Annotated in this window: 90 protein-coding genes, 2 tRNA genes and 1 pseudogene; 54 read left to right on the top strand and 39 right to left on the bottom strand. The window is 41.4% G+C overall.

Annotated elements, in window-relative coordinates; all coding sequences use genetic code 11:
- Window positions 1–542: 542 nt before the first annotated feature.
- Both gppA and rhlB read right to left on the bottom strand, forming a co-directional pair.
- Window positions 543–2,036 carry a guanosine-5'-triphosphate,3'-diphosphate diphosphatase gene (gene gppA, locus AOG27_RS19590; protein ID WP_054554681.1) on the bottom strand — a complete coding sequence of 498 codons (1,494 nt, stop codon included), beginning with the start codon at window positions 2,034–2,036 and terminating at the stop codon, window positions 543–545.
- A gap of 48 nt (window positions 2,037–2,084) precedes the next feature.
- The gene (gene rhlB, locus AOG27_RS19585) at window positions 2,085–3,359 is read right to left on the bottom strand and encodes an ATP-dependent RNA helicase RhlB (protein ID WP_054554680.1); all 1,275 of its coding nucleotides are present in this window, start codon (window positions 3,357–3,359) and stop codon (window positions 2,085–2,087) included.
- A 90-nt stretch (window positions 3,360–3,449) separates the two neighbouring features.
- Between rhlB and trxA the strand changes: the two genes are divergently transcribed.
- From trxA to AOG27_RS21815, 3 genes are all read left to right on the top strand, one after another.
- Window positions 3,450–3,776 (top strand): thioredoxin TrxA, encoded by a 327-nt coding sequence (gene trxA / locus AOG27_RS19580; RefSeq protein WP_054554679.1) that lies wholly within the window; start codon window positions 3,450–3,452, stop codon window positions 3,774–3,776.
- Window positions 3,777–3,957: 181 nt separating this feature from the next.
- A complete protein-coding gene (gene rho, locus AOG27_RS19575; protein WP_054554678.1) occupies window positions 3,958–5,217 on the top strand; it encodes a transcription termination factor Rho in 1,260 nt (419 codons plus the stop codon).
- Window positions 5,218–5,379: 162 nt separating this feature from the next.
- Window positions 5,380–6,630, top strand: coding sequence for a methyl-accepting chemotaxis protein (locus AOG27_RS21815; protein WP_054554677.1), 1,251 nt, complete (start codon window positions 5,380–5,382; stop codon window positions 6,628–6,630).
- On the opposite strand, the gene AOG27_RS19565 is transcribed toward AOG27_RS21815, so the two are convergent.
- Window positions 6,603–9,362, bottom strand: coding sequence for a tetratricopeptide repeat protein (locus AOG27_RS19565; RefSeq protein ID WP_228482683.1), 2,760 nt, complete (start codon window positions 9,360–9,362; stop codon window positions 6,603–6,605). The genes AOG27_RS21815 and AOG27_RS19565 overlap by 28 nt on opposite strands.
- Before the next feature lie 219 nt (window positions 9,363–9,581).
- Between AOG27_RS19565 and AOG27_RS19560 the strand changes: the two genes are divergently transcribed.
- On the top strand, window positions 9,582–10,163 hold the full coding sequence (locus tag AOG27_RS19560; protein ID WP_054554676.1) for a DNA-J related domain-containing protein: 582 nt from the start codon (window positions 9,582–9,584) through the stop codon (window positions 10,161–10,163).
- Between the two features lie 9 nt (window positions 10,164–10,172).
- On the opposite strand, the gene dbpA is transcribed toward AOG27_RS19560, so the two are convergent.
- The gene (gene dbpA / locus AOG27_RS19555) at window positions 10,173–11,561 is read right to left on the bottom strand and encodes an ATP-dependent RNA helicase DbpA (RefSeq protein WP_054554675.1); all 1,389 of its coding nucleotides are present in this window, start codon (window positions 11,559–11,561) and stop codon (window positions 10,173–10,175) included.
- A 187-nt stretch (window positions 11,562–11,748) separates the two neighbouring features.
- Here dbpA and AOG27_RS19550 point away from each other — a divergent pair, with 187 nt between their 5' ends.
- Window positions 11,749–12,705, top strand: coding sequence for a tetratricopeptide repeat protein (locus AOG27_RS19550; RefSeq protein WP_054554674.1), 957 nt, complete (start codon window positions 11,749–11,751; stop codon window positions 12,703–12,705).
- A gap of 311 nt (window positions 12,706–13,016) precedes the next feature.
- Here AOG27_RS19550 and AOG27_RS19545 read toward each other — a convergent pair whose 3' ends face one another.
- Together AOG27_RS19545 and AOG27_RS19540 are read right to left on the bottom strand one after the other, a co-directional pair.
- The gene (locus tag AOG27_RS19545) at window positions 13,017–14,969 is read right to left on the bottom strand and encodes an alpha/beta hydrolase family protein (protein ID WP_054554673.1); all 1,953 of its coding nucleotides are present in this window, start codon (window positions 14,967–14,969) and stop codon (window positions 13,017–13,019) included.
- A 77-nt stretch (window positions 14,970–15,046) separates the two neighbouring features.
- Window positions 15,047–15,952, bottom strand: a complete 906-nt coding sequence (locus AOG27_RS19540) for a DUF808 domain-containing protein (protein ID WP_054554686.1) — start codon at window positions 15,950–15,952, stop codon at window positions 15,047–15,049.
- A gap of 112 nt (window positions 15,953–16,064) precedes the next feature.
- On the opposite strand from AOG27_RS19540, the gene AOG27_RS19535 reads away from it, so the two are divergent.
- The 4 genes from AOG27_RS19535 to AOG27_RS19520 all read left to right on the top strand — a co-directional run bounded on the left by AOG27_RS19535 (window position 16,065) and on the right by AOG27_RS19520 (window position 19,267).
- Entirely contained in the window at window positions 16,065–16,352 is a 288-nt protein-coding gene (locus AOG27_RS19535) for an MliC family protein (RefSeq protein WP_054554672.1), read from the top strand.
- Window positions 16,353–16,437: 85 nt separating this feature from the next.
- Window positions 16,438–17,904, top strand: coding sequence for a 4-hydroxy-3-polyprenylbenzoate decarboxylase (ubiD, locus tag AOG27_RS19530; protein ID WP_054554671.1), 1,467 nt, complete (start codon window positions 16,438–16,440; stop codon window positions 17,902–17,904).
- Between the two features lie 87 nt (window positions 17,905–17,991).
- The gene (gene fre / locus AOG27_RS19525) at window positions 17,992–18,705 is read left to right on the top strand and encodes an NAD(P)H-flavin reductase (protein ID WP_054554670.1); all 714 of its coding nucleotides are present in this window, start codon (window positions 17,992–17,994) and stop codon (window positions 18,703–18,705) included.
- Between the two features lie 145 nt (window positions 18,706–18,850).
- The gene (locus AOG27_RS19520) at window positions 18,851–19,267 is read left to right on the top strand and encodes a CBS domain-containing protein (RefSeq protein WP_054554669.1); all 417 of its coding nucleotides are present in this window, start codon (window positions 18,851–18,853) and stop codon (window positions 19,265–19,267) included.
- Window positions 19,268–19,276: 9 nt separating this feature from the next.
- Here the strand turns inward: AOG27_RS19520 and add are convergent, their stop codons facing one another.
- The 8 genes from add to cyaY form a co-directional block, all read right to left on the bottom strand.
- Window positions 19,277–20,278 carry an adenosine deaminase gene (gene add / locus AOG27_RS19515; RefSeq protein WP_054554668.1) on the bottom strand — a complete coding sequence of 334 codons (1,002 nt, stop codon included), beginning with the start codon at window positions 20,276–20,278 and terminating at the stop codon, window positions 19,277–19,279.
- A 103-nt stretch (window positions 20,279–20,381) separates the two neighbouring features.
- Window positions 20,382–23,078 (bottom strand): CHASE domain-containing protein, encoded by a 2,697-nt coding sequence (locus AOG27_RS19510; protein ID WP_054554667.1) that lies wholly within the window; start codon window positions 23,076–23,078, stop codon window positions 20,382–20,384.
- Window positions 23,079–23,108: 30 nt separating this feature from the next.
- Window positions 23,109–24,218: a heme biosynthesis HemY N-terminal domain-containing protein gene (locus AOG27_RS19505; RefSeq protein WP_054554666.1), complete on the bottom strand. Its 1,110-nt coding sequence runs from the start codon at window positions 24,216–24,218 to the stop codon at window positions 23,109–23,111.
- Window positions 24,215–26,035 (bottom strand): uroporphyrinogen-III synthase, encoded by a 1,821-nt coding sequence (locus AOG27_RS19500; protein ID WP_054554665.1) that lies wholly within the window; start codon window positions 26,033–26,035, stop codon window positions 24,215–24,217. Before AOG27_RS19500 ends, AOG27_RS19505 begins: the two co-directional genes overlap by 4 nt.
- A 1-nt stretch (window position 26,036) precedes the next feature.
- Window positions 26,037–26,975, bottom strand: coding sequence for a hydroxymethylbilane synthase (gene hemC / locus AOG27_RS19495; RefSeq protein WP_054554664.1), 939 nt, complete (start codon window positions 26,973–26,975; stop codon window positions 26,037–26,039).
- 36 nt (window positions 26,976–27,011) lie between these two features.
- Window positions 27,012–27,899: a DUF2914 domain-containing protein gene (locus AOG27_RS19490; protein WP_054554663.1), complete on the bottom strand. Its 888-nt coding sequence runs from the start codon at window positions 27,897–27,899 to the stop codon at window positions 27,012–27,014.
- Between the two features lie 22 nt (window positions 27,900–27,921).
- Window positions 27,922–28,578, bottom strand: a complete 657-nt coding sequence (locus AOG27_RS19485; RefSeq protein ID WP_054554662.1) for an alpha/beta hydrolase — start codon at window positions 28,576–28,578, stop codon at window positions 27,922–27,924.
- Window positions 28,575–28,898 (bottom strand): iron donor protein CyaY, encoded by a 324-nt coding sequence (gene cyaY, locus AOG27_RS19480; RefSeq protein ID WP_054554661.1) that lies wholly within the window; start codon window positions 28,896–28,898, stop codon window positions 28,575–28,577. The genes AOG27_RS19485 and cyaY overlap by 4 nt, the downstream gene beginning before the upstream one ends.
- 148 nt (window positions 28,899–29,046) lie before the next feature.
- Here cyaY and lptM point away from each other — a divergent pair, with 148 nt between their 5' ends.
- From lptM to AOG27_RS19440, 8 genes are all read left to right on the top strand, one after another.
- Window positions 29,047–29,226 carry an LPS translocon maturation chaperone LptM gene (gene lptM / locus AOG27_RS19475; protein WP_054554660.1) on the top strand — a complete coding sequence of 60 codons (180 nt, stop codon included), beginning with the start codon at window positions 29,047–29,049 and terminating at the stop codon, window positions 29,224–29,226.
- Complete coding sequence (gene lysA, locus AOG27_RS19470; protein WP_054554659.1) at window positions 29,227–30,480, top strand: diaminopimelate decarboxylase; 1,254 nt, start codon at window positions 29,227–29,229, stop codon at window positions 30,478–30,480.
- 64 nt (window positions 30,481–30,544) lie between these two features.
- Window positions 30,545–31,375, top strand: a complete 831-nt coding sequence (gene dapF / locus AOG27_RS19465; protein WP_054554658.1) for a diaminopimelate epimerase — start codon at window positions 30,545–30,547, stop codon at window positions 31,373–31,375.
- Window positions 31,372–31,983, top strand: coding sequence for a DUF484 family protein (locus AOG27_RS19460; protein WP_054554657.1), 612 nt, complete (start codon window positions 31,372–31,374; stop codon window positions 31,981–31,983). Before dapF ends, AOG27_RS19460 begins: the two co-directional genes overlap by 4 nt.
- Complete coding sequence (locus AOG27_RS19455; RefSeq protein ID WP_054554656.1) at window positions 31,980–32,933, top strand: tyrosine recombinase XerC; 954 nt, start codon at window positions 31,980–31,982, stop codon at window positions 32,931–32,933. The genes AOG27_RS19460 and AOG27_RS19455 overlap by 4 nt, the downstream gene beginning before the upstream one ends.
- Window positions 32,934–32,945: 12 nt before the next feature.
- A complete protein-coding gene (locus AOG27_RS19450; RefSeq protein WP_054554655.1) occupies window positions 32,946–33,656 on the top strand; it encodes an HAD-IA family hydrolase in 711 nt (236 codons plus the stop codon).
- 67 nt (window positions 33,657–33,723) lie between these two features.
- Window positions 33,724–34,836: a retropepsin-like aspartic protease gene (locus AOG27_RS19445; RefSeq protein ID WP_054554654.1), complete on the top strand. Its 1,113-nt coding sequence runs from the start codon at window positions 33,724–33,726 to the stop codon at window positions 34,834–34,836.
- A 9-nt stretch (window positions 34,837–34,845) separates the two neighbouring features.
- A complete protein-coding gene (locus AOG27_RS19440; protein ID WP_054554653.1) occupies window positions 34,846–35,205 on the top strand; it encodes a HopJ type III effector protein in 360 nt (119 codons plus the stop codon).
- A 14-nt stretch (window positions 35,206–35,219) separates the two neighbouring features.
- Here AOG27_RS19440 and AOG27_RS19435 read toward each other — a convergent pair whose 3' ends face one another.
- Together AOG27_RS19435 and AOG27_RS19430 are read right to left on the bottom strand one after the other, a co-directional pair.
- The gene (locus AOG27_RS19435) at window positions 35,220–35,627 is read right to left on the bottom strand and encodes a GNAT family N-acetyltransferase (protein ID WP_054554652.1); all 408 of its coding nucleotides are present in this window, start codon (window positions 35,625–35,627) and stop codon (window positions 35,220–35,222) included.
- A 27-nt stretch (window positions 35,628–35,654) separates the two neighbouring features.
- Window positions 35,655–35,960, bottom strand: coding sequence for a DUF6482 family protein (locus AOG27_RS19430; protein WP_054554651.1), 306 nt, complete (start codon window positions 35,958–35,960; stop codon window positions 35,655–35,657).
- Between the two features lie 80 nt (window positions 35,961–36,040).
- Here AOG27_RS19430 and AOG27_RS19425 point away from each other — a divergent pair, with 80 nt between their 5' ends.
- From AOG27_RS19425 to AOG27_RS19415, 3 genes are all read left to right on the top strand, one after another.
- The gene (locus tag AOG27_RS19425; RefSeq protein WP_054554685.1) at window positions 36,041–36,727 is read left to right on the top strand and encodes a pseudouridine synthase; all 687 of its coding nucleotides are present in this window, start codon (window positions 36,041–36,043) and stop codon (window positions 36,725–36,727) included.
- 68 nt (window positions 36,728–36,795) lie between these two features.
- Complete coding sequence (locus AOG27_RS19420) at window positions 36,796–37,170, top strand: BlaI/MecI/CopY family transcriptional regulator (RefSeq protein ID WP_054554650.1); 375 nt, start codon at window positions 36,796–36,798, stop codon at window positions 37,168–37,170.
- 9 nt (window positions 37,171–37,179) lie between these two features.
- Entirely contained in the window at window positions 37,180–38,385 is a 1,206-nt protein-coding gene (locus AOG27_RS19415) for a M56 family metallopeptidase (RefSeq protein WP_054554649.1), read from the top strand.
- 78 nt (window positions 38,386–38,463) lie between these two features.
- Here AOG27_RS19415 and AOG27_RS19410 read toward each other — a convergent pair whose 3' ends face one another.
- Entirely contained in the window at window positions 38,464–38,847 is a 384-nt protein-coding gene (locus AOG27_RS19410) for an MAPEG family protein (RefSeq protein WP_054554648.1), read from the bottom strand.
- Window positions 38,848–39,081: 234 nt separating this feature from the next.
- Between AOG27_RS19410 and AOG27_RS19405 the strand changes: the two genes are divergently transcribed.
- Window positions 39,082–39,960, top strand: coding sequence for a DMT family transporter (locus tag AOG27_RS19405; protein ID WP_082389335.1), 879 nt, complete (start codon window positions 39,082–39,084; stop codon window positions 39,958–39,960).
- A gap of 40 nt (window positions 39,961–40,000) precedes the next feature.
- On the opposite strand, the gene AOG27_RS19400 is transcribed toward AOG27_RS19405, so the two are convergent.
- Together AOG27_RS19400 and AOG27_RS19395 are read right to left on the bottom strand one after the other, a co-directional pair.
- On the bottom strand, window positions 40,001–40,318 hold the full coding sequence (locus AOG27_RS19400; protein WP_054554646.1) for a DMT family transporter: 318 nt from the start codon (window positions 40,316–40,318) through the stop codon (window positions 40,001–40,003).
- A complete protein-coding gene (locus AOG27_RS19395) occupies window positions 40,318–41,850 on the bottom strand; it encodes a carbon-nitrogen hydrolase family protein (protein WP_054554645.1) in 1,533 nt (510 codons plus the stop codon). Before AOG27_RS19395 ends, AOG27_RS19400 begins: the two co-directional genes overlap by 1 nt.
- A 243-nt stretch (window positions 41,851–42,093) precedes the next feature.
- Here AOG27_RS19395 and AOG27_RS19390 point away from each other — a divergent pair, with 243 nt between their 5' ends.
- Window positions 42,094–43,185 carry a GGDEF domain-containing protein gene (locus tag AOG27_RS19390; protein ID WP_054554644.1) on the top strand — a complete coding sequence of 364 codons (1,092 nt, stop codon included), beginning with the start codon at window positions 42,094–42,096 and terminating at the stop codon, window positions 43,183–43,185.
- Here AOG27_RS19390 and AOG27_RS19385 read toward each other — a convergent pair.
- Window positions 43,182–45,464 carry a penicillin acylase family protein gene (locus AOG27_RS19385; RefSeq protein WP_054554643.1) on the bottom strand — a complete coding sequence of 761 codons (2,283 nt, stop codon included), beginning with the start codon at window positions 45,462–45,464 and terminating at the stop codon, window positions 43,182–43,184. The two genes, AOG27_RS19390 and AOG27_RS19385, sit on opposite strands and share 4 nt — an antisense overlap.
- Window positions 45,465–45,642: 178 nt before the next feature.
- Here AOG27_RS19385 and AOG27_RS19380 point away from each other — a divergent pair, with 178 nt between their 5' ends.
- From AOG27_RS19380 to folX, 6 genes are all read left to right on the top strand, one after another.
- Window positions 45,643–49,008, top strand: a complete 3,366-nt coding sequence (locus AOG27_RS19380; protein WP_054554642.1) for an ATP-binding protein — start codon at window positions 45,643–45,645, stop codon at window positions 49,006–49,008.
- A gap of 14 nt (window positions 49,009–49,022) precedes the next feature.
- Window positions 49,023–49,649, top strand: a complete 627-nt coding sequence (locus tag AOG27_RS19375; RefSeq protein WP_054554641.1) for a YceH family protein — start codon at window positions 49,023–49,025, stop codon at window positions 49,647–49,649.
- A 67-nt stretch (window positions 49,650–49,716) separates the two neighbouring features.
- Window positions 49,717–50,553 carry an ammonia-dependent NAD(+) synthetase gene (gene nadE / locus AOG27_RS19370; protein ID WP_054554640.1) on the top strand — a complete coding sequence of 279 codons (837 nt, stop codon included), beginning with the start codon at window positions 49,717–49,719 and terminating at the stop codon, window positions 50,551–50,553.
- A 246-nt stretch (window positions 50,554–50,799) separates the two neighbouring features.
- Window positions 50,800–51,519: a dihydromonapterin reductase gene (gene folM / locus AOG27_RS19365; protein ID WP_054554639.1), complete on the top strand. Its 720-nt coding sequence runs from the start codon at window positions 50,800–50,802 to the stop codon at window positions 51,517–51,519.
- A gap of 18 nt (window positions 51,520–51,537) precedes the next feature.
- Window positions 51,538–52,092 carry a GTP cyclohydrolase I FolE gene (gene folE, locus AOG27_RS19360; protein WP_054554638.1) on the top strand — a complete coding sequence of 185 codons (555 nt, stop codon included), beginning with the start codon at window positions 51,538–51,540 and terminating at the stop codon, window positions 52,090–52,092.
- A gap of 2 nt (window positions 52,093–52,094) precedes the next feature.
- The gene (gene folX / locus AOG27_RS19355) at window positions 52,095–52,454 is read left to right on the top strand and encodes a dihydroneopterin triphosphate 2'-epimerase (RefSeq protein WP_054554637.1); all 360 of its coding nucleotides are present in this window, start codon (window positions 52,095–52,097) and stop codon (window positions 52,452–52,454) included.
- Here folX and AOG27_RS19350 read toward each other — a convergent pair.
- Together AOG27_RS19350 and AOG27_RS19345 are read right to left on the bottom strand one after the other, a co-directional pair.
- Window positions 52,451–52,885 (bottom strand): YqaA family protein, encoded by a 435-nt coding sequence (locus AOG27_RS19350; protein ID WP_054554636.1) that lies wholly within the window; start codon window positions 52,883–52,885, stop codon window positions 52,451–52,453. The genes folX and AOG27_RS19350 overlap by 4 nt on opposite strands.
- Before the next feature lie 57 nt (window positions 52,886–52,942).
- Window positions 52,943–53,314, bottom strand: a complete 372-nt coding sequence (locus AOG27_RS19345; protein WP_054554635.1) for a DUF4870 domain-containing protein — start codon at window positions 53,312–53,314, stop codon at window positions 52,943–52,945.
- A 205-nt stretch (window positions 53,315–53,519) separates the two neighbouring features.
- On the opposite strand from AOG27_RS19345, the gene AOG27_RS19340 reads away from it, so the two are divergent.
- The 4 genes from AOG27_RS19340 to AOG27_RS19325 are packed head-to-tail and all read left to right on the top strand — an operon-like array spanning window position 53,520 to window position 57,194.
- On the top strand, window positions 53,520–54,221 hold the full coding sequence (locus tag AOG27_RS19340; protein ID WP_054554634.1) for a spondin domain-containing protein: 702 nt from the start codon (window positions 53,520–53,522) through the stop codon (window positions 54,219–54,221).
- A 9-nt stretch (window positions 54,222–54,230) separates the two neighbouring features.
- Window positions 54,231–54,935 (top strand): spondin domain-containing protein, encoded by a 705-nt coding sequence (locus AOG27_RS19335; RefSeq protein WP_054554633.1) that lies wholly within the window; start codon window positions 54,231–54,233, stop codon window positions 54,933–54,935.
- A gap of 58 nt (window positions 54,936–54,993) precedes the next feature.
- Complete coding sequence (locus tag AOG27_RS19330) at window positions 54,994–55,719, top strand: response regulator transcription factor (RefSeq protein ID WP_054554632.1); 726 nt, start codon at window positions 54,994–54,996, stop codon at window positions 55,717–55,719.
- Window positions 55,719–57,194, top strand: coding sequence for a sensor histidine kinase (locus AOG27_RS19325; RefSeq protein ID WP_054554631.1), 1,476 nt, complete (start codon window positions 55,719–55,721; stop codon window positions 57,192–57,194). The genes AOG27_RS19330 and AOG27_RS19325 overlap by 1 nt, the downstream gene beginning before the upstream one ends.
- 21 nt (window positions 57,195–57,215) lie before the next feature.
- On the opposite strand, the gene AOG27_RS19320 is transcribed toward AOG27_RS19325, so the two are convergent.
- Window positions 57,216–59,399 carry a S9 family peptidase gene (locus AOG27_RS19320; RefSeq protein ID WP_054554630.1) on the bottom strand — a complete coding sequence of 728 codons (2,184 nt, stop codon included), beginning with the start codon at window positions 59,397–59,399 and terminating at the stop codon, window positions 57,216–57,218.
- Between the two features lie 130 nt (window positions 59,400–59,529).
- Entirely contained in the window at window positions 59,530–63,234 is a 3,705-nt protein-coding gene (locus AOG27_RS19315) for a S8 family serine peptidase (protein ID WP_054554629.1), read from the bottom strand.
- Between the two features lie 226 nt (window positions 63,235–63,460).
- Between AOG27_RS19315 and AOG27_RS19310 the strand changes: the two genes are divergently transcribed.
- Together AOG27_RS19310 and AOG27_RS19305 are read left to right on the top strand one after the other, a co-directional pair.
- Entirely contained in the window at window positions 63,461–63,931 is a 471-nt protein-coding gene (locus AOG27_RS19310) for a DUF2721 domain-containing protein (protein WP_054554628.1), read from the top strand.
- A gap of 103 nt (window positions 63,932–64,034) precedes the next feature.
- On the top strand, window positions 64,035–64,487 hold the full coding sequence (locus AOG27_RS19305) for a c-type cytochrome (RefSeq protein ID WP_054554627.1): 453 nt from the start codon (window positions 64,035–64,037) through the stop codon (window positions 64,485–64,487).
- 221 nt (window positions 64,488–64,708) lie between these two features.
- Here AOG27_RS19305 and AOG27_RS19300 read toward each other — a convergent pair whose 3' ends face one another.
- Window positions 64,709–65,359 carry a cytochrome b/b6 domain-containing protein gene (locus AOG27_RS19300; RefSeq protein ID WP_054554626.1) on the bottom strand — a complete coding sequence of 217 codons (651 nt, stop codon included), beginning with the start codon at window positions 65,357–65,359 and terminating at the stop codon, window positions 64,709–64,711.
- A 137-nt stretch (window positions 65,360–65,496) separates the two neighbouring features.
- On the opposite strand from AOG27_RS19300, the gene AOG27_RS19295 reads away from it, so the two are divergent.
- The 3 genes from AOG27_RS19295 to AOG27_RS19285 all read left to right on the top strand — a co-directional run bounded on the left by AOG27_RS19295 (window position 65,497) and on the right by AOG27_RS19285 (window position 67,090).
- Window positions 65,497–66,204 (top strand): AzlC family ABC transporter permease, encoded by a 708-nt coding sequence (locus AOG27_RS19295; RefSeq protein WP_054554684.1) that lies wholly within the window; start codon window positions 65,497–65,499, stop codon window positions 66,202–66,204.
- The gene (locus AOG27_RS19290; protein WP_054554625.1) at window positions 66,201–66,500 is read left to right on the top strand and encodes an AzlD domain-containing protein; all 300 of its coding nucleotides are present in this window, start codon (window positions 66,201–66,203) and stop codon (window positions 66,498–66,500) included. Before AOG27_RS19295 ends, AOG27_RS19290 begins: the two co-directional genes overlap by 4 nt.
- 107 nt (window positions 66,501–66,607) lie before the next feature.
- Complete coding sequence (locus AOG27_RS19285) at window positions 66,608–67,090, top strand: glutathione peroxidase (RefSeq protein ID WP_054554624.1); 483 nt, start codon at window positions 66,608–66,610, stop codon at window positions 67,088–67,090.
- Window positions 67,091–67,142: 52 nt separating this feature from the next.
- Here the strand turns inward: AOG27_RS19285 and AOG27_RS19280 are convergent, their stop codons facing one another.
- Window positions 67,143–67,331 carry a PA3496 family putative envelope integrity protein gene (locus AOG27_RS19280; protein WP_082389337.1) on the bottom strand — a complete coding sequence of 63 codons (189 nt, stop codon included), beginning with the start codon at window positions 67,329–67,331 and terminating at the stop codon, window positions 67,143–67,145.
- Between the two features lie 391 nt (window positions 67,332–67,722).
- On the opposite strand from AOG27_RS19280, the gene AOG27_RS19275 reads away from it, so the two are divergent.
- Window positions 67,723–68,523: a YggN family protein gene (locus AOG27_RS19275; protein WP_054554622.1), complete on the top strand. Its 801-nt coding sequence runs from the start codon at window positions 67,723–67,725 to the stop codon at window positions 68,521–68,523.
- 62 nt (window positions 68,524–68,585) lie between these two features.
- On the opposite strand, the gene AOG27_RS19270 is transcribed toward AOG27_RS19275, so the two are convergent.
- Window positions 68,586–70,028 (bottom strand): PLP-dependent aminotransferase family protein, encoded by a 1,443-nt coding sequence (locus AOG27_RS19270; RefSeq protein ID WP_054554621.1) that lies wholly within the window; start codon window positions 70,026–70,028, stop codon window positions 68,586–68,588.
- Window positions 70,029–70,129: 101 nt separating this feature from the next.
- Between AOG27_RS19270 and AOG27_RS19265 the strand changes: the two genes are divergently transcribed.
- Window positions 70,130–71,059: a DMT family transporter gene (locus AOG27_RS19265; protein WP_054554620.1), complete on the top strand. Its 930-nt coding sequence runs from the start codon at window positions 70,130–70,132 to the stop codon at window positions 71,057–71,059.
- A gap of 54 nt (window positions 71,060–71,113) precedes the next feature.
- On the opposite strand, the gene AOG27_RS19260 is transcribed toward AOG27_RS19265, so the two are convergent.
- Window positions 71,114–71,962, bottom strand: coding sequence for a diacylglycerol/lipid kinase family protein (locus AOG27_RS19260; protein WP_054554619.1), 849 nt, complete (start codon window positions 71,960–71,962; stop codon window positions 71,114–71,116).
- A 324-nt stretch (window positions 71,963–72,286) separates the two neighbouring features.
- Between AOG27_RS19260 and AOG27_RS21660 the strand changes: the two genes are divergently transcribed.
- The 5 genes from AOG27_RS21660 to AOG27_RS19240 all read left to right on the top strand — a co-directional run bounded on the left by AOG27_RS21660 (window position 72,287) and on the right by AOG27_RS19240 (window position 74,339).
- Window positions 72,287–72,427 (top strand): hypothetical protein, encoded by a 141-nt coding sequence (locus AOG27_RS21660; RefSeq protein ID WP_166341396.1) that lies wholly within the window; start codon window positions 72,287–72,289, stop codon window positions 72,425–72,427.
- A gap of 227 nt (window positions 72,428–72,654) precedes the next feature.
- Window positions 72,655–72,745, top strand: a tRNA-Ser gene (locus tag AOG27_RS19255).
- 53 nt (window positions 72,746–72,798) lie between these two features.
- Window positions 72,799–72,891 (top strand) — tRNA-Ser (locus AOG27_RS19250).
- 110 nt (window positions 72,892–73,001) lie between these two features.
- Window positions 73,002–73,502: a DUF4124 domain-containing protein gene (locus AOG27_RS19245; RefSeq protein ID WP_054554618.1), complete on the top strand. Its 501-nt coding sequence runs from the start codon at window positions 73,002–73,004 to the stop codon at window positions 73,500–73,502.
- A 69-nt stretch (window positions 73,503–73,571) separates the two neighbouring features.
- On the top strand, window positions 73,572–74,339 hold the full coding sequence (locus tag AOG27_RS19240; protein WP_054554617.1) for an MBL fold metallo-hydrolase: 768 nt from the start codon (window positions 73,572–73,574) through the stop codon (window positions 74,337–74,339).
- Between the two features lie 12 nt (window positions 74,340–74,351).
- Here AOG27_RS19240 and AOG27_RS19235 read toward each other — a convergent pair whose 3' ends face one another.
- Together AOG27_RS19235 and AOG27_RS19230 are read right to left on the bottom strand one after the other, a co-directional pair.
- Window positions 74,352–75,467, bottom strand: coding sequence for an aminotransferase class V-fold PLP-dependent enzyme (locus AOG27_RS19235; protein WP_054554616.1), 1,116 nt, complete (start codon window positions 75,465–75,467; stop codon window positions 74,352–74,354).
- Window positions 75,467–76,636: a PrnB family protein gene (locus tag AOG27_RS19230; RefSeq protein WP_054554615.1), complete on the bottom strand. Its 1,170-nt coding sequence runs from the start codon at window positions 76,634–76,636 to the stop codon at window positions 75,467–75,469. The genes AOG27_RS19235 and AOG27_RS19230 overlap by 1 nt, the downstream gene beginning before the upstream one ends.
- Window positions 76,637–76,749: 113 nt before the next feature.
- Here AOG27_RS19230 and AOG27_RS19225 point away from each other — a divergent pair, with 113 nt between their 5' ends.
- The 3 genes from AOG27_RS19225 to AOG27_RS19215 all read left to right on the top strand — a co-directional run bounded on the left by AOG27_RS19225 (window position 76,750) and on the right by AOG27_RS19215 (window position 79,783).
- Window positions 76,750–77,211 (top strand): Lrp/AsnC family transcriptional regulator, encoded by a 462-nt coding sequence (locus AOG27_RS19225; protein WP_054554614.1) that lies wholly within the window; start codon window positions 76,750–76,752, stop codon window positions 77,209–77,211.
- Between the two features lie 68 nt (window positions 77,212–77,279).
- On the top strand, window positions 77,280–78,647 hold the full coding sequence (locus tag AOG27_RS19220) for an alpha/beta hydrolase (protein WP_054554613.1): 1,368 nt from the start codon (window positions 77,280–77,282) through the stop codon (window positions 78,645–78,647).
- A complete protein-coding gene (locus AOG27_RS19215) occupies window positions 78,644–79,783 on the top strand; it encodes a GNAT family N-acetyltransferase (RefSeq protein ID WP_054554612.1) in 1,140 nt (379 codons plus the stop codon). The genes AOG27_RS19220 and AOG27_RS19215 overlap by 4 nt, the downstream gene beginning before the upstream one ends.
- Here AOG27_RS19215 and AOG27_RS19210 read toward each other — a convergent pair.
- A complete protein-coding gene (locus tag AOG27_RS19210; RefSeq protein WP_054554611.1) occupies window positions 79,760–80,350 on the bottom strand; it encodes a DUF938 domain-containing protein in 591 nt (196 codons plus the stop codon). The two genes, AOG27_RS19215 and AOG27_RS19210, sit on opposite strands and share 24 nt — an antisense overlap.
- Window positions 80,351–80,533: 183 nt before the next feature.
- On the opposite strand from AOG27_RS19210, the gene AOG27_RS19205 reads away from it, so the two are divergent.
- From AOG27_RS19205 to AOG27_RS19185, 5 genes are all read left to right on the top strand, one after another.
- Window positions 80,534–80,728, top strand: a complete 195-nt coding sequence (locus tag AOG27_RS19205; protein ID WP_054554610.1) for a hypothetical protein — start codon at window positions 80,534–80,536, stop codon at window positions 80,726–80,728.
- 145 nt (window positions 80,729–80,873) lie between these two features.
- Window positions 80,874–81,200, top strand: a complete 327-nt coding sequence (locus tag AOG27_RS19200; RefSeq protein WP_058585360.1) for a hypothetical protein — start codon at window positions 80,874–80,876, stop codon at window positions 81,198–81,200.
- Window positions 81,201–81,208: 8 nt separating this feature from the next.
- On the top strand, window positions 81,209–82,585 hold the full coding sequence (locus AOG27_RS19195; protein ID WP_054554608.1) for a class II fumarate hydratase: 1,377 nt from the start codon (window positions 81,209–81,211) through the stop codon (window positions 82,583–82,585).
- A 148-nt stretch (window positions 82,586–82,733) separates the two neighbouring features.
- Window positions 82,734–83,219 (top strand): hypothetical protein, encoded by a 486-nt coding sequence (locus AOG27_RS19190; RefSeq protein WP_054554607.1) that lies wholly within the window; start codon window positions 82,734–82,736, stop codon window positions 83,217–83,219.
- Between the two features lie 13 nt (window positions 83,220–83,232).
- Window positions 83,233–83,634 (top strand): hypothetical protein, encoded by a 402-nt coding sequence (locus tag AOG27_RS19185; RefSeq protein WP_054554606.1) that lies wholly within the window; start codon window positions 83,233–83,235, stop codon window positions 83,632–83,634.
- Here the strand turns inward: AOG27_RS19185 and AOG27_RS19180 are convergent.
- From AOG27_RS19180 to AOG27_RS19145, 8 genes and pseudogenes are all read right to left on the bottom strand, one after another.
- Window positions 83,627–83,812 (bottom strand): hypothetical protein, encoded by a 186-nt coding sequence (locus AOG27_RS19180; protein WP_054554683.1) that lies wholly within the window; start codon window positions 83,810–83,812, stop codon window positions 83,627–83,629. The two genes, AOG27_RS19185 and AOG27_RS19180, sit on opposite strands and share 8 nt — an antisense overlap.
- Window positions 83,813–83,877: 65 nt before the next feature.
- A complete protein-coding gene (locus tag AOG27_RS19175) occupies window positions 83,878–84,195 on the bottom strand; it encodes a hypothetical protein (RefSeq protein WP_054554605.1) in 318 nt (105 codons plus the stop codon).
- Window positions 84,192–84,830, bottom strand: a complete 639-nt coding sequence (locus AOG27_RS19170) for a DUF4178 domain-containing protein (protein WP_054554604.1) — start codon at window positions 84,828–84,830, stop codon at window positions 84,192–84,194. Before AOG27_RS19170 ends, AOG27_RS19175 begins: the two co-directional genes overlap by 4 nt.
- A gap of 71 nt (window positions 84,831–84,901) precedes the next feature.
- Entirely contained in the window at window positions 84,902–85,594 is a 693-nt protein-coding gene (locus AOG27_RS19165; protein WP_054554603.1) for a PspA/IM30 family protein, read from the bottom strand.
- Window positions 85,595–85,618: 24 nt separating this feature from the next.
- Window positions 85,619–86,032 carry a YjfI family protein gene (locus AOG27_RS19160; protein ID WP_054554602.1) on the bottom strand — a complete coding sequence of 138 codons (414 nt, stop codon included), beginning with the start codon at window positions 86,030–86,032 and terminating at the stop codon, window positions 85,619–85,621.
- Between the two features lie 79 nt (window positions 86,033–86,111).
- Window positions 86,112–87,765: pseudogene (locus AOG27_RS19155) on the bottom strand (polyamine aminopropyltransferase).
- 73 nt (window positions 87,766–87,838) lie between these two features.
- The gene (locus AOG27_RS19150; RefSeq protein WP_054554601.1) at window positions 87,839–88,738 is read right to left on the bottom strand and encodes a DUF350 domain-containing protein; all 900 of its coding nucleotides are present in this window, start codon (window positions 88,736–88,738) and stop codon (window positions 87,839–87,841) included.
- Window positions 88,739–88,768: 30 nt separating this feature from the next.
- Window positions 88,769–89,701: a hypothetical protein gene (locus AOG27_RS19145; protein ID WP_054554600.1), complete on the bottom strand. Its 933-nt coding sequence runs from the start codon at window positions 89,699–89,701 to the stop codon at window positions 88,769–88,771.
- A gap of 568 nt (window positions 89,702–90,269) precedes the next feature.
- On the opposite strand from AOG27_RS19145, the gene AOG27_RS21335 reads away from it, so the two are divergent.
- Window positions 90,270–91,233, top strand: a protein-coding gene (locus tag AOG27_RS21335) for an IS630 family transposase (protein WP_419177741.1) whose coding sequence is annotated in 2 segments (ribosomal slippage) — window positions 90,270–90,668 and window positions 90,670–91,233 — 963 coding nt in all. Because the reading frame shifts where the segments join, the coding sequence is not laid out codon by codon here.
- A 174-nt stretch (window positions 91,234–91,407) separates the two neighbouring features.
- Window positions 91,408–91,525 (top strand): helix-turn-helix domain-containing protein (locus tag AOG27_RS21985; protein WP_161804357.1); only part of this gene is annotated, 118 nt, incomplete at its 3' end.

Genomic DNA, 91,525 nt, shown 5'->3' with positions numbered 1-91,525 from the left:
CGCCAGCGTTCAATCTGAGCCATGATCAAACTCTTCAATTAAAAGTTTTTTGTTTGAAGTAAACTTCAAACCATGCTCAATGAATTCTGATTTTGATATCTTTCGATATCGAATTGACTATGAAGTCACTCAGTTACATTTGAGACTCTAAATTTGTTTGCTCCACTTAGTAAACTAAGCTTCGCTGTTAGAACTCAATCTGTACGAGTGCCCACACAGATGATTGCTTTATATTGTTAAAGAACGTTTGAGATACTTTTGCGTCTCAAGGGCTGTGCATTCTACGCAAGCCGTTATTTTTGTCAACACTTAATTTTGAGAAAAGTTTATTTTTTCAAAACTCAGTCTTACTTGACTCAACCAACTCGTCGTTTTGCTTTTTTGTAAGCAGTCCGCCGTGTCGGTGGATGCGCATTATAGGGAGATCCGAATTGAGATCAACTGTTTTTTGAAGTTTTTATGAAAAAAATGACTGTTCGCGCAAAATACGAACGAAACGGGTAAAAATAGCACTAAAAAAGGCCCCGAAGGGCCTTTTAACGTTATTTTACTATGAGCTTCCAACCTACTTTTGCTTGTAGCTTGGACTCTAGTTGCAGCTCACTGGCCATTAATGGGTGATATTTTAACCAATCACCATCAAATGTCAGTGTAAGGGTGTTTTCATTAACACTGAGATCAATCGCTGGTAGTACATCATCTTGGCGACGCATTGATAAGATCACAGCGATCCGCACAACTCTTGTTAAGCATTCTGCGAGTACTTGATGACAGCCCAAGTGAGCAAAACTGTTTTTAACAAGATCAGCGCGATGCTCACTAGCAACAGCAGTAATCAGTTTATGCTCAGATTGCGAGAATCCTGGCATATCTGTGTTTTCTATAATGTAAGCCGTGTGCTTATGATAAAGCTTATACTCTATGAGTAAGCCTATCTCGTGCAATTTTGCTACTGTCCTTAGCAATGCAATTGCATTTTCATCGATCGATTGCCATTGCCCCATCACGCTTTTAGCCAACTGCTCCGCAAGTTGCGCAACACGACAAGCCTGTTTTTGATCTACATGATAGCGATTCATTAAACCATCAACTGTACGTTTGCGGATGTCGTGGTTATGAAGCTCTGGCACCATGCTATATAAAACACCTTCACGCAATGCACCGCGCGCAAGACCCATTTGTTTTATATCTAGCGATTGAAACAAGGCGATTAATATAGCGAGGCCAGAAACAAACACTAGGCGGCGCTCTTCACTCAAGCCAGCAAGCTCAAGATCAGCAATCGTTTCAAATTGCACTGATTGCTCTTTAATAGCGAGAAGTTTATCAAGCGTTAAAAGCTCATCTTGGTTTTGTGCAACCATGATTTCTTGGATCGCTTGCACTGTGCCTGACGCACCGCTCGCAATTTGCCATCCGGTTGCTTGGTATTCATCGACAATTTCTGCAACCACTTCACTTGCAGCTTTAATTGCAGCAGCAAAGTTTTCGTTACTGAGCTTTTGATCTTTGAAGTAGCGTTCTAGGAAGGTAACACAGCCCATGTGTAGACTTTTATAATGCAGTGCATCAAAACCCTGACCGATAACAACTTCGGTACTGGCTCCGCCAATATCGATAACCAGTTGTTTACCGCTACAAGCAGAGGTGTGCGCCACGCCTTTATAGATTGTCTTAGCTTCTAGTTCACCGCTGATAACATTGATTTTATGACCAAGGATCTGTTCAGCTTTATGCTTGAATACATCAGCATTAGTAGCAAGACGTAAAGTTGCGGTCGCAACAATTGTGATGTTTTTCTTTGGTATGTCTTGTAGACGTTCAGCAAACAAGGCTAGGCATTCCCAACCTCGTTGCATGGCTTCAGTGCTAAGGACGTTGTTTTCATCAAGCCCTGCAGCAAGCCTTACTTTACGTTTTACTCGACCGATCGTTTGCAGACCGCCAGCAATCGATTTAGCGATCAGCATATGAAAACTATTTGATCCTAAGTCGATTACTGCATACACATTTTTTTGCGGTTGAAGTTGCCCCACCGTTCAAAAACCTCTAGTTACTACTAAGTCTTCAATAACGGTCGTTTATCACGACCGCGATTTCTGGTAACTATTATTTGGTCGACGTCCGTTGTTATTACGATTACGTGGGCCTGTAGAATAGTTCCGCTTTTTCTGAATAGTAGGCTTAGTTAAATCATCAAGCAATGCACTTTTATCATAATGTGATAATGGAATGCTGTGTTCTATATATTGCTCAATTTCGTGGAGATTATAGGCATACTGTTCACAGGCAAAGCTAATAGCGTGTCCTGATGCACCTGCACGTCCTGTACGACCAATACGGTGTACATAATCTTCACAATCATCTGGCAAATCAAAATTAAATACATGACTTACTTCTGGGATATGCAAACCACGAGCTGCAACGTCTGTTGCTACTAAAAAGTCTAGATCGCCTTTGGTAAATTGAGCCAAAATTGATTGACGCTTTTTCTGGTTTACATCACCGGTTAATAAACCAACTCGGTGACCATCGGCTTTCATCCATGCATAAACATTCTCACAACTGTGTTTCGTATTTGCAAACACAATCGCTTTATCTGGCCATTCTTCTTCAATTAAAGTTAACAGTAACTTAATTTTGTCATCTTGCGATGGATGGAATAGCTCTTCTTGAATACGCTTACCTGTTTTTACATCAGGCTCGACTTGTACGTGCTCAGGGTTAGTCATATGTTCAAACGCTAATTCCTGCACACGATATGACAAGGTTGCAGAGAATAATAGGTTTAATCGCTCAGACGTTTCTGGCATACGTCTAAACATATAACGAATATCTTTTATAAAGCCTAAATCGAACATACGATCTGCTTCATCAAGCACTACAACCTCGATTTCATTGAGGGTATAACAGCCCTGCTTGTATAAATCGATAAGGCGTCCAGTAGTCCCAATTAAAATATCAACGCCTTTTTCTAGTTGTGCACGTTGTTTTTCGTAATCTTCGCCACCATATACTAATCCTAAGTTAAGATTACAGTGTGGCGCTAAAATTTTTGCATCTTTGTGTATCTGAATCGCCAGCTCCCTTGTTGGGGCCATGATCAGGGCTCTTGGATGTTTACTAGATGCTTTGCTAGATTGTAATAACCGATGGCACGTGGCGGTTAAAAACGCCAACGTTTTGCCCGTACCTGTTTGTGCTTGGCCCGCAATATCGCGGCCTTCACAAATAAAAGGTAGGCATTTTGCTTGAATGGGTGTGCAATATTCAAACCCATTTTCGGTTAAACCGGCAACCACTTCCGGTGCGATAGCAAAGTCTGAAAACTTTTTATCGGTCAAATGTGTCTTAGTCATAGCGTTTAAGCATAACGTTTAAACTTGCAATAAGAAACAAGAGTGTTTAAATACGCATTAAATATTTCGCCTAACTAATCGGAGATCGCAATGAGCGAGAAAATTATTCAATTAACTGACGATAGCTTTGAAGCTGACGTACTACAATCAGACAAACCTGTACTTGTTGATTTTTGGGCTGAATGGTGCGGACCTTGTAAAATGATCGCCCCTATTCTTGACGAAGTAGCTGGCGAGTTTGATGGCCGAGTTACCGTTGGTAAACTTAACATCGACCAGAATGCAGGCACACCACCAAAGTTCGGTATCCGTGGTATCCCTACATTACTTCTTTTCAAAGATGGCCAAGTTGCAGCAACTAAAGTTGGTGCTCTTTCTAAGACTCAATTAGTAGAGTTTTTAGAAAACAACATCTAATGAAAATATAAAAAAAGGGCTTTTTGCCCTTTTTTTAGCTTTATTTTGTTTAAAGACTGGACGCCTTGCTAGTGACCTGCTAGTTTATAAAGCCAACTAATCCTTAGTTATACCAACAAACCTCACTCATGTATCAAACGATGATTTTGAGTATGACAATTGTAATAAAGAACCCACCAATATGCATTTACGCGAATTAAAAGACAAGTCTATAAAAGAGCTTGTAAACTTAGCTGAGTCCATGGGGCTCGAAAACGTAGCCCGTTTAAGAAAACAAGACATCATTTTCGCCATCCTTAAAGCGCACGCTAAAAGCGGTGAAAACATCTATGGCGGCGGTGTACTAGAGATCTTACAAGATGGTTTTGGTTTCTTAAGATCATCAGAAGCATCTTACTTAGCCGGCCCAGATGATATTTATGTATCACCGAGTCAAATCCGTCGATTCAGCATGCGTACTGGTGACTCAATTTCAGGCCTTATTCGTCCACCTAAAGACGGCGAACGTTACTTCGCACTATTAAAAGTAAATGAAGTAAACTTCGACAAACCTGAAAACTCTCGCACAAAAATCCTATTCGAAAACCTTACCCCACTACACGCAAACGAACGTTTACGTATGGAGCGTGGTAACGGTAGCACTGAAGACATCACAGCACGTGTACTTGATTTAGCATCACCAATTGGTAAAGGTCAACGTGCGCTTATCGTTGCTCCGCCGAAAGCGGGTAAAACCATGCTACTGCAAAACATTGCGCAATCGATCAGCTACAACCAGCCTGATTGTGAACTGATGGTTCTTCTTATCGACGAACGTCCAGAGGAAGTTACAGAGATGCAGCGCCTTGTAAAAGGTGAAGTAGTTGCCTCAACGTTCGATGAACCAGCGAGTCGTCACGTTCAAGTTGCCGAGATGGTAATTGAAAAAGCAAAACGCCTTGTTGAGCATAAAAAAGACGTGGTTATCTTACTTGATTCAATCACACGTCTTGCTCGTGCCTACAATACGGTGATCCCATCATCAGGTAAGGTATTAACCGGTGGTGTTGATGCAAACGCATTACACAAACCAAAGCGTTTCTTTGGTGCAGCTCGTAACGTAGAAGAAGGCGGTAGCTTAACAATTATCGCAACGGCTCTTATCGATACTGGTTCGAAGATGGACGAAGTTATCTACGAAGAGTTCAAAGGTACAGGTAACATGGAATTACACTTAAATCGTAAGATTGCCGAAAAGCGTGTATTCCCAGCGATTGACTTTAACCGCTCAGGTACGCGTCGCGAAGAGTTACTTACTAAACCTGATGAACTACAAAAGATGTGGATCTTACGTAAGATCGTTCATGAGATGTCAGAAATTGACGCCATGGAATTCTTAATTGATAAGCTTTCGATGAGCAAAACCAATGATGAATTCTTTGACTCAATGAAACGACAGTAACGATTACTAAGTTTTTAAAAAATGCCTGTTTAATACAGGCATTTTTTTTGCCTAAAACTAAGCACATAACACTTTAAAAGTTATACTTTTTCAGAATAAGTTTATTGGTATTTGAAGAATAATTGTTCTATAAATGATTAGATATAAAGGTAAGGATCCTCTATGTCGCATTTAAAAATTGCAATTATTCTATTTGTAGTTAGCTTAATTGGCAGTATTACCAGCTTTATCATTTTCAACTCATCTATGAAAGAAATAGTCATTTTTGGCTTAGTTTCAGTCATTCCTTGGTCGCTATTAATCATTTATCTACATAAAGATAATGACAAACAAAAGGACTACCTTAAATATTTTGTATCTTGTATAACAACGAAAGATGGCATCGACTTCACTTTTCGGTTTAATGAAAGTGACAGCCAATTACCTGAGGTCTGTCACGCTTTAAATGCAAGTCTAACCATGGTCGAGCATTTACTTAGTGAAGTTTCAGCTTCATCTGCGCGGCTTCTTCCTATGGCAGATGCTCTGCGAGACACCTATGCCTCAATGACTCAGAAAGCCACAATACAAAATGCACATGGAATTGATTTAGCCAATACAATAAATCGAACGATTGAAGTGTCAAGAAAGCTTGATCATAGCTTGAAAGAAATCTTTCAATCGGTTTTGGCTGCGACAGAATCAGTTCAACAAACTCGTTCTGATTCAGATAAAAGCCAAGCAAGCCTTATTAAACTTGCTGATAATATAAATCTCACAAGCGAACAAATTTTATTACTTAAACAAGACAGTGATGCCATAGGCTCAATTATTGATGTAATAAATGGCATCGCAGATCAAACCAACCTCTTGGCATTAAACGCGGCAATTGAAGCAGCCCGCGCTGGTGAGCAAGGTCGAGGCTTTGCAGTTGTCGCAGATGAAGTAAGAAACTTAGCTGCACGAACGAGTAAATCGACCCAAGAAGTGCGTGAAATGGTAGCTAAAATTCAACACAGCACCAAACTTGCAAATCAACTGATGCAAACAGCTCTCAAGGAAGCTGAAAATACAGTACAGTTATCTGATGCAACGACAAAAGAAACAAATAAAATAGAGCAGGCTATGTTAGCTATCAGCAACTACTCAGAGGGCGTTCATGAGCAAGTCGCAATACAAAGTACTATGTCTGACGAAGCCCAGGCTAGTATTGATTCAATGGTAGAATTAAACTCAGACGCACTTTCAAGTTCGCAAATTCAAGCTGTGTCCAGTAAGGATTTAGTTAGCTTAGCTCACGCTATAGATGACAAACTGTCTTTGTTTCATATTGCTCACCCAGATATCGATACTAATCAGCGTATAAATCGCGATCGTATCCAAACTAGCGACTCTTCTAAAAATCATCAAGATGGAGAGATTGAGTTATTTTGACTTACAGCAGCACAATGTAGCTGCTCAAGCAACTGAGCAACTAGGCTAGTTAAGTCTGATAATTTTTGCTGTTTTAGTGCAGACTCAAGCGCCATTGCACTCACTGCCACCTCATCTAACGCAAACATTTTTGCAGCACCACCAATGCGGTGCGCATCCTGCTGCAAATCGAAGTATTTATCAGCAGCAAAGTGTTGTTGTATTAAGGCGCTTTCGTGCTCGAAACTTGCAATAAAACTAGCGACTAAGTCGCTCATATCATGCTGAGACTTAATTGTAACGGCGTCCTTCTTACAATGCTTAGCAAGTTGCGTGTAAAACACCTTTTTATCAATTGGCTTAGCAAGATAACCTGTAAATCCCGCTTGAAGATAACCGTCGATTTCGTGACTAATAGCATTAGCCGTTAACGCATATACAGGCTGTGTAAACCCACATTCATGTAATAGTTTAAGCGCACTTAAACCATCAAGCACTGGCATCTGAATATCAAGCAACACGACATCGGGAAACTCCTTTAAACACTGCTCAACGGCTTGCTCACCATTTTCTACAGCAATCACCTCAAGTCCCATAGATTCTAAATAGCGAGAAATTAAACGGCGGTTATCTGGATGATCTTCAGCTAGCAGCACTTTGCCAGATAAGCCATTGGCAGCATGTTGTTCGAGTTTTGCAGGCTCAATGATGTCAGAGCTTGGTATATACTCTTTACAAGGTAAGTAAAATGAGAACACGCTACCTTGGTTCAGCTCACTTTCAACACTTATATAACCACCCATCATCATTGCAAGCTGTTGCGATAAACTTAATCCAAGTCCAGTACCACCGAAACGGCGACTAATACTATTGTCACCTTGGCTAAAGCAGTCAAATATTTGCTTCAGTTGCTCGGCATTCATGCCAATACCAGTGTCGGTAACATAAAACCACACACCTTGCTCAACACGCGAAACCTTTAACTCGACTTCGCCTTGGTTTGTAAACTTAATTGCATTTGCACACAGGTTAATAAGGATTTGTTTAATGCGGGTAAAGTCGAGCAAGCTATAATATTGCTCACCAAGTTCATTATGAAATGCAAAGTTCAACCCTTTATCTTTAGCCTGACCACTAAGCATAGAATGGACATCTGTAAGCAACCGAACTAAATCCCCCTCTTTTAGGCTAAGCTCTAGCTTGTTAGCTTCAATTTTACTGATATCTAGCACGTCATTTATTAGCTCTTTTAAATGATCACTTTGTTTTTGGATAACAGCAAGTTCATCATTTAAGTGCTCTGGTTTATAATAACCATTAATTAAATTATCTGTTTGCCCTAAAATTGCAGTTAGCGGCGTACGAATTTCGTGACTAATATTTGCTAAAAATTGACTCTTTATTTCGTTAGCTCTGCGCAATTTTTCTGCTGTTTCTTCAAGTTCTTTTGTTCGTTTTGCCACCATTAAAGAAAGCTGCTCTTTAGCGCCTTTTTCAATACTACGACGGTATACAGTAATACCTGTTACCACCAGCATAACGAATAAGATGAATAGCATAATGCCCAACTGTCGTTGTTTGGACATTTCGAGATCTTGTACTTGTTGACGTTGCTTTAGTTCGATTATTTCTTGATTGAGCTGAGTTGCTTGTATCTGGCTTTGTAACTCTCCCATCGACTTTAATAATTTGGCATTTTGAACAGAGTTAAATGAACGAACAAACTTATCAAAATTCGCAACGGCTGTAGCAAAATCACCTTGACCTGCTTTAATTAAAGCCATCATTCCCATACCATCTTGAACACGTAAATCGTCTTTGTACTCCTTTGCCATCTGTACTGAAGTAGTTAAAGTGGATTCAGCTTTTGTTAATTTATTCTGTAACAATTCAATTTTTGCTTGTGACAACACGCCGGCCAACTCTAAGGCTTTGTTGTCAATTTTTTTTGCAAACTCAATTGCTTTTTCGGCATGGCTTAAGGCAAGCTCTAAATCACCCGTGCGCAAATAAACATTAGCAATGTTGCCATGGCGAGAAGACAAGAAATAGGCGTTATTTGTTTCTTGATAATAGCGCAAAGCACGCTGATAATAATGCAAAGAGAGTTGATACTGCCCAAGCTCAGAATAAGCTACCCCCATATTTCCATAGGATTGAGCGACACCATCCATATCACCTAAACTTTGGAATATATTTAATGTTTCTCTGTACATTTCAAGAGCAACTTCGTAACTTGAAAGTCGAATATATATTCCGGCAATGTTATGCAAAATATCAGCTTTATCTTGCTCACTACCATGTTGCTCATAAATATCTTTGGCCTGTTTGTAGTAATTTAAAGCTTGATTCAAATTAAACATATCAAAATAAGCGAGACCAATATTGCTCATTAAATTGGCTTTAGCTAGTGGGTCAGGCATTTTTTCAGCAAAAGGTATCGCTTTTAAGTACGCTATTAGCGCCTGTTGCATCAAACCTTGATAATAGTAGGTCACTCCTTGCATTTTTATTGCACGAAAGAAACGCTCCGGATTGGTATCAAATGATGTAGATAACTCAACTTTTTGGTAATTTTCAATTGCTTTAGAAAATAAGTCTTTCTCTAATGCTAAATCGGCTAATTGCATATAAACATCAAGAGTTTGCTCATTACTCAGTGAACCTTGTGAAATTAACTGTAACCCTAGTTGATGCTTATCTTCCCACTGTTCTTGTTGTGTGAATTGCTCAAATAATGAATTTGCAGCCAAATTGAAGGGCATAACGAAAAAACAGCAAAAAAACGCTGAACAAAGTATGCTTAAACGTGTAGGTGCGAGCATATATTTAATATCCCTAATCTTATACTTGGCTTTTTATGCTAATTTTATAATGCTAAATATTTATCTCAGAGCAACTTTGTAGTTTCAATTGTTTAGCTGTGATAGCGTACACACATTTAGATTACACCAAAGTCAGGCTTGCGAACAATGGTTAACCCACTGATTGATGAGATTTTTTACCTCCTTTTGGAACAGCCTGTTTGGAAGGTTCATACGCTTGCCAGCGCACTTAGTGAATCTGGAAAAATAGAATCATTAGACGCAGACCCACAAAAAGATCTGTTTAAACGCAACTTTTTAGTTATGAATGGCTTGTATCAACTGCAAGCACAACTTGCGCCAGAGCAACAGCTAGAGATTGCCTCTTTACATATTGAACTTATTAGTAAGCAAACAAGTAACGCATTAGAAAGTCATGACCCGCTACGGGGTTATTATTTAGATTGGCAAAACTTTGATACAACAAGCGATGAAATTGATGCGTTGTTAACTGATTTTTGGCAGCGCTTTTCTTCATTTAGCACAAAGAAGGGGATTCACTCATTACCTCAGCAGCAGCTAATACAATTACAACAGGCGTGGCAGCTACCTACTGATTTTTCGGAAAAACAGTTACAAAAGCGTTGGCGACAACTGGCGCTAAAACACCACCCAGACCGCCAAGGCTGTGCAATTGAGTTTAAGAGAATACAACTCGAATATGAGCAACTTAAAGCTAGCTGCTCATAATTAACCAGATTACCGACTCAAACGTCGCGCACGGATCTTGCGCTTTTTAATATTACCTTCGGTCAATTTGCGTAATGCAGGTTTTGCAGCTGCTCGCTCAACAGCAATAAAGGCCACATTATCAAGTACGTTAATTTTACCTACCTGATGACCGGCAATTCCCTCTTTACCAGTTAATGCACCTAAAATATCACCGGCACGAATTTTTTGCTTCTTGCCAGCATCAATCATAATTGTCGCCATGGTTGGCTTATAAGCAGGCTTTTCGAGCAAGCTAAATGGCGGAATTGGTTCAGGGTCAAAGTCGCGCTCATAGTGGTCGCCAATTTGTGCCACTTTAAATTGCTCTGCTTCACCATAAATAGAACATGCAATACCCTTTTTACCTGCTCGACCAGTACGACCAACACGGTGTACATGGGTTTGAGGGTCATGCGCGAGGTGGTAGTTCACTACCATGTCCATATCGTTGATATCTAAGCCACGCGCAGCAACATCCGTTGCAACCAGAATACAGGCACTTTTATTAGCAAAGCGAATTAAAGTGCGCTCACGTTCACGTTGATCTAAATCACCGTGTAAGGCAACCGCACTAAACCCTTCAGCATAAAGGTCATCACAAATCTGTTGAGTTTCAACCTTGGTGTTACAAAAAACCACACAGCTTTCTGGCTGGAACTTTAATAACAACAGCTTCAATGTATTAAAGCGCTGTTTATTATTATCTAGTTTATAAAAGTATTGCTTTATGGTGCTTTTTGTTTGCTCTTCTTCAACCTTAATCATTTCTGGATTGCTAAGCACTCGCTCAGCTATCGCAGCAATTGATTTTGGATAAGTCGCACTAAACAATAATGTTTGGCGTTGATTTGGAATACTCTCAACAATAGCATCAAGGGTATCTTGGAAACCCATATCTAGCATTTGATCAGCTTCATCTAACACCAAGGTTTCAACATCATTTAAGCGCAATGTGCCTTTGCGAATATGGTCATCAACACGACCTGGCGTGCCAACAATGATATGCGCACCATGCTCTAATGAGCCAATTTGTGGACCAATAGACACACCGCCACATAAGGTTAAAACTTTAATGTTATGAATACCACGGGCTAGCTTACGAACTTCTTCCGCTACCTGCTCTGCTAATTCTCGGGTTGGACATAAAATGAGAGACTGAATACGAAAGCGTTTCACATTTAACTTAGCCAGCACACCTAGACTAAATGCAGCCGTTTTACCCGACCCGGTTTTAGCTTGGGCAATAATATCTTTGCCTTGCAAGATCACTGGCAAGCTTTGCGCTTGCACAGGCGTCATTTGCGTATAACCTAAAGTTGATAAGTTATCGGTTAACTCTTGCGGCAAAGCCAAAGATGAAAAAGCAGTAGCGGTCACAGTAATATTCCAAACTTGATAATTGAGGGACATCCTCGAAGATGCTGTGGATCATAGCAGAGAATGTGCTGTTTCTCTAAACGAAAACATTGTTCAGCATATTTAATTCATATTTGCTTACAGTTTGGTGCTTTCTAACTCTCTGCATTTGTTCTAGTTTATTGATAGCAATATTCAGGAAGAAACGATGCTTCTATTTAATACCGCACCCGCTGATGTTTTTTATAAAAAACAAAAAACGTGTCCACATTGCCATAGTGAACATTATTCTTTAAGCAATCACAGTAAAGTTTTGCGCTTTACTATTTTGCCCATCATGCCACTTTCTATTAATTATCAAAGACAATGTGATGACTGTGGCTATGTTACTCCTGCACCTTGGTATTCATTGCCCGCCTTAGAGTTAGCGTCGTTTATAAAGTACTTTATTGGCCTATTCATCATCGTTTACCTATTAGTAAAAGCATTAATCGGGGCGAATGAACAAACTGAGAACGAGCAAACTTACCTAAACGAGCCAAAGTTGTTTGATACCTATTTTGTATATTCGGATAAATTTACTGGCAAACCAAAACGTATTAACAACCTAAAAGTAGCTCAGCTCGTTGAGTTGGATGACAAGAACATGACTTTTAGAGTTGCTAACTACACTTACAAGTACAATAAAGACATCGAGATTGCGATGCGAACCAGCATGCTAGTTCAAGATGATTACTTTTCTAGTAAAACCCTGACTTTCAGTAAATCACAAATACAGCAGCTTTATGATGAAGGCAGCATATATAAGATTATGCGACCTGAGCTTTATAGTTTATTTGGTGGTTTTGTTATGCACCCGCCTAGACCTAAGCCTTTATATACGGGCGTTAAGCTCGATAAGCATAATCAGGAGGGGATCACTTACTTCAAAGATGGCTTATACGAGGAAGCGTTGAAAAGTTTTACCCTGTCTGCGGAAGATGGTTATTCATGGGGGCAATTAAACTTGGGTCAGATGTATCGCGATGGCCAAGGGACAAATGTGAATAACGAAAAAGCAGCTTACTGGCTCAACAAAGCCACCTTACAAGGGAATCCTAAAGCAAAGGTTGAGCTCGCAGAGCTATGCTTGAGTTACGATTGTAGTAAGTTGAATACTCAATAATCTGTTACCCATAAATATCACGCAGAAGAAACCAGCCTAATAATATGACTCTCGCTATTTACTTTAATTTTGTTATGTTATAACATTTTTGTATAGCGCAGTATTTATATTACTTTGTTGGTTTTATAAATGCTTATTAGCAATAACAGAGTCACTCTCCTGCTCTGTTTTAAATTGCAACTAGGCTTCATTGCTTAATGAACGAATCATCTTTTGAGTTTGTACAACTTAAAGGAAGACCTTGCACACTAGCACGCTTACGTTCCCGTGCTAAATCCTTGCCGGCGAGCTTGCTCGCCGGCACTTTTCTTTTAAAGCTTTAAATGTTCATCTAAGAAAGCCAATACTTTTTTATAGTAAAGAGTGCGGTGCTCTTCTTTATAAAAACCGTGGCCTTCATCATCTAATAGCTCATAAATATAGGGATGATTCTCTTTTTTAAAAGCCGAAATTAAAGACTCAGCTTGCTCGATAGGCGCCCTTCGATCTTCCCCACCATGAAAAATTAATACTGGAGCTTTTAACTTTTCTATATTGTAGCTTGGTGAAAAACGCTTTAGTTGCTCTTCATCCTCGCCTAATACCACTTTTAGAAAACGTTGCCCGCTATCACGCTCAGATACATCTCCCTCATCAAACATGAGTGGTAAATCATATACACCTACAACTCCAATCGCACACTGGAACATATCAGGTTCCAAGATCGCACTTTGTAACGCGGAATATCCACCAAAGCTGGCCCCCATAATGCAAATGTTACCTTTATCAGCAATACCGCTTGAAATAAGATATTTTACACCATCTATAATATCGTATTGTATTTCCTGTCCCCACTTGCGATGGCCAGCACGTTCAAAATTTCGTCCAAAGCCACCTGAGCCACGAAAGTTAACCTTTAGTACAGCAATTCCTCTACTCGCAAGAAGCTGAGCTGTTGAGTCATATCCCCACCAATCTCTTGGACCATGAGGACCCCCATGCGGCATTACTACTAATGGTAAGTTTTTTTCTTCAGCATTATTTGGAATAGTTAAGTAACCGTAGATAGCTAGTCCATCACGTGCTGTAAAATTGATAGGCTTTGTAATCGCCATTTGACTAGGTTTAATCCAACTTCTGGATGAGAATAGAAAACCGAGATTATTAGTTTTAGCATCAAATAAGTAATAACTGCCAGGATTAGTGTCACTTGAGGCAAAAATGACGCTCTTATCACCATTTACGGTACTGCTAACTAATTGAACCTGCTGACCCTCAAGCACTTTTAAAAGAGCCTTCAATTGCTGGCTTTTCTTAGTGTTATTATCTATAAAAGAATAGGTTGGGTAGCCTAACTCATGCTCGACAGCAAAAAGTTCTTTTGATACTTCATCCACCCACACCTGCTTTGGTGAAACACTTTTTTCTTTATGGATTAGATCAAATTGTTTAGTTTTAAGATTTAACTTATAAAGCCCTTTAGCTTCTCCGTTAACAGAAGCCGTCACATAAGCAGATTCATCCGTGCTATCAAAAGCATGCAACCCAACATCACTATACGTAATATCCTTTAAATTGAGCTCTTCCCACTCACCACCAGATTTAGGGCGGATATATATTTTTGGATTAATATAGTCATCAGTCGAGGCGGATACTCTTACGTTGCCTTCATGATCAGTCAGAAAACTAGCCATTCTTGAAGGTGAACGTGTGATCTTTTTTCTTGTCCCTCGATAGACATCTACTTCATACACAATCGTGTGAGGCTCTTTGGCAGCTGTCCATGGTATGGTTAAAACCAACATTTTACGCTTATTTTCTACCAATGGGTCAAGCACATAAGAGGTCCCTAATACAGGAGTTGCCTTTTTAATTCTCGTCCCAGTTTGCCTTTCACCTTGATAACCAACCAAATACTCCCCTTGACTGCCGTCTGCGTTTACACCAAACAACTCACCATGGTATTCAGGATGATCTTTCCAACCCTTGAGATACTCTTTAGCCAATACAATACGCTCTTCATTCACCCAGTAATAGTTGCCGACTTGAGCATTTTTTGGAAAGTTTATCGCATGCAATACCTTAAATGTATCAGTATCCAAAATCATTAAAGAATTCTTGCCGTTAGGCTGCGTCATTACGGCTAGGTATTTACCAGTAGGTGAAATCTTCACACTTCCAAACTCGCTAGCTTTACTGAAGGTTTCAATTGGTAAAGGTTTTGGTTTTGCATTACTAATAAAGCTAGTAAGCAAACAAGATATAATTATGATTAATCTAGACATAAAATTCCCTTTTAAATTTAGAGTAAAATAAAAGGTAACAAATAACTCCCAACCAGTATACTTATAAATAACAATTGTTACCGAAAAAATCTCTTATAGATAATTGTCATTAAAACGACGATCCCCCCAGCCAAAACACCCAATAAACCATCAAATATAATCGGCGTAGCCAACTCCCCAGTTTTGCCAACTAAATCCGTTACAAACTTGGTGCTACCTTGCTTGGCGTGATGCAAAACAGGGATCCCATGTACCAATATGCCACCGCCAACTAAGAACATAGCAACCGTTCCTGCAAAGGCTAAAAAGCGCATTAACTTAGGCGCTGCAGCAAGTAAAAACTTACCTACAAGCTCTTTAAACTTACCGCCACTTTGCTGCGCTTTTTGCAGTAAATACAAACCAGCATCATCAAGTTTAACAATCCCAGCAACTAACCCATACACGCCAATGGTCATAATAATTGCGATTACACTGAGCACTAAAGCTTGATTAACCAGCGTTGCGCCAGCAACCGTACCTAGCGTTATCACTATAATTTCTGCAGAGAGGATAAAATCAGTACGGATTGCTCCTTTGATTTTTTGCTTTTCGTATTCTTGTAAGTCTTGTTGTTCAACCACACTTTCATCTTCTTGTTGAGCGTGACCAAACAGCTTTTCGATAATTTTCTCTGCACCTTCAAAACACAAAAACAGCCCGCCAACCATTAACAGCGGAGTGATTAACCAAGGCAACCAAACACTAATCAATAACGCTGCGGGCACTAAGATGGCTTTGTTGATAAACGAGCCTTTTGCCACAGCCCAAACCACTGGCAACTCTCTATCGGCAGTTACCCCTGTAACTTGCTGAGCATTAAGCGCGAGGTCATCACCTAACACCCCTGCTGTTTTTTTTGTTGCGACTTTACTCATCGTCGCAATGTCGTCTAAAAGTGTTGTAATATCATCAAGTAAGGTTAGTAAATTTGTGCCTGCCATGGTGGTTCCTTGCCCATTAAATACACTATCAACATAACTTATCCTGCCATTTTCACCAACGGTTAATTTTTCTTTGTTAGGCTTATAGCTCATTCAAAATAGAGGTGTTTCTATGATTAAACCACTTCTCTCGGGGCTCGCTTTAGTTACCTTGTGCGCATGTGCTGAGCAAAGTGCACCGAGCAACTATCTGTGCGATGAGACCCTCAGCGCCAGTATCGTTGAGTACAATGATGAGGAAGCCAGACTGACATTTAAGGAGAGTGAATATTTACTCAATCGCCAAGTAAGCGGCTCTGGGGTTAAATACAGTGCCGATAATGTGCTGTTTTGGTCTAAAGGCGATGAAGCCATGCTGATTTTAAGAGGTAAAAAGTACCAATGTAGCTTAACCCAGTAATAGCAAAAGCTTTCGTGGCTAAATTAGCTTAATCAGTGGTTTTGAGTATAATAGCGACAGTTTATTCAGCGTTTAAGCGGCTATAATGAAATACAAAGATCTTCGCGAATTTATCGAGTTATTAGAACAAAAAGGTGAGTTAAAACGGATCAAACAAGAAATTGATCCTTACCTTGAAATGACCGAAATTGCCGACCGTACGTTACGTGCAGAAGGCCCTGCTCTGTTATTCGAAAACCCTAAAGGTCACACCATTCCCGTTCTTGCTAACCTTTTTGGTACGCCCAAACGTGTAGCGATGGGTATGGGCCAAGATGATGTCAGTGAACTGCGCGAAGTTGGTAAGTTATTAGCTTTTCTAAAAGAGCCTGAGCCACCAAAAGGCATTAAAGAGGCACTAGGGCAAATCCCAGTATTCAAACAAGTACTGAATATGCCAGCTAAAGAAGTAAAAAAAGCGCCTTGTCAGCAAGTGATACTTGAAGGCGATGATGTTGACTTAACTAAGCTGCCTATCCAACATTGCTGGCCGGGTGATGCTGCTCCCTTGATCACATGGGGTCTAACGGTTACCAAAGGGCCTTATAAAAAGCGCCAAAACTTAGGCATTTACCGTCAGCAGCTATTGGGTAAAAATAAAATTATTATGCGTTGGCTATCGCACCGCGGTGGCGCATTAGATTTTCGTGAATGGTGTAAAGAGCACCCAGGCGAACCTTACCCTGTATCTGTCGCATTAGGTGCCGACCCTGCGACAATCTTAGGCGCTGTAACACCAGTACCAGACACCCTAAGCGAATATGCATTTGCTGGTTTACTACGCGGTAGTAAAACTGAAGTTGTTAAATCGGTTTCAAATGACCTACAAGTGCCTGCTACCGCAGAGTTCGTGCTTGAAGGTTATATTATGCCAGGAGAAACAGCACCAGAAGGCCCTTATGGCGACCACACAGGTTACTACAACGAAGTAGACGAGTTTCCGGTGATGACGGTCACTCACATTACACATCGTGAAAACCCAATTTATCACAGCACTTACACTGGCCGTCCACCAGATGAGCCAGCAGTACTCGGGGTTGCATTGAACGAAGTGTTCGTACCAATTCTGCAAAAGCAATTCCCTGAAATTGTAGATTTTTATCTACCACCTGAAGGCTGTTCTTATCGTATGGCTGTGGTCACGATGAAAAAACAATACCCAGGTCATGCCAAGCGCGTGATGATGGGGGTGTGGTCTTTCTTACGTCAATTCATGTATACCAAGTTCGTGATTGTTTGCGATGATGATGTAAACGCACGTGATTGGAACGACGTGATCTGGGCCATTACAACGCGTATGGACCCTGCTCGCGATACGACGATGATCGAAAACACGCCAATTGATTATTTAGATTTTGCATCGCCAGTTTCGGGCCTTGGCTCAAAAATGGGCATGGATGCAACCAATAAATGGCCAGGCGAAACAGATCGTGAATGGGGTGAGCCCATTGTTATGGATCCAAAAATCAAAGAACGTGTTGATGAATTATGGGACAGCTTAGATATTCTCTAGGCTGTGACTATGTTAAACTGCTCAAAATTTAACGGTTATGAGTGCGATTCATAACCGAATTTGCTTCTGTGCTTATAAAGGTAAACTATGCAAACATTACTCGCTGACGTTGTTGCGATCAGCCCGCTTACAGACCATGTACATAAGGTCATTTTGAAACCACAGCAACCTGTGTCATTCGAGGCAGGCCAATATATGCAACTTGTATTAGGCGAAAAAGATAAGCGTGCCTTTTCTATTGCAAGCCGCCCGTCGCAAACTGAACAGATTGAACTACATATTGGTGCCGCAGGTGCTGATTCGTATGCAATGCAAGCGCTTGATCATTTACGTCAAGCACATACAGAGCAACAGCAAGTTAATGTTGAAGTGGGTTTAGGTGTATCACAGCTGCGAGTTGAGGGTGAGCGCCCAATTATTCTACTTGCTGGCGGTACTGGTTTTTCTTATGCCAAATCAATGGCTGATCACCTTGCTGAAATTGGCTGTGAGCGCCCTGTATTATTTTACTGGGGTGTTCGTGAGCAAGCTGCGCTTTATGCTCATGATGAAATGCAAGCATGGGCAAACAGCAACCCACATTTCCAATACATTCCAGTGGTTGAAAATGCGCCGCAAAGCTGGACTGGCAAAACCGGTTACGTCCACAAGGCCGTTATGGCAGATATCGTGTCTTTAGAACCATACGATATTTACATGGCAGGCCGCTTCGACATGATTGGCGTGGTTCGCGATGATTTTATTAACCATGGTGCGGTACGTGAGAACATGTACGCCGATGCATTTGCATTCATTAAATAACTAACTCATACAGATTATTTTTAAGGCATCCAATTGGATGCCTTTTTTATTTGTTTTACCTATCGCCTTAATCCGTCTAAACGATTTCACAAACTGCATTTCCTTGACCATACTCTGTTTAGAATAACGATGGGGAGAGACCCAAATGCTAAATACAAAAGTACAAGACTTTATGCAACGTAAGTTGCCACACATTACGCCTGAAACTGAAATGACCACCGCGATTAGCGAACTGCAAAAGTTTAAATTACTAGGCGCACCTGTATTCGATGACAACAAAAGTTTAGTTGGCTTTATTTCAGAACAAGAGCTGCTGCAACCGCTCATGCAAAACAGTTATTTCTGCGATGGCGTGGTAAAGGTAAAACAACTCATGCGCACCGATGTTGTTACCGTGAGTAGCGATCAAAATATCATTGAGTTGGCTGATGCCATGAAAACGGGTAAGCCAAAGAATTACCCAGTTATCGAGGGTGGTAAGGTTGTTGGCATGATCAGCCGAGGTGACGTGCTCAAGGCATTATATGAAAACTACGTTTCATGCCAAGAGCACCAAGTATAAGTTAGCTGCTTAACGATTAGCAGCTAACTGTTTTAAAGCCGCTTTATCTGCATCGCTTAAATAAGCAATTTCAAGCGCATTAGCTTGCGCTTTTTCCATATCGGCTTGGCTTAACCCTGCCGCAGGTGCTGCTACTTGATACTCATACGCTATTTCAATACCTTCAACGGCCGGATCATCCGTATTAATCGATGCCAAAATACCATGGTCTAAGAAGGTTTTTAGCGGGTGTTTTGCAAGCTCAGCAACAGTACTGGTTTGAATGTTACTGGTTAAGCAAGACTCAATACCAATGCGCTTATCACGTAAGTAATCCATTAGTGCAGCATCTTCAATTGCTTTTACACCATGACCAATACGCGTTGCACCAAGCTCGTTAATTGCTTGCCAAATGCTTTCGCTACCGCGTGCTTCACCGGCATGAATCGTGGCAGCTAAGTATGCATCATGAACTTGTTTAAAGTGATCAACAAATAGCTCACCCGGGAAACCAATTTCATCGCCAGCTAAATCAACCGCCACTAAATCATTTTTAAAAGCAAGTAGCGCATCAAGCTCTTGCTGACAGATTTTGGTGCCATATGTACGCGACATGATGCCGATTAAGTTAGCTTTAATTGGCGCGTTTTGGCACGCACTTTTTACACCATCAACCACCGCTTCGACAACTCCTTGCGGGTGTAAGCCTTGGCTTTGCGCCATATAATATGGACTAAAACGAAGCTCAACGTAATCGAGGTTTTGGGCAATCGCATCTTCAACGTTTTCGATAGCAATACGACGACAAGCATCGTAATCACCCAGTACTTTTACACCCCAATCAAGCTTTTGTAAAAATGCCACTAAATTTGGTTCAGGGTCGATAACCTGTACGTGCGGAATAAGCGCTTCAATGTTGTCAGCAGGTAATTCAAGATTAAACTGACGACCAAGGTCTAAGATCGTTTGTGGGCGAACATTACCATCTAGATGACGGTGAATATCAAGCAAAGGGAGTTTGTTATTGATCATAATTAGCACTCAGGTTCAGTAAATTTGCGCGGATCATACGTACCCACGGCGATATTTCAAGTTTAGATGATTTTATTTACTTTTTTGAGGTCAAATGTCTGCTTTAATGGCCGCTAGCATTATGCAAAAAATGCCACAAGGTTTTAAAAAGTTTATCAGCATCAATTGGTTTAGTTAAATAACCATTCATACCACTGGCTAAACCTTTCTTAAGATCATCATCGTGGGCATTTGCCGATAAGCCAATAATCGGTAAATCGGTGATCAGTAACTCGTTGCGAATAACCTTAGTCGCTTGTAAGCCATCCATATTCGGCATTTGAATATCCATGAGTACAAGGTCATAGCTTTTTTCACTGATCATCTTAATAGCCTCGTGGCCATCTTTAGCGATATCAGGTTGGCAACCTTTAGTTTTTAAAATCGAACTCGCCACATGTTGATTCAATGGGTTATCTTCAACCAATAGAATTGTATCACCAGCAAATGAAACAGCTGTCACATCGATATCAGCTAACTCATCGTCGCTATGAATCACCTCTTCAAGAGGGGACTCAAATGGCAGCGAAATTGTAAACGTTGAACCTTGCCCCTCAGAGCTACTGAGGCTTATCTCGCCTCCCATCATAACAATGAGTTTTTGGCAAATACTCAAGCCTAAACCTGTGCCACCAAAGCGACGAGAGGTTGAGCTATCGGCTTGTGAGAATGGTTTAAACAGGCGCTGCTGCGCCTCTTTACTGATGCCGATGCCAGTATCAATAACACTAAAGTAAGTAAATTCACCCTGCTGCCAAATACGTAATGTAATCGTGCCTTCTTGAGTGAACTTCACCGCATTGTTTAACAGGTTTAATAATACTTGTTTTAAACGAATTGGGTCGGTGTGGATCAATAAGTGCACAGATGCATCAAACTCAACTCTAAATTCTAAAGAACGTGAGTTAAGCTCAAACTGCAATAAGTTAGTCAGCTCACTAACCAACGCATTCACATCGATGGGTTCTTGATGTAGCTCCAATCGCCCAGCTTCTATTTTAGAAAAATCTAAAACATCATTGATTACCCGTAATAGTACATTCAGTGCACCATCGGCTTGATCAATATAACCACGGGCTTGTTGCCAGTCAGGCTCTTGCATTGCTAAATAATGCAAACCCTTAATACCATTAATAGGCGTGCGTATTTCATGGCTCATATTCGCCAAGAACTCACTTTTAATTTGGCTGGCTTTATCGGCTTTTAATTTTTCTTCGCGAAGGCTTTGAGTTTGTTTTGCCACTTGCTGACGAATTTGAATATTAGTACCAGTTACAGAAATCAAAAAGGTGATCAATAACCAAACAAACAGCATACCGACTATTTGCGCCAACCAATAAGGCAACCATGAAGACTGTGCAACTGACTCCCATAATTTTACCTGCCAAACGCGCTCACCAATAATAAAGTTGAAGCTCGCAATAGCGGTTGTACCTACACGGTGTGGGCTGTAAATTTCGACAGGATTACTGCCGTCAGTAACGTCATAGAAGCTGGCATCGATATCAGTGTTCTGATTAAAATTTAGTGTTTGTGCTAACACTTCTAAATTGACCACGGCGACAACATAACCCCGAAAGCCGACCTGATGATTAATGTCTGAATAAACAGGGTTGAAGAATAAAACGCCCTTTTCGTTACCATCACCTTGCATCAAAGTAATAGGCTCACTGACGGTGACATTTTTAATTAACCGAGAGTCAGTTAACGCTTGTTTACGTAACTCGCTTGAAGCCAAGTCAAAGCCTTGCGCTGGTTCGTTCCCTACTAATGGATGAATATATTGCACCGGAAAATAGACTGCTCGCTTACTTACCGGCTGCCACTGTCCTGCAGCATTTTTTTCTTTCACGTAGTAATCAGCACCCAGTTCATCACGCAGTAGACTTTGATAGTTATTTAGTTGTGAGTGAATAACTTTAGGTGCCCACTCAAGGGCAAGGATTTCTTTGCTATATTGTAGTTGCCTTGTTGTAAAACGCTTAAATTCATCAAAATCAACCATGTCACTACTAGCAAAAAAAGTTGCTAATAAAGATAAATGCGATTTAATTTCATCAACTTGGTGTTCAAGATTAGTATGAATTGCACTGACTTTTGCTTGCTGGCGCTGTAAGTCTTTGTCTTTTTTTACACTGGCTGCACCATAAAAGCTGACACAAATAACCACATAAATTAATAACGACGGCACAATGATTTGCAGCCGTTGACGAGTGTGATGGTAACTAAATGCCGCTAAAATTAATGGTGTAAAAATCAGCACCCCAATGCTGTCGCCAATCCACCATGCGATAAAATTATTAAGCGCCGCATAACTCGGAATAACATTATTAATGACCAATAAGCCGGTGCCAATTGATGCTGCAATCAAGCTACACAAAGGGCCACCTATCATTAAGCCAATCATACTTTGCTTTAATGACGATAACTCAATCGGGCGTTTAACTACATGAATTATAATGTAATAGGCAAGCCAAGCCTGAAATGTTGATGCACTTGTCACACCAATAGCTTGCAACATCATTTGCCAGTGAAAAATATCAGTGACTTTATCAAGGTGAATAAGGTTTACAAAGAACGCCCCTAGCAAAACTCCTAGCAGAGCACGATTTCGAAGCAGTAAGATACTGGCAAGCGCAATACCTGCAGGCGGCCACGCTGCAACCGCATAACCATCAATCGCCAGCAAAGAATTACTTAAATACCCTGTAAGAAAGTAAGCAAGTGCAATACTTATTGTCAGTGTAAATAAGTTTTTCAAGCCATTGCTCCTTTGCCGGCTGAAGTAAAATTATTGATAGAGTACCAATGCTTTTTCTGGTTGGGCACTCTTACTATAACTAAGAACCGCTTGCTGCAAATAGGCATGGCGGTTATCAGCATTAAGCGCTTTATCAAACACCCGCGCAGCTAAGTCATATTCACCATGCGCATTTGCTAAACATGCAAGGGCTAATAGTAAATCTGTATTTTCGGTATCTTTTTTTAATACATCCTGCAAACTTGATTGCAACTTGAGTGCATCGCCAGCGCTACTAGTACGTAAAATACGTGCTAAGTCTTTATGTTGCAGCGGTTTTTTGATCATTTTAATTAAGCTTAGCTCAATTTTGTTTAACTCACCTGCCTTCGCCATTGCTGTTAAATAGCTTACCTCTGCATGTGATTTCAGGTTTTTGGTTAATTGCTCATACCGCTCAGTTAAATTCCCGTTTGATTGAGCTGCAAAGTAACTATCAAAAAGTTGTTGCCACTCTTGCTCTGAAAGTGTTTTCTTGCGCAATAAACGCGGCATAAAGTCATTCAATGCCGCCCACTTTTGCTCTTTTACCAATACATGGGCATACATTTTAAGCTCTAAACTCGTGGCTTTTTTGCGCTCAGCTAACGCTTTAAGGTCAGCAAAAATGGTGCTGGTTTCACCGCTAGCAATCCATAAATTAGCCACTTTTAACTGCTTATCCTGGCTTATTTTATCAAGATAACTAACCGCTTTTTCGCTCTCATTGTTAGCTAATGCCGCTTTAGCAAGAAGCGCATAACGTATATCGCTCCACTTTTCTGCAACACTATTGTTATCAAGTGCAAGCTCAAGCTGTGTATAATCGTTATTAATTAAGCTCCATACACCTTGCTCAATAGCCGCTTGCTTACGCTCTTCACTGCGCGCAAAAAAGCCATGGCGTGTATGACTGTATAAAGATATTACGTAACGGCAAAGCTTATAAAGTAAAAACAGTGCAGCGAATGCTAATATTAAAAGTGCGGTAACGCCCCAAATAGTCCCTTCAATGGTTGTTTTATTAAAGGCAATTAGTACATAACCCTTTTGATCTATAAAAAAAGGGGCAATCCCTAAGCAGACTGCTATTGCAATAATGATTAATAAAAAGCGGATCATTGTGCCCACTCCTTCACCTGCTCAGTACTTTGTAGTGACACTTTTGGACTAAAATCGAGTTGCTCTTTCGAAAGCTCAACAAGGCTCTTTAAGGCCGCTTTTGTTTGTGCATCATCTTGCTTAAAGTAATCTTTTACCAAGCTATGTGCAGCATCAACAGCGCTAAAATACACACTGCTTTGCTTACTTAATACCGCATCTTGCGCTTGAGCTAAGTATAAACTCAGGCGCTGTTTTACTAAGTGACGCTCTTGTTCACTTAAAAATGGTGCGATAACCATATCTTCACGTGTGCGCACTGTAACAAAGAAGTCTTTAAACTGCTGCCACGACTTCGCAAGGTTTTGACGCCACTCACTGACATTTTCACTTAATTGATTTGGGTCTTCTTTAACGACCTCTTCAGGGAGTGAAATAGCATTAAATACCAGTTCATCCACTTTTTGATTAATGCCATGCAGTTTTAAATAAATTGCCTCAACAGCCACAGGTTCTATGGCATTCAAGGTTTGTAAATCTTGGTGAATTGCTTGGCGAATAGCGCCTGTACCCGGGTGTTCTGCAAGCAAGCTATCTAAGCGAGATAGCACAGCAGCAGCCCCTTGGTAATCGTGCTCTGCCCACAATTTAAATTCGGCCATACGCTGCAAGCTTGTGACTTCTTGCGGATTAAGCGTGAAAGTTTGCTGCTCGGCGCGCTTTAAAGCCGCTTGTAATTGCTGCTGTGTTTGCTCAGCACTTTCGTTTAGTGCATCAGTGACCTTTTGTTCACTGTTATAAAGCGAGTGCTGCATTGTTTGTTGGGCACTTTTTAATGCATCAATTTGCTGCTGTAAGCGAAGGTTTTCATCTGTCAGTTCAGTCAATGCCACAGCCGATTGCTGATCGCTATTTAATTTTAGATAAAACTCATAGCCAACTGCACAAGCCACTAAAAGTGAAATAAGTAACGCTAAGCTACCTGTTTTGCTGATGCCTCTTTTAGCTTGTACAGGCGCTTTTGCCCCAGTATTTGCCGTTTGCGCTTTTTTCTCTGGCTGTGCAGTCACTGGCTTTGCGGGTTGTTTTGATTCTGCTTCACTCATTTTGCTACCTTGCTGATTAATGCAGGTGAACATAGCGTTGTCGCTCGCCCCTGCAGCAATATATATCTGTGTTCTTACGACATTTTGTTGCTTTAAATAGTCTGCGATACGCTCACTGGCAACGAAAAATTGTCGCTCTTTCAACCATGCAAGCTGAGGCTCATTTAAACCATTAAAAATGGCATCCACCGCTGCATTACTGGTAATGACTATACCTTCTACATCAATTGTTTGCCAGTGGTCCATCCACTTGCCCGGTTCGCTCTCAATTGCGCTTCGCTTGTAAACAACCAATTGATTTAATAAAGCACCACGTTGTTTTAACGTTTTTGCTATGGTCGTGCGTCCACCTTCACCTTTCACTAAAACAATGTTACTTAGTTCAACATCTTGTAGTGTTTTTAATTCAAGCAGACCTTCTGAATCATGCTGTTTGGGCACTGCGGCTCGTCGCCCAAAGGCTTCATAAACCGCATCAGCCGTTTGCTGACCGACCGCATAAAGTTGCGCTGCTTTGTTGATGGTTGGTGTGAGTTTTAACAAGGCATGCACGGCATCTTGCGAGATAAAAATGATTTTATCGGCATTTTCTAGCGGCGCGAGCTCACTACTATTTACTGTGAGGTAATCTAAGGTAAGGACTGGGCACAGGGTTGTTTGATAACCCGCCTGCTGAAGCTCAAGAGCAAGCTCAGTGCCTTTTCCTTCTGGACGTGTTATCAAAATATGCATATTAAGCGTCTCTATATACTTCAGCTAAAATTTTATCAGCACCTTGCTCAAGTAGCTTTTCAGCAAGTGTAATACCTAACTGCTCTGCGTCAGCCACTGGGCCTGTCACTTCATCACGTAGCATTTGGCTACCATCAATAGCGCCCACTAAACCACGTAAATGCACTTGCTCACCATCGACCAATGCAAATGCACCAATAGGTACCTGGCAGCCACCTTCTAAACGGCGATTCATAGCACGCTCGGCATTAACACGAATGCGTGTTTCATTATGTTCAAGTGGCGCTAACAGTGCTTTTGTTACTTCATCATCAATACGGCACTCAATACCCACAGCACCTTGACCATTTGCAGGTAATGATACCTCTGGCTCGATAAAAGCTGTAATACGCTCAGGCATTTCTAAACGAATTAGACCCGCTGCAGCTAGGATGATTGCATCATATTGACCATCATCTAGTTTTGCTAAACGCGTATTAACATTACCGCGTAAGTCACGAATGTCTAAATCTGGACGAGCTTCGCGAATTTGGCATTGGCGGCGTAAGCTTGATGTACCAACAATCGCACCTTGTGGTAACTCATCTAAACTCTTGTAGTTATTTGATACAAACGCATCGCGTGGGTCTTCACGTTCACAAATTGTGTGTAATGCTAAACCTTCAGGAAACTCAACAGGCACATCTTTCATTGAATGCACCGCAATATCTGCGCGACCATCAAGCATGGCTTGCTCAAGCTCTTTTACGAATAAGCCTTTACCACCAATCTTGGCCAGTGGTGTATCAAGGATAATATCGCCTTGTGTCGACATAGGAACCAACTCTACCGTTACGTCGTCATGGAAGTGCTCTAGTTGAGCTTTTACAAATTCAGCCTGCCATAAAGCAAGTGCACTTTTACGGGTCGCGATACGAACTAGTTTTGTTGTCTGTGTCATGAAAAATCCAATTAATTATCAGGCTGATACTAAATATTACTCAGCTAAAATTCTAAATTCTTTTTGGGCTAGTAAGTTGCCATCTGCGTCAATGACTTCAATACGCCAATCACCCAGTTGCTCTGGCATGATGTTTTTCGTTGAATAAGTACGAAAACGTGGACTGCTTACGGCCAATTCAATCGAAGCAAGCTGTTGGTCTTGGTAATACCATTGGTGACGAACAGTTTGTCCCTGCATATTTCTAAGCTCGCTAAAAAAGCTCAGGCTACTGCTAATTTGCGCTAATTTTACATCGTTTTTTAAAACGTTTACTGGTTCTCGATCAACAACATCGGTAGTTAATACTGCGCGGCTTACTTTATCTGTGTCTATTTTTGCGCCAATTGCGACACTGGCAATATGTGCTGACCGTGAAAACTGCTGCTGAGCATCAGGTGCTGCTGCAATTTCAACTTGCTGTTCAGTTTGTGATGCTTCTTCATCAGGAATAACGGCTAATGTTTCAGGTTGTTGCTCATCAATAACCTCTTCACTGTCGATCTCAGCCTCTACTGATGTAACGTCAGGCTCTACAATGTTTGAGCTCACAACCTCTGCTTTAGCCGTTGCTGTGTTATCAACCAACGGTGTTTGCTCATTCATTGACGGAGCAACAACTTCTTTTGGCTCTTCTTGCTCAGCGTCATTTAAAGAGGTTTGTAATTCAGCATTTGTAAACTCTGCTTGCGGTTCATCTTGCGGTGATTGCTCAGCATTTACAGCACCAATAAAGCTATATACTAATATAGCCAGCGCAACTAAGATAACACTGCTGACCATAAAGATGCGTCGCCAATGCCATTGATAAGTCACTGCTGTCGGTGCTGAACTTGCCGATTCAACGGCATTCATATTTGCTGTAATTACAAGTTTCTTTGTCATGTTGGCCTCTAAAACCAAAAAATTAACTCAAGCGAGCAATTAACCACTCTCGAATAGCCATCAGTTCTTCACCACAAACTTGGTGCGCCATCGGATAGTCTTGCCAGCTTACTTCCATGTTGTTAGCGCTAAGCACGTCAAATGCTTGTCTGCCTGCGCTATGCGGTACCACATCGTCAAATCGACCATGTGCCATAAAAATGTTTAACCCCTGCTGCTTGGCTTCATCGGCAAATTTTGCAGGCACACACATATAGGTTGAAAGTGCCATTACACCCGCTAATTTATAATCTAGACGTGGCGCTAAGTGCAGCGATACCACACCCCCTTGCGAAAAACCGGCAAGAATAATTTTGTTAGGAGCGATACCTTTTGCAATTTCTTGGTCAATAATTGCAGCCACTTTTGCAGCGGATTCGCGAACCCCTTGCTCATCGGCACGCTTATCTAAATCCATCGATTTAATATCGTACCAAGAACGCATTGCCATACCACCATTAATGGTGACCGGCTGCACTGGCGCATGTGGAAACACAAAACGTACGCCAAGCTCTTTTGGTAGAGCAAGTTGCGGTGCAACTGGGGCAAAACCATCACCCGAATCACCTAAACCATGAAGCCAGATAACCGTTGCTTTATGTTCAGCTTGCGCTGGATATTCAACAAACTCTAAACTCATAGTTCAGAACGCCATTCAATTGTTTGACCTGCTTGGCGAGTTGCCGCATCACACATAAATTGCCAAAACTCTGCACCTGAGCGGTTATCAATCCACTTATCGTCGCGTAGTTCAAAATGGTGACCGTTAAATTTAGTCGCCACCCAAACTTGGTGTAATGGTGCTTGCTTGTTGATCACTATTTTACTGCGATCAGGAAAGATGATTTCTAAAATACCTGACGCTGATTCATAGTCTAAATCGGCATCACATTCATCGATTTGCTCTTCAATAGTTAGCATTAATGCATCGGCTAGTGTGTGGTATTCATGATCAGTCATTTTAGTGTCCTTTAACTGGCTTTAAGCCTAGATCTGGGGGCAGATTGTGTACATCAAGTGTAACAGGAATAAATTCATCCGCGAATAGCTGCATTTTTTAAATATTCTGTTACTCTGCGATTATAAAGCCAGCAACCGTATTAATCTAATGAAAGAGACTCATAGCCAAAAATTAAAAACCATTTTACCTCTAAGCGCCCTTCTACTAACCCTAGCAGGTTGCGGACAAAGTGGTGCTCTTTATCTGCCTGATGATACTAAGCCGCCTGCAAAGTCTCAGCCACAAGCTGATCCATCCGAACAACCAGAGCAAAAACAGGACCAATAGATGGACTTTTTTAACTACAATAATAATCAGCTGTTCGCTGAAGACATCGCTGTCAAAGAGCTTGCCGAACAATATGGTACGCCTTGTTATATCTATTCTCGCAAAACCTTTGAACGTCATTATTTAGCATTTGCAGACGCTGCTAAGTCACATAAGAGCTTGGTGTGCTATGCCGTAAAAGCCAACTCAAATATTGCCGTGCTGAATATTTTAGCGCGACTTGGTTCAGGTTTTGACATTGTCTCAAAAGGTGAGCTTGCGCGTGTCATCCAAGCAGGCGGAGACGCAAGTAAGGTTGTTTTTTCTGGCGTTGCAAAAACCGCTGACGAAATTGCCTATGCACTTGAATTGGGGATCAAGTGTTTTAACGTTGAGTCAGTGGCTGAGCTTGAGCGTATTTCAAAAGTGGCAACGGATCTTAACTTAGTGGCACCGATTTCGATTCGCGTAAACCCAGATATAGATGCAAAAACGCACCCTTATATCTCAACCGGCTTAAAAGAGAATAAGTTTGGTATTGATATTCAAACTGCGGTGACTGTGTATCAACATGCAGCATCATTACCCGGTTTAAAAATTACCGGTGTAGATTGCCATATCGGTTCGCAGCTAACGGAAATAAAACCTTTCTTAGCAGCACTTGAAAAAGTACTGACTCTTATTGAAGAGTTAAAAGCGGTTGGCATCAAGCTAACACACCTAGATATCGGTGGTGGTCTTGGCGTGCCTTATAATGGCGAAACACCTCCTCACCCGAGCGAGTATGTTGATAAAATCACTGCTCGATTAGCAAACTACCAAGATTTAGAACTTATTTTTGAACCTGGTCGTGCGATTGCAGCCAATGCAGGCATTTTAGTTACTAAAGTTGAGTTTATTAAACAAAACCAAGATAAGTTCTTTGCTATTGTTGATGCAGGCATGAACGATATGTTGCGTCCATCGCTGTATCAAGCTTGGCAAAGTATTGTACCAGTTGAACCTCGCGCAGATGATACGCCTACTCACAACTACGACATTGTCGGCCCTGTCTGTGAAACCGGTGACTTTTTAGGTAAAGACCGTGAGCTTGCACTTCAAGCCGGTGACCTTTTAGCGCAGCGCAGCGCTGGCGCATATGGTTTCACTATGAGCTCAAACTACAACTCACGCCCGCGTGTTGCAGAGATTATGGTGGATGGTCAGCAAAGCCATTTAATTCGCCAACGCGAAACCTTAGAAAGCCTTTGGCAAGGTGAGAAAATTTTACCATAAACGTTTTTATAACCGCCCAGCTCTGTGGCATGATTAGCTCAGAGCAAACCCGAATTAGAGCGTTATGTTAGTTAATTTTTCAAAAATGCACGGCCTAGGTAATGACTTTGTCGTTATTGATAACATTACTCAAAATGTTTTTTTATCACGTGATCAAATAAAGAAGCTGGCAGATCGCCATTTTGGCATTGGCTTCGATCAACTGCTTATGGTTGAAGCCCCTTACTCGCCTGATCTCGATTTTCATTATCGTATTTTCAATGCCGATGGTAACGAAGTTGAACAGTGCGGCAACGGTGCGCGCTGTTTCGCCCGCTTTGTACGTATGAAAGGCCTGACCAATAAGCATAAAATTTCGGTTTCAACAAAATCTGGTAACCTCACGCTTTATATAGAGAAAGATGGTCAAGTAACGGTAAATATGGGCCACCCTAATTTTGAACCGAACAAAATTCCATTAAAAGCCAGCAAGCGTGAGCTGACCTATATTCTTCGCACTGAAGAACACACAGTATTTAGTGGCGCAGTGTCGATGGGTAACCCACATTGCGTGTTAGAAGTTGATGACATTCATACCGCAGAAGTCACCACCTTAGGCCCACTCCTTGAAAATCATGAGCGTTTTCCACAACGTGCAAATGTTGGTTTTATGCAGGTAATTTCGCAAGATCACATTAAACTAAGAGTGTGGGAACGTGGCGTTAGTGAAACCTTAGCCTGTGGTACAGGTGCTTGTGCTGCGGTCGTGGTTGGACAAATTCAAAGTAAACTTGCTAATACCGTACAAGTTGACTTACCCGGCGGCAGTTTACAAGTACGTTGGCAAGGCGAAGGCCACCCTGTACGAATGACAGGCCCTGCTGAGCATGTTTTTGATGGACAAGTGGCACTATGAGCAAACTAACAGAACAACAAATTGCTGACTATTTAAAAGCACACCCTGATTTTTTTATCAAAAACCCGGATGTGCTCGCTGAAGTTGAACTACAACAACAAACGGCGGGAGCAACGTCTTTGGTACATATTCAACAGCGCCAATTACGTGAACACAATACGTTATTAAAAAATAAGATTGAGCAGCTCGTTGAACAAGCAAAAGAAAACGAGTTAATTTACCGCTTATTTAGCGACTGTCATCGTCAGTTATGGACTAACTACGACTTTACGACACTGGCTAGCAATTTGCGCAATATTATCTGCACTAATCCATCCATTAACGAATGCCACTTAGTTAAGTACGATAAAAAGTTTGATGAATTAATTGCTCATCGCCTGCAAAACGACGGCATTTACTTGGGTCGAGTAAGCCAACAAGAAAGAGACTTACTGTTTTCAGACACGACTCAATCGACTGCTTTATATCTAATTGGTAACACAAAACACCCTGTGGCTATTTTGGCGTTTGGTAGTGATGACGTAAATCACTTCGAACCGGCAAAAGACAGCTTTTTTGTCCTTGAGTTTGTTCGCTCATTACAACTGCGCTTATTGGAACTTGCATGAGCGATGTGACGACGCCAGACATTGTTGAATTAAGTGATGCTTGGCGAACACCTATCCAACTATTTGCAGACTACTTACGCTACGAAAAACAATACTCAGCGCACACAGTAAACCAATACACTAGCCAGCTAGGCTTCGCAGCTTTGTACTTTAGTAAACTATGTGAAGACTGGTTTGCTGTTCAAGGTGAGCATATTCGCCGTTACAGCATGCAAATGCGCAGCAAACAATTGAGTGGTCGCACAATCAGTTTAAAACTGAGCTGTATTCGCAGTTTATATAAATTCTTAAAAGCCAAAAATATCGCCAGTCAGGCACATTATCATAATCCGGCAGAGGCCATTAAAGGGCCAAAATTTTCCAAGCCTTTACCCAAAAATTTAGACGTAGATCAAATGGCTAAGCTACTAGAACTGCCAGATGATGAGCCTTTAGCTATTCGTGACAAAGCTATGATGGAATTAATGTACTCTTCGGGCCTGCGTATTAGCGAGTTAGTTGGTGCCAACATACAAGATATAAACCCGACTGAAGGCGAAATTTTAGTCCGTGGTAAAGGTAACAAAGAACGTTTATTACCTGTAGGCAGCAAAGCGCTCAGTGCATTAAAAGCATGGCTGAAAATTCGCCCTCAATTTGCACATCCTGATGAAATAGCCGTATTTGTTAGCAGCCAAAAAAAGCGAATTTCCGTACGCCAAGTTCGCTTACGGATGCAAGAATGGGGCATTAAGCAAGGGATCAGCTCACAAGTGCATCCGCATAAATTGCGCCACTCATTTGCATCACATATTTTAGAATCATCAGGGGATCTGCGTGCCGTACAAGAACTGTTAGGACACAGTAGTTTGTCTGCAACTCAAGTTTACACGCATTTAGATTTTCAGCATTTAGCTAAAGTGTACGATAACACCCATCCACGCGCTAAAAAGCGCTCAACATCAGAGTAAACCCTTGTCATTATGATCCGATTTAACCGTGCCCTATCGCCAGTTTCTGTTTTAAGTTTTGATTTAGACGACACACTTTACAACAACCATCCGATCATAAAATCAGCCTTGCAAGCACAAGCTGATTACCTCGAGGCATTAGACCAATGGCCAGCCGATAGCATGAGCTACTGGTTAACATGCCGCGATAAAGCTTTAAAACATGATGCGACTTTAATTGATGACGTTACGCGCTGGCGACAAGCAGCATTACACTATGCCATGACCGATCTGGGTTTTTCAGCAGAGCAAGCTCAGTTGCATGCCGAAAATGCTTATCAGGCATTCGCTGATGCCCGCAGTCAAATAACCGTTACTGATGAAGTACTTGAATTACTTACTAATCTCAGTAAACACTACCGCCTCATCGCCATCACCAATGGTAATGTCGAAGTAGAAAAGTTTAACCTTAATGGTGTATTTGAGTTAGTTTTACAAGCAGGCCCACACGGAAAAGCGAAGCCGCATAGCGCCTTATTTGATAGCGCAGCCAAACACTTAAAAGTGCCTCACAAGGAAATTTTGCACATTGGCGATAGCCTAGATACTGATGTACAAGGTGCCAATAATGCTGGCTGCCAAAGCGTTTGGCTTAATAACCAAGCAACGCAATATCGTTATCAAGGATTAGCAGATATTGAGATCAGTAATATCATGGCGCTCAATCATTTAGTTAAAAAGTAACGACTTTAAAAAATGTGTTTTATGCTGAGTAAGTAAATAACAAAGATTAAATGATTGGGCAAAACGGATGAATGCTTTTCTTAAATTAATATTGCTATGCTCTCTTAGCTTAAACGGTTACTTTATTTGGCAGCTTTTTAACCCGGCAAAGCCGTTAGAAATAGAAACTGTCGCACCAGCGCCTAAAGTACAAAAAGGCACAACGTTACCAGCCCACTTTCAACAAGCTGTTGCGCTATTTAGCAACCAATTATTCGACAAAGCGGTTGCTGAGTACACTCAATTACTTATGAATGAACCTCGCTATGCAAGGCAACTTAAACAAATTTGGCAACAACAACTTAAGACATGGCTTTCCCATCAAAAATTCACCTTAAGTGAGCAATTTTTAACGGCCTTTTTAAATAGTCACCCTTACGATGTCACCATGCTTGAACTTGAGGCAAAGCGTTTAATAGCACAAGGTGATACCCAACAAGGTATTATCAATTTACTGGCGCTTAGCAACCAGTTAGACAGCAATGATAAGCAACAACTTAACAAACAAATAGACGAGCTAAGTACAACCTATATTGATGAACTTATTGCAACGCAACAATGGCAAGCCCTACTTAATATTAGTCAACAATGGCTTGATTACGCGCCTGGCAACGCGCATTACTTATATAACAATGCATTAGCTAGCTACCATTTAGAAGATTATGTCGCGAGCCAAATAACCCTAGATCAACTACCCGAAGATCATGACTATAAACAACAGGCTGAGCAATTACATCAGTTGATTCAACAAGCTCTCGCAGGTGTTGAAATTATAAAATTAACTGCTCGAGGTTCGCACTATTTGGTGAACAGTATCATCAACGATGATATCGAAACCGAGCTGATGATCGACACCGGCGCTAGCTTTACTGTAATTAACCAAACATTATTAAACTCGCTTAACACCCCAGCCAATTACCTTGGCACCTTACAAGTAAACACAGCTAATGGAATTGTTGAAGCACAGCGTTATCAGCTCGAGTCGTTTCAAGTCGGTCAACAACGTATTCGTAATTTTGAAGTGCTGGTAATAGAAAATCATGTTGGCTATGGCTTGCTTGGTATGAACTTTTTAGAGAATTTTAAGTTTAATATCAATCAGCAAGTGAATGAGTTAGAGTTGATAAAGAACAATTTTTAAGGACAAGCAATGACTCTTAACGAATTTCTTTCGAAATTAGCAAGCACACCGCAGCAAATTGAGTTTACCGATACCATGGCGGTCATAGACAACAATTATGACTTTACCCCAAGTGGTTTTAACAATCATGGCCTGCTAAGCGCGGCAAATGAAAATAATGGCTCGTGTAAAATTTTTGCCTTTGCTAAGCTAAATCAACTGAGTAAACAAAACACCCTAGATTGCTTTGGCGCGTTTTATCGTGATGACGTATTACACAATCCTGAAGGGCAAGACCATATGAACATTCGCACCTTTATGCTTGCCCCTGAAGCGACCCCTTTCTTAGGGATTACTTTTACCGAGCAAGACGTGCTAAAAGCGAAGTGAGTAAAAGCCAATAGTTAAAGGCTTTTTTCCATAAAATAACGGCAGCCGTCGAGTGGGTAGTTACGCATTTCATATTTAACTAGGTAGCCGTTGTTTTCGTAAAAGGGTTTAGCTTGGAAATCGAGCGTATCAAGTTGTGCGGTGTTTGCACCAAGTGCTTTAGCTTTACTCTCTAATTCAGCGAGTAAGCGTGTCGCAAGTCCCTTACCACGCGTCTTATCATCACACCAAAGCCAACTAATAAGCAGCCAATTGCCAAATACCTGACCATGAATACCAGCAACCACACTGTTTTGTTTATTAACGAACTTAAAACCAACGGGAATACGCTCGGCATTAAAATGCGCGGCGTTGAAAGCCACAATATGTTCTCTAAGCTGGTTGTTTAAATCAGCTGAGTCATCACTTTTTAATTGATACATATACTCAGTATACGCTTATATCGTTAATCAGTATAAGTGGTTCTTACCATAGGGTACTTCAAGCATGTTGCTGGCCAGCTTTTCGGGCTGACCACACATCTCATCATAAGCACTAGTGTGGCGTAAAACCATATCACCATAACTTAGGTGATCGAGGCGCTTTTGAATGTGCAACGGGCTAATATCGCGAATAAACTCACCTTGCTCATCAGTAACATAATACTCAACGTTATTGATCAGCACAGACACCTGATACAGCGCCATTTCTAATGAATGAAGGATAACCTTTTGCAGTGGTTGGTGAGCTGCAAGCTCTGATAATTTGATAGGCATGTGCATTCCTCTTTGGTGGTGGAACTATTCATACGTGATTTTGATATACTGTGATCAAATTAATTGTACAAAAATCACTCATGCCAGAAAAAGTACGACTTGCTAAATTTATTGCCCATGCGGGTGTTTGCTCTCGAAAGCAAGCATCGCGCTTGATAGATCAAGGTGAGGTAACAGTAAATGGCCGTGCCGCAAATCATATAGATCATGTTGATGAGCACGATGATGTGATTGTACTTGGCGAAAAAATTTTAGCTAAGGCACCACTCACCTACTTTGCTTATCACAAGCCTGTTGGTATAGATTGCAAATTAAATGCTGATGACCCAACAAGCCTTATTCATAGCCTGCCTAAAACCACTCGCGTTTACCCAATTGGCCGGCTCGACAAAGACTCCCGAGGTTTATTGATTTTGACCAATGACGGTGAGTTTTGTAATCAACTGATCCACCCTGATTACCACCAACCCAAACGCTATTTAGTCACCGTTGATAAACCTCTTGATAGTGATTTTTGTAAAAAAATGGCGGGCGGTGTGCCTGTCGATAAACAAATAACCCTCCCTTGCACGGTGACTCAAGTCAGCGAAACACAGTTTTGCATCGTCTTAAAACAAGGTTTAAATCGGCAAATACGTAAAATGGCTCGTTTTTGTGGCTACAAAGTCATCGACCTTTACCGCACAGATATCGCAAAACTGTCACTCACCACGCTGAATTTGCCCGAAGGACAAATAGTCAGTATCAAAAAAAGTGACATTCTCTAACAAAAAAGTTTGCATTAATTGATTACACGTGTAATCTTTAATTAAAGATTACATCTGTAGGCATAAAAATGATTGAACTTTCTAAAGCTGAATTCGAAGTATTAGATGCAGTATGGCTTGGCTACCCAGCCACAGCTAGTGAAGTAATTGCGCGTTTAAGTGACGATAAAGAATGGCACGAAAAAACCATTAAAACGCTACTAAGCCGTTTAGTTAAAAAAGGCGCTCTTAGCTTCGAGAAACAAGGCCGCCAATATAACTACACTCCTTGCATCGCCCGTGAAGAATACACATTAAAAGAAAGCCAAAGCTTTATTGAACGCTTCTTTAATGGCCGTATTGCGCCACTGGTGAGTGGCTTTGCTAAATCAGAGCAACTCTCGCAACATGATATTGATGAGCTGAAAAAGGTCATTGATGATTGGGAAAAACAGCAAAAATAAGGCGTTGTTATGTTAGATGCATTTTTTAATTGGCTGTTAGATCAACAACTTTTGATCTCATCTGCAATTATGTTTTTATTGCTGCTAGAGCGAAAGTTACTAAGCCAGCTATCGGCACGCTTGGTTTATACACTGTGGGCGCTTTTACCAATTAGTTTATTGTTAGCGAACCTACCAGAGCACTTAAAGCCAATTCAAAACGACTTTATCAGTAAGCTGACTATCACGCCAAACACAGCAATAATGCCACAGTTTACGCTCACTTGGTTTGCTATTTATGGCTTTATTAGTGCCGCACTGCTGATCACTGCCGTATATTTTCATTACCGTTTTCTAGCGAAACTGCAGTTAGCGCCAATTACGCTTGATCATCACAGCAATCAAAGTATGCGCTTATACCAAAGCAACCAAGTGAGCTCACCTATGGTTGTTGGGGTTTTAAATACCAAGTTAGTGCTGCCTACAAACTATCAAAGCCACTACGATAACCATGCTTTAGCGCTTATTTTAGAGCATGAATCAGTGCACATTAAACGCAAAGATAACCTAATTAATGCCATCGCTTTAAGTGCCACTATTTTGTTGTGGTTTAACCCTGTCGCTTGGCTTGGTTATGCAAGTCTGCGCCGTATCCAAGAGCTTTCATGTGATGAGCAAGTACTCAAAAATAAATCAACTGAACAACGAATTTTATACAGTAAGGCATTAGTGCACTGTGCAAGCTTTAGCAGAACAGGCTTAATGGCTTATTCACAATACGGAGATAAAAATACCATGTTACAACGTCTAAATCAGATCAAGCAGATCGACAACAGCTCATTTATCGCAAAAACAGCGTTAGTTATTTTTACAGCGGGCATGCTTAGCAGCTTTGCCATTGCAAAACAGCCGATGTCCGTTGAAAAGACAAAAGACTATCAAGCGGTTATGCGTGTAGAGCCGATATACCCTATTCAAGCTGCAGAGCAAGGTATTAGCGGTTCAGTCGTTTTGAAATACGATATTTTACCAAGTGGGGCCACCAGCAATGTTAGTGTGGTAAGTGCAGAGCCTGAAGGTGTTTTCAATCGAGAAGCGAAAAGAGCCTTAAAACAATGGCAGTATGCGCCGTCTGAATCCGGCTTTAAAAACGCCTTAGTACAACTCGATTTCGCCTTAGACGAAAACTATCAAGCAAAGGATTTAATAGAGAAAATTAAAGTTAGCTCTAAGTAAAAGTAACCACTTAAGACCCTAAAGCAAGCGCCTTATTTAAGCCGCTTGCTTTGTGGTTTTTGACTACTAGCTCTATCGCTAAAGACAAAGAGCAATCATAGCCACAGCACAAACATAGCCAACAAGCCAAACTAATGAACGTAAAATATCCTGGTTTATGTAGTAGAAAATACAATACAACACACGGGCAATAACATGCACAATCGCTAGGGTCTCAGTTACCTGATAGACATTATTGCTACCTATAACGACTGCCAGCGCGACCGCAAAAATAATCAGCGATTCAAAGCTATTTTGATGTGCTGCCAACGCACGAGCACCAAAGCCGGTTAGTTTAGCTTGTTGCTCGCGAGGGTGCTTATTGTCGTAGCCTGCCAACTTATTTTGAGCAAAAGCCACAGGCGCTTTGGCTAAATAGGGTATGAGTACTGCGATGAGTGCGCAGATAATCAGTGTGGTCATGATATTTCCTTATCTTTTAACTATAATACCCTACCCTAGCGTAAACAAAAAAAGCCGCTACTTAAAACAGCAGCGGCCAGCAATAGCATCATTGTCACTATAGTCTAAAGTCAGCATAAAAGCCCTGCGGCATATTGTCACAGCTGAGTTTTTCTCAAGTTGGTCGATAAGCTGATGCTCACATACTTTGGTTTTGTTACTCTAAACGCCTATCCTCATTAATTTATTTTCAATATGACTTGGATTTTCTTAACTATTTTTGCGGCATTTATGCAGTCGTGGCGCAACGCTTTGCAAAGCAAACTCAGTGCAACAGTGAGTGTTGCCGGGGTAACGCTTGCTCGCTTTATCGTTGCCAGCCCAATTGCTGCCCTGTATTTATTTGCACTTTATCAATATCAAGACGCCGCACTTCCTGACTTTAATCTGGCTTTTATTGGCTACATTGTTGGCGCCAGTATCGTCCAAATTGTTGCCACAGGTTTAATGGTAAAGCTGTTTAAAATGAATAACTTTGCAGTCGGTGCAGGGCTTGCTAAAAGTGAAGCGCTAATGGCGGCCATTTTAGGTGTCATGTTCTTTGGCTCAGCACTGTCGTTACTGGGCTGGTTTGGCGTATTTATTGGTGCAATTGCGGTACTGCTATTAAGTGGCATCGCGAATGTTAAACACTTTAATTTGGGCACCGCACTGCTTGGGCTTGCTTGCGGCACTTCTTTTGCTCTCTCTTCATCATGGATCCGTGAAGCAAGTTTAAGTTCAGGGCTGACTTTTCCGCACTCTGCAGCTTGGGTGTTAGTGCTGATAATCAGTTTACAAACACTGATGCTATGCGTGTATATTACATTCAAAGAGCGCGATACTTTTAAGAAAATGTGGCAACACAAAGGCACCACGACCGCTGTTAGTATTTGTAGCTGTTTAGGTTCTATTGGTTGGTTTAGCGCCATGAGCTTGCAGCATGTTGCTTATGTAAAAACACTGGGGCAGATAGAAGTATTCTTTACCATTATGGTATCGATTCTTTGGTTAAAACAGCCGTTAAAACGCCAAGACACGGCGGGGCTTGTGTTAATTGCACTGGCTGCCATTCTTGTAATGCTACCCAATTAGGCTTATTCCTAGTCATTAAAAAAGCGGCTATGCCGCTTTTTTAATGACTAATCTTTAGGGTTATTACACCACTAATTATCAACAGTACTCCAGCAATGCGGCCAAAAGTGGCGGCATCCCCATAAAATAAAATACCAACCAAGAAAGTGCCAGCAGCACCAATACCTGTCCATACTGCATAGGATGTCCCCATCGGAATATCCTTTTGCGCCAACCACAACATAAAGCCACTAGCGACCATAAAGGCGACGGCTATTGCAATGCCTAACCAGCGACTGTCTGCCTGTTGAGACATCTTAAGGCCAACAGGCCAGCCAATTTCTAACAGACCTGCGACAATTAAATACAACCACGCCATTATTGATCTCGCTTTTTCAAAATTACATCATATAAATCTTCACGGCGGTCTTTTAAGTTTCTTACCGTACCTTCACTGTGAAGGATTTTCAGTTTATCCATATCTAAATCACTGAATAACAACATTTCGGTATTCGGTGTTGCTTCATTCAAGGTTGCATCATGCGGGAACGAAAAGTCAGAAGGGGTAAGCACTGCTGATTGCGAATACTGTACGTCTAAGCTTTCTACTTCAGGTAAGTTCCCAACCGAGCCTGCAATCACAACATAACATTCATTTTCGATTGCACGTGCTTGCGCACAATGGCGTACACGTAAGTAACTATTTTTTGTATCTGTCCAAAATGGCACAAACAAAATATCTAACCCTTGTTTAGCGAGAATACGCGACAATTCAGGAAACTCTACATCGTAACAAATTTGAATACCGACACGACCCGCATCGGTTTCAAATACAGCAATTTTATCACCGCCTTGGATCACCCAGTCATTTTGCTCGTGAGGGGTAATATGAATTTTACGCTGCTCATCAATTTTACCGCTACGGTGGCATAAATAGCTAACATTATAAATCTTGTCGTCTTCAGCTAGTGGCATAGAACCGGTGATAATATTGGCATTATATTCAACCGCCATGCGTGACATCGCATCACGGAAGGTTTCTGTGTATTCGGCCAAATAGCGAATCGCTTCCGTTTGATTACTTTGCTCGGTAAGACCCATTAACGGGGCATTGAAAAACTCCGGAAACAGAATAAAGTCACTTTTATAATCTGATACTGTATCAACAAAATACTCCACCTGCTTGAGCAGCTCTTCAACAGACTCAACACAGCGCATTTGCCATTGTACAGCACCGACACGGACAATTGATTTAGTCGACTCAAGTACCGTATCTGTCGGCTCAAACATAATGTTATTCCACTCTAGTAAAGTGGCATAACCAACTGACTCCTGATCTTCAGGAAGGTATTTTTTAAGTAAACGTTTAACTTGGAAATCATTAGATAGCTGAAAGCTTAAAATCGGATCATACAGCTCTTTGTGGTCAACTTTTTCGATGTACTCCATCGGAGACATCTCTGCACTATGATTGTAATAGCGCGGAATACGTCCACCCGCTAAAATAGCGCGCAAGTTATACTGACGGCACAGCTCTTTACGCGCATCGTATAAGCGACGACCCAGTCGCATCCCTCGGTGAGTTGATGAAATCACCACATCTAAACCATAAAGTGCATCACCTTCAGAATCACTAAATACACGGTCGTGACCATCAACAATATCTTCGTAGGTATGTGGGTTAGAAAAGCGCGCGTAATCAACCTGTACACTCAAGGCGATGCCTACTAAAACACCATCGTCTACAATGCCTATTTGCCCTTCCGGAAACTGGTCTATTAGCCTAAAAATAGTATGGCTTGGCCAAGCACCTCCAAGCCCTGGGTAAGCTTGATCCATGAGGGTCTTTATTTGTGGGTACTGTTCTTTAGTTAGATTACAAATCTCTAAATGCGTTTTTTCCGCCGGCATAACTACTCCTTTTTAGGCACGAAAATATTATCAAGGCAAACGGCAAGCCGATATCAATGATGGTTTGATTAGAGTGGCATTAATTCACAGTCCTGCCAAGCTTAAAGCTTAGCAAAAACGAAGTGAACTGGTGTTTAACCCGATTAAATTAAATGAATTAAAGAAACAGAAATCTCTTTAATTCTTCACAGCCTAAATTTTAATCTATACTAGTTTTTACACCTAGCTGTCTAAGAGGTCCGGTTGCTAAAACATCTCTTAAAACAACCTAAGCAATCAGAGTTACAAGAAATAGAGCATGTTAAGTTTCTTATTATTTTGAAGATTGCTTACTTTGCACTCGCAGTCCACGTTGTGCTAATTCCCGTTTTCGCTCACATTGGTGCAGTTACTTTGGCAATAGTAAATGTTCTAAGTGTGTGTGCATGGGCTGGGGGAATTTTTCTAATCAAACAAGGTTTAACCTCCTTAGCTCTTCGTGTGTTTTGTCTTGAAGTTGTTATTCACTCAACCATTGTTTGTGCAATGCTTGGCTTAAATGCAGGATTTCAATTTTATCTATGGACTGTGTCTTGCCTGTTAATGATCGACTATCAACTAACTCTAAAGCGAGCTTCTTTGTATAGCGTGTTAATGATCATTATTTTTGCATTGTTGTATGTGTTTTTTTCAAATACAAACTACCCGTTTGCTTACTCTGAGCTGCTTCCCCATATTAAAATAATTAATATAATTATTGCTGGCTTACCTATGATTTATGGCATGGGTTTTATTAGAGAGATTACTCTTTCACAACGACTAGAGTTAACGGAAATGGCAGCCCGGGATCCTCTTACAAAACTTTTCAATCGCCGCTTTGCTAAAAAGCTAATTATGAATGCACGCAAAAATTGCGTAAATAATAACACCCCTCTTTGCATGGCCATGGCAGACATCGATCAGTTTAAAAGAATCAATGATAATTACGGGCATGATAAAGGTGATACTATTTTAGTGAATATTTCACGACTCATCAGTGAATTCATGAGCGAGGATGATATTGCAGTTCGTTGGGGCGGAGAAGAGTTTTTACTAATACTTACTCAATCTAATGAACGCCAAGCCTTTGCAAAAATTGAAGCTTTGCGTACAAAAATAGCAGCATTGGAAGCTCACCCTGACTGTCCGGATTTAAAAGTAACTATGAGCTTTGGTTTAATCGAATGGCAACCCCTTACTCCCATAGAAAAAATGCTGCAGTATGCAGATTCAGCGCTGTATGAGAGCAAGCACTCTGGCCGTAATAAGACCACGATAGTGCATGCTCAAAGTACATTTTTTGAAAATGAAGATTAATTAATTGCCTCAATAGTAATGCTATGTGCAATCTCTTGCGGCAATAATGGCGTTAAACCATTACTGACATAATCGTTAAACCCGGCACGATAAAATTCTGACAATGGATGCCCAGATTGCCCACCCGGAATAGCCATAATCGCTTTATCTAAATGCCCTGGTTGAACAATAAAGCGCTGCGAAGCACCAAAACTACGCCCTTGTACTGAAGGCATAAAGGTATCACCAAACCCGGGCGCCGTAGGCATATTCAATAAGCTTTTAAGTACCGGTATTTGCTTGGCAAATGGGTGCTCAATCACTAACTCGTTGACCTTACCCCACTCCCAGCTGTGCGGGTTGTTACCGTACTGCTCGGTTAGTTTAGTGATAACGCGATCAAATGCAGCTAGCATTTGCTGATTCCAGTTTGCATACTCTGGGTTTAACCATGCTTCAGGCTGCGCTTCGATAAGTTGCCAAACAGCAGGCTCTAAGTCTCGTTTTACTGGCTTTAAGCTACTGTCGAGGGCTTTTAGCTTATTCTCTAATGGACTAAATAAACCATTAATTACTTCACTGCGGTAACGCTTTACTAAGGTATAACCAATTGAATCGCTACAAGCACACGCCTGCCAATTATTTAGCTCTTTTAAATACAGCGCATATTTATCGCCTGCGTTGCTGAGCTGTTTGACCAGCAGTTTATGCCAAGCTGTTAAGAATCGAGCTTCATTATCATGTTGTAAGTCATAAAAATCTTGTTCGTTGAACTGTTGCTTTTCAAATAATCGATCGCGAATTTGTGCCGAGCGAGCCCCCATGGCATAAGCACCATTACCAAAGCGCTGGTCATCCTCTGCGGAAACAACGCGTGAGTTGCCCGTCCATAATCGGCCACTGTCTGGGTTTTTAACAAATGGACGCAGCGTTTCGTTTTCATGCCACGCTGCAGGATACGCTTGCTCAGCCACCGCTAATTGATGGGGCTCTTTACGGGCTGGAACGGCTCCCATATTCTTCCAAGCGGCGTTCCCTTGATCATCAACAACCATTAAATTTTGGACAGGAATACCCACCTCAGCCGCAAGCGCTAGTGCATCATCAACCGTACTTGCTTGCTCAAGCTTAAGTAATTCCATATCAACCGCATACTCATGGTGAGCAACCCAACTTAGTGCGTATGGTTTGCCATTAATTTCTTTTACTGGGCCATATTCACTCATGGTTAAAGCATAATTTTCAATGCTGCCGTCATTGAGTAAGATGGGTTCATCTATCTGCCACGTTTTCTCTTTACTCTCAAGGGCTATCCAATCGGCTGTATCTAAATAACCATTGGTGAACCCCCACGCTATTTTATTATTGGTACCAACTACAATTGCTGGAGCGCCAGGTAAAGACACACCGGTGATTTGCTGCATTTCACCATTGAGTGGATAATTGAGCTGGGCACGGTACCAAATGATTGGTACTGCAAATGATAAGTGCATATCGTCTGACAACATTGCAGCACCAGTTTCAGTTAACTGCCCAGTAACTGCCCAGTTATTACTACCAAGCTCCTTGCGCTCTGCAATCTCAGTCATAGCCCATTGAGCGTCTTTGAGATTTGGAATACCGCCGTTATAAGGTGCTAATAGGCTGTTATCGAGCGCCGCTTGATAAAGGCTAGGCTGAGTAATAAAGTCGACCATCGCCTTACCGTAGAGATCTTCGATTTCGATCAGTGTTTTGTCGCGTTCAAAGGTAGCCGTTTGCAAATCTAAATACATACTAAAAATGATTAGTAAGCTGTCTTCACTTTGCCAAGGTTTTGCTTCAGCGCCAGTCAGTAAATATTCAAAACTATCGAAACCTACTTGCGCATAACCCTCATTAACCCCATTCGCGTAAGCTTTTAATAGCGCTTTATCTTTTGCTGGTAACTGCGCAACAGCAATCTGACTACGTTTGCGTAACTGATGAAAACGCATTTTTTTATCAAGCCCAACAGCAGCTTTACCAAATAATTCACTAAGCTCACCTGCGGCATTACGGCGCAGTAAATCCATTTGAAAGAATCGGTCCTGACCATGCGCAAAACCAAGAGCATAGGCTACATCTAAACGGTTTTCGGCATGAATAACAGCCTGCCCTAAAGTGTCTCGTTCAATCTTCACTGATTGCGAAATAGCGTCGCTTTTACCCCGGCCATCAAGAGCCGGTAAACTTAGATTTAATACACCATAAACAAGCCCTGTTGCGAGTAACACCACAACGAACAAACCTATTAATAACCATTTGATTATCTTGAACATGCCATTTACCCTTGCGCTAAAGTAACACTGTATTAACCTGCTATATTAACCTGAGTTTTGTGAAAAAATAGTGTTGCTATCCAAATATTTAAATTTAGTTTTCTTGATTAGCTGATGATTGTTAATTGCCTCAGAAATTGTCTATAGTAGGGAAATAGTTTAGAAATCAATCTTTCTCATGCCATTAGCAACTGAAACCGATAATAAAAAACTGCAAAAACTAAAGTTAGCCTTTTGGTTTTCACTTGCGCTAGTTATTGTAATTGGCTTAATCATCGATCAATTAAACTATAGCCGAGAAAAAGATGCATTCCGTGCTCAGGAGATTGCGCGAGTTAGCGCTTACCGTGCAAAGTTAGAGGCGACTCTAATCTCTAATATTCAACTTGTTCGCGGCCTTGCCGTCGCAGTTGCTGCTGAGCCAAATTTAAATCAAAGCCGCTTTTCTCAAATTGCCACGCCATTATTCGAAACCTCTTCAGAATTAAGAAATATCGGCGCTGCACCAAACATGATCATTCAGATGACTTACCCACTAAAAGGAAATGAGAAATCAATTGGTCTCAATTTTCTAGAAAACGCCGCGCAGCGAGACGATGCAATTAAGGCGCGCGATGAAAACAAAATTGTCATGGCAGGTCCCTTAGAACTAGTACAAGGCGGTCAAGCCTTAATAGCTCGCATGCCTATTTTTACACCACCAGAACAGCACTTTTGGGGATTACTTTCTGTCGTACTCGATATTGATAAAGTTTATAACAATTCGGGGCTTCTAGCTTTAAATAAGCACTACGACATAGCGTTACAGGGTCGCAACGGGTTAGGTGCTGAGGGGGAATTTTTCTACGGAAATAGCGCTATTTTAAATGACACACCACTTAATTTTGGCATTAATTTCCCTGGCGGGAATTGGCGTATGTATGCTGTTCCGAAAGCAGGTTGGCATCCACCAAAATCAGCCATTTGGCCGTTACGTATCGCCATAATTATCGTATGTATATTATTTGCGGGTGCTTGTGTGTTCTTTTTAAAAATGCTCGAGCGCCAATACAAAAGCGAGCGAATGCTCGAAACAATGAGTAGCCTAGCAAAAGTAGGTGCGTGGTCATTTAACCTCGAGACCAAAGCTGTTTATTGGTCAGATATGACTAAACAAATCTTTAAGTTGCCACTCAATAAACAACCACAATGGCCAACCAATCTCGACTATTTTAAACCCGGTTACAGCCGTGACAAAATTCGTCACTTAATCGAAAAAGCGATAAAAGAAGGTGAAAGCTTTGAAACTCAAGTGCAAATAATCACAGTATCAGGCGAAGCTATCTGGGTTTTAGCGCATGGCGAATCTGAATATAAGAATGGCCGCTGCATCAAACTATTTGGATCATTACAAAACATAGATGCTCGCAAACGTGTTGAGCTTGAAAACAATAAAATTGCCTTGCACAACGAAATACTTGCATCATTAACTGTTCACGAAGCCGTCTTAACGGGTAATTTAAACTTATCTAAGCATGTAATTGTAAAAGCGATATGCCAAGCACTAGAGGTTGATCGAGCAAGCATTTGGTTATTTAGCGAAGACCGACAAACGCTTAACTCGTTTGCTAGTCATGATCAAAATCAATCGCGTTTTAGTCGGGCTGTGTCGTTACAGCAAATAGAACACCCTAACTATTTTGATGCCATTAACAATAACGCCGTTATAAATGCGAGTGATGCATATCACCACCCGTTTACCAAGGAGTTAGCTAGCAATTATTTTGATCGCGCTGATATTCGCTCCATGCTTACTGCAATCATTCCGACAGGGAGTAAAAGTATGGGAGTGGTGTGCGCAGAGAACAGCGCATCAAGACGACATTGGAGTAAAAACGAGGAAAGCTTTTTAATTGCAGTTGCGGCACTTATTGGTAGCTTACATGCAAGCCAACAGCGTATAGAAACTGAACATCAGCTAGTTCAAGCGAAAAATGCAGCAGAACAAGCAGTAAAAATAAAAGGTGAATTTTTAGCAAGTATGAGCCATGAAATCCGCACCCCGATGAATGGGGTTATTGGCATGCTTAATATCATTAAACAAACAAAATTAGATAAACAACAAAGCCATCATCTTGAATTGGCACAGTCATCAGCAGAGTCATTGCTGCATATTATCAATGATATTTTAGACTTTTCAAAAATTGAAGCTGGTAAGCTCGATATCGAAAACGTGAGTTTTAATATATCTAAACTTCTAGGCGATACCATTGAATCATTTGCTATAAAAGCAGAGCAAAACAATACCAAACTGTTACTAGATGCAACTCATATCAAACGTGAATTTATCATAAGCGACCCAAATCGTATTAGGCAAATCATCAATAACCTAATAGGTAATGCAGTTAAATTCACAAAAGACGGTGAGATAGTCGTGATAGCCAAACTTGAAACTGCTGATAACGAGTTATATCTGAATTGCTCTGTTGTTGATAATGGCTTAGGCATAAAACCAGAAAAACAAGCAACTCTTTTTGATTCTTTTACTCAAGCTGATGCTTCAACTACCCGGCAATATGGCGGCACAGGCCTTGGTCTTGCCATTGTTAAACAGCTTTGTACTCTAATGGGCGGCGATGTAAATGTTGTCAGTTCTTATGGAGAAGGCAGCACGTTCAATTTCTCAATTAAAGTAAAATTTGACTACCAAAAGCAGCTGCATGAGCCAAGTCACTTAATTGATAAAAAACGTATTTTAATTGCTGACAACTGCAAGCTCAGTAGCAGCATTACTAAAAAACAATTGCAATTATGGGGAGCAAAAGTTGAAGTTATTGGCAATATGCCAAGCTTAATTAACCGTGCGGCCCACTCTCAAGAGCCACCTTGCGATGCAGTTTTTATAGATTACCAACTTTATATGCAAGCAGAACAATCAGAGCAACGAGCGTTCCAAAAATATTATAATAACAATGCATGTAAATGTATTTTAATGGCACCTATGAGCCTAACTGAAGAGCAATCTAAACAAACTTTAGAAGCGCAAAGTATTATATTTAAACCTTTAACCCCTTCAGACTTATTTAACTCTTTGGCTAACGAAAAGTACATTGAACAACAACAAGTAAATAAAGAACAAAGCATCGCTAAAATTTCCATGCCAGCTTCGAGTACATCATCTCGCGTCTTATTAGTCGAAGACAATAAAGTTAACCAAGTGGTTGCTGGCGCCTTACTCAAACAAGCAGGTATTAGTTTTGACATTGCTGAAAATGGTCTTGAGGCAATAACAAAACTAGCAAATAATGAGAATGCCCCTTACGAACTAGTGCTAATGGACTGCCAAATGCCAGAAATGGACGGCTATCAAGCAACAAAGGCAATAAGATTAGGAAAAGCTGGCGAAGCACATCAGAAAGTCAATATTGTTGCACTAACTGCCAATGCAATGCAGGGTGACAAAGAACGCTGTTTAGATGCTGGCATGGATGATTATTTAACAAAACCCCTTAACTTTGACTCATTAAATAAAAAATTAGCAATTTGGCTAAGTGCAGCACATTAAAGAGAAATAAAATCATGCAATTATCATCGATACAACAACGCGTTATTGGCTGTTTACTCGAAAAGCAAAGTACAACACCCGAACATTATCCGTTATCTTTAAACTCCCTCACTAATGCATGTAATCAAAAATCTAACCGTGAACCGGTACTGTCTCTCACTGAGGCGCAAGTACAAGATACACTCGATGAGCTTATTGCATCACGCTTAGTAACTCTTGATGAAGGGTTATCAGGGCGGGTTAATAAATATGCTCACCGCTTTTGTAATACCGAATTTGGCAGTTTGCAATTTACTGAGCAGCAACGCGCCATTATTTGTTTACTGCTGCTACGCGGCCCACAAACACCGGGAGAACTAAGAACGCGCAGCAACCGCCTCGCTGAGTTTAGCAATGTCAATGAAGTTGAAGCCGCATTAAATGCACTCATTGAGCAAGAACATGTTGCACGCTTAGCACGAGAGCCAGGCAAACGAGAGAGCCGCTATATGCACTTATTTGTTGACCCAGACAGCATCACTGAGGATATGGCTGCTAGTGAGCCGATGCAGGATAACAACAGTGAAGTGCAACAATTACTGAGCGAAATCGAAGATCTTAAGCAGCAAGTCAACGAAATAAAAGCGCATTTAGGTCTTTAATAAAAACCGCGCCCATAACATAATGTAAAAAACGCTGACAACCACAACGAAAAATAGGAGCTCTACCATGCGTGCCGACATTCTGGCGGAAATGAAAGTCCAACCAACTATTGATGTAAAAGCGGAAATTACCCGTCGCGTTAACTTTCTTAAAAGCCGACTTACTGCTGCGCACTCTCGCTCACTTGTATTAGGGATCAGTGGCGGTGTTGACTCATCAACCTGTGGCCGCTTATGCCAATTAGCGGTTGATGAATTAAACCAAGAACTCAACACCAACAAATATCAATTTATTGCAGTTCGCTTACCTTATGGTGTTCAAGCAGATGAAGATGAAGCACAAATGGCTGTTGATTTTATTAAGCCAAGCAAGCGTATGACGGTTAACATTAAAGCGGCTGTCGATGGCATGCATGAACAAGCAATGGCCGCGGTTGTTGGTGGTGGTGCTGAATTACCAGAGCAAGCTAAAATTGACTTTATCAAAGGCAATGTGAAGGCACGCCAGCGCATGGTTGCGCAGTATGAAATTGCTGGTTTCTGCCAAGGCTTAGTGGTTGGTACCGATCACAGTGCTGAAAACATCACGGGTTTTTACACCAAGTTTGGTGACGGTGCATGTGATTTAGCGCCGTTATTTGGTTTATCAAAGCGTCAAGTTCGTGCACTTGCTGAGCATTTGGGAGCACCAGCAGTACTGGTAAATAAAGCCCCAACGGCCGATTTAGAGTGTGATCGCCCAGGTCTGACTGACGAAGAAGCGCTAGGCCTCACTTACGATCAAATTGATGACTTCTTAGAAGGTAAAGACGTCAGCAATGAAGTCGAAGAAAAGCTAACAGCAATTTACTTACGTACTCAACATAAACGCCAAGCAATCCCAACCGTTTACGACGAGCTTTAAGGGTAGTTTAAACATTGCGAGGGCAATAATAATTGCCCTTTTCTACTCCTCCCGCACCCCTTAGCAATATTCAGAACCTTCAATCACTGATTATCAGCTTCACAAAATGATCTAGAGCATCATGCCTGACGTAAAAGTTAGCAACATGATTGCAGTAAAGATGAAATAGTTCTGTAATTTGGTTTATAGTTGTTACAGTAAATACATTATATTTCAAATCAAAAATCTAAGGTTTTATATTAGCTTATGTCATCGCCCATCTTAATTACCGGCGCAGGCCAACGTATTGGACTCGCTCTGGCCGAGCACTTATTATCGCAAGGGCAAGAAATCATAGTCACTTATCGTACCCGCCATGCAGCAATTGATGTGCTTTCAGGCAAAGGCGCTATCTGTATCCATGCAGATTTTAATAGTGACCAAGCTATCGGGCACTTTATTGAAGAATTAAAAGCGCATACCAACCAGCTCAAGGCAATTATTCATAATGCATCTAGCTGGGATTGCGAAGCAAATAATCACGATTACGCTGACCTATTTGATAACATGATGCGTATTCATGCCAAAGCGCCCTATTTAATTAATTTAGCAGCCTCTGACTTGCTACTGCATTATCAGCAAAACAGTGGCCAAGCCGCAGATATTATTCATTTAACTGACTATGTTGTTGAAAAAGGCAGTCCTAAGCACCTTGCTTATGCAGCAAGTAAAGCGGCGCTTGATAATTTAACAAAGTCGTTTGCCGCTAAATTTGCACCGGCCATTAAAGTGAATGCTATCGCTCCCTCGCTGATCATTTTTAACGAGCACGATAGTGACGAGTACAAAGCCAAAACATTAAAGAAATCGCTAATGGGCATTGAGCCCGGCTGCGCCGAGATTATTAACAGCGTAGAACTAATACTAAGCAGCCAATACATCACAGGTCGTTCTATGCCTGTTGATGGTGGCAGACATTTAAAATAACGAATTACTGAGAAAGCTATGCACGATGATTTAAAAAACAGTTACCAACAAATAATTACCGCAGTAGGTGAAGATCCTGCTCGTGAAGGATTACTCGACACACCAAAACGCGCAGCAAAAGCGATGGAGTATCTGACTAAAGGTTATCGTCAAACATTAGACGAGATCACCAACAATGCGGTATTCACTTCAGACGCCGATGATATGGTTTTAATCCAAGACATTGAGCTTTACTCTATGTGCGAACATCACTTATTACCGTTTGTTGGCCGCTGTCATATTGCTTATATTCCTAACGGCAAAGTACTTGGTTTATCGAAGTTTGCGCGAATTGTTGATATGTATGCGCGTCGTTTTCAAATTCAAGAACAATTAACTCATCAAATTGCTAAAGCGGTTGAAGAAGTAACTGGTGCGAAAGGTGTTGGCGTAATCGTTGAAGCAAAACACATGTGTATGATGATGCGCGGCGTTGAAAAACAAAATTCAAGCATGCGTACATCAGTTATGTTAGGTAACTTCAGAGCCGATCCAAAAACCCGTAACGAGTTTTTACAACTAGTTAGAGGGTAATGATGGCCAACGCAATTATTAATGTCACTAACCTCAGGCTACGAACCTTTATTGGTTTTAATCCTGAGGAACGTGAGAAAAAACAAGATGTAGTGATTAACTTAGAAATCCACTACCCTGCAGATCAAGCCTGTGAAACTGATGCAGTCGATAAAGCGCTAAACTACAAGACTATCACCAAAGAAGTGATCAGCCTTGTAGAGGAAGGCCACTTTTTGCTGTTAGAAAAATTGGTTGCTGAGATTTTAGCAATTTGCCACCAGCATCAAAGTGTTCACTATGCCAAAGTGCGCGTTGATAAACCGCACGCGCTGCGCTTTGCAGATTCAGTATCACTGACCCTTGATTGGCAAAAAAGTTAAAATAACTTTTCTAGCCCTAATGCAAAGGCAAGCACAGCTAAATAACGTGCGCCTTTGCCTAGGGTCACGAGTAACAAAAAGATTGAAAACTTAACCCTAAAAATTCCGCCAACAACCGTTAACGGGTCGCCGACAATAGGCAGCCAAGCAAACAGCAAACTGTAAATACCGTACTTATTAAATTGCTGTTCGGCTTTGTCTATCGACTTTTGTGAAACGGGAAACCATTTACGGTCTTTAAATCGCATGACTTGCGTGCCCAGCCAATAATTAACACAGCTCCCAAGCACATTGCCCACGGTTGCACTTAACCATAATAGCCAAATTAAATAGTCACCACTGGCTATCATAGCGGTCATAACTAATTCTGAAGAGCTAGGTAATAGGGTAGCTGCAATAAATGCGCTGAAAAATAACGATAAGTAGGCCATAAACATCACATAAAAAAGCTCAGCAAATGGCTGAGCTTTTAGTATATGGCAATTAGTTTACTTTATAAATTCTATTGCCATTGGATATTTAACTTCTTTACCATCGTTGGCTTTAATCGCCGATACTACCACCATAATCAATGAGAATAGCGCAACCAATGGCAGCAAAATGACACCAACGACAACAAACATCAGCATAAAGCAGACAATGTAAGCAATCATCATGGTTAATTGAAAGTTTAATGACTTGCGACCATGCTCAGCAACGAGCGGCATTTCTTCTTTTTTTACAAGCCAAACAATCAAAGGCCCAATCACTGAGCCAAACGGAAAAAGTAAACCAGCTAAGGCACTTAAGTGACAAAACATTGCCCAAGTGCGCTGGTCTTTATCTGCCACAATTATTTCAACTTTTTGATTATCATCCATTTTAAATTCCTTGTTATGGGTCTATTTGTCTCTTTACTATAAACCTTAATAGCATTTTACCCTAGCTAAATTGATTAAATTTAAAACTCTCAACCAGCAAAAAAGGCTGTAATCAATGCTGTGATAAAAATGTGATAACTTCGTGAAGGTTTTTGGATATTGCTATTCGATACTGATTTTGAATCATCAAAAACAGGAATCTCACATGAAAGCTTTACCATTAACTTTGTTCGCTGCATGCGCAGTAACTAGCCTTGCAAGCCAAGCAGCTGAGCTTGATATAAAACTGACTAACCTCACGCAAGGTTTACACTTTACCCCTATTCTCATTACGGCTCACAACAGTGACAGTAAACTCTTTAGCGTTGCTATGCCTGCTTCTACAGCCCTACAGACAATGGCTGAGGGTGGTAATCTCGAGCCATTAATGAGTGAAGCCACAGCTGCAAACAGTGACATGGTTGCTAACCCAGCTGAAGGCCTATTGGCGCCAGCAAGTTCAACGATGGCGAGCTTATCTACCAGCGATGGCAATAATTACTTATCGCTCACAGCCATGCTGCTGCCTACCAATGATGGCTTTGTGGGTTTAGATAGTTGGATGATCCCAACAGAATCTGGCACCTACACTGTTTATCTCAATGCCTATGATGCAGGCACCGAAGCTAATGATGAGCTTGTTGTTGAGGGTTCAGGCATGCCGGGAACGCCAGGTATTCCAGCCGCACCGGGTGGCAATGCAGGAATGAATGGCAGCGGCGTCACCAGCAGCGAAACAAATATGATGGTGCATATTCACCCGGGTAATTTAGGTGACGACGATTTAGAGGCAGGTATGAGTGACCTTGATAACACCGTGCACAGATGGTTAAACCCAGTTGCGATGCTAACAGTTACGGTTAAATAGGAGGTTATTATGCGCTTTTCAAAAAGCTTAATTATCCTCGCATTAAGTGCCAGCCTTGCGGCCTGTGGGGATTCAGATAATAACGAGGTGGAAGTAACAGATCCTGTAACGCCCGCTATGAGCTATGAATTTACTGTACAAGTTACAAATTTAACCAATGCCCAACCATTGTCACCGATTGCAGCCATTGCTCACACTGAGGGTATGCTTTGGCAAATAGGTGAACCAGCTTCAGCTGCCCTCGAATTAATGGCTGAAGGAGGAGATAACAGTGAATTATTAGCGGCTGATTTTAATATGAATTCAAGCTCAGCTGAAAGCCCACTTCTTCCTGGTGAGCAAGTCACTTTAATGCTGAGTACTGAGCAGCTTGATGAATTAAAAATCAGCTTAGCGACCATGTTGGTGAATACAAATGACGCGTTTACCGGTCTTAATGCTATAGACGTGTCTTCGTTAGCGGTAAATGAGTCACTGTCTCGCACTAGTTTTGCCTATGATGCAGGCACCGAAGCTAACTCTGAAGCAGCTGGGACAATCCCCGGCCCTGCTGATTCTGGCGAAGGTTACAACGAAATGCGCGACGATATTGACCGTGTTGCAATGCACCCAGGTGTGGTCAGCCAAAATGATGGCCTGACAAACTCAGTGCTCACCAGTCAGCATAAGTTTGATAACCCGGTTGCTCGGTTCACCATAACGCGGACGCAATAATAATCGCACTCCTTACACCGAGGCCATAAGGATGTGCCTCTGTGATTTGGAGTGAGCCATGCGCCAAGAAAAATTATTAATCGTCGAAGATGATAGAGCAATACGCCAACTTATCAGCACACAATTACACTGCCTAAACCTACATATTGATGAAGCCTCGAGCGCTGAAGCTGCAATAAAGAAGCTTGCCAGCTCAAGTTACGGCTTGGTGCTACTCGATATCAATCTACCACAAATGGATGGCTTGAGCTTATGCCGCAAAATTAAAGAGCACTACCCAAGCATTGCCGTTATTTTACTAACTGCACTCAGTAGCGATATGGACAGAGTGATTGGCCTGGAAATGGGCGCTGATGATTACATTTGCAAGCCGTTCTTCGCCAGAGAGTTACAAGCACGAATAAAAACACAATTACGGCATAGGTCACAACTTATGGCAGCCCAATCACATCATGAAGATAGCGCTCAAGCAGTCATTCAACTTGGTGAACTCCATATTGAATTTGCCAGCCACCAAGCATTTTTAGCTGACCAAGCAATTAACTTAACCGCCACCGAATTCGATTTACTAGTCTATTTTGCTAAACACCCAAACCATGTTTTTAGCCGCCAACAGTTACTAGACCAAGTGTGGGGTTACCAACACAGCGGCTACGAGCATACGGTCAATTCCCATATAAACCGTTTACGCAGTAAGTTTGAGCAGTATCATCCAGCAACCTTTATCGAAACAGTCTGGGGCGTAGGCTATAAATTAAACCCTAGCCAATTGAGTGTAAACTAATGAAATCAATGACGCTTTATCAAAAATTGGCTTGGTCATTGGTGCTTATTTTTAGCCTGTTGTGTGCACTGGTTTTAAATTGGAGTAAGCAGCTAGAGCAAAGCTCTGTACACCATGCTCAGCAAAACTTGCACCTTCAATTAGCCGAACATTTAGTGCATGATAACCCACTGATCCAGCAAGGTGTGTATGACTATGATGCACTAGAAAACTTATTTCACACGCTGATGATACTTGGTCCGGCTTTTGAGTTTTATTTTGTAGACCCAGAAGGTCATTTACTGACTTATTCAGCCAAACCGGGGCAAGTCGTAAGGAAACAAATAAACTTAAGCCCAATACAGCAGCTACTTGACAACCCCACTGCCACGCCGATTTATGGTGATGATCCGCGTAGCAACGATGGCGTAAAAATATTTTCGACCGCGCCAGTTTATAATCAGCAACAGCTGCAAGGCTATCTATACGTAATTATTGGCGGGCAAGCTTACGATACCACCCTTAAAAACATTAAAGCCAATGATAACCTTTGGCTTGCTGCCATGTGGTTTATAGCTGCCTTACTCGCTCTCTTTATTGCGATGTTGCTGTTATTTCGTTTTTTCACCTTACCGCTCAAAAAACTCAATAAAGAGCTTAATAAAATAGAAGCGGCTAACTACAGCCTAACCAAAATGTCATTGGACTCTAGCTACACTTCTGATGATGAAATTGGCAATTTAAGCAAAGGCGTCAATGCCATGCTCGCACGTATTGATGAGCAGTTTCAGTCATTACAGCAAGCCGATAAACAACGCCGTGAGTTACTTACGCATTTATCACATGATTTACGTACGCCGCTATCTTCACTGCACGGCTTTCTTGAGGTGATCAATAAACCGGATAGCCACTTAAACGAGCCTGAGCAACGTCATTACCTCAACCTTGCAATGGATAACTGCCAGCAATTAAAACATCTGATCGAACAAATTTTTGAGCTTGCTAATTTAGAGTGCGGCCAAGTAAAAATTCAATCAGAGACCTTTAATTTAGGCGAGTTGATTTATGATTGCGTGGCAAAGCTTGCACTCACTGCACAATCCGCAGGAATTTCACTCAGGGTTATCCCAGAAATTTGCGACTTTACCGTGACGGCAGACATTGCAAAATTAGAGCGGGTACTAACAAACTTAATTGAGAATGCTATTCGACACACCCCAAGTGGCGGTGAAATTGCCGTCAAGGTTAGCCAACAAAGTGATCAGTTATACGTGGCAGTATCTGATACTGGGGTTGGTATTCATGAGGATGAACTCAATGCTATTTTTGAACCTCATTATCAGGCCCGTAATAGCATAAAACGAGGCTCAACAGGCTTAGGACTGGCTATTTGCAAGCAATTGCTCACCCTAATGGATAGTGAAATAAACGTCAGCAGTACCTTAGGAAAAGGCAGTGAGTTTCGTTTTAATTTAGCAATGCAGGCACCCGCTTAATCACGGATGCCTGTGTTGTTATTATTTTTCGATACCCGCTAAATCTAGCATAAATGCGTAATATAAAGCGGTGTCTTGTAAGCTCTTAAAGCGCCCAGAAGCACCGCCATGACCTGCTTCCATGTCAGTTTTAAAAAGCAATAGGTTATCATCGGTTTTATATTCACGCAGCTTAGCAACCCATTTTGCTGGCTCAAAATACTGAACTTGAGAGTCATGCAAGCCGGTGGTGACTAACATATTTGGGTAAGCCTGTTTCTTAACTTGGTCGTACGGCGAATACGACAGCATATAATCGTAATAGACTTTATCGTTCGGGTTACCCCACTCGTCATACTCATTTGTTGTTAGTGGTAAGCTGTCATCTAGCATAGTCGTGACCACATCAACAAAAGGCACTGCCGCAATCACTCCTTTATAAAGTTCAGGCGCTTGATTTACAACAGCCCCCATTAGTAAGCCACCCGCACTGCCACCCATGGCAAAAACATTATCTTTATCTGCATATTTTTGAGCAGCCAATGATTTAGTCACATCAACAAAGTCATTAAAGGTGTTTTGTTTATGAAGTAACTTGCCGTCTTCGTACCAAGGACGACCCAACATCTGCGAGCCACGGATATGTGCAATTGCAAATACAAAACCACGATCGAGTAAGCTTAATCGTGAACTAGAAAAGCTTGGATCCATGGTCGCACCATACGAACCATAGCCATATTGCATAAGCGGATTAGAGCCATCTTTTTTAAACTTATCTTTTCGATAAACAAGGCTCACTGGAACATCAACACCATCTCGCGCAGTTACATATATGCGTTCAGATGTGTAATTGCTCGGGTTGAAATCACCCAATACTGTACGCTGTTTAAGCAGTGTTTTTTCGCCACTTTCGAGGTTGATATCGTAGCTACTACCTGGGGTTGTCATACTTGAATAGTAAACACGTAAATTAGGGTTATCTAACTCACTATTACCATAGCTAAAAACCATATACGTTGGATCATTAAACGCAACTATTTGCTCTTGTTGGTTGCGAAGGTCACGAATAGTGATACGGGTTTGCCCCATTTCACGTTCTTCATAAACCAAGTGATTGTTAAATAACTCAATACCCTCAAACTTAACCTTATCGCGACCAGCAATAATCGTTTGCCAATTGGTTTTATCATGAGCCTTATCGCGGTGCACTTTCATCAGTTGGAAGTTAACCGCATTTAAATTGGTAACGATGTAATACCAATCACCTAATTTTTGAATATCATATTCAAGCCCAGCTTCACGTTCAATAAAACGTTTCGGCATTGCTTTAACATCATTTGCATCAATAACCGAGACACCCGAAGCACTGGTGCTGCCATGACTAATATAGATTTCTTGTTGGTCTTTACTCTTGTAAATACCGGTGTAGTAACTGGTGTTTTTCTCTTCGTAAACGAGTTCATCGTCGGCTTGCGGGGTGCCTAGCGTATGGCGATATACTTGGTAGCCTAACAGCGTTTGTAGGTCTTTTTTGATGTAGTAAAAGGTTTTGTTGTCATTAGCCCACACGACATCACCTTCCGTGCCTTCAAGGCTCTCTGTGAGCATTTTACCTGTGGTTAAATCTTTAACTTTAATTGTGTAAATGCGACGACTAACTGTATCTTCACCGTAAGCAAGTAAATTGCCATTTGGACTCACAGCTAAACCGGTGACAGCAAAGTAATCATGATTTTTAGCAAGCTCATTTACATTTAAAATAACTTGCTTACCCTCTCCTTGACTATCTTGGCTACGCACATAAACCGGATATTCATCATCACCACGCGTTTGTGAGAAATAATAATAATCCCCTTTTTTTGTCGGTACGGTATCGTCATCCTTTTCAATACGTCCTTTAAGCTCTTCGAAAAGGGTGTTTTGTAGCGTTTGAGTATGTGCCAATTTGCTTTCAACATACGCATTTTCAGCATTTAAATGAGCAATAACAGCGGCATCTTTGCGCTCATCATCACGCATCCAGTAGTAGTTATCGATACGTGTGTCACCATGAATGGTCATTTCATGAGGTATTTTTTTAGCAACGGGAGCTGCTATTTGAATCGACTCAGTTGCACCCGATTGTTTTATTGTATCTTTTTCATTTGAGTCATCAGGAGCTTTATTACAGGCAGTTAAAATAGCTAAAGAGAGTGCCGCGAGACAAAGTGAGTGGCCAACTTTCATAGGGATCCTAAATTAATTTTTATTATTAAGTCCCTAATATAAGTAATTAACCGTGAATTTATAAGTAGCCTTTGTGAAGCAATGTAAAAAGGGAGCCGAAGCTCCCTTTTATCACTTATTTTTCAAATAATTACTTTTGCTTACGACGACGCATGAATGCGAACGGTGCAGCAAGTAATGTTAACCACGCTAGTGAACCTGAAGAAGATTTTTTCTTCGGTTCTTCAACGACAGGAGCTGGATCAGCAATTGTATCATTTACAACAATAGAAACACTTGTTTCTTCTGATTCCATACCTGAGCTCTCACGTACAGTATAAGTAAAGCTATCTTCACCTGCGAACTGAGCATTAGGTTTATAGTCTATGGTACCATCTTCTTTCACTGTTGCTGTACCGTTGCTTGGTGCAGAAACAACTTTAACTGTTGAAGACTCAAGGCTACCCTTAACTTTCACACCTTTGTGGACAAGGAACTCTGCATTATCTAATTCCGAAGCAGCCTTACCATCAAACGTGAATCGAGATTCACCCATATCATTTTCTAATACATTGATATTGATAGTTTGCTCTTCATCAGTAACTACAGAATCTGCCGAAGTATAGTTGCTACGGTCTTTCGCAAATGCTTGATACTGAATTTCAACTGTACCACCTTGGGTTTGCTCAACCATATAACCTTGACCAAGAGCTGTCCCTGTTGGAACTGTACTTAGTGCAACACCGACACCACCATCAGCAGATTCAGCGCCAGCCGAATAAGCAGAAGGTAACGCTGGAACATCTATGTAATTAATACGTACTTCATCCGTACCTTCTTTCAAAATAACTTGGAAAGTGTACTTATCACCTGAAGTGCTAGCGTATTCTTCAACATCATGCCACTCAATAACAATGTGACCACTTTCAAGTGTTGCTATATACAGCTCACCACCGCCAGTTGCACCACCCGCTAAGTCATAATCGGCCCATAAAGGTGCAATAACACCATTTGGCGTACGAGTATTAGGGAATGCACGCGGAGACCACGCACCACTGACGTTCACATCACTACCAACAGCAACGAAACCATTATCAGAAACTGTAAATGCTGAATATTCTTTTCCATCATAGATAAAGTCAGCATCAACGGTTACCGTAAATTCATCACAACCATTTGGGCACGCAACAGCTGTTGCTCCAGCTTCTGCTAAAGAGAACGTACCTAACAAGTTATCATCAGAAAGAGTCATAACTTTAGGGTCTAACTTACCAGTCCATGTTAGTTCTTTATTATCTTCACTAACAGTTACTTCACCGGCTCCACGTGCAACTTCCACTAAAGGTGAAGTGCCTTTAAGTAGCTCTGCATTTTCATCAAGCTTAACATTAACGGTTAATTCGTTTTCAAAGCCAGAATTAGCAAATTTAACGCCTACTTTCGCAGGTGTTGATGAGTTTAAAGAATCAGCATCAACATTAGCGGTGAAGAAACTCGCATTTGTTTCTTCATTATCGTATATAGCAAATGGAAGGTGAGCTACCTGACCTGTTTCAGAGTGCGTCCATACAACATGACCAAAATTCCAACCTTTAACACTATTGTATGTTGAGTCAATATCTAAATTAAACTCTGCAATATCGGTGCGTGTCTCAGTATTATCTTCTCCAGTCGTCACAGAACCATTCGCTTCTAGAGTGATAGTGCTAGGCGATATAGAGATTTCTGCACCATCCATGTCTGTAACTACTTTAGCTGTCCACTCTCCCGAGGTGTCACTCATATTTTGCACAGTATTTTTGAAGCTACATACGCTTAGACAGCTAGGATCAGCATAAGAACCGTGACTAAATGTAAGCGACGCATTTAATGCACTAGGTACATCTAGGCGACCAGCACCAACATCAAAAGCATCTGCTTTAGTGACAAGATCTTCTTTATGAAGTCCATCCATCTTCGATGTACTCATTAAAGCGGTTTTGATCTGTACAGCATCCCATTCTGGGTGTGCTTGCTTAATAAGTGCAGCTGCACCCGCAACATGAGGGCTAGCCATACTAGTACCAGAGATTGCCGTGAATGTTAATCCATTTCCCTCATCTGGAGAGTATGCAGACAGGATGTCTGTACCTGGAGCAGCAATATCAGGTTTTAGGAAGCTTGGTTCACCGTTTGGTCCTCGTGAACTCGAAGAATTAACTGCATCAGTGAACTTAGCTACGATAGTTCTTTGCACACTTGGATCAAGAGTCGCGATAACAGGCTCTTCTGCTTCTTTCAATAACTCAACTAAGCTTAAACCATCTTCTTGGCTAATAGCTGAAGCTGGGATTGGAGCATCATCCATAGACATCCCCATCGCACCACCAGCAGCATTATTGTGAATAATCACTGCAGAAGCACCTGCTTTAGCTGCATTTTCAGCTTTAACACTAAAAGCACAAGCACCACGAGAGATTAACGCAACAGAATCAGCAAAACTAATTCCTTCCGCAAACTCTTCGCAACCCTCAAAGTTATCTGGTGCGATAACTTGTGCAGAGATAACCGGTAAAGAAAGCGTTTCTTTTAATAGGCCATTACTACCCTCAATACTTAAATAGCTTTCGCCATCAACCTCAATTTGCTGCGAAAAAAATCGGCCTGTTTGGGTATTTGCAACTGTTAAACCAGACTCGATACATCCTGGACAGCCAATTGTTTGTGGTCCATTACCATCATTACCTGCTGCAGTAACAACAACAACACCTGCTTCTTCTGCTGCTGTAAATAAGTCGCTGTAAGCACTTGATGCAGGGTTTGCTCCTGCACCACCACCCCATGAGTTATTAATAACATCTGCGCCGTCTTTAATTGCGGCTTCTAATGCAGACATAAGCGCGGTTGTAGTACCACTGCCGCGACCATCAGCTGTATGCCATAGTGCTTTATATGCCATCAGTTGAGCTGCAGGAGCTACACCAGAAATAGACACATTGTTACCCTGGTAGGTGATTTCCATTGGGTTACCAACCGCAGTACCAGCTACGTGCGTCCCGTGACCATCATAACCTAAAGGAGAGCCAATATACTCATCTGGATGAACACTAGAAGGAGTTGGACCAAAAGCACGTGCAACAATTAACTTGTTATTACAAAAGTCAGCTTCACCACCATCCATTCGACAATAATCAGGATTTGTTGCTAAGTAAGCAGCTTCTTCTTCACTGAACTCTGGAGCCGTAAAACCTACATCTGAAAACATAGGATTTTCAGGGCGAATACCTGAGTCAATAATCGCAACCTTAACACCTTTACCAGCTTCAGATTGACCACCTAATGCTTGCCACGCTTCAACACCTTTGATTACATCAATTGATGCGTCCATTACTGTATGATATTCAGTGTCTAGGAATACTTTTTTAACGCCTGGTAGTCTAGCCAGAGCTTCTCTTTGACCTTCAGCGCCCTCAATAACAACACCATTGAATAAAGTGCTAAACGTATGAGAAACAGCTCCACCACTTATAGATACAGCGTCACGAGCTACGCTCTTTTGCTTAGCTTTTAAGTAACTGCTGTACTTTAACGCTTGGTTTGAAGAAAGATTTAGCTTACTCTCCCCAGTTACCTCTGCAGAGGTAGCCTGTAGGCCGATGATTCCGCCTTTATAAGTTGCAAGAGGTTCATCCTCGAGTTGAATAATATAGCGAGTTTTATTGTTAATTGTTTTATCTTGAGAGTAACTTTTTACATTAGATATTTCAGGAACATAGCCCTTGTTAAGATCAAGTGTTGCTGCTGTAACACCATAAGACATCATTGCTAACCCAATAGCCGATGATAGAGCGGTTCGCTTCATTTTACTTGGAGACATCATTTTCCCTCGGATGAGTTTTATATTATTGTATTTACTCAATTCAATGATATTAGAATTGTTCGACGACTATAAAGCTCAAAAACACAAACTAGCAACAGCTTGGTTACAACAAAGTGATCCCTCTGCCGAAAAGAAACTGTAACAGACTGATTTAAATGGGTTAAATGTCAAACTTAAATTGTAAACCACTGTAAATAAAATATAACAATGAGCGGAGAGACTGATGAATTCAGAAGTTATCAACATTCTTACCATGGCAAAAGTAATTCAAACGGCTGTTGCACCCGTCTTTTTAATTACCGGTATTGCAGCAACATTAGGCGTGCTTTCCAACCGCTTGGCGCGTATTACCGATCGAGCGCGGCAGTTAGAACGCAAGCTTAAAGTCAGTACCGATGAAGACTTCAATAAGTCATTAACAACGGAGCTAAGGGCACTGTTGAAACGCTCTCGCTGCATCCATATTGCATTTAGTCTAAGTGTACTCAGTGCTTTATTAGTATGTGCTGTGGTTATGTGTCTATTTTTATCGCATATTCAATCTATCAACTTGAGCGTGACAATTGCTAGCTGCTTTGTGGCCGCTATGGCGCTGCTGATATGTGGATTTTTATCTTTACTATGCGAGGTTTTCTTAGCAACAAGAAGCATGCGCCGCGGCATGATCTTCGCTGATATTGATATAAATGATTAAATTAAACTTAAGTTAAGATTAACCGCAATACACTTGAATATTATATTGAGCTAAGATAAAACTCAGTTAGTTTACTTTTATGACATCTTAAGGGGCAAAAGGAATGAAATTAAAACAATTAGTAGTGGGTGCAATGCTTTCAACAATGGCACTAGGCGCTTCAGCAAATTCTGTATTTGAAGAGCCAAGCGATGCAATCGAGTATCGTCAGGCAGCATTTTCAATGATCCGCGTACAAATTGGTGACATGGGCGATATGCTAAAAGGGAAAGTACCTTTTGATGCAGAACGTTTTCAAAAGCGTGCTAACAATGCAGCGGCATTATCTAAAATGCCTTGGGAAGCTTTCGTAGCGGGTTCTGATAAAGGTGATACATCTGCGCTTGCAGCTGTATGGAGCGACAACGAAACCTTTATGAAAAAAGCAGTTGCTTTCCAACAATATGCTGATGAGCTAGCAGTTGCAGCGCAAAGTGGCGATAAAAAAGTAATTGGTAAAGCATTTGGCGCATGGGCTAAAGGCTGTAAAGATTGCCATAAGTCTTTCAAAGACTAGTTAAAAATTTAAACTAAAAAGGCGCTTATTAGCGCCTTTTTTAATGTCTTATACCAATTCGCTTAATTAAGTGGTCTATTTTGAGGCAATAGAACCTCGTTGATAGCAAGGCAAAAATTTCGTTATTTAGTTTGTTCTAAATCAGAAATTTTTAACGCAGGTAGCGACAGGTTTTATCCCTCAAAATGATTAAGTATTATTGCGGATTGGTATTAGATTACCTAGCCAAGCAAATAGCTGAGCGGCTCAGCACCCCAAGTCGTAAATAGCACCACTAAGCACACTGCAAAAATAACAAAAGCTATCAACGGTGATTTAGTAACAGGCTCAGTAACCGCAACTTGCTCACTATTACCCGTTAGCATAGGTTTCACTAAGTTTTTTCCCTTAATGCGGTAAATCACAATCGCTAATACATGCAACACAATGGCATACAACAAGATGTCAAAGTTTAAATGATGGAGCCAACCGGCAAACTCTACGGTATCTGAGGATACATGCGCCACCAGCGGGCCATCCGTTAAAATATCGTCACTGGTCATTAAGCCAGAGGTTAACTGTACGATGAGTAGCGCAAAAAAGGCTATCACCATATAACTACCCGCTGCGCCATGACCCGCTTTATGTTCATTGCTTGTAAATGACTTAATTGCAGCAACAGGAGAGTGAATAAGTGCAGAGAGCTTTGCCGTTTTACTACCAATAATGCCCCAAACAAGACGTGTAATAATAAGCGCTAGAGTGAAGTAGCCTGCAGTAAAATGCAGCTCCAACATACCTTCTTCAGCACTAAAATAGAGTGTTGCGATGGCGGCAACTAATAACCAATGGAAGCTTCTTATAAAGCCATCCCATACTTTAACTTTTGACATTGTAACTTTCCCTTTAAAAGATGCTAATGATTTCAGCAACAGGCTCGGCTATACATTATTGCAAACTTCAGTTATTTTGACACACCTCTATTTCAGCTGTTTTGATCTGAGCCATAACAACAAACATGAGCGATAAGATGCATAAATCAACAATAAGAGCCTTGCTAAAAGGATTTTTCGACATGCTCCCCTTATGCCTTGCGGTGTTACCTTGGGGAATTTTATGTGGCTCGTTAGCTGTTCAAAATGGCTTCAGTGCCCTAGAAACACAAGCTATGTCGTTGTTGGTATTTGCAGGTTCAGCACAGCTCGTTGCGATTGAATTAATGGCAGGCAATACGCCGCTTTTAACTATTTTATTTACCACACTCATTATTAGCTCACGGCACTTTTTATATGGTTTAGCTATTCGCCACAAAGTCATAGATCAACCCTTTCGTTGGCGACTGCCAGTGAGTTTTGTACTAACCGATGAATTATTTGCTTTTTCGCACCATCGCAAAGCGTACCGAACGAAAGTACGCCTTATTTATGCACTCAGTGCCGGTTTTAGTTTTTATATTGCATGGAATATCTGGACCTTGCTAGGTATTGTCGCAGGAAGCCTCCTTCCCGATTTAACACACCTAGGTCTTGATTTTGCCATCGCTGCCACGTTTATTGCTTTAGTTATTCCGGGTGTAAAGAACTTTGCAACACTGGCTACTGTGATCACCGCAGGCGTTGTTGCAACGCTATTAAAAAGTCAGGGCTTTCAACTTTGGCTTGTCACCGCGGCTCTTATCGCTATGACAGTGGGTTATCTAATTAGTCGCTGGCAAGCAAAAGAGGAGCATACACAATGATGGTCACCATTTTATTAATGGCGTGTATCACCTTCTTCACACGTTACTTATTTTTACACCGCGCATTACCATTTAAAGTTGGCCCGAAAATGCAGCAATTTTTAAGTTTTAGCGCCCCTGCCGTACTCACCGCAATTTGGGTGCCCATTGTGTTTATTAATGACGAAGGGATAAATCTAGATTGGCAAAATCCTTACCTAAGTGCTGCTGTTGTGTCTGTTATCGTGGCCTATAAAACACATAACATATACTACACAACACTGGCAGGAATGGGATTATTTATAATTTTAAGTTAGCTGCGATGCTTATCCCCAAGTAAGAAAAGCCGCTGATTAAAATTTACCCTTTTAGAAAAATGCCAAGCAAGTTAGAATCAATGCAACAATAATAAAAAGTTATCACTATGAGCGAATTTCACCAACTCTCAGCTACCAGCCTACAAGGCCAATCCGTTGACTTTTCTGATTTTGAAAACAAGGTCGTACTTGTTGTAAACACTGCAAGTAAATGTGGCTTCACTCCACAATATGAAGGCTTACAAGCACTGCATGAAAAGTATCATGAGCAAGGCTTAGTAATAATTGGTTTTCCTTGTAACCAATTTGGTAAACAAGAGCCTGGGGACGCGAAGGAAATTAAAGAAGGCTGCCTCATTAACTACGGCGTTAGCTTTTTAATGATGAGCAAAGTCGATGTGAATGGCGAACATGCTCACCCTGTTTTTAGATACCTAAAATCAGAGTTACCGGGGTTTATCACCCGCAAAATAAAATGGAACTTCACCAAATTTTTAATTGGTAAAGATGGCAAAGCAATTAAGCGATATGCGCCACTCACAAAGCCTGAACAGCTCGAATCAGACATCGCAGCTGCACTGGGCAAATAACAAAGTCTAAAAGCAATAAAGAGGCAAATTGCCTCTTTATCTAAATTTATGCTTAGTCGTTCAAGTACTCGTCAAAGTCGTCATCGCCTAAGTTTCTACGCAAGCGTTTTTGTTCAAGATAGTCTTCCAACTTCTTCTTAACGCGTTGCTTTTTCTTGTCGTGTTGATTACGCCCGACCATTTCGTACTCGTCTTCAACAAAATCGTCATCTAGCGCGTCATAACTAAATGTCTTACCCACAACCCACTCCATAAAGTGTTTGAGACCAATTCTTGAGATTAAAATTTGCTCGATGAATTGGCAAAGATTAAAAAGCTCAGTAGTAATTTAGTATCTAAAAAACCACCAAAATAAAGCCATACACCCATGCTAAATAGGTCATATGTCAATATTGTGAATAAATAGCGCTAAATTTGATTTCTGAAAAGTGAGAGTTTTTTATCGTTTCGATAAGAGTCATTTATGCATGTGTATTTTTTAGTTAATTTGACTAAAAAGTGGTTAAAAAATTATTGACCGCAATTTTCAAAAAATCATAAAAACACATCAAACCATTGAATTAATTTAACTTATAAATTATGGCATTCAATTTGATTATGTATTTGTGTCATTTCAAACAGGAAAGAAAAAAATGAAAAAGTTATTGTTAGTAAGTTCTTTATTTATCGCTACCAGCGCAATGGCTCATAACGATAATGATACAAATATTTCATTCAGCGGTGAGCAGTGTGATGTTGAATTTATAAATGATGTACGCATCACACCAAGCGAGTTAGAAGTATACACAGCCGATAATCGCACTATGAAAATCATCGATCAGCACACTTTATATATCGATGGTCAAGGCGTATCGCTTGATGCTTCACAACAGCAAGCAATTGCAGATTACTCAGACAGCTTACGCAGCCAACTTCCTGAAGTCGCCAATATCGCACTTGATGGCGTAAAAATAGCAGGCGTAGCAATTGAAGAAGTATCAAATGCTTTCAATATTGATGGCCTAAACGACATTTCAGAATTAATGGACGATATCAGTGTAGAAGTGCAAAACGCCTTCTATCAGCAAGGTGCGTTTACCATGGGTCAGCAAAATTTCGAAAAATTTGGCCAAAACTTTGAAGACCAGTTTGATGAGCAAATTGAATCGGCTGTCGAGTCAGCCATGATGCAATCGATGGGCAGCATTTTAGTGGCGCTAGGTTCTGAGCTTTTAGGTTCAGGTGGCGACATGGATGAGTTTGAGCAACGCATGGAAAACATGGGCGCACAAATAGAAGCACGCGTAGAAACACAGGCAGCTCAACTTGAAGAACGAGCAGATGCATTATGCAGCAGCTTTGCTGATATCGCTCATAAAGAGCAAGAGTTAGTGGTGCTAGTACCAGAACTAAAAGAGTATCAACTATTTACTTTCAAGCAGAACGCAGAGTAATGAATTAACATCCCTGAACCAAAACACTTGGTCCTTTCGCGCAGAGCTTGCTCTGCGCTTTTTTATTTTTTGGCCAGCACAGTCAGCTGCGATAACGTTTTAATCGCCTGCTCTAAACTCTCAGACCAAGGCAAGCCATAACTTAAACGAAAACAGCTACGGTACTTTTTACCCGCTGAGAATATCAACCCCGGAGTAATACTGATCCCCGCCTCTAGTGCCAGATGAAATAACTTTACCGCATCATATTGGCTACCAAGGTCAACCCAGATAACACAGCCCCCTTGCGGGTTACTTATACGCGCACAACTTGGCATATATTGCTGCAGGCACCAAATCATACGCTCTTTGTTGGTACTTAAGCGCTGTCTAAGCAAACGAATGTTACGGTCGTACTCACCGCTGGCTATAAACTCATACAAGGTCCACTGGTTTATAAGTGGCGCAGAGCAACTAAGCGCTCGTTTATGTCGCCTTGCTTGCTCTGCAAACTTACCGGCAATGATCCAACCAATGCGGTAACTAGGTGCGGCTGTTTTTGAAAACGACGCGCAGGTGATCACTAAGCCCTTTTTTGAATAGGCCTGTGCAGGCGTCGCACGCTTTGCCGTAAAATGTAAGTCGCCATAAACATCATCCTCAATAAGTACCACATCACGCTGCTCTAACAGTGCCACTAATTGCTCACGCTTGGCATCAGGCATAAAGCTGCCAACAGGGTTATTTAATGAGGTAGAAAACACACAGGCTTTTATATCATGCTCATCGAGTGCTTGAGCCAAGTCATCTAACCATATTCCTTCATCAGGACACAGCGGTATTTCCAGTGCCTTTAAACCTAAGCTTTCAATTAATTCGATAATGCCAAAATAACAAGGCGACTCGATAGCAATAACATCACCGGGTTTAGCGACACACTTAAGGGCAATCGCCAATGCCTCTTGAGCACCATTGGTGATCACTAATTCATCGCTATCAACCCCAATACCAAAGTCTAGATAGCGATGAATGAGTTGTTTTTTAAGTGGTGCAAAGCCATCCATCGGGCCGTAATTAATGGCCGATGCGCCAGCCAGTGTCATGACTCGGCGCATTGTTCGTGCCAGTGCTTTATCTGTCGGTGCAGCAGCCACAGGGTTGGCGATACCAAATGGCACCACATTAGCTTTGTGGATAGCGCTGTAGACTTGCTCAATCAAGCCTTGCTTATTGACTGTGGTAGGCTCTCGACTGAGCCTAACTCGCTTTGGTCGAGACTGATTTAACTGTGATGACTTTAAAAAGTACCCTGACTTTTCTCTGGCTTCGATCAGCCCTTGCCCTTCAAGTAATTGATACGCTTGCTTTACAGTAGGAATACTGATGTTGAGCTTGTCTGCCATTTTTCTGAGCGAAGGTAACTTTTCACCCGGTAATAACGAACCTTGCAAGCAAAGATCTCTAACTAGCTGAATAACTTGTTGATATAAGAACTCACTGTTACTACGACTGATAACTTGTGACATAGCCCACCAAACTGTATAGGTTGCATTTCTAGTTTTCTGTATATGTTAAGTATACAGAAGAGGATTAAAATGAACATACTTTCAATTTTTGGGTACTAACTATGAAAAGCGCCGCTCTTTACCTTGCTACAGTACTGATCTGGGGATCGACTTGGCTAGCTATTGAGTTTCAACTGGGTGATGTTGCTGTTGAGGTCTCTTTATTTTATCGCTTTGCCATTGCAGCCATTTTAATGTGGGCCTTTGTGCTGGTAAAAAAACTCCCTATGCAATATTCACTGCGCGATCACGGATTTTTTGCATTATTGGCTTTATTTAACTTTGGTTTAAATTATTTAGTGCTGTATTGGGCGCAGAACTATCTCACCTCAGCAATGGCCTCAATTGCCTTTTCGATGTTGCTATTAATGAACATTATTAACACCCGCTTGTTCTTCGCAAAACCAATTGCGAAACGAATTTACTTTGGTGCTTTACTCGGTGTAATGGGTATTTCCAGCTTGTTTTGGCCACAAATTCAGCAATTCGACTTGAGTAATGGTGCGTTGGTCGGGTTACTACTTGCGCTGTCTGGGACCTTTGTGGCTTCATTGGGGAATATGATCAGTGTTCGAAACTCTCAGCGTAATATTGGCGTACTTCAAGGCAATGCCTGGGGTATGTTATACAGCGCTTTAGGGCTAGCAGCTTATGTTTTAGTAAGCGACGTTGAGCTGACATTGAATGCCCCAACCAGCTATTGGGTATCGCTCTTCTATTTAGCAGTATTTGGTACCGTAATCGCATTTGCTTGTTACTTCGCGCTACTTAAAAATATCGGCCCTGAGCGAGCAAGCTATGTAATCGTATTATTCCCACTGGTTGCAGTGGTCTTAAGTACCTTATTTGAAGGATTTGAATGGCAAGCAAATACCTTTATGGGTTTTAGCCTAGTGTTATTCGGTAATGCTATCGTGCTGACTCCAACTCAACAAATTAAAGCATTTTTTGCTGCACGTAATCTGCAGCAAAAAAGCTCCGTCCCCAGTTAGAAGTGACTATGTCGCCTCTAACACCAAGCGCTGGCAAATTTTGCCGGCGCTTTTTTATGGCACATGAAAACGAAGTGCTTGTTTGTGAATCTTAACTTTAGCCGGAGTAAAACCAACGAGCTCACCATCGGCTTCTATAGCCAGTCCTTTCGTGGTGATCTCGGCAGTCGTTAAACAGGTATATTCCAGCGCGTGCAAACTATGATGCTTTACGAGCAGTAAATACAAAAAGCTGATCAGGTTTTTCAATAAACCGCCAGCTGGCATGCAGTAGCAATCAAGCTGACCATCATTTAACTTTGCCCGAGGGGCAATCTTTAAGCCACCACCAAAGTAATGATGATTAGCAAAAATCGTCGCTAAATTACTGTAGTTGAGTGCTTTACCATTAAACTCCCCCTTAAGTGAGCGTGCCCGAAATGAAAATAGCTGTTTGATGCCCTGCCAAGTGTAGCCAAACGAGCTGAAACTTCCGGCTTTATTTAGTTGCGTCACGACTTCAGCGTCAAACCCTATTCCCGCCACATTAATAAAATAGCGCTGATTGATTTGTCCAACATCGATTAATTCTGTACGGCTATTAAAAACAGCCTCATACCAAGCCTGTTTTTTACACGTAAAGCCACGCGCAAAATCATTTCCTGTGCCTGCTGGAATTAACGCGATAGAACAGCGACTCGACATTAATGCATTAACAGCTAAATGCAGCGTCCCATCACCACCAATCACCACAACTTGACTCTGGTTTTTAGCCAAATGCGTAATATCAGCGCAATCATTCTCAAACTTGCCTGTGGTTAAATACAATTCAGGCTCAATCTGTCTTTTTTTACATTCTTTTAGTAGCCAATCAACACTGTTTTTATGATTTTTTTTGTCACTTGGCTTTATTATTATCAACATCAACGGTTACTTCTTTTCTTACATGGCAAAAACACCACGCTCGTTCAAATTATATTAATCTGAATAATTAGTCACTTTCTCACTCTAAAAACGCATAAATAAAAACACCAAAAGCTAAAAACCTTTATTTACTTATACTTCAACGCAAACACAATTGCATAAGCATGCAGCGCAATGTGTATTTAAAAACTTAACCCCATGTTAATAAAAGACTTTCGGATTAGAAAAAGTTATCCGACAGACTAAATTTTTATCGTTTTATTTTTGTTCAGTTTGATTGCAAAATACTCACGTTTTCAACCAAACACAACCCGGAGCAAAGTAATGAACCCAATTAATACATTAAACCAAAACGCTGCAACTCATGTTGCCGTAAAACCAACAAACCGCAAAGCAAAAATGTTGGCAAAACTAAATCGCTACGGCAAAAAGTTAGCTCTTGGCGGCGCAGTACAACACAAGTAATCCCCAACCATGGTTACTTTATCGGTGCAGTAAACACCCAACCACTAACGAAGATCCTTCTTTAGCTCCTCCGTTTACTGCCCCAACCCCCTTCTTTTAAGTTAAAAACAGCAAATAATTAAACCTTTTTACAAAAAACACCCTCTTTACGCTCAAAAAACAAGCAAACAAACTTTTTCCTATTTACACAGCCGATTCAGCTAAGTATTATTCTCGCATCACGATGTGGAGAGATGGCAGAGTGGTCGAATGCACCGGTCTTGAAAACCGGCAGGGGTTTGTAGCCCCTCTAGGGTTCAAATCCCTATCTCTCCACCACTTATTTTTATTTGTTGATTTATTTCAGCAAATTACAATCAGAATTATGCGCTGGAGAGGTGGCCGAGTGGCCGAAGGCGCTCCCCTGCTAAGGGAGTATAGGGTTTGTAGCTCTATCGAGGGTTCGAATCCCTCCTTCTCCACCATTTTATTATTAAAAACCGCTTTTTAGCGGTTTTTTTTTATGTCCGAAAACTTGCACTCCTCATTATATTTCATGCATGCTAAGTATCTATTTGCTACACAAAGTGATGCTATGTTTCGTTTTGCATTTTTTACTCTTGCTCTATTTGCCAGCACCAACAGTCAAGCCACTATTTATAAGTGCATGATTGACGGGGTTGCCACCTTTACAGAGCAGCCTTGTGGTAAAGATGCAGCAATAGTAAAAATTGCACCACCACCCGCAAGTAACCAACCCCCAGCCACAGAGCAGCCGCCAAATCCGCAAAAGCCTGCAGACTTAAGTGTTGAAGATTATTTAAACATCCAGAAAGCCGATCGCGAAATAGCCCGCCTTCAGTTAGAGATCAAAGAACTACAAAAACAGCAGAGTGAGCGCATTGGTAAACTCAGCAATATGACACAAGATGCCGCAAACAGGTTAGGCGCAGCGTCTATTGATGATGCTATTAGCAAACAAAGCGAACGTATTAATGCTTATTATAAAAGCCAAATCGCCCCCCTCGAAAAGCAAGTATCACAGCTAGAAGAAACCAAAAAACAGCTCAAAGAACGAGCCTCACAATCCAATTAGTCTAGCTTACCAAAACTGGTCAGACATGATATAACAAGATTTGCTGATTAAGTTTAGGGATCAATCGTTTTGCAAATTCATACGCTCGAAGGTTATATCCAAAATATCTATTTGGTTGAATACCCAGATAAATTGATGCTACTTGATGGTTGTTGCCGTGCTGATGTTGATACTGTATTTGACTATATTACCGAACAACTCAAGCGCCCCATCACAGACTTAAAACTAATAGTAGTCACCCATATGCACCCTGATCATGCCGGTGGAGCGCATGCATTAAGAAAGTTAAGTGGTGGAAAAATAGCGACGTCGAACGCCCCTGGGCAATGGTATAGAGGCATTGATGGTTTCTTAATGCATTTAACCGATATTGCTTTGGCTTGGTGGGTCGCCGGTAGGTTAAATAAAAAACGCCATAATCTTTGGTACAGCCGCCATTTAGATGCTGACTATTACCTTGCCACTGATGCAACCCTACCCGGCTTTGACGATTGGCAAGCACTGCATAGCCCAGGTCATACCGACCGAGATATTAGTCTGTATCATATTCCTAGCGAGCGAATTTACATTGCTGATTTATTGGTAAAAGTAAAAGGGCAGCTTGTGCCACCCTTTCCTGTTTTTTACCCAAAGCTGTATTTAAACTCTTTGTTGATGCTAAAAGCGCTGCAACCAAAACGGATTATGTTTGCCCACAGTAACGAAGTTAGTATTGATGACATCGACTTTGAGCAAATTTTAGCGCTGGTCCCCGAAAAACCAATGACGCACTGGCGTTCTGTCAAAGCAAAGGCTCGACAAGCTCTTAACGTAATACCAACTCGCAATAACACTTAATTAAGCGTTTTGTTATAAGGCCCTTTTCACAGTTGTGATAAAAGTATCGATATCCTGCTGATCATTATAAATATGAGCAGAGACTCTTAAGCCTAAGTGACGTTCATCAACTGCAATATTCGCTGCAATAAGCGCAGCTTTTACAGCCGCTTGTTGCTCACCAAAATGCATAATGGCTGTTCCAGAACATTTGTCATCCTGTATTGGTGAACGCACATAATCAGCTAATTGATCATGAAACTGCGCGAGCATTGCTAAGTTATGAGCGCGTACTTTCTCAATACCAAGATCAGCAAAGTAATTAATACTATGCGAAGCCAAAATATAAGGTGCAACTGAAGGGGTACCGCCCCAAAAGCGCAACGCGGTTTGATGATAAGCAAAGTGCTTAATATCAAACTCAAACGGATTTTGATGAGAAAACCAGCCAACATCTTGTGGCTGACAAAGTGATAGCTGCTTGCGGTTAACCCATAAATAAGCAGCACCCGGTCCACCACATAGCCATTTGACACTCGAGCCCAACATAAAATCGGCATCAAGCTTAGTTAAGTCGACCTCTAAAATGCCCGCAGACTGTGCAACATCAAGTAAGCTCAATGCGTTGTGTTGTTTCGCGATATTTATAATTTCGTGAATAGGCGCTTGCTGACCCGTGTTTGAATAAACATGGCTAATAAAGACTAAATCAATATCATTTTTCGCTAAATATGACTGCCAAACCTGAACATCGGTTAAGTCTTCATGCTTACCAATAAACACGATTTCAGCACTTTCAGGTAGAGCTTTTTGCATTGCAAAACCCATGCTTGGAAAATCACTTTCTGCCATCAACACTTTGCAATTTTCTTGTTGCAGTCGCGGGTGCGACATCAACAGCTTAGTTAAACCACTCGATAAGTTAACTTGTGGGCAAAATAGCTCACTGTGCGAGTTAAATAATTTAGCGAGACTACTCGTAAACGCCTCAACACCTTGCAGCCACTGTTGCCATGGCTCTTTATTTTCATTTTGCCAAGCGGCAAAAAACTGCTGATGAAAATGCTGCTCAGCAGATTTTAATGGTCTTCCAACAGAGTGGTTAAGCAAATAGCTGCCTTGTGGAATTACAAAATCGTTTTTGTTCATTACTTAATCCACTGTTTTAACTTAGTTAAGTCATCGAAACGGGTGCGAATATCATCCCGCTTTGCTGCCGCACGGCGATCACGCAACTGCTCTAGTGAGTTTAGTAACACATGCAAAGGCGGCCCACTGGCTGTGACTTTATCCATATGTTGTTGCTGCATTTGCTGTGAAGGCTGCGCTATGTATTTACTGACCAATTGATTATGGTGGCCAATGGCAGTATCACCATGCAGTTTACACACTTGAATGAACAGCTTTAATTTAGTTTGTAACCATTCACTATCGCGCTCAGCTTCTGCGGCTAAGAAGTCATCCATAATACTTGTCATACGCATGCTTTCACGCAGGATCTGCTGATCTTCAGGCATCATATACAAGAATTTATCCACCAGCATTTGCGAGTAACTAGGTTCATTAGCAAAACAAAGACCAAGCAATAAATCGATGACATTTATGCCCGCAAAATCACCGGCGTTCGCACCTCGATATACCTCTTTACCTACTCGATACGGCTTGTAATACGGACGTACACAATAGAAAAAGCGGTCTGTGTCGAGCTTGTTGTATAGCGTATTGTTCGACTCAATCACATCAAGCAGCGCTTGTTTTGCTACTGTGAGTAAATCAGCCGTGATAGGGTGCGATATCCCTAATGGCTGAATTTTTAATAAAGCATCTGCCGCTCGCTTATACGCTAAAATGCCCTTAGTGTTGTAATCGACAAAGATTTTCTCATCTTCAAGGTCAGTAAAGCGCTTATACAAACCATCAACCGCTTTATTGTGGGTGGTTAAATGCGCCGTTGCAAAACGCGGGGTTACACCAATAGATGCACCAATGTGCATTGCCAACGCAGAGGCTTCAACAAGCGGTGAACTTGTTTCACGAGAAGGCTCAGTGATTTCATGTCGACGGCATGCCGCCATATACAAACCAACATTACCTAATAAGTCAAAGGCATTATCAAAGCCTTCATCGGTATTGCCCTCTGCCAGTAAGGCACGAATATGCTCATTACCCTCTTGCTCTAATTGACATTTAAGGTGCTCACCGACACCCTCTACATTCGCTTTATCGTCTTGTTGCCAATATAGTTTTTCTAATTCGCTGTTGATCTCAACAAAACGGGTGCGAAGCCAGCTATCAAATGCCTTGGTGTTCTCAGTCACAGGCTCACTCCAAAATAATTATATTGCGATAATGTTAACAGAGTTCAATGAGTGCTAATCGCCAAAATATAGACTAGAATCCATCTAGATTAGTGAAAATCACTCAATTAAAAATGAAATTAGATAAAAAAGACCAACAATTACTTAATGCTTTACAAGATAATGCGAGAACTTCTGTCTCGGAGCTGGCCCAGTCTGTTAGCCTGTCAGATACCCCTTGCCTTCGCCGCATTAAAAAGCTCGAATCAGCAAATGTGATCAGTGGTTACCATGCTGCCATCAATCCTAAAGCCGTTGATTTAAATGTGTCTGTTTATGCCTTTGTGCGCTTAAACCAAAACTCTGTTGCCGCTGCTGAGCAATTTGAACAGCAGGTTGAGAAGCTAGAACATGTGCTTGAGTGCTCTGTTATTTCAGGCAGTTATGATTACTTGCTGAAGATCGTTGCTGCTGATTTAGAAAGCTATGAAAGCTTTGTGAAACATAAATTAGGTAGTATTGATTGTATTGCCAACATCGAATCGACTGTGGTTTTAAAACAAGCGTTCACTAAGCGTCATTTACCGCTCGCTTGACGCACCTTGCTTGCAAATAAAACATAACTCGATAAGCTAAAAACAGGCTTTAAAAGGATGCTTAAAATATGAAATTCATCAACTTAGTTGCTATCTCTTGGGCCATCAGTGGGCTATTTAGCAGCTCATTAATGGCGCAGCAACAAACCTGCCTTACTCAGCTTGAAGACCAAGAACTGATGATGAAAAGTAAGCGCGAAGGGCTGTTTAGAGAGCCATTGCCACGCACTCATAGCACCTTTAGCTATAATATCGAGCAAGCATTTAATGACTATTTAACCGCTGCGTACCTGCAAATTAGTAGCGAAAACCCGCGTGCTAATTTGCCATGCCCTGTTTACACAGACACCTATCAGCAACTTGTTGCACAAGGCGCTCGACCAGCTAACGCAACTGTTGCTGATTTAATAAGCCCATTTGAACTCAAACAGGCCGATAGCCGTAAAGCGGTGCTCTTGATCCACGGTTTAACCGACTCACCCTTTACCTATCACGACCTTGCACAAGTGTATTATCAACAAGGGTATACGGTACGCACAATTTTACTCCCTGGGCATGGTACCGCTCCTGCAGCACTTAGAGACATCGATGCCGATGATTGGCAAAAGGCTAGCGTGTATGCCATTGAGCGCACATTAAAAGACTTTGATCAGGTGATATTAGGGGGCTACTCAACCGGTGCTGCACTGGTTATTGATTACTTAACTCAAGGCCCAGTCGATAATAAAATTACGGCTGCTATGTTGTTTTCACCCGCAAGCGAGCCACACAATAAAAACGGTTGGCTAGCGAAATGGGTCGATGCGATTCCATTTGTGAATTGGATTGATAAAGACGCGGACCTTGATTTTGCCAAGTATGAGTCGTTTCCATTTAGTGCAGCCTCAGCTAGTCACGAAGCAATGAGCCGTATTAGCCTTGATGAGCTACGTCATCGCCACCTCCCTAATGTAGCGATATTTAGCACCTTTAGTGATGTTGACACCACAATAGATAACCAAGCGACCTTTAAAATTTTAACTAAGCTGCACGACCCAAAAACGCGCAAGAATAACCAGCTTGATCGGCTTGTATACTATGGTGATGACAATAACATCCCAGCTAGCTTTCCAGTTGATTACCAAATAATTCGTGATGACTGCAACACCGATGACTGTAAAAAAATCAAAGGAATGTCACATATTGGTATTGTTAATAAACCCAGCAACCCTTACTACGGTCGCACAGCATTGTATCGCAATTGCGGCAGCTACTTAGATGACGACACGCTTTATACAGCCTGCAAATACCAAAAAGACGTTGTGATGGGTGAACGCACAGCCGAAAATTTACAAGCGCACAAGCCCTTTGCACGACTCACGTTTAACCCTTATTTCGATAAGCTTGCTATGCATATCAACGATTTTATCAAAGATATTGAATCGGCTGCACAATGAGTAAGTTTAGCCACCGCTGGTTTAATCAAATAAGCGAGATTGATGCCACTCTATGGCAGTCATTTTTCGATGATACACCCTTTACTGATCACGCTTTTTTAGCTGCTTTAGAACAAGCAGGCTGTGTGAGTGAAGCGTCGGGCTGGCAACCCATGCACCTAGCAATTTACCAGCAAGAACAGGTTATAGCCTTACTACCCGGGTATCTAAAACACCACTCTTATGGTGAATATGTATTTGACTGGGCTTGGGCTGAAGCCTATCAACAACATGGCTTAGAGTATTACCCCAAATGGCTGTGTGGCGTACCATTCACACCTATTGCAGGGCAACGAATTAGTATAAATCACAATAAGCCCGCTGAAGTCTATGCGTACATTCAGCACATACTCACAGCAACAGCAGCGCAATTAGACTGGTCAGGTTGGCATATAAATTTTTGCCACCAGCAACAAGCGACTGCATTAACTAGCAACACCGTAATGCAACGTCATGGCGTGCAGTTTCAGTGGTTTAATGAAGGCTATAATGACTTTGAGGACTTTTTAGCTTCACTCACCGCAAGAAAGCGTAAATCGCTCAAAAAAGAACGCGCAAAAATAACTGAACAACAGATAACCGTAGAATGGCTCGAAGGTGCTGACATCAGCAAACAGCACATGCAGCAATTTAGTCATTTTTACCGCCAAACCTATTTGAAGCGCTCAGGCCACAATGGTTATTTGAATACCGCCTTTTTTGAGCTATTACAGCAAAGCATGGCCGACAAACTGGTGTTAATGTTCGCTAAGTATCAAGGAGAGGTGATTGCCGCCACACTCAGTTTTAAAGATCAGAATTGTTTATATGGTCGATACTGGGGAACGAACTATGAGCTTGATAGTTTGCACTTTGAGCTTTGCTATTACCAAGGTATTGAGTACTGTATTACCAACAAACTTAAGCAGTTCCATTCTGGCGCGCAAGGTGAGCATAAAATAAGTCGCGGTTTTAAGCCCGTAAATACCTATTCACTGCATCATATTCAACACACTGAGTTTGCAGCTGCCATTAGTGATTTTATTACTAGAGAACGCCAACATATGGCGCTCTATAAAGACCAATGCGAAAGCTTACTGCCTTTTAAACAGCAATAATTGGTTATTCGCTGGCATTTGCACATCTTCAACAAAGGTTAAGCCAGCTTGCTCTGCAAGTTGGCAAATCGCTTCAAAATCACGGATTGCACTATGTGCATCTTGCTGTTTTAAAAACGCATCGAATTCAGCATTACTGGCACTGGTATACTTACCTTGGTACTTGAATGGTCCATAAATACACAATTTACCTTTAGGCGCTAAGTGCTTTGCTACACCTTGGAAAAAGCGCTCCACCAGTGGCCAGCTAATAATGTGCATTGTATTGGCAGTGAAAATAGCATTCACTGTTTCAACCGGCCAAGGATCATTAAGGTCGAGTATGAGTGGCGCATGCAAGTTAGTTAAATCAGCTTCTTGATGCCATTGTAAAATCCCCGGGTGATTAACCTCGCGATCACTACAATGCCACTGCAAATGTGCTAAATGCGTTGCAAAATGCACACTATGTTGCCCAGTACCTGAGCCGACTTCTAATACGTCCGTCACATCAGAAAAGAACGCATCTAATACGTTTAAAATAGGTAATTTGTTGTTTTCACAGGCTTGAGAGAAGGGTTTATCCATACAAATTAGTGCACCATGTTTGGTAATTAGTGCACAACAGTAAAGCAAAAATAAATAATAAAGTCGCGGTGAATTTATTAGTTAAAAATATAAAACCATTATTTTCAACTAGTTAAATTTATTGATCAATATTGGTACAGCTTATGCTATTTCTTAAGTGAATTAATCAATAGGAGCAATATTATGTATATCTCACCCTACACCGCTGTAGATGCAGCACTTGCAGCCAGCGAACGAGCTGAAAGCGAAAAAGCCGCCTTAACAAGTTGTGACGACAGAGCAACCGTGATCGATCTTCTTTCTCAATGTAACAAAGAAAATGTACAGGCGCCGAAAAAACATGAAACAGACCAGATTTTTATTCTCGGCTACAATTAATCACACACAGTTAATCCATTCAGTCTTAGCTTCATTATATAAGACTTGCACTAAAACCGATTAACTGTAATGATAACAATTATCATTACAGTTAATCGGTTTTTCTATGCACTCTCACAATGCTATGCTCCATTATCAGCGGCAAATGAAATGTGTTTGCCAAAGACCTGGGTTACATGCCCCTGCGCTTGTTGCTAACTATGTTGAAGCGGGTTTAAACATTGCACGCTATTACGAAAAGCATCACAACTTTATTTTGCAAGAGCTGTATCTAAGACGCACCTTTCATGAACTACTTGAAAAGATGTGTGATTCATTAGTGCATAATGCAATTCGTAAACAATGTTTGGCTCAGCTTTATAAACCGCAACTTGCGCTAAAACGTTACTACAAAACTCATAACTGTATTGAAAAGTATTTCAGTTTGGAGCGAGAAGCGTGCCTTCTCAGCCAAGAATTTAACCCGATTTAGGAGTGTTTATGAGCCAATTTAGAACCGAATCAGATAGCATGGGTGAGCTACAAGTCCCTGCCAATGCGTTGTATCAAGCTCAAACGCAACGCGCTATCAACAATTTTCAAATTAGTGGCTTAGCCATGCCTAAGCAATTTATCACCGCCCTCGCCTACATTAAGCAAGCTGCCGCTCAAAGTAATGCTGCTTTAGGCCATTTGAGCCAAGGTAAAGCCAAAGCCATTGAGCAAGCAAGCCAAGAGGTCATTGACGGTAAACATTTTTCAGAGTTTCCTGTTGATGTATTTCAGACAGGCTCTGGCACTAGCTCAAATATGAATGCCAATGAAGTTATAGCAACGCTGGCGAGCCAGTTTGCAGGGGAAACCATTCACCCCAACGATGATGTGAACATGGGACAAAGCTCAAATGATGTGATCCCCACTGCGATTGCTGTAAGTAGCGCTATTAACATCATTTATGAGCTGTTTCCTAAACTCGATAAACTCAGTCAAAGCCTACAAATCAAACAAGCCGAAGTAGGCCATATTGTTAAAACCGGTCGCACTCATTTAATGGATGCAATGCCTGTGAGTTTTGCACAAACACTGGCTGCATGGCAGTTACAAGTGGATCATGCAATGACTGGTATTCGCCAAGCACTCGAGCGAGTTTGTGAACTTGCACAAGGTGGCACAGCGGTTGGTACTGGTATTAATGCCGATCCAGCGTTTGCTGGTGAGTTTTGCCAACACTTGAGTGAGAATGTAGGTATTCGCTTTAGCCCAAGTAAAAACTTCTTTTATAACATCGGCTCACAAGACGCCATTGTTGCGCTTTCAGGCCAGCTAAAGGTACTTGCTGTAGCACAAATGAAAATAGCCAATGACTTGCGCTGGATGAACTCAGGCCCACTTGCAGGTCTTGGTGAAATTGAACTTGAAGCTCTACAGCCAGGTTCATCAATTATGCCGGGTAAAGTAAACCCTGTAATCCCTGAAGCGGCAGCGATGGTCAGCGCACAAGTAATTGGCAATGACGCGACCATTACAGTGGCTGGTCAAGCGGGTAACTTTGAGCTCAATGTAATGCTGCCTGTGATTGCCTTAAACATTTTGCAAAGTATCGAACTGCTGGCGAATAGCAGTGAAGCACTGGCAGATAAAGCGATTGCCAGCTTTAAAGTAAACCAAAGCAATGTTGATAAAGCGCTCGCTAAAAACCCAATTCTAGTTACCGCGCTTAATCCGGTGATCGGCTATAGCAAAGCAGCAAAAATTGCCAAATTAGCTTATCAAGAAGGTCGCCCTATTATTGATGTTGCTGCAGAGCATACGGATATTTCGCGCGAAGAACTGAGCGAGTTACTGAACCCCGCCAAACTAACCCAAGGTGGTTTGTAATACCCGCTTATTGTAAAGTGGTATAAACTTTTATCTTTTTGTAGCTCTGTGAATACAGAGCTACTTACTGAAAGCAAACGTTTTTATTGCTCCGCTTTGAGCAATGTGTATGATAGTGAGTACTTATTCAACGATTTTTAGGTATGTTATGCGCTATCCACTATTGGCAATTTTATTTCCTGTGTTATTAACTGCGTGCTCGGACGCTGCAACTAATGAGCAAGCCGAATCAACGGCAACCAGCAATAAACTTGTCGAGGCACCAAAAGCCGTTGAAATAAAAAACGCTGAGGAAGTGACCAAAGCAGCCCCAGATAAAGCCACTATTAGCTCTGCCCATGAGCAACTTAAACAATTAATCGATGATCCAAGCTGTGACAACAGCAGCCAATGTAAAGTATTACCTGTAGGTAGTCGTGCTTGTGGCGGCCCAAGTAGCTTCATTGTTTATTCAACCAAAACAGCTGACACTGCTGAGGTTGAAAAACTTGCAAAAGATATCACCGCCCTTGAAAAGCAATTTAACGCAGCAAACGACATGATGAGTATTTGTCAGCATCTAACCGCACCAGGTGCGCAGTGTTCTGAGAATACTTGTGTTAGAATCGAAGGCTCAGCGGCAAGTGTATACTAAGGAATAAGCAATAATGGTTCGTTCATCGACTTTCAAGAAACTTTTCATCACCACAACTGTGTTAGCAAGCATTGCTTTAAGCGGTTGCGAAACAACAACGTCGGGTAGCTCTGCACGCGTTGATCTAGGTGATTTAAACGATCAGCTGAACGATATCGTTAGCAATAATAGCTGTACTGCGAGTTTTCAATGTAAAGTGTTAGAAGTTGGTGAGCGAGCATGTGGTGGCCCAAGTCGCTATGTGGTCTATTCAACGTTAAACAACGTACAAGAGCAAGCTGAACAACTTGCGGAGCGAATTACAGCAGCTGAGAAGTCATCTGATCAAGCATTAACTGTTAACGATTGCTCACCAGTTCTGCCTGTACAATCGCTGTGTATTTCACAGCAGTGCCAAGCAATCGAGATTAAGTAAATAATGCAATAAGGCCGGATACTATCACCACGCTGATGATACAAATCCCGGCCTTATATATGTATTTAACCTGCATTGTATTATGCACCCAGTAAGCATAAATGTAGCGAACAAAGTAACTTGCTGCAGTGCCAAATAATGCAAAAATAACTAAATACGCAAGTAAAATAATATCCACAGTCATGCCACTTCTTTAAAACATCTAGTCTCAGTGTAAGGGCTTAAAGAAGTAAAGGCAAAACCTTAGCTTTTTTTACTGTGTTCAATGAGTAATTCAGCCACGCGCTGCTTCACAGCACGCTTATCATCGGCTGCAACGCCAAAACGCTCAGCCAATAAAGCAATCTCTTCATCATTTAAGTTAAACGATAAACGCTGTCTGGTTTTTTTCGACTTAACGTCGAGCTCCAAAATCTTACGGATCATATCTGATGGCGTAAGCTCTTGGTCAATGGCTTGCTTCTTAATTGATTTTTGCACTTCAGAACTTAAATCAAACGCCATTTGCGTGGCTCTAACGGCTTGCTCCTGACGCTGCCATTTGGCTTTTGCATCACTCACTTGGCATCCCCAGGAAATAAGTCAACAATATCGCTAATTGGTCTGGTTAACGTCAGTGATACCTCTGTTTCACCACCTTCCCAAATCTCAATATTTAAACTATGCGATTCATCATCTGAGCTTAAACAGATCATTTCACACGGCTCACCACCTTCGTCTTCATACCGAGGTAAAGGCTTATTACGGTAGTCCTTATTATGGAAATAACACACATAAGGTACTTCTGATTGTTTGTAGCTCGATGCTAAAAAGTGACTAAAACGCTCCGGGCTATTTTGTACATTAATTGCCGTTAATTCGTCTTCATCAAAAATACGAGCGAACTCATCAAGGGTAAAAATCTCATCAACATCGTCGCGTTGAATTTTGATCGCAAAGTTTGCCCATTGCTCACCGTCATCTGATTCAATTTGCAAAAACACCACTTGGCCAGATTCACTCTCGAGTACCAACTCATACTCTGCACTACGTTGGTACTGATACGTTTGCACATCAATAACACGCAGTGTCTGTCCTTTTAACCAGCTTGGGTAAGCGAACGAATCAATCACCGTCAGCATATCACCAACGAGTAATTGGCTTGGATCAGTAAGCTGACGCTCTGGGGCTTTTTTAGATTTGAAAAAGTTAAACATTGGCTGACTCCTTGTTGAAGCAAAAAAGGTAACCCAGTGCGTGGGTTACCTTTTGTCTTTCCGTTAACTGATTAGCTATTTTGTTTTGCTTTAATACGCGCCAAAATATCTGCGCTTTTCGGGTTGGTATCACCAATACCCGCTTCAGCCATTTTCGCTTTTAAATCATCGCCATTAGTATCTGCTTCTAATTGCTTAGCCGCACCTAACTGATCTTGGCGGTCTTGCTGGCGTTGTTTAATACGCTCTAGAGACTCACGTGCTGATGTCATTGATGAGCTGTTCGTATTTAGCGTGCTGTTTACAGCCATTGTTGCTTGCTGCACACTTTCAGTCGTTTTAACCATTGTTAATTGACGTTGGTTTTCTTTAATCGACTTTTCAGCTTCTTTAACTTGCTGCTTTAGTTGCACAATGTGGTTACTAAAACCAGCTAACACTTCTTCGTGCTCTGCTTTTTCAGCTTCAAAATCACCGATTTTTTCAGCGATTTCTAATGCAAGAGCTTCGTTACCTTTTTCAAGTGCTTGGCCTGCATACGCTTCATGTTCAGCAATTGATGCATCTAGTGCGCTAATTTTACGCTTCGTTTGCATCTCTTTTGCCATTACTTCGGTCAGGCTTTTCTTAGCGCGTTGTAAGGCATTTTGTGCATCAGCAATTTCTTGTTCAAAGATGCGGATACCGTTTGCATCAACAATTGCTTGTCCTGCTTCACGAGCGCCACCACGTACAGCTGTAAATAGTTTCTTTAAAATACTCATAATCTTAACTCCAGAAATTGCTAATTAATCGTTTAAATAAATGGTCACGGCTTCAAGTGCATCAATCGCATTGTCTGCCAGTGTTACCAACTCATGGGTAATATCATCAAACGATGAATTAACCGATAACGCGCCAAAAATAGCGTATTTATCATCAATTTTTGCAAATGCGCTTAATGGGATTGGTACATTTAAACGTAGTAACGTTTCGTTTAACTCATTACGCATATCTGCTTGTACTTCGTCTTCAGCAAACAGGTAGCTAATACACAGTAATTGCTCTTCTGTTTGAGTAACAAAGATAGGTAACTCATCATTCCCATCGACGATAACTTGTAACACATCTTGCTCACCTTGGTTGGCAATCAAGAAAGACTCAAAGCTCACACCCTCTGTTTCAAAAGAAGCCAGTTTGATTGATAGTTCATTTAATTCCATGTCTCACCTTTTTACGTTTTGACATATTATGTCTGAGTTAAGATTTGCATAGCCGACATATTATGTCAACTATAAAATATCAATTTTTGTACAATTCGGTTTCAACTTGCCACGCTTGGCGGTAATAATCATATAAGGTTCCTGAACCTAATCTATTGACTTCAATCGTGTTTACTTGTTCAAAAAAATGATTCGGAAACACAAAAGAAGCCAATAAATATTCTTTGCTTACCCAACGAGATGGCACCGGTAATTCGTTAGTTTCACGAATTCGCTGACTTGCTGATTTGCCAGCGGTGGTCGCGATAGTCCAACCCCATTGACCAAACGAAGGAATATTTTGTTGGTATTGCTCAACATAACCAAAACCCGCAGCTTTCATTGTTTTAGCAATACTCAAAAATGCTTTCTTCGCATGATAAGGCGATGTTGATTGCACGGCCACAGCCCCGTCAGGCGCCAATAACTGCCGCACATGATTGTAAAAATAGTCACTGTACATCTTATTAAGATCTGGGTGATTAGGGTCTGGTAGGTCAATTAAAAATAGTGTCAAAGCGCTCGCCTTTAGCAAGCATTGCTTCGACCTCTAAAAAGGCATCTGCAATGCGAATATCAGCACGAGGATCGCTCATAGAGTGTTTATTTAGCGCTGTTAAACGTGTTCTGATTTTCTCTGGCGCATCATAGTCGCCGACATCATTACCAAATAAGTTTAACAACTGACCATCTAAGTCAACCAAGGTGACATGCTCTACTGGCCACTTCAAAACATCACGCAATGCAAGTCCATCACCGCCCCCGATGATCAACACGCGGTCATGGCGATTGGAGGCCAACATAGCAGGATAGACAAGCATAGAATGATAAATTTGCTCATCCACACTTGAGAATTGTAAACGGCCATTGAGGTAAAGATCGGTAATTGCATTGGGCTGATTGCGACTCAAACGCTCAGTTAACACCAAATGCTGATACTTAGTTGCTTGCGAGTAGATGACTTTATCTTTGTATAAAACATTGCTTAGATTTTTCATCCAGCTGGTGCCAAGCACAAGCACAAACGCAAAAAACACCAACAACAGTACATGACAAACTAACAGTAGCTTAGCGAAGCGAACATGTTGATGATAGCGCCACAAAAACACGAGACCGGCAATAATATTAAATAACGCAGTCCAAGCAGCTGCTTGCATAATTGGCATCGCGAGCATAATACTCACCCAAATCGCAGCACCTATACCGGCACCGATATAATCAGCCCCGTAAATGGTACCCGCATTGTTCTCTAAAAAGCGCCCATAGACTTGCTGGCGAATACGCGCAATTAGCGGGATCTCCATACCAATTAATAGCCCAAGTAATAGACCAAACACATAGGGTAAAAAACGAGACCATTCTTGCAGCCTTTCAAACACGTAACCATTAAGTACGGTATCTGCAGGCAAGTTAAAAATTTCGGAGAAGATATGCGGCAATGAATAACTGACAGCGATAACACTCGCTATCGCTAAAATACAGCCCATACCGACCAAAGCAATAATACTCTCTAGCCATGCGAAAGCAGTAAACGCATCTTTAAACCATCGTGCTAAAAAAGCACCGATACCCATAGCGACAATCATGGTGCCGATCATGGCATAAATGGCACTCTCGACTGAGCCTAAGACACGACCAGCATAATGAGATAGCAGGTACTCATAAATAAGGCCGCACCCAGCGAGTACGGCCATAACAGTTATTAATAGGAAATCATGCCCAAGTAGATGAGCTCTACTTGGGGCGCTTGTTGTAGTAGACACTTAATTAGGCACCTAACAAGGTTGCCATAGTCGAACCAATCGCAAATGAGATTGCTGCAGAGATAGCTGCTACACCCACGTTCTTCTGGCGGTTCACTTCATCTGAAATATCACAACCAGATAGGATGATTTTGATAGTCACTAAGTGTAGTAAAATGAAAGCAACTAAACTCACTGCTGCACTTAATGCCCAGTAACCTAAACTAGCAACAATGTTGTCAGCCGCATAAGGAGCAATACCTGATGCAGCAGTTAATGCCAATGCACTACCCACTAAAAAGCCAGCATAACGAATACCTACTGCTAAGTTACCGTCAATAACCGCTTGCTGTAAGCAATCACCACTGCGATTAGTATGCTTGAATAACTGCACGCGATATTGACTGATCAGTAGCATCGCAATGCTGCCAATGGCAAAAGCTGCGATCACAATTGGAATACCATGCCAGCCTTCTGTCGCAACCCAAAATAAAGCTGAGCGAATAACGATAGCCACACTAACAACATGGCCAAAATCAATGAGTGCAGCAGTCGCATTACCTTTTACGATTTCGTCATGCAGGCTCACTTTACGAAGCGCTACTTTGTCTTGGAAGAAGTGACCTAGCTTGATAAGCACAATCGCCATCACACCATAACCTAGCATTTGTAATGCTTCTTGTTGTAAGGTCGGTGCAAATGCGCCGCTGCTCACGCCACTAAGAACAATAGCAAGTGCCGCAAGTCCTGCCGCAAAGCTAATACCAAAAGCAAAATTGTCACGCTCAGTTATTTCATCATTAGCGTGTAAGTTAGATACCCAACCCTTAATAAATTTTAGGCTGACAAATAAAGCGATAATGATTGCAAAGTCGATTGCTAAAGCTTGCAACGACCAAGTTGTTATTCCATTAAATTCATACATGTGTTGTAACTCCGGTGGTTATTCTTTTCACTACTTACCGCGGCTAATGCCACGTGATGTTCTGCTCGAGCTGTTACGTAATGACCCAGAGCTTTTACTGTAACTACTGCTAGAAGCATAGCTACTACGTGTGCGTGGCGGCGTATAGCTGCTACGGCTTAATCCTGATGCGCCACTACGTTTCTTGGCATACGGACTAGTGAATTGTTTACCTTGGCGTTGATAAGACTGTCGAGTTCGTGTCTCTACCGTTTGTTGTGCTTTAATCTGCTTAGGGCTCGAATAACGATAACGGCCATAATCATTGTAATAGCTATACTTTCTATGACGACTCCAGCGACCATATTCAACTCGGTCGAATACATCGCCCAACATACGATACATACCGTACCAAACCCAAAAGCTGGTACCACTGCTATTCGTTTGCCACTGCCCATAGTTAGGGTTGCCAACTAACTGGTTACCAACACTTTCGCCTTCAGCAGCTTCACTAATTGCACCAACCCGTGCTAGTGACCCCTGCGACATATCAGCAAGCATATTGATAGGATCGGTAAGCGCATCTTGAAATAAAGACGGTTTGGCAGCATCACGAATGAGGTCAAGTTGATGAAGCGTATCTTCATATGGTGGTATTAGATAAGTAGACTTCACATCTGCTAAGCGTTGTGTAAGACCTGAATAAATAGCCCCTTCACGAGTGGCATCAAGACTAATTACACGGGCGATCTCAGAAAGTTGCGGTTGCTGCTCAGCAAGCACCTTGCCGTATTGTTTAAGTATCGTCGCATTACGTAAAGAGCCATTATCAAGCGCTGTACCAAGTTGATTTAATTCAACTTCAGCTTTTTCTATGGATTGTTGTATTGTTTGTTTCAGCTGCTCTTCTTTTGACTCACAGCCCATAAGCAAGCTTACCAAACAAAACAGGCTAATAAGTTTCCAAGCTTTTATTTGAGACATTCATGTCACCTGATTGTGGTTTAAAAACGCAAATAGTTTTACATAGCTCAGGTACTAAACCAAGATTAAAATTGCAACAAAGGGTAAATTGGGTCGTGAATTGCTAGTTAGCAAGGGGAAAAGTTTAAAGGCCTGGCGTAGGTTGGGTAGAGCGAAGCGAAACCCAACACATCACAGAGCTATCAGCTTTCAGCCGTCAGCGATCAGCCGCGCGGTGTGGGTTTTTGGGTAAGAGTCTCCCTAAGCAATAAAGCCCTGCCAAGGCACTTCAGAGTTGTCTATTAGCAAGATAAAGCTTGAAGGTCTGGCGTAGGTTGGGTAGAGCGCAGCGAAACCCAACAGCGTGGTAATTCGTCATGCACAATGAAGAGGTAAAGTTCATTAATAAAAGACGAATTAGCGCAAGGTGAAATAAGCCGTTTTAGAGATCGCTAACCTGTTATACCATTCCGCTTAAATATCTGATCTAATATAGGCTATATAAAATCACTGGTTATTAACATTGAACCCAAACATATCTGAACAGCTTTTAGCGCTTTCTCGAAAAGAACCAAACGCACGAAAACGCATGCGGTTGCTCGCAGTGTCTTTATTTTATGAGGGTAATAGCCGAACCGATATTGCAAAACGTCTAAACACTGCAAGAAGTAGTGTGAATAAATGGGTTTCTAGTTACCTAGAGTATGGGCTGGGTGGTTTAGACAATAAGCCTATTCAAGGACGTCCATCAAGGCTGCAACCGCAGCAACTTGAACAACTGTCTGAATTTATAAAACGCACGAACACAGAGCTTCAAGGTGGGCGCCTTACCGGTGAAGACATTGTGCATTACATTCACACTGAATTTGGTGTTCATTACCACTTAAATCATGTCTATAAAATTCTAAAGCAACTTGGCTTTAGTTGGATCACAAGCCGCTCTAAACACCCAAAGCAATCATTACAAAGCCAAGAGGCTTTTAAAAAACTTCCAGCTGGAAACGATCCTTCACACACCAGGACACCTTCCTCTTGATCGGATCGACGTATGGTTTCAGGACGAAGCACGATTTGGCCAGCAAAATCCGACTACGCGCATTTGGGCTGAAACAGGCACTCGGCCAMGGATTGTAAAACAACAGCAATTTGACTATGGATACTTATTTGGCGCGGTATGTCCAGCYACAGGCCAAACAGAAGCGTTAGTTAGCCCATTCGTAAATAAAGAAGCAATGACGCAGCATATGCGCCAGATATCACACGCGACACCTGTTGGAAGACACGCTGTCGTGATAATAGATGGCGCAGGCTGGCACACATACGATACAGCTGCAGAATTTAAAAACCTAACCCTGATAAAGCTCCCACCTTATTCACCAGAGCTAAATCCAATAGAGCAAGTATGGAGTTGGATACAACATTGTTTATCAAATAGAGTGTTTTCAGGCTATGACGAAATTGTCGATGAAGTTTCAAAGGCGTGGAATCACTTTATTTCAATCCCGGATCGAGTGAAGAAAATGTGCAATCGGGAATGGATTAAATTGATTTAATCTTTATGCGGAATGGTATAAGCCATTTTAGAGATCGCTAACCTGTTATACCATTCCGCTTAAATATCTGATCTAATATAGGCTATATAAAATCACCGGCTAATAACATTGAATTCAAACATATCTGAACAGCTTTTAGCGCTTTCTCGAAAAGAACCAAACGCACGAAAACGCATGCGATTGCTCGCAGTGTCTTTATTTTATGAGGGTAATAGCCGAACCGATATTGCAAAACGTCTAAACACTGCAAGAAGTAGTGTGAATAAATGGGTTTCTAGTTACCTAGAGTATG

The sequence above is a fragment of the Pseudoalteromonas lipolytica genome (assembly GCF_001306915.1).
In the GTDB taxonomy this organism is placed as follows: domain Bacteria; phylum Pseudomonadota; class Gammaproteobacteria; order Enterobacterales; family Alteromonadaceae; genus Pseudoalteromonas; species Pseudoalteromonas simplex.
The sequence above is the reverse complement of the archived record's forward strand: the minus strand, read 5'-3'. Positions and strand labels throughout refer to the sequence as shown.

Coding starts and splice junctions, on each gene's coding strand:
- AOG27_RS19550 (WP_054554674.1), top strand. CDS start 11,749: ATGCTTCTATTTAATACCGCACCCGCTGATGTTTTTTATAAAAAACAA.
- cyaY (WP_054554661.1), bottom strand. CDS start 28,898: ATGACTGATCATGAATACCACACACTAGCCGATGCATTAATGCTAACT.
- AOG27_RS19270 (WP_054554621.1), bottom strand. CDS start 70,028: ATGTCACAAGTTATCAGTCGTAGTAACAGTGAGTTCTTATATCAACAA.
- AOG27_RS19490 (WP_054554663.1), bottom strand. CDS start 27,899: ATGACAAAGAAACTTGTAATTACAGCAAATATGAATGCCGTTGAATCG.
- AOG27_RS19220 (WP_054554613.1), top strand. CDS start 77,280: ATGAAATTCATCAACTTAGTTGCTATCTCTTGGGCCATCAGTGGGCTA.
- AOG27_RS19505 (WP_054554666.1), bottom strand. CDS start 24,218: ATGATCCGCTTTTTATTAATCATTATTGCAATAGCAGTCTGCTTAGGG.
- AOG27_RS19295 (WP_054554684.1), top strand. CDS start 65,497: ATGCATAAATCAACAATAAGAGCCTTGCTAAAAGGATTTTTCGACATG.
- AOG27_RS19445 (WP_054554654.1), top strand. CDS start 33,724: ATGAATGCTTTTCTTAAATTAATATTGCTATGCTCTCTTAGCTTAAAC.
- lysA (WP_054554659.1), top strand. CDS start 29,227: ATGGACTTTTTTAACTACAATAATAATCAGCTGTTCGCTGAAGACATC.
- AOG27_RS19450 (WP_054554655.1), top strand. CDS start 32,946: ATGATCCGATTTAACCGTGCCCTATCGCCAGTTTCTGTTTTAAGTTTT.
- AOG27_RS19380 (WP_054554642.1), top strand. CDS start 45,643: ATGCCATTAGCAACTGAAACCGATAATAAAAAACTGCAAAAACTAAAG.
- AOG27_RS19290 (WP_054554625.1), top strand. CDS start 66,201: ATGATGGTCACCATTTTATTAATGGCGTGTATCACCTTCTTCACACGT.
- AOG27_RS19210 (WP_054554611.1), bottom strand. CDS start 80,350: ATGGATAAACCCTTCTCTCAAGCCTGTGAAAACAACAAATTACCTATT.
- folE (WP_054554638.1), top strand. CDS start 51,538: ATGCACGATGATTTAAAAAACAGTTACCAACAAATAATTACCGCAGTA.
- AOG27_RS19325 (WP_054554631.1), top strand. CDS start 55,719: ATGAAATCAATGACGCTTTATCAAAAATTGGCTTGGTCATTGGTGCTT.
- AOG27_RS19500 (WP_054554665.1), bottom strand. CDS start 26,035: ATGCATATTTTGATAACACGTCCAGAAGGAAAAGGCACTGAGCTTGCT.
- AOG27_RS19400 (WP_054554646.1), bottom strand. CDS start 40,318: ATGGCGTGGTTGTATTTAATTGTCGCAGGTCTGTTAGAAATTGGCTGG.
- add (WP_054554668.1), bottom strand. CDS start 20,278: ATGATCAATAACAAACTCCCTTTGCTTGATATTCACCGTCATCTAGAT.
- AOG27_RS19485 (WP_054554662.1), bottom strand. CDS start 28,578: ATGAGTTTAGAGTTTGTTGAATATCCAGCGCAAGCTGAACATAAAGCA.
- AOG27_RS19145 (WP_054554600.1), bottom strand. CDS start 89,701: ATGTCTCAAATAAAAGCTTGGAAACTTATTAGCCTGTTTTGTTTGGTA.
- AOG27_RS21660 (WP_166341396.1), top strand. CDS start 72,287: ATGAACCCAATTAATACATTAAACCAAAACGCTGCAACTCATGTTGCC.
- AOG27_RS19395 (WP_054554645.1), bottom strand. CDS start 41,850: ATGCCGGCGGAAAAAACGCATTTAGAGATTTGTAATCTAACTAAAGAA.
- AOG27_RS19300 (WP_054554626.1), bottom strand. CDS start 65,359: ATGTCAAAAGTTAAAGTATGGGATGGCTTTATAAGAAGCTTCCATTGG.
- AOG27_RS19335 (WP_054554633.1), top strand. CDS start 54,231: ATGCGCTTTTCAAAAAGCTTAATTATCCTCGCATTAAGTGCCAGCCTT.
- AOG27_RS19340 (WP_054554634.1), top strand. CDS start 53,520: ATGAAAGCTTTACCATTAACTTTGTTCGCTGCATGCGCAGTAACTAGC.
- rhlB (WP_054554680.1), bottom strand. CDS start 3,359: ATGACTAAGACACATTTGACCGATAAAAAGTTTTCAGACTTTGCTATC.
- AOG27_RS19410 (WP_054554648.1), bottom strand. CDS start 38,847: ATGACCACACTGATTATCTGCGCACTCATCGCAGTACTCATACCCTAT.
- AOG27_RS19200 (WP_058585360.1), top strand. CDS start 80,874: ATGAAATGTGTTTGCCAAAGACCTGGGTTACATGCCCCTGCGCTTGTT.
- AOG27_RS19215 (WP_054554612.1), top strand. CDS start 78,644: ATGAGTAAGTTTAGCCACCGCTGGTTTAATCAAATAAGCGAGATTGAT.
- AOG27_RS19310 (WP_054554628.1), top strand. CDS start 63,461: ATGAATTCAGAAGTTATCAACATTCTTACCATGGCAAAAGTAATTCAA.
- rho (WP_054554678.1), top strand. CDS start 3,958: ATGCATTTACGCGAATTAAAAGACAAGTCTATAAAAGAGCTTGTAAAC.
- AOG27_RS19265 (WP_054554620.1), top strand. CDS start 70,130: ATGAAAAGCGCCGCTCTTTACCTTGCTACAGTACTGATCTGGGGATCG.
- AOG27_RS19170 (WP_054554604.1), bottom strand. CDS start 84,830: ATGTTTAACTTTTTCAAATCTAAAAAAGCCCCAGAGCGTCAGCTTACT.
- AOG27_RS19435 (WP_054554652.1), bottom strand. CDS start 35,627: ATGTATCAATTAAAAAGTGATGACTCAGCTGATTTAAACAACCAGCTT.
- AOG27_RS19460 (WP_054554657.1), top strand. CDS start 31,372: ATGAGCAAACTAACAGAACAACAAATTGCTGACTATTTAAAAGCACAC.
- AOG27_RS19420 (WP_054554650.1), top strand. CDS start 36,796: ATGATTGAACTTTCTAAAGCTGAATTCGAAGTATTAGATGCAGTATGG.
- AOG27_RS19535 (WP_054554672.1), top strand. CDS start 16,065: ATGATTAAACCACTTCTCTCGGGGCTCGCTTTAGTTACCTTGTGCGCA.
- AOG27_RS19350 (WP_054554636.1), bottom strand. CDS start 52,885: ATGGCCTACTTATCGTTATTTTTCAGCGCATTTATTGCAGCTACCCTA.
- folM (WP_054554639.1), top strand. CDS start 50,800: ATGTCATCGCCCATCTTAATTACCGGCGCAGGCCAACGTATTGGACTC.
- AOG27_RS19245 (WP_054554618.1), top strand. CDS start 73,002: ATGTTTCGTTTTGCATTTTTTACTCTTGCTCTATTTGCCAGCACCAAC.
- AOG27_RS19330 (WP_054554632.1), top strand. CDS start 54,994: ATGCGCCAAGAAAAATTATTAATCGTCGAAGATGATAGAGCAATACGC.
- AOG27_RS19285 (WP_054554624.1), top strand. CDS start 66,608: ATGAGCGAATTTCACCAACTCTCAGCTACCAGCCTACAAGGCCAATCC.
- AOG27_RS19545 (WP_054554673.1), bottom strand. CDS start 14,969: ATGTCTAGATTAATCATAATTATATCTTGTTTGCTTACTAGCTTTATT.
- AOG27_RS21815 (WP_054554677.1), top strand. CDS start 5,380: ATGTCGCATTTAAAAATTGCAATTATTCTATTTGTAGTTAGCTTAATT.
- AOG27_RS19165 (WP_054554603.1), bottom strand. CDS start 85,594: ATGAGTATTTTAAAGAAACTATTTACAGCTGTACGTGGTGGCGCTCGT.
- AOG27_RS19430 (WP_054554651.1), bottom strand. CDS start 35,960: ATGCCTATCAAATTATCAGAGCTTGCAGCTCACCAACCACTGCAAAAG.
- AOG27_RS19405 (WP_082389335.1), top strand. CDS start 39,082: ATGACTTGGATTTTCTTAACTATTTTTGCGGCATTTATGCAGTCGTGG.
- AOG27_RS19320 (WP_054554630.1), bottom strand. CDS start 59,399: ATGAAAGTTGGCCACTCACTTTGTCTCGCGGCACTCTCTTTAGCTATT.
- lptM (WP_054554660.1), top strand. CDS start 29,047: ATGAAAGAGACTCATAGCCAAAAATTAAAAACCATTTTACCTCTAAGC.
- AOG27_RS19385 (WP_054554643.1), bottom strand. CDS start 45,464: ATGTTCAAGATAATCAAATGGTTATTAATAGGTTTGTTCGTTGTGGTG.
- hemC (WP_054554664.1), bottom strand. CDS start 26,975: ATGACACAGACAACAAAACTAGTTCGTATCGCGACCCGTAAAAGTGCA.
- AOG27_RS19315 (WP_054554629.1), bottom strand. CDS start 63,234: ATGTCTCCAAGTAAAATGAAGCGAACCGCTCTATCATCGGCTATTGGG.
- AOG27_RS19425 (WP_054554685.1), top strand. CDS start 36,041: ATGCCAGAAAAAGTACGACTTGCTAAATTTATTGCCCATGCGGGTGTT.
- AOG27_RS19540 (WP_054554686.1), bottom strand. CDS start 15,952: ATGGCAGGCACAAATTTACTAACCTTACTTGATGATATTACAACACTT.
- AOG27_RS19225 (WP_054554614.1), top strand. CDS start 76,750: ATGAAATTAGATAAAAAAGACCAACAATTACTTAATGCTTTACAAGAT.
- AOG27_RS19205 (WP_054554610.1), top strand. CDS start 80,534: ATGTATATCTCACCCTACACCGCTGTAGATGCAGCACTTGCAGCCAGC.
- ubiD (WP_054554671.1), top strand. CDS start 16,438: ATGAAATACAAAGATCTTCGCGAATTTATCGAGTTATTAGAACAAAAA.
- nadE (WP_054554640.1), top strand. CDS start 49,717: ATGCGTGCCGACATTCTGGCGGAAATGAAAGTCCAACCAACTATTGAT.
- AOG27_RS19160 (WP_054554602.1), bottom strand. CDS start 86,032: ATGGAATTAAATGAACTATCAATCAAACTGGCTTCTTTTGAAACAGAG.
- AOG27_RS19260 (WP_054554619.1), bottom strand. CDS start 71,962: ATGTTGATAATAATAAAGCCAAGTGACAAAAAAAATCATAAAAACAGT.
- AOG27_RS19195 (WP_054554608.1), top strand. CDS start 81,209: ATGAGCCAATTTAGAACCGAATCAGATAGCATGGGTGAGCTACAAGTC.
- AOG27_RS19455 (WP_054554656.1), top strand. CDS start 31,980: ATGAGCGATGTGACGACGCCAGACATTGTTGAATTAAGTGATGCTTGG.
- AOG27_RS19190 (WP_054554607.1), top strand. CDS start 82,734: ATGCGCTATCCACTATTGGCAATTTTATTTCCTGTGTTATTAACTGCG.
- trxA (WP_054554679.1), top strand. CDS start 3,450: ATGAGCGAGAAAATTATTCAATTAACTGACGATAGCTTTGAAGCTGAC.
- AOG27_RS19185 (WP_054554606.1), top strand. CDS start 83,233: ATGGTTCGTTCATCGACTTTCAAGAAACTTTTCATCACCACAACTGTG.
- AOG27_RS19235 (WP_054554616.1), bottom strand. CDS start 75,467: ATGAACAAAAACGATTTTGTAATTCCACAAGGCAGCTATTTGCTTAAC.
- fre (WP_054554670.1), top strand. CDS start 17,992: ATGCAAACATTACTCGCTGACGTTGTTGCGATCAGCCCGCTTACAGAC.
- AOG27_RS19375 (WP_054554641.1), top strand. CDS start 49,023: ATGCAATTATCATCGATACAACAACGCGTTATTGGCTGTTTACTCGAA.
- AOG27_RS19275 (WP_054554622.1), top strand. CDS start 67,723: ATGAAAAAGTTATTGTTAGTAAGTTCTTTATTTATCGCTACCAGCGCA.
- AOG27_RS19305 (WP_054554627.1), top strand. CDS start 64,035: ATGAAATTAAAACAATTAGTAGTGGGTGCAATGCTTTCAACAATGGCA.
- dapF (WP_054554658.1), top strand. CDS start 30,545: ATGTTAGTTAATTTTTCAAAAATGCACGGCCTAGGTAATGACTTTGTC.
- folX (WP_054554637.1), top strand. CDS start 52,095: ATGGCCAACGCAATTATTAATGTCACTAACCTCAGGCTACGAACCTTT.
- AOG27_RS19520 (WP_054554669.1), top strand. CDS start 18,851: ATGCTAAATACAAAAGTACAAGACTTTATGCAACGTAAGTTGCCACAC.
- AOG27_RS19415 (WP_054554649.1), top strand. CDS start 37,180: ATGTTAGATGCATTTTTTAATTGGCTGTTAGATCAACAACTTTTGATC.
- AOG27_RS19440 (WP_054554653.1), top strand. CDS start 34,846: ATGACTCTTAACGAATTTCTTTCGAAATTAGCAAGCACACCGCAGCAA.
- AOG27_RS19345 (WP_054554635.1), bottom strand. CDS start 53,314: ATGGATGATAATCAAAAAGTTGAAATAATTGTGGCAGATAAAGACCAG.
- AOG27_RS19560 (WP_054554676.1), top strand. CDS start 9,582: ATGGTTAACCCACTGATTGATGAGATTTTTTACCTCCTTTTGGAACAG.
- AOG27_RS19150 (WP_054554601.1), bottom strand. CDS start 88,738: ATGTATGAATTTAATGGAATAACAACTTGGTCGTTGCAAGCTTTAGCA.